Origin of the sequence: Amycolatopsis thermalba (assembly GCF_023376025.1) — a bacterium.
In the GTDB taxonomy this organism is placed as follows: domain Bacteria; phylum Actinomycetota; class Actinomycetes; order Mycobacteriales; family Pseudonocardiaceae; genus Amycolatopsis_E; species Amycolatopsis_E thermalba.
In genome coordinates, this window is sequence record NZ_CP091196.1 from 2318389 (window position 1) to 2433731 (window position 115343).

At 71.1% G+C, this 115343-nt stretch carries 104 protein-coding genes, 3 tRNA genes, 2 pseudogenes and 1 riboswitch (2 of these 110 only partly in view); of the genes and pseudogenes, 59 read left to right on the forward strand and 50 right to left on the reverse strand.

Annotated features, from left to right (window positions below; translation table 11 throughout):
- On the forward strand, nt 1-670 hold the end of the coding sequence (locus L1857_RS11425; protein ID WP_116112968.1) for a valine--tRNA ligase. 1955 nt of this gene lie to the left of the window's left edge; 670 of the gene's 2625 nt are visible here — the last part of the coding sequence; its start codon lies beyond the left edge, outside the window; the stop codon is at nt 668-670.
- Nucleotides 671-944: 274 nt separating this feature from the next.
- On the opposite strand, the gene L1857_RS11430 is transcribed toward L1857_RS11425, so the two are convergent.
- The 4 genes from L1857_RS11430 to L1857_RS11445 form a co-directional block, all read right to left on the reverse strand.
- Nucleotides 945-1436: a DinB family protein gene (locus L1857_RS11430; RefSeq protein ID WP_240323343.1), complete on the reverse strand. Its 492-nt coding sequence runs from the start codon at nt 1434-1436 to the stop codon at nt 945-947.
- A gap of 10 nt (nt 1437-1446) precedes the next feature.
- Complete coding sequence (locus L1857_RS11435) at nt 1447-2721, reverse strand: hypothetical protein (RefSeq protein ID WP_249465009.1); 1275 nt, start codon at nt 2719-2721, stop codon at nt 1447-1449.
- 75 nt (nt 2722-2796) lie between these two features.
- Nucleotides 2797-3126, reverse strand: a complete 330-nt coding sequence (locus L1857_RS11440) for a DUF4180 domain-containing protein (protein ID WP_249465012.1) — start codon at nt 3124-3126, stop codon at nt 2797-2799.
- A gap of 26 nt (nt 3127-3152) precedes the next feature.
- On the reverse strand, nt 3153-4319 hold the full coding sequence (locus tag L1857_RS11445; RefSeq protein WP_249465015.1) for a PucR family transcriptional regulator: 1167 nt from the start codon (nt 4317-4319) through the stop codon (nt 3153-3155).
- Nucleotides 4320-4433: 114 nt separating this feature from the next.
- Here L1857_RS11445 and L1857_RS11450 point away from each other — a divergent pair, with 114 nt between their 5' ends.
- Nucleotides 4434-5963: a long-chain-fatty-acid--CoA ligase gene (locus L1857_RS11450; RefSeq protein ID WP_249465023.1), complete on the forward strand. Its 1530-nt coding sequence runs from the start codon at nt 4434-4436 to the stop codon at nt 5961-5963.
- 27 nt (nt 5964-5990) lie between these two features.
- Complete coding sequence (locus L1857_RS11455; RefSeq protein WP_249465026.1) at nt 5991-6440, forward strand: ATP-binding protein; 450 nt, start codon at nt 5991-5993, stop codon at nt 6438-6440.
- On the opposite strand, the gene L1857_RS11460 is transcribed toward L1857_RS11455, so the two are convergent.
- The 3 genes from L1857_RS11460 to L1857_RS11470 form a co-directional block, all read right to left on the reverse strand.
- Nucleotides 6429-7295 (reverse strand): SGNH/GDSL hydrolase family protein, encoded by an 867-nt coding sequence (locus tag L1857_RS11460; protein ID WP_116112955.1) that lies wholly within the window; start codon nt 7293-7295, stop codon nt 6429-6431. The genes L1857_RS11455 and L1857_RS11460 overlap by 12 nt on opposite strands.
- Nucleotides 7296-7439: 144 nt before the next feature.
- Nucleotides 7440-8606, reverse strand: coding sequence for an acyl-CoA dehydrogenase family protein (locus L1857_RS11465; protein ID WP_094007743.1), 1167 nt, complete (start codon nt 8604-8606; stop codon nt 7440-7442).
- Nucleotides 8603-9823, reverse strand: coding sequence for an amidase (locus L1857_RS11470; protein WP_116112950.1), 1221 nt, complete (start codon nt 9821-9823; stop codon nt 8603-8605). The genes L1857_RS11465 and L1857_RS11470 overlap by 4 nt, the downstream gene beginning before the upstream one ends.
- A 72-nt stretch (nt 9824-9895) precedes the next feature.
- Here L1857_RS11470 and L1857_RS11475 point away from each other — a divergent pair, with 72 nt between their 5' ends.
- A complete protein-coding gene (locus L1857_RS11475; protein ID WP_094007741.1) occupies nt 9896-10171 on the forward strand; it encodes a DUF2277 domain-containing protein in 276 nt (91 codons plus the stop codon).
- Here the strand turns inward: L1857_RS11475 and L1857_RS11480 are convergent.
- A complete protein-coding gene (locus L1857_RS11480; RefSeq protein ID WP_116112947.1) occupies nt 10159-10755 on the reverse strand; it encodes a class I SAM-dependent methyltransferase in 597 nt (198 codons plus the stop codon). The genes L1857_RS11475 and L1857_RS11480 overlap by 13 nt on opposite strands.
- 76 nt (nt 10756-10831) lie before the next feature.
- Here L1857_RS11480 and folC point away from each other — a divergent pair, with 76 nt between their 5' ends.
- The 9 genes from folC to L1857_RS11525 all read left to right on the forward strand — a co-directional run bounded on the left by folC (nt 10832) and on the right by L1857_RS11525 (nt 19397).
- Entirely contained in the window at nt 10832-12301 is a 1470-nt protein-coding gene (gene folC, locus L1857_RS11485) for a bifunctional tetrahydrofolate synthase/dihydrofolate synthase (RefSeq protein ID WP_094007739.1), read from the forward strand.
- On the forward strand, nt 12298-12690 hold the full coding sequence (locus L1857_RS11490) for a DUF4233 domain-containing protein (RefSeq protein ID WP_094007738.1): 393 nt from the start codon (nt 12298-12300) through the stop codon (nt 12688-12690). Before folC ends, L1857_RS11490 begins: the two co-directional genes overlap by 4 nt.
- Nucleotides 12691-12804: 114 nt before the next feature.
- A complete protein-coding gene (locus L1857_RS11495) occupies nt 12805-13170 on the forward strand; it encodes a DUF4260 family protein (RefSeq protein WP_116112943.1) in 366 nt (121 codons plus the stop codon).
- A 61-nt stretch (nt 13171-13231) separates the two neighbouring features.
- Complete coding sequence (locus L1857_RS11500; RefSeq protein WP_249465032.1) at nt 13232-14773, forward strand: alkaline phosphatase D family protein; 1542 nt, start codon at nt 13232-13234, stop codon at nt 14771-14773.
- A gap of 54 nt (nt 14774-14827) precedes the next feature.
- Nucleotides 14828-15238 (forward strand): nucleoside-diphosphate kinase, encoded by a 411-nt coding sequence (gene ndk, locus L1857_RS11505; protein WP_094007735.1) that lies wholly within the window; start codon nt 14828-14830, stop codon nt 15236-15238.
- A 68-nt stretch (nt 15239-15306) separates the two neighbouring features.
- Entirely contained in the window at nt 15307-16062 is a 756-nt protein-coding gene (locus L1857_RS11510) for an IclR family transcriptional regulator (protein ID WP_116112937.1), read from the forward strand.
- Between the two features lie 57 nt (nt 16063-16119).
- A complete protein-coding gene (locus L1857_RS11515; RefSeq protein ID WP_116113018.1) occupies nt 16120-17031 on the forward strand; it encodes an ABC transporter ATP-binding protein in 912 nt (303 codons plus the stop codon).
- Nucleotides 17031-17834 (forward strand): ABC transporter permease, encoded by an 804-nt coding sequence (locus tag L1857_RS11520; RefSeq protein ID WP_249465035.1) that lies wholly within the window; start codon nt 17031-17033, stop codon nt 17832-17834. Before L1857_RS11515 ends, L1857_RS11520 begins: the two co-directional genes overlap by 1 nt.
- Before the next feature lie 735 nt (nt 17835-18569).
- The gene (locus tag L1857_RS11525) at nt 18570-19397 is read left to right on the forward strand and encodes an ABC transporter permease (protein ID WP_094007731.1); all 828 of its coding nucleotides are present in this window, start codon (nt 18570-18572) and stop codon (nt 19395-19397) included.
- Here the strand turns inward: L1857_RS11525 and L1857_RS11530 are convergent.
- Entirely contained in the window at nt 19375-20694 is a 1320-nt protein-coding gene (locus L1857_RS11530) for a S8 family peptidase (protein ID WP_116114611.1), read from the reverse strand. The genes L1857_RS11525 and L1857_RS11530 overlap by 23 nt on opposite strands.
- Before the next feature lie 525 nt (nt 20695-21219).
- On the opposite strand from L1857_RS11530, the gene L1857_RS11535 reads away from it, so the two are divergent.
- The 5 genes from L1857_RS11535 to proB all read left to right on the forward strand — a co-directional run bounded on the left by L1857_RS11535 (nt 21220) and on the right by proB (nt 28083).
- On the forward strand, nt 21220-24657 hold the full coding sequence (locus tag L1857_RS11535) for an Rne/Rng family ribonuclease (protein ID WP_249465044.1): 3438 nt from the start codon (nt 21220-21222) through the stop codon (nt 24655-24657).
- Between the two features lie 155 nt (nt 24658-24812).
- On the forward strand, nt 24813-25127 hold the full coding sequence (gene rplU / locus L1857_RS11540) for a 50S ribosomal protein L21 (protein ID WP_094007728.1): 315 nt from the start codon (nt 24813-24815) through the stop codon (nt 25125-25127).
- A gap of 15 nt (nt 25128-25142) precedes the next feature.
- On the forward strand, nt 25143-25400 hold the full coding sequence (rpmA, locus tag L1857_RS11545; protein ID WP_094007727.1) for a 50S ribosomal protein L27: 258 nt from the start codon (nt 25143-25145) through the stop codon (nt 25398-25400).
- Nucleotides 25401-25519: 119 nt separating this feature from the next.
- Nucleotides 25520-26977: a GTPase ObgE gene (gene obgE / locus L1857_RS11550; protein WP_094007726.1), complete on the forward strand. Its 1458-nt coding sequence runs from the start codon at nt 25520-25522 to the stop codon at nt 26975-26977.
- Nucleotides 26974-28083: a glutamate 5-kinase gene (gene proB, locus L1857_RS11555; protein ID WP_249465048.1), complete on the forward strand. Its 1110-nt coding sequence runs from the start codon at nt 26974-26976 to the stop codon at nt 28081-28083. Before obgE ends, proB begins: the two co-directional genes overlap by 4 nt.
- On the opposite strand, the gene L1857_RS11560 is transcribed toward proB, so the two are convergent.
- Complete coding sequence (locus L1857_RS11560; protein WP_116114605.1) at nt 28080-29369, reverse strand: MFS transporter; 1290 nt, start codon at nt 29367-29369, stop codon at nt 28080-28082. The genes proB and L1857_RS11560 overlap by 4 nt on opposite strands.
- Before the next feature lie 1150 nt (nt 29370-30519).
- Nucleotides 30520-32625, reverse strand: a complete 2106-nt coding sequence (locus L1857_RS11565; protein WP_116114603.1) for a RecQ family ATP-dependent DNA helicase — start codon at nt 32623-32625, stop codon at nt 30520-30522.
- 242 nt (nt 32626-32867) lie between these two features.
- Between L1857_RS11565 and nadD the strand changes: the two genes are divergently transcribed.
- The 7 genes from nadD to L1857_RS11600 all read left to right on the forward strand — a co-directional run bounded on the left by nadD (nt 32868) and on the right by L1857_RS11600 (nt 39444).
- Nucleotides 32868-33461: a nicotinate-nucleotide adenylyltransferase gene (gene nadD / locus L1857_RS11570; RefSeq protein WP_094007722.1), complete on the forward strand. Its 594-nt coding sequence runs from the start codon at nt 32868-32870 to the stop codon at nt 33459-33461.
- 73 nt (nt 33462-33534) lie between these two features.
- On the forward strand, nt 33535-33924 hold the full coding sequence (rsfS, locus tag L1857_RS11575) for a ribosome silencing factor (RefSeq protein WP_116114601.1): 390 nt from the start codon (nt 33535-33537) through the stop codon (nt 33922-33924).
- Complete coding sequence (locus tag L1857_RS11580; protein WP_094007720.1) at nt 33921-34532, forward strand: histidine phosphatase family protein; 612 nt, start codon at nt 33921-33923, stop codon at nt 34530-34532. The genes rsfS and L1857_RS11580 overlap by 4 nt, the downstream gene beginning before the upstream one ends.
- A gap of 1 nt (nt 34533) precedes the next feature.
- Nucleotides 34534-35268, forward strand: a complete 735-nt coding sequence (gene octT, locus L1857_RS11585) for a diglucosylglycerate octanoyltransferase (RefSeq protein ID WP_116114599.1) — start codon at nt 34534-34536, stop codon at nt 35266-35268.
- Between the two features lie 9 nt (nt 35269-35277).
- Nucleotides 35278-36141 (forward strand): DegV family protein, encoded by an 864-nt coding sequence (locus L1857_RS11590; RefSeq protein ID WP_116114597.1) that lies wholly within the window; start codon nt 35278-35280, stop codon nt 36139-36141.
- Nucleotides 36142-36340: 199 nt separating this feature from the next.
- Nucleotides 36341-37096: a ComEA family DNA-binding protein gene (locus L1857_RS11595; RefSeq protein ID WP_094007717.1), complete on the forward strand. Its 756-nt coding sequence runs from the start codon at nt 36341-36343 to the stop codon at nt 37094-37096.
- A 77-nt stretch (nt 37097-37173) separates the two neighbouring features.
- Nucleotides 37174-39444, forward strand: a complete 2271-nt coding sequence (locus tag L1857_RS11600) for a ComEC/Rec2 family competence protein (protein WP_233157443.1) — start codon at nt 37174-37176, stop codon at nt 39442-39444.
- A gap of 13 nt (nt 39445-39457) precedes the next feature.
- Here the strand turns inward: L1857_RS11600 and thrC are convergent, their stop codons facing one another.
- A complete protein-coding gene (gene thrC / locus L1857_RS11605) occupies nt 39458-40723 on the reverse strand; it encodes a threonine synthase (protein WP_116114593.1) in 1266 nt (421 codons plus the stop codon).
- 13 nt (nt 40724-40736) lie between these two features.
- Nucleotides 40737-40869, reverse strand: a riboswitch (SAM riboswitch).
- A 136-nt stretch (nt 40870-41005) separates the two neighbouring features.
- Between thrC and holA the strand changes: the two genes are divergently transcribed.
- A complete protein-coding gene (gene holA, locus L1857_RS11610; protein ID WP_249465056.1) occupies nt 41006-41986 on the forward strand; it encodes a DNA polymerase III subunit delta in 981 nt (326 codons plus the stop codon).
- Nucleotides 41987-42245: 259 nt separating this feature from the next.
- Here the strand turns inward: holA and rpsT are convergent, their stop codons facing one another.
- Nucleotides 42246-42512 carry a 30S ribosomal protein S20 gene (gene rpsT / locus L1857_RS11615; RefSeq protein WP_116114589.1) on the reverse strand — a complete coding sequence of 89 codons (267 nt, stop codon included), beginning with the start codon at nt 42510-42512 and terminating at the stop codon, nt 42246-42248.
- Between the two features lie 150 nt (nt 42513-42662).
- On the opposite strand from rpsT, the gene L1857_RS11620 reads away from it, so the two are divergent.
- Nucleotides 42663-43526 (forward strand): EamA family transporter, encoded by an 864-nt coding sequence (locus L1857_RS11620; RefSeq protein WP_249465061.1) that lies wholly within the window; start codon nt 42663-42665, stop codon nt 43524-43526.
- A 22-nt stretch (nt 43527-43548) separates the two neighbouring features.
- The gene (locus L1857_RS11625; protein ID WP_094007713.1) at nt 43549-43929 is read left to right on the forward strand and encodes a VOC family protein; all 381 of its coding nucleotides are present in this window, start codon (nt 43549-43551) and stop codon (nt 43927-43929) included.
- 315 nt (nt 43930-44244) lie between these two features.
- Here the strand turns inward: L1857_RS11625 and L1857_RS11630 are convergent, their stop codons facing one another.
- Nucleotides 44245-44844, reverse strand: coding sequence for a class I SAM-dependent methyltransferase (locus L1857_RS11630; RefSeq protein WP_116115379.1), 600 nt, complete (start codon nt 44842-44844; stop codon nt 44245-44247).
- A gap of 102 nt (nt 44845-44946) precedes the next feature.
- Here L1857_RS11630 and lepA point away from each other — a divergent pair, with 102 nt between their 5' ends.
- A complete protein-coding gene (gene lepA, locus L1857_RS11635) occupies nt 44947-46797 on the forward strand; it encodes a translation elongation factor 4 (protein ID WP_094007711.1) in 1851 nt (616 codons plus the stop codon).
- Between the two features lie 317 nt (nt 46798-47114).
- Here lepA and L1857_RS11640 read toward each other — a convergent pair whose 3' ends face one another.
- The 3 genes from L1857_RS11640 to L1857_RS11650 are packed head-to-tail and all read right to left on the reverse strand — an operon-like array spanning nt 47115 to nt 49258.
- Complete coding sequence (locus L1857_RS11640; protein WP_116115377.1) at nt 47115-47558, reverse strand: pyridoxamine 5'-phosphate oxidase family protein; 444 nt, start codon at nt 47556-47558, stop codon at nt 47115-47117.
- 9 nt (nt 47559-47567) lie between these two features.
- Complete coding sequence (locus L1857_RS11645) at nt 47568-48338, reverse strand: ABC transporter permease (protein WP_094007709.1); 771 nt, start codon at nt 48336-48338, stop codon at nt 47568-47570.
- On the reverse strand, nt 48335-49258 hold the full coding sequence (locus L1857_RS11650) for an ATP-binding cassette domain-containing protein (protein WP_094007708.1): 924 nt from the start codon (nt 49256-49258) through the stop codon (nt 48335-48337). The genes L1857_RS11645 and L1857_RS11650 overlap by 4 nt, the downstream gene beginning before the upstream one ends.
- Before the next feature lie 63 nt (nt 49259-49321).
- Here L1857_RS11650 and L1857_RS11655 point away from each other — a divergent pair, with 63 nt between their 5' ends.
- From L1857_RS11655 to L1857_RS11665, 3 genes are all read left to right on the forward strand, one after another.
- Nucleotides 49322-50098, forward strand: coding sequence for a TetR/AcrR family transcriptional regulator (locus L1857_RS11655; protein ID WP_116115375.1), 777 nt, complete (start codon nt 49322-49324; stop codon nt 50096-50098).
- 9 nt (nt 50099-50107) lie between these two features.
- Nucleotides 50108-51160, forward strand: coding sequence for a nitronate monooxygenase (locus L1857_RS11660; protein ID WP_116115373.1), 1053 nt, complete (start codon nt 50108-50110; stop codon nt 51158-51160).
- Between the two features lie 43 nt (nt 51161-51203).
- A tRNA-Val gene (locus L1857_RS11665) sits at nt 51204-51275 on the forward strand.
- Between the two features lie 117 nt (nt 51276-51392).
- Here L1857_RS11665 and L1857_RS11670 read toward each other — a convergent pair.
- Entirely contained in the window at nt 51393-52208 is an 816-nt protein-coding gene (locus L1857_RS11670; RefSeq protein ID WP_162831274.1) for a tyrosine-type recombinase/integrase, read from the reverse strand.
- 540 nt (nt 52209-52748) lie between these two features.
- On the opposite strand from L1857_RS11670, the gene L1857_RS11675 reads away from it, so the two are divergent.
- Together L1857_RS11675 and L1857_RS11680 are read left to right on the forward strand one after the other, a co-directional pair.
- On the forward strand, nt 52749-54041 hold the full coding sequence (locus tag L1857_RS11675; RefSeq protein ID WP_249465065.1) for an IS256 family transposase: 1293 nt from the start codon (nt 52749-52751) through the stop codon (nt 54039-54041).
- Nucleotides 54042-54218: 177 nt separating this feature from the next.
- Nucleotides 54219-55133, forward strand: a complete 915-nt coding sequence (locus L1857_RS11680) for a DUF6602 domain-containing protein (protein ID WP_162831210.1) — start codon at nt 54219-54221, stop codon at nt 55131-55133.
- A 164-nt stretch (nt 55134-55297) separates the two neighbouring features.
- Here the strand turns inward: L1857_RS11680 and L1857_RS11685 are convergent, their stop codons facing one another.
- From L1857_RS11685 to L1857_RS11700, 4 genes are all read right to left on the reverse strand, one after another.
- A complete protein-coding gene (locus L1857_RS11685) occupies nt 55298-55822 on the reverse strand; it encodes a hypothetical protein (protein WP_162831211.1) in 525 nt (174 codons plus the stop codon).
- A gap of 123 nt (nt 55823-55945) precedes the next feature.
- Nucleotides 55946-56422: a hypothetical protein gene (locus L1857_RS11690; protein ID WP_116113702.1), complete on the reverse strand. Its 477-nt coding sequence runs from the start codon at nt 56420-56422 to the stop codon at nt 55946-55948.
- Between the two features lie 12 nt (nt 56423-56434).
- Complete coding sequence (locus tag L1857_RS11695; protein ID WP_116113705.1) at nt 56435-57226, reverse strand: hypothetical protein; 792 nt, start codon at nt 57224-57226, stop codon at nt 56435-56437.
- A gap of 495 nt (nt 57227-57721) precedes the next feature.
- A complete protein-coding gene (locus L1857_RS11700; protein ID WP_162831212.1) occupies nt 57722-58273 on the reverse strand; it encodes a hypothetical protein in 552 nt (183 codons plus the stop codon).
- 38 nt (nt 58274-58311) lie between these two features.
- Here L1857_RS11700 and L1857_RS11705 point away from each other — a divergent pair, with 38 nt between their 5' ends.
- Both L1857_RS11705 and L1857_RS11710 read left to right on the forward strand, forming a co-directional pair.
- Nucleotides 58312-60981 (forward strand): PA14 domain-containing protein, encoded by a 2670-nt coding sequence (locus L1857_RS11705; RefSeq protein WP_116113707.1) that lies wholly within the window; start codon nt 58312-58314, stop codon nt 60979-60981.
- A 320-nt stretch (nt 60982-61301) separates the two neighbouring features.
- Entirely contained in the window at nt 61302-62948 is a 1647-nt protein-coding gene (locus L1857_RS11710; protein WP_162831213.1) for a DUF2079 domain-containing protein, read from the forward strand.
- On the opposite strand, the gene L1857_RS11715 is transcribed toward L1857_RS11710, so the two are convergent.
- Both L1857_RS11715 and L1857_RS11720 read right to left on the reverse strand, forming a co-directional pair.
- Nucleotides 62921-63253 carry a DUF732 domain-containing protein gene (locus tag L1857_RS11715; protein ID WP_158224486.1) on the reverse strand — a complete coding sequence of 111 codons (333 nt, stop codon included), beginning with the start codon at nt 63251-63253 and terminating at the stop codon, nt 62921-62923. The genes L1857_RS11710 and L1857_RS11715 overlap by 28 nt on opposite strands.
- Nucleotides 63250-64749: a GH25 family lysozyme gene (locus L1857_RS11720; protein WP_116113737.1), complete on the reverse strand. Its 1500-nt coding sequence runs from the start codon at nt 64747-64749 to the stop codon at nt 63250-63252. The genes L1857_RS11715 and L1857_RS11720 overlap by 4 nt, the downstream gene beginning before the upstream one ends.
- 408 nt (nt 64750-65157) lie before the next feature.
- On the opposite strand from L1857_RS11720, the gene L1857_RS11725 reads away from it, so the two are divergent.
- Nucleotides 65158-71379: a PA14 domain-containing protein gene (locus L1857_RS11725; RefSeq protein ID WP_275895924.1), complete on the forward strand. Its 6222-nt coding sequence runs from the start codon at nt 65158-65160 to the stop codon at nt 71377-71379.
- Nucleotides 71380-72673: 1294 nt separating this feature from the next.
- Nucleotides 72674-73084: a GNAT family N-acetyltransferase gene (locus L1857_RS11730; protein ID WP_425266788.1), complete on the forward strand. Its 411-nt coding sequence runs from the start codon at nt 72674-72676 to the stop codon at nt 73082-73084.
- Nucleotides 73085-73100: 16 nt separating this feature from the next.
- On the opposite strand, the gene L1857_RS11735 is transcribed toward L1857_RS11730, so the two are convergent.
- Both L1857_RS11735 and L1857_RS11740 read right to left on the reverse strand, forming a co-directional pair.
- Entirely contained in the window at nt 73101-74228 is a 1128-nt protein-coding gene (locus L1857_RS11735) for an FAD-dependent oxidoreductase (protein ID WP_094008826.1), read from the reverse strand.
- 112 nt (nt 74229-74340) lie between these two features.
- Nucleotides 74341-75021, reverse strand: coding sequence for a TetR/AcrR family transcriptional regulator (locus L1857_RS11740; protein WP_094008769.1), 681 nt, complete (start codon nt 75019-75021; stop codon nt 74341-74343).
- An 85-nt stretch (nt 75022-75106) separates the two neighbouring features.
- On the opposite strand from L1857_RS11740, the gene L1857_RS11745 reads away from it, so the two are divergent.
- Nucleotides 75107-75943: a helix-turn-helix domain-containing protein gene (locus L1857_RS11745; protein ID WP_249465068.1), complete on the forward strand. Its 837-nt coding sequence runs from the start codon at nt 75107-75109 to the stop codon at nt 75941-75943.
- Between the two features lie 48 nt (nt 75944-75991).
- Here L1857_RS11745 and L1857_RS11750 read toward each other — a convergent pair whose 3' ends face one another.
- From L1857_RS11750 to L1857_RS11760, 3 genes are read right to left on the reverse strand one after another with little or no spacing between them, the layout of a single operon-like run.
- A complete protein-coding gene (locus tag L1857_RS11750) occupies nt 75992-76693 on the reverse strand; it encodes a DsbA family oxidoreductase (protein ID WP_094008771.1) in 702 nt (233 codons plus the stop codon).
- A complete protein-coding gene (locus L1857_RS11755) occupies nt 76690-77166 on the reverse strand; it encodes a TIGR03618 family F420-dependent PPOX class oxidoreductase (protein ID WP_346009503.1) in 477 nt (158 codons plus the stop codon). Before L1857_RS11755 ends, L1857_RS11750 begins: the two co-directional genes overlap by 4 nt.
- Nucleotides 77163-77885 (reverse strand): DsbA family oxidoreductase, encoded by a 723-nt coding sequence (locus L1857_RS11760; protein ID WP_094008772.1) that lies wholly within the window; start codon nt 77883-77885, stop codon nt 77163-77165. Before L1857_RS11760 ends, L1857_RS11755 begins: the two co-directional genes overlap by 4 nt.
- 134 nt (nt 77886-78019) lie before the next feature.
- Between L1857_RS11760 and L1857_RS11765 the strand changes: the two genes are divergently transcribed.
- Nucleotides 78020-78628: a glycine-rich domain-containing protein gene (locus L1857_RS11765; RefSeq protein ID WP_205413375.1), complete on the forward strand. Its 609-nt coding sequence runs from the start codon at nt 78020-78022 to the stop codon at nt 78626-78628.
- Here L1857_RS11765 and L1857_RS11770 read toward each other — a convergent pair.
- The 4 genes from L1857_RS11770 to L1857_RS11785 all read right to left on the reverse strand — a co-directional run bounded on the left by L1857_RS11770 (nt 78613) and on the right by L1857_RS11785 (nt 82917).
- Nucleotides 78613-80031, reverse strand: a complete 1419-nt coding sequence (locus L1857_RS11770; protein WP_094008774.1) for an amino acid permease — start codon at nt 80029-80031, stop codon at nt 78613-78615. The two genes, L1857_RS11765 and L1857_RS11770, sit on opposite strands and share 16 nt — an antisense overlap.
- Nucleotides 80032-80130: 99 nt before the next feature.
- Entirely contained in the window at nt 80131-80604 is a 474-nt protein-coding gene (locus tag L1857_RS11775) for a carboxymuconolactone decarboxylase family protein (RefSeq protein ID WP_116113717.1), read from the reverse strand.
- A 272-nt stretch (nt 80605-80876) separates the two neighbouring features.
- Nucleotides 80877-81848, reverse strand: a complete 972-nt coding sequence (locus L1857_RS11780) for an alpha/beta fold hydrolase (RefSeq protein WP_094008776.1) — start codon at nt 81846-81848, stop codon at nt 80877-80879.
- A gap of 103 nt (nt 81849-81951) precedes the next feature.
- A complete protein-coding gene (locus L1857_RS11785) occupies nt 81952-82917 on the reverse strand; it encodes a quinone oxidoreductase family protein (protein WP_116113723.1) in 966 nt (321 codons plus the stop codon).
- Between the two features lie 44 nt (nt 82918-82961).
- Between L1857_RS11785 and L1857_RS11790 the strand changes: the two genes are divergently transcribed.
- From L1857_RS11790 to L1857_RS11800, 3 genes are read left to right on the forward strand one after another with little or no spacing between them, the layout of a single operon-like run.
- The gene (locus tag L1857_RS11790) at nt 82962-83162 is read left to right on the forward strand and encodes a hypothetical protein (protein ID WP_094008778.1); all 201 of its coding nucleotides are present in this window, start codon (nt 82962-82964) and stop codon (nt 83160-83162) included.
- A gap of 10 nt (nt 83163-83172) precedes the next feature.
- Nucleotides 83173-83556 (forward strand): guanyl-specific ribonuclease, encoded by a 384-nt coding sequence (locus L1857_RS11795; protein WP_198958388.1) that lies wholly within the window; start codon nt 83173-83175, stop codon nt 83554-83556.
- 10 nt (nt 83557-83566) lie between these two features.
- The gene (locus L1857_RS11800) at nt 83567-83923 is read left to right on the forward strand and encodes a barstar family protein (protein ID WP_116113726.1); all 357 of its coding nucleotides are present in this window, start codon (nt 83567-83569) and stop codon (nt 83921-83923) included.
- Here L1857_RS11800 and L1857_RS11805 read toward each other — a convergent pair.
- Nucleotides 83920-84693 (reverse strand): enoyl-CoA hydratase-related protein, encoded by a 774-nt coding sequence (locus L1857_RS11805; RefSeq protein WP_116113729.1) that lies wholly within the window; start codon nt 84691-84693, stop codon nt 83920-83922. The two genes, L1857_RS11800 and L1857_RS11805, sit on opposite strands and share 4 nt — an antisense overlap.
- Before the next feature lie 125 nt (nt 84694-84818).
- On the opposite strand from L1857_RS11805, the gene L1857_RS11810 reads away from it, so the two are divergent.
- Nucleotides 84819-85262 carry a hypothetical protein gene (locus L1857_RS11810; protein WP_116113746.1) on the forward strand — a complete coding sequence of 148 codons (444 nt, stop codon included), beginning with the start codon at nt 84819-84821 and terminating at the stop codon, nt 85260-85262.
- The gene (locus L1857_RS11815; protein ID WP_116113732.1) at nt 85259-85777 is read left to right on the forward strand and encodes a DUF3558 domain-containing protein; all 519 of its coding nucleotides are present in this window, start codon (nt 85259-85261) and stop codon (nt 85775-85777) included. Before L1857_RS11810 ends, L1857_RS11815 begins: the two co-directional genes overlap by 4 nt.
- Before the next feature lie 3 nt (nt 85778-85780).
- Here L1857_RS11815 and L1857_RS11820 read toward each other — a convergent pair whose 3' ends face one another.
- From L1857_RS11820 to L1857_RS35675, 11 genes are all read right to left on the reverse strand, one after another.
- Entirely contained in the window at nt 85781-86659 is an 879-nt protein-coding gene (locus tag L1857_RS11820) for a TIGR03854 family LLM class F420-dependent oxidoreductase (RefSeq protein ID WP_249465071.1), read from the reverse strand.
- Nucleotides 86660-86722: 63 nt separating this feature from the next.
- Nucleotides 86723-87442, reverse strand: coding sequence for a sirohydrochlorin chelatase (locus L1857_RS11825; RefSeq protein WP_249465074.1), 720 nt, complete (start codon nt 87440-87442; stop codon nt 86723-86725).
- Entirely contained in the window at nt 87439-88326 is an 888-nt protein-coding gene (locus tag L1857_RS11830) for an ABC transporter permease (RefSeq protein WP_116114738.1), read from the reverse strand. The genes L1857_RS11825 and L1857_RS11830 overlap by 4 nt, the downstream gene beginning before the upstream one ends.
- Entirely contained in the window at nt 88313-89113 is an 801-nt protein-coding gene (locus L1857_RS11835; RefSeq protein WP_094008786.1) for an ABC transporter ATP-binding protein, read from the reverse strand. The genes L1857_RS11830 and L1857_RS11835 overlap by 14 nt, the downstream gene beginning before the upstream one ends.
- A gap of 10 nt (nt 89114-89123) precedes the next feature.
- The gene (locus L1857_RS11840) at nt 89124-90128 is read right to left on the reverse strand and encodes an ABC transporter substrate-binding protein (RefSeq protein WP_094008829.1); all 1005 of its coding nucleotides are present in this window, start codon (nt 90126-90128) and stop codon (nt 89124-89126) included.
- Nucleotides 90129-90209: 81 nt separating this feature from the next.
- Nucleotides 90210-91511, reverse strand: coding sequence for a sulfate adenylyltransferase subunit 1 (locus L1857_RS11845; protein WP_249465078.1), 1302 nt, complete (start codon nt 91509-91511; stop codon nt 90210-90212).
- On the reverse strand, nt 91511-92425 hold the full coding sequence (cysD, locus tag L1857_RS11850; RefSeq protein WP_094008788.1) for a sulfate adenylyltransferase subunit CysD: 915 nt from the start codon (nt 92423-92425) through the stop codon (nt 91511-91513). The genes L1857_RS11845 and cysD overlap by 1 nt, the downstream gene beginning before the upstream one ends.
- Before the next feature lie 10 nt (nt 92426-92435).
- Nucleotides 92436-93140: a phosphoadenylyl-sulfate reductase gene (locus L1857_RS11855; protein ID WP_094008789.1), complete on the reverse strand. Its 705-nt coding sequence runs from the start codon at nt 93138-93140 to the stop codon at nt 92436-92438.
- Complete coding sequence (locus L1857_RS11860; protein WP_094008790.1) at nt 93137-93289, reverse strand: Insertion element protein; 153 nt, start codon at nt 93287-93289, stop codon at nt 93137-93139. Before L1857_RS11860 ends, L1857_RS11855 begins: the two co-directional genes overlap by 4 nt.
- Nucleotides 93286-94986, reverse strand: coding sequence for a nitrite/sulfite reductase (locus L1857_RS11865; RefSeq protein ID WP_094008791.1), 1701 nt, complete (start codon nt 94984-94986; stop codon nt 93286-93288). The genes L1857_RS11860 and L1857_RS11865 overlap by 4 nt, the downstream gene beginning before the upstream one ends.
- A 132-nt stretch (nt 94987-95118) precedes the next feature.
- On the reverse strand, nt 95119-95208 hold the full coding sequence (locus tag L1857_RS35675) for a putative leader peptide (RefSeq protein ID WP_429727754.1): 90 nt from the start codon (nt 95206-95208) through the stop codon (nt 95119-95121).
- 118 nt (nt 95209-95326) lie between these two features.
- On the opposite strand from L1857_RS35675, the gene hemW reads away from it, so the two are divergent.
- The 10 genes and pseudogenes from hemW to L1857_RS11915 all read left to right on the forward strand — a co-directional run.
- Nucleotides 95327-96532, forward strand: coding sequence for a radical SAM family heme chaperone HemW (gene hemW / locus L1857_RS11870; RefSeq protein WP_249465082.1), 1206 nt, complete (start codon nt 95327-95329; stop codon nt 96530-96532).
- Nucleotides 96533-96668: 136 nt separating this feature from the next.
- Nucleotides 96669-97133 carry a GNAT family N-acetyltransferase gene (locus tag L1857_RS11875; protein ID WP_094008792.1) on the forward strand — a complete coding sequence of 155 codons (465 nt, stop codon included), beginning with the start codon at nt 96669-96671 and terminating at the stop codon, nt 97131-97133.
- Nucleotides 97134-97242: 109 nt separating this feature from the next.
- On the forward strand, nt 97243-97737 hold the full coding sequence (locus L1857_RS11880) for a SigE family RNA polymerase sigma factor (protein WP_094008831.1): 495 nt from the start codon (nt 97243-97245) through the stop codon (nt 97735-97737).
- A gap of 11 nt (nt 97738-97748) precedes the next feature.
- Nucleotides 97749-98621 (forward strand): hypothetical protein, encoded by an 873-nt coding sequence (locus tag L1857_RS11885; protein ID WP_249465085.1) that lies wholly within the window; start codon nt 97749-97751, stop codon nt 98619-98621.
- Nucleotides 98622-98824: 203 nt separating this feature from the next.
- Nucleotides 98825-99637, forward strand: a complete 813-nt coding sequence (locus L1857_RS11890; RefSeq protein ID WP_249465091.1) for a siderophore-interacting protein — start codon at nt 98825-98827, stop codon at nt 99635-99637.
- 103 nt (nt 99638-99740) lie between these two features.
- Nucleotides 99741-99813 (forward strand) — tRNA-Gly (locus tag L1857_RS11895).
- A gap of 25 nt (nt 99814-99838) precedes the next feature.
- Nucleotides 99839-99910: transfer RNA gene (locus L1857_RS11900), tRNA-Val, on the forward strand.
- A 144-nt stretch (nt 99911-100054) separates the two neighbouring features.
- Nucleotides 100055-101683 (forward strand): FAD-dependent monooxygenase, encoded by a 1629-nt coding sequence (locus tag L1857_RS11905; RefSeq protein ID WP_116114746.1) that lies wholly within the window; start codon nt 100055-100057, stop codon nt 101681-101683.
- The gene (locus L1857_RS11910) at nt 101680-103182 is read left to right on the forward strand and encodes a peptide MFS transporter (RefSeq protein WP_116114747.1); all 1503 of its coding nucleotides are present in this window, start codon (nt 101680-101682) and stop codon (nt 103180-103182) included. The genes L1857_RS11905 and L1857_RS11910 overlap by 4 nt, the downstream gene beginning before the upstream one ends.
- Nucleotides 103179-103859 (forward strand): annotated as a pseudogene (locus L1857_RS11915) (beta-ketoacyl synthase N-terminal-like domain-containing protein); the annotation flags it as partial. The gene L1857_RS11910 and the pseudogene L1857_RS11915, both read left to right, overlap by 4 nt.
- Nucleotides 103860-104093: 234 nt before the next feature.
- Here L1857_RS11915 and L1857_RS11920 read toward each other — a convergent pair.
- Both L1857_RS11920 and L1857_RS11925 read right to left on the reverse strand, forming a co-directional pair.
- Nucleotides 104094-104252: pseudogene (locus L1857_RS11920) on the reverse strand (TcmI family type II polyketide cyclase); the annotation flags it as partial.
- Nucleotides 104253-104263: 11 nt separating this feature from the next.
- Complete coding sequence (locus tag L1857_RS11925) at nt 104264-104731, reverse strand: MFS transporter (protein ID WP_205413412.1); 468 nt, start codon at nt 104729-104731, stop codon at nt 104264-104266.
- A 99-nt stretch (nt 104732-104830) separates the two neighbouring features.
- Here L1857_RS11925 and L1857_RS11930 point away from each other — a divergent pair, with 99 nt between their 5' ends.
- The 4 genes from L1857_RS11930 to L1857_RS11945 all read left to right on the forward strand — a co-directional run bounded on the left by L1857_RS11930 (nt 104831) and on the right by L1857_RS11945 (nt 111922).
- On the forward strand, nt 104831-105469 hold the full coding sequence (locus L1857_RS11930) for a TetR family transcriptional regulator (RefSeq protein WP_233157530.1): 639 nt from the start codon (nt 104831-104833) through the stop codon (nt 105467-105469).
- A 100-nt stretch (nt 105470-105569) separates the two neighbouring features.
- Entirely contained in the window at nt 105570-107429 is a 1860-nt protein-coding gene (gene asnB, locus L1857_RS11935) for an asparagine synthase (glutamine-hydrolyzing) (RefSeq protein WP_116114754.1), read from the forward strand.
- A 765-nt stretch (nt 107430-108194) separates the two neighbouring features.
- On the forward strand, nt 108195-109820 hold the full coding sequence (locus L1857_RS11940; RefSeq protein ID WP_249465095.1) for an FAD-dependent oxidoreductase: 1626 nt from the start codon (nt 108195-108197) through the stop codon (nt 109818-109820).
- A gap of 911 nt (nt 109821-110731) precedes the next feature.
- Entirely contained in the window at nt 110732-111922 is a 1191-nt protein-coding gene (locus L1857_RS11945) for a cytochrome P450 (RefSeq protein WP_094008842.1), read from the forward strand.
- A gap of 390 nt (nt 111923-112312) precedes the next feature.
- Here L1857_RS11945 and L1857_RS11950 read toward each other — a convergent pair whose 3' ends face one another.
- The 3 genes in view from L1857_RS11950 to L1857_RS11960 are tightly spaced (at most 11 nt apart) and all read right to left on the reverse strand, a layout consistent with a single transcriptional unit that may run on beyond the window.
- The gene (locus tag L1857_RS11950) at nt 112313-113854 is read right to left on the reverse strand and encodes an FAD-dependent oxidoreductase (RefSeq protein WP_116114221.1); all 1542 of its coding nucleotides are present in this window, start codon (nt 113852-113854) and stop codon (nt 112313-112315) included.
- Nucleotides 113855-113865: 11 nt separating this feature from the next.
- Nucleotides 113866-114696, reverse strand: coding sequence for a carbohydrate ABC transporter permease (locus tag L1857_RS11955; RefSeq protein WP_249465099.1), 831 nt, complete (start codon nt 114694-114696; stop codon nt 113866-113868).
- Nucleotides 114689-115343, reverse strand: partial view of a carbohydrate ABC transporter permease gene (locus L1857_RS11960; RefSeq protein WP_249465107.1) — the 3' portion only. The gene runs 233 nt beyond the window's last position; the window shows 655 of its 888 coding nt (coding positions 234-888); its start codon lies off the right edge, out of view; its stop codon occupies nt 114689-114691. Before L1857_RS11960 ends, L1857_RS11955 begins: the two co-directional genes overlap by 8 nt.

Genomic DNA, 115343 nt, shown 5'->3' on the forward strand with positions numbered 1-115343 from the left:
GGAGCTGGCGAAGGTCCAGATCGCGGGTGACCGGGCGGAGGGCACCCGCGCGGTGCTGGGGCACGTGTTCGACACGGTGCTGCGGTTGCTGCACCCGGTGATCCCGTTCATCACCGAGAAGCTGTGGCAGGCGCTGACCGGCGGCGAGTCCATCGTGATCGCGCCCTGGCCGAAGCCGGACACCTCCTACGCCGACGCGGCGGCCGACGCCCGGATCGCCGACGTGCAGAAGCTGATCACCGAGATCCGCCGGTTCCGCTCCGACCAGGGCCTCAAGCCCGGTCAGCGCGTCGCGGCGCGGGTCGACGGCGAGGGCTTCGGCGACGTGTCCGGGCACGAGGAGGCGGTGCGGGCGCTGGCGCGGCTGACCGCCCCGGAGGACGGGTTCACGGCGTCGGCGTCGGTCGAGGTGAGCCTGTCCGGCGGGAACGTGCACGTCGAGCTGGACCTGAGCGGCGCGGTCGACGTGGCGGCCGAGCGCAAGCGGCTGGAGAAGGACCTGGCCGCGGCGCAGAAGGAGCTGAAGCAGACCGAGGGCAAGCTCGGCAACCAGGCGTTCCTAGACAAGGCGCCGGCCGAGGTGGTCGAGAAGATCAAGGTGCGCCGGGACGCCGCGGCCGCCGACATCGAGCGCCTGACCGCGCGGCTGGCTTCGCTGCCCACCGCGTGAGTCGTGCGGTGCCGTCCGCGGGGACCCCCGCGGGCGGCACTCGCGGGATCAGGCGATGGCGCCGAGGATGCCGGCGACGAGCCGCGGTCGCGAGACGTGCGGGCAGTGTCCGGCCTCGATTTCGACCGGCTCGGTGCCGAGGCGTTTGTGCGGGTACCACAGGCGCAGGGTGGAAGTAGGCCGCTTCGGCCGGGTCCGGCGCGGGCGCCGTCGCCAGCCGCCATTCGTTGCCGGGCACGTCCGGCGTACGGGACGGAGCCGCCGCCCCGCGCGGTCAGCGGCCGGTGGAGCCGTCGATCTGTTCGCGCAGGATGTCGGCGTGGCCGGCGTGCCGGGCGGTCTCCTCGATCATGTGCACGAGCAGCCAGCGCATCGACGGCGGCTCGGTCTCTCGCAGCGAACGCGCGCCCGGCCGGTCCAGGTCCGCGCACCCGGCGACGATCGCGTTGCCGCGTTCCACCATCGCGCGGTACTCGGCGACCAGCGAATCCGTCGTGTCGGCCGCCGTGGGGACGGCGTCGTCGTCCCACAGCTCGACCTCTTCGCCCGCGTAGGCCCACACGAACCAGTTGTGCTCGACCGCGGTCAGGTGCTTCACCAGCCGCAGCAGGCTCGTGCCGGACGGGACGCCCGCGGCGCGCGCGGCCTCGTCCGGCACCCCGGTGGCCTTCGCGATGATCGATTCCCGCAGGTAATCGAGGAAGGCCACCAGTGTCGTCCGCTCGTCGGAGTTCAGGCTGGGGGGACGCAGGTCGCCGCGTGTCATGGTGCTCACCCTAAGCGGGCGGGTAGACGAGGATGCTCTCGCCACCGTTGGTGGCGGTGCCCAGGTACGCCGCTCCGGCCGCGATGCCGTCGGGGATCTCGGTGCCGCCGGGCAGCGGCGTCGCCTGGCCGGTCAGCAGTGAGACGCTCACCGGCGTGTCGTCGCTGCCCGCCGTGCCGTAGGCGGTGCCATCCTCGCCGACCGCGGTCAGCTCGATCGCCCGCCGGCCGGCGGTTTCGGCGAAGCACTGGCCCTGCCCGGTCCGCAGGTCGAACGCCGCGAACCCGGCGAGCACGAACCGGTCCGACACCAGCGGGGTGAGACCGGACGGGCCGTGCGCGCCGCGGAGGTCACACCGCACCGAGCCGCGGACGTGCCCGGTGGCGGCGTCGTGCAGCGCCCACAGCCACTCGGTGGGATCCTCGGTCGGCCAGCCGGCGAGGATCGCCTCGCCGTCCGGGGACGCGACGATCTCGACGTTGCGGAAGCCCTCGTTCGGACTCGCACCGGAGGGCACCACGTCGTCGCTGATCCACCCGCCCGGAACCCAGAACGCCTGGAAGCCCTGCACCAGCGGGCCGTTCGCGGTCATGCCGACGACGGTCATCCCGTCCGCGCACGAGCCGATGGCGTGCGGGCAGTCCTTCGGCGGCCGCAGCTCGGCGCCGTCCGCCGGGTAGCTCGTCATGCTGCCGTCCGCGACGCGCACCACCGTGACGCCGTCGCCGTTCTCCAGGAAGACCCGGCCATCGGCCTGGGCCCAGTAGTCGCCGACCGCGACGGGCAGGCTGATCTCCCGTTCGGGCGTGACCGAACCGGACGAGTCGGTGCCGTACACGTAGAGGCGCGTGCTCCGCGCGGGTTTGTCCACGCCGTTGTCCTCGCCCGCGCCGGTGGTGGCCAGTACCGCGTACTCCCGGTCGCCGTCGGTGGTCACGAACACCGTCGAGCCGAGACGGCCGCTGTCGAGTTCCGGCACTGGCGCGCTCCTCCACCGGATCGCCCCGGTGACGGCGTCGTGCGCGACCACGTGCACCCCGTCCGGGCCGCTCGCGAGCACGAGCAGCAGCCCGGCCCGCGGCGCACCCGTGGGGCGGGCGAGCTCGACGTCCTGGTCCTCGCTGATCGACCAGCCCCGGGCGCTGTCGAACGCCGCGGGAACCGGTTCCCGCGGCGCGGCCGGCGCGGCGCTGGTCGACGGTGGCGGCGCGGCCGGGTGCCCGCCATCGGAACCACATCCGGCGAGCACCACGACCGCGCAGGCCGCCGCCAGAACCCCCGTCACCTTGTGCACCACGTCGTCACTCCCAGTCGATCATCGAAACCGGGGCTGAGACGCGGGTGCGGCGGAACCGGTTCCTCAGGCGGCCGGCCGGAGCCGGGCCTCCAGCGCGTCCAGGTCCGGCGCGAACCACACCTGCCGGCCCCGGTTCGACTCCCGCACGTAGGCAGCCAGCGCCTCGCTCGCCGCGGTGAACCGCTCGATGTCGCCGACGATCGCCAGCCGGAACCCGTAGTTCAGGAACTTCTGGGTGACCGCGCCCGCGATGCCCGTGCTCAGGTCGAAGAACCCCGGGTCCAGCCGCTCCACCGGCAGGACGAGCCACTCGACGTCCTGCCCGTAGAGCTGCCCCATCACGTCGATCGCGTCAGCCTCGGACGCGATCGGGCTCTCAATCACCTTGTACATACCTTCAATGTACCAGATAGGGAAGTTTAGGGAAGCATGCGTAAGGCTTGGAGGGCTGCGGACAGCTCCGCGACCGCCGCCGGGTCCGCCAGCTTCCGCCCGGTCAGCTCCTCGATCCGCCGCAGCCGGTACCGCACGGTGTTGGGGTGGCAGAACAGCCGCCGCGCCGCCTCGCCCGCCGATCCGCCCGCGCCGAACCAGCACTCCAGCGTGTCCACCAGCGTCGCGCCGTCGCCGAGCGCCAGCACCGGGCCGAGCACCCGGGCGGCGACCTGCCCGGCCTCGGCGGGCGCCGCCGCCATCAGCACCGCGAGCGGGGTGTCGGCGAACTGCGCGACCTCACCTTCACCGAGCCCGCGCAGCGCCAGCCGCGCGAACTGCAGCGCCTGCGGTGTCTCCCGCAGCGCGGAGTACAGCGGGCTGACGCCCGCGCGCGCGTTCGTCCGCCGCAGCACCGCGAGCACACCGTCCACAGTGGCCGATGGCGGCAGCGACAGCACCCCGATCTGCTGATTCGGCTGCAGCCGCCAGGCCGACCGGATGTCGGAGGCGTCCAGCCGGGAGGCGATCTCCGGCAACGCTTCCCGGCCCGGCTCGGGCGTCGCCGCCGCCACGACCAGGAACCGCCCCTCGACCGGCAGCCGCAGCGCGTGCGCGGTCTCCCACAGCGACCGCTGGTCGGCGATCTCCCCGGACAGCAGCGCCTCGACCAGCACCGACCGGCGGTGCTCGTCGCGCAGCATCATCTCGGCGACGGCGTCCCGGTAGGCCGCGGTCATCGCGTCGGCGACGTCCCCGGCCAGCTGCCACACCTCGGCGACCATGTCCACCAGGGCGGCGTCGTCGATGGCCCGGGACGCGCGGGCCTCGGCGGCGATCGCGGCCCACAGCGCGCCGAACCCGACCCGGAAGGCGGCCAGCACCTCGGGCAGCGGCGCGGCCTGCCGGGCCCGCTCCCGTCCGGTGGCGTGCGCGGCGGCCAGGTCCGGCGGCTCGCCCGCGATCAGGGCGCGCAGGATCAGCCGCAGGTTGTCCTGCACGGACGCGGCCAGCGAGCTGTCCGGCACGTCGTCGCTGACCACGTAGAAGTCGATCTCGTCCCGGATCCGGGCGGTCATCTGGGCGGCGAGGGAGTCCAGCCGGGCCAGCAGGGTCGCCGCCACGGCCGGCAGCCCGGGGGCGGTGCGCGACACGTCCGCCATTGTTCCCCACGACAACGAGCACCGGGCATCGGTTGTCCGCGCGGACATGGGCCGGGCGGGTGGCGGCACGCACGATGGTCGGAACGAGCTAGCGGAGGACATTCGATGACGAATCTCGCGCACATCCTGGCCAACACCGCGCGGCGGCAGCCCGACGCGCCCGCCCAGCGTCTCGGCGACGCGGTGCTCACCTACGCCGGTCTCGACGAGGCCGCCGCCAAGGTCGCCGCCCAGCTGCGGGCCGAGGGACTCCAGTCCGGTGAGCGCGTGTGCGTGATGCTGCCGAACATCCTGCCCTTCGCCCCGCTCTACTACGGCATCCTGCGGGCCGGCGGGGTGGTTGTGCCGATGAACCCGCTGCTCAAGGTCCGCGAGGTGGAGCACTACCTCACCGACTCGGGCGCCGTGCGGCTGTTCGTGTTCGCCGGGGTCGCCGAGGAGGCCGGCAAGGCCGCGGCCGCGGCCGGGGTGCCCTGCACGGTCGTCGACCCGGCGGCGTTCCTGACCGGGCTGACCGCGCAGCCGCAGCCGGAGATCGCGCCGCGCGAGGACAACGACCCGGCGGTCATCCTCTACACCTCGGGCACCACCGGCCGGCCCAAGGGCGCCGTGCTCACGCACGCCAACCTGCGCAGCAACATCACGACCGTGGCGGGCAGCCTGTTCGACCTGCGGCCGTCCGACGTCGTCATGGGCTGCCTGCCGCTGTTCCACACGTTCGGCCAGGCCTGCGCGCTCAACGCGGCGGTCTACCGCGGCTCGTGCCTGGTCCTGGTGCCGCGGTTCGAGCCGGCCGCCGTGCTCGACGCGATCGAGCGGTTCGGCGTCACCGTCTTCGAAGGCGTGCCGACCATGTACGGCGCGCTGCTGCAGCATCCCCGCGCCGCCGAGATCGACGCGAGCGCGTTGCGGGTGTGCGTGTCCGGCGGCGCCGCGCTGCCGGTCGAGGTCCTGCACGGGTTCGAGAAGGCCTTCGGGTGCGCGATCCTGGAGGGCTACGGGCTGTCCGAGACCTCGCCGGTGGTCACCTTCAACCACCCGGACCGGCCGCGCAAGGCCGGGTCGATCGGCACGCCCATCGACGGCGTGCGGGTGCGGCTGCTCGACGCCGACGGGGCGGAGGTCGCGCCCGGCGAGATCGGGGAGATCGCGGTGCAGGGCCCGAACGTGATGCGGGGCTACTGGAACCTGCCGGAGGCGACGGCCGAGGCGATCCCGGACGGCTGGCTGCGCACCGGCGACCTGGCCCGGCAGGACGAGGACGGCTACTACTTCATCGTCGACCGGAAGAAGGACCTCATCATCCGCGGGGGCTACAACGTGTATCCGCGGGAACTCGAAGAGGTCCTCTACGAACACCCGGCCGTGGCGGAGGCCGCCGTGATCGGCGTGCCGCATCCCACCCACGGTGAGGAGGTCGCGGCGGCCGTCGCGCTCAAGGCCGGGGCCACCGCGACGGCCGACGAGCTGCGTGACTACGTCAAGGAACGGGTCGCCGCCTACAAGTACCCGCGGCAGGTGTGGCTGGTGCCGGAACTGCCCAAGGGGCCGACCGGGAAGATCCTGAAACGGCAGATCGGGGCGATCCTCCCGGAAAGGCCCAAGGACCCTTCAGCGGTTCCCACGGAAGTGTGACGATGGGGAAACCTGAAGGTGCTCGGAGTGGGGAAGCCGATGGACACGACGCCCAGGCCGTCGGGGTGCACCGAGACCAGCCTGCACTGCCGCTGGCCCGCCTCACCGCGTGACATCACGGCGCTGCGCTGCGAGCTCGTGCGGTGGGCCCAGGACCTCGACCTCCCCGGCCACCTCGCGCACGCGATCGGTCTCGCCGGCTACGAGGCGCTGACGAACTCGGTGACCCACGCCTACCCGGAGGGCACGGACGGGCCGGTCGAGCTGCACGCGAGCCGGGACCACGACCTGATCGCGGTCACCGTCATCGACCGCGGCCGCTGGAAGATGCCGCCGCCGGGGCGCTCGATGTCCGACGGCCGCGGCCTGCGGCTGATCCGCGGGCTGGCCGGGCACGTCGAGGTCACGGCGACCGGCGAGGGCACCACGGTGTCGATGACGTGGCAGCTTCCGCCCGCCGCGCGCTCAATCGCGTAGGTGCGCGTACGTCACCGCGGCGACGCCCTGCATCCCGACGAAGAACGGGTGGTAGTTCGCGGCCCACGGCTTGAGATCCTTGCCGTTGATCCACGCCTGCCCGGGCGGGGCGCACGCGTCGTGGCCCAGCGACGGGGTGAAGGTGTCCACATAGGACGCGTCACCGTCGTCGGCGACCGCCTTCGCCAGCGCCGCGTTGAGTTCCTCCTCCACGCTGTTGAGCCACGGGTAGTCGCCGTCGGCGAAGGGCAGGACGTCCGGGCAGGTGCCGGTCGGCGGCGCGATGCGCGGGTAGCCGATCACCAGCACCTCCGCGTTCGGGGCGCGGTCGTGGATCTCGCCGAGCACCGCGGTCACGTTGGCCTGCGTCTGCGGCAGCCGGGCCTTGATCGTGTCGACGCCGTTGACGGTGAAGTGACGCTCGCACGGGTTGCCGGTGGGATCCGAAGCCCGCAGGCCCGGGCAGGTGCCGATGATCGTGCCGAACACGCTGTAGTCGTTGCCCCCGATGCCGAGCGTGACCAGGTCGGTGTCTGGGCGGAGGGCGTCCAGCTGCGGCGGGTTCGGGCCGAGCAGCACGTCCTGCGGGGCGGCCATGTCGCGGGTGTCCGCGCCGCTGCAGGAGACGTCGGTGAACGAGCCGACCCGCAGCGCGATCGCCAGCAGCGACGGGTAGTTGCCGGTGGAGCGGAAGCAGCCGACCGGGTCGAGGCGCTGCAGCGGGATCAGCGGGCCGGCCGTGTAGGAGTCGCCGAGGGCGACGTAGTGCCGGTACCGGGGCGCGGCGGAGGCCGTGAGCGTCGAGGCGAGCAACGTGCAGGCGGCGACCAGGAGGACGAGCATGCTGCGGCGCATGACTTCTTTCTTAACCCCTGCCGGAGCGTGCTACCGCCGCCATTCGGGTGGGGCAGGCCGTTTGTCACCCGCGCGGGTGGCCGCCGAACTGCCCGCCGCCCGTCCGTGCGGGTGGTGAGCGGTCTCCGCTCACCACCCGGCCGCTCAGCGGTAGGCGCTCTGCCCGGTCAGCAGCTGCCCCAGCACCAGCGTGTGGATCTCCTCGGTGCCCTCGTAGGTCAGCACGCTCTCCAGGTTGTTGGCGTGCCGCAGCACCGGGTACTCCAGGCTGATCCCGTTCGCCGCCAGGATCGTGCGCGCCGTGCGGGCGATGTCGATCGCGGTGCGCACGTTGTTCAGCTTGCCGAAGCTGACCAGCTCGGGCGGCAGCTCACCGGCGTCCTTGCGGCGGCCCAGGTGCACCGCGAGCAGCATGGCCTTGTTCAGCTCCAGCGCCATCCCGACGAGCTTCTGCTGCGTCAGCTGGAAACCACCGATCGGGCGGCCGAACTGCTCCCGCGTCGCCGCGTAGTCGAGCGCGCTCTCGTAGCAGGTCCGGGCCGCGCCGAGGGCGCCGAACAGGATGCCGAACCGCGCCTCGGACAGGCACGACAGCGGGCCCTTCAGCCCGGTCACGCCGGGCAGGACCGCGTCGCCGGGCAGGCGCAGGTCGTCGAACGACAGCTCCGCCGTCGCCGACATCCGCAGCGACAGCTTGTGCTTGATCTCCCGCGCGGTGAACCCCGGCGTGTCCGTCGGCACGACGAATCCACGCACACCCTCGTCCGTGCGCGCCCACACCACCGCGACGTCGGCGAGGGTGCCGTTGGTGATCCACATCTTGGAGCCGTTGAGGATCCAGTCCCCGCCGTCGCGCTTGGCGAACGTGCGCATGTCGCCCGGATCGGACCCGCGGTCGGGCTCGGTCAGGCCGAAGCAGCCGATCGCCTCGCCGCGCGCCATCGACGGCAGCCAGCGGTCCTTCTGCTCGTCCGAGCCGTACTTCCAGATCGGGAACATCGCCAGCGAACCCTGCACGGACACGAAACTGCGCAGCCCGCTGTCACCGGCCTCCAGCTCCAGGCACGCCAGGCCGTAGGCGGTGGCGCTGGTGCCCGCGCAGCCGTAGCCGGTCAGGTGCATGCCGAGCAGGCCCATCTCGCCGAGCTGCCCCACCAGGTGCTTCGGGAACGTCGCGTCCTCGAACCACTGGCCGGCGTGGTCGGCGACCTCCTTGCGGACGAAGGTCCGCACCGTGTCCGCGATCTCGCGCTCCTCCTCGTTCAGCAGATCGCGGATGCCGAGCAGGTCACGGGGGTCGGGCTTCGTCATGAGCACGTTCTTCCTGTGCGGGCCCGGGCCAGGGCACGGGCGGGTGGACCGGCTTCGATCGCTCCGCCGAGCAGGCAGAGCAGGGCCTCCTGCCGCCGCGGTCCGACGAGCTGGGCGCCGACCGGGAGACCGGCAGCGGTCAGCCCCGCGGGGACCGTCAGCGCGGGATGCCCGCTCACGGAGGCTAGTGCGGTCAGCCGGTAGTAGGCGTTCTCGAGTGACTCTCCTCGCCCGCCGAGTTCGACCACGTCGGTGTCGGCCGGGGCGGCGGTGACCGGCAGGGTCGGCATCAGCAGGGCGTCCACCTCGGTGAACGCGGCATCCACCTCGGCGGCGATCTCGGCGGCGCGGGCGCGGGCGGCGTCGTAGTCGTCCCGGCTCACCTCGGTGCCCGCCTTGAGCTGCCCGATCGCGCGCCCGCGCAGCCCGGACGGGTCGTCCTGGTACGCCCGCCACCACAGCTGGGCGGACTCGTAGAGCATCGTGGTGAACCCGGCCGTGCGCGCGTGCCGGTGGCCCAGCGGCAGCTCGACCGGCACGAGCACCGCGCCCGCCGCACGCAGCGTGTCCGCGGCCGACTCGACGACCCGCAGCACCTCGGGGTCGATCTTGGTGCCCCACAGGTGCTCCGGCCACCCCAGGCGCAGCCCCTCGACGGTGTCCGGCGCGGGCTCGGCGGTACCGGCCAGGATCCGGTGGACCCGCAGGCAGTCCGCCGCGGTGCACGCGATCGGGCCGACGGTGTCCATGGACGGCACCAGTGCGGTGACTCCGCGCATGGGTACGGTGCCGTGCGTCGGCCGCAGCCCGGCGACCCCGCAGAGCGCGGCCGGGATGCGGATCGAGCCGCCGGTGTCGGTGCCCAGCGCGGCGGGCACGTCCCCGGCGGCGACCGCGACCGCCGAGCCGCCGCTGGACCCGCCCGCGTCCCGGTCCGGGGCCCACGGGTTGCGGCAGCCGGGCGTGCGGACCGACCACGCGAGTTCCGGCACCGTGGTCCGGGCGACCGGGACGTATCCGGCGGCGCGCAGCCGGGCGACCGGCTCGGCGTCCTCGGTCGCGGCGTGGTGCCCCAGACCGGGGGTGCCGTTGCGCGTCGTCTGGCCGGCCACGTCCAGGAAGTCCTTGACGGCGAAGGGGATTCCGGTCTCCGGAAGGGGAAAGCGCTCGACGTAGGCGCCGAAGTCGGTCGACAGCGCGTACACCTCCTCGTGCACGGGGAACTTTCCCGAGAGCTTGCCCGATCAGTGTGACCCCGTCGAGGGCGCGGCGCGCGTAGTCTCGGCCACATGTGCCGAAACATCACCGTGCTCCGCGGGCTGGAGCCGTCGGCGACGGCGGAGGAGATCGAGGCCGCCGCGCGCCAGTACGTGCGCAAGGTGAGCGGGGTGCAGACCCTGTCCGACGCCACGCGCGAACCGTTCGAACGGGCCGTCGCGGAGATCGCCGAGATCACCACGCGGCTGCTCGGCGAGCTGCCCGCGCGCCGCCAGCCCCCGGCGACGGTGCCCCCGCTGCGGCGGCCCGAGGTGCGCGCCCGGATCGCCGCGCGTCAGGCGCGGTAGACCAGCAGGTAGCGGAAGAACAGCAGCGGCCGCACGCTCGATCCGGGCAGCAGCCGCGCCGAGTCGTGCCGCACCTGCGTCATCGTCGTGTCCCAGGCGCGCACCGGCGCCGTCGCGACTGGGTCCGGGCCGCCGTTGAGCCGGTCGCCGGCCGCGACGACCAGCCGGGCCGCCAGGTTGACCGGCGGCGCGAGCAGGCCCCACTTCACCCAGTCGGCGACCGAACGCGGCTTGGCCAGGCCGAGCACCGCCAGCACCCCGCCCGGGTTCAGCGCCGCGCGCAGCTTCGTCACGGTCTCGAACGGCACGTGGTGCAGCGACGCCAGGCACGAGACGAAGTCGTAGCGCCCCAGCTCCGCCGTCGTGACGTCCGCGTGCCGGTAGGTGATCGTCTCCGGTCCCAGCGCCCGCGCCACCGCGATCATCTCGCCGGACGGGTCGATGCCCTCCACCGACAGACCAGCCGCGGCGAGCCTGCGGGCGAAGCGCCCGGCGCCGCAGCCCACGTCGAGCGCCGTGCGCGCCCCGGCGGGGACGTGCCGCAGCAGCAACCGGTGGTAGGCGTGGTTGTGGTCGAACGGCATGCAGCCCAACCTGCCAGGACCCGCGAAAGTAGACTCGGCGGGGTAGTCAACCCCCCGGCCGGAGTAGGGAGAACGCGTGACATCGGGCGAGGACGAGGAGTACCCGGTGGAGCTGTCCAGCGGGGGCAACTTCGTGGCCGGGCCCCTGCCCGACGACCCGGCCGAGATCGACCCGGTCGACCTCGAGGAGATCGAGCGCCAGGCCCGCCGCGAGCTGCTTCGGGTCGAGGCCGAGCTGAACCAGCGCTGGCCGGAGACGAAGATCGAGCCGTCGCTCGACCGCATCGCCGCGCTGATGACCGTGCTGGGCGACCCGCAGAAGACCTACCCCGTCATCCACGTCGCCGGCACCAACGGCAAGGGCTCGGTCACCCGCATGATCGACGCGCTGCTGTCCCGCCTCGGGCTGCGCGTCGGCCGCTACACCAGCCCGCACCTGCAGCTGGTCACCGAGCGCATCGCGGTCGACGGCGCCCCGATCGCCGCGTCCAAGTACGTCGACATCTACCGCGACATCCAGCCCTACATCGGCATGGTGGACAGCGCGGGCGGCCCGAAGATGAGCAAGTTCGAGGTGCTCACCGGCATGGCGTTCGCCGCGTTCGCCGACGCCCCGGTCGAGGTCGCGGTCATCGAGACCGGTATGGGCGGCACCTGGGACGCCACCAACGTCGCCGACGGCCAGGTCGCCGTCATCACCCCGATCGGTCTCGACCACACCGACTACCTCGGCGACAGCCTCGGCGAGATCGCGGGGGAGAAGGCCGGGATCATCAAGCCGGGCAGCGTCGCGATCCTCGCCGAGCAGGACCCCGAGGCGCAGCGCGTGCTGCTGGAGCGCACCGTCGAGGTGGACGCCACCGTCGCCCGCGCGGGCAGCGAGTTCGGCGTGCTGCGGCGTGAGATCGGGGTCGGCGGGCAGATGCTGAGCCTGCAGGGCCTCGGCGGGGTCTACGACGAGATCTTCCTGCCCCTGCACGGCGCCCACCAGGCGAACAACGCGCTGCTGGCGCTGGCCGCGGTCGAGGCGTTCTTCGGCGCGGGCAAGGACCGCCGGCTCGACCTCGACGCCGTGCGCGAGGGGTTCGCGGCGGTGCAGAACCCGGGTCGGCTGGAGCCCGTCCGCGCCGCGCCGACGGTGCTGCTCGACGCGGCCCACAACCCGCACGGCGCGCGGGCGCTGGCCGCCGCCATCGAGGAGGAGTTCGCGTTCCGCAAGCTCACCGCGGTGATCGGCGTGCTCGAGGACAAGGACGTGCGCGGGGTGCTGGAGGCGCTCGAACCGGTGGTCTCCGACGTGGTGATCACCAAGAACAGCTCGCCGCGCGCGATGCCGCTGGACGAGCTGAACGAGCTGGCCCTGGCGGTGTTCGGGGACGACCGGGTGGTCGCCGAGCCCAGCCTGGACGCGGCGGTGGAGACCGCGGTGGCGCTGGTCGAGGAGAGCGACGGCGGCGAACCGCTGGCCGGCGGCGGGGTGCTGATCACGGGTTCCGTCGTCACCGTCGGGGACGCGCGGACGTTGTTCGGGAAGGAGCCCGCGTGAGCGAGGAGAACACGGTCCGGCCCCCGGCGAAGGACCCGATGAAGTCGTTCCGCGGCGTGATGGCGGGGACCCTGATCTGCGAGGCCATCACGGTCGGTCTCGCGGTTCCGGTGATCGCCAACCTGGGCGGCGGCGTGGGCACCCTGGCCGGCTGGGGCGTCATCGTGATCGCCGTGCTGCACGTGCTGCTGTGCGGCGTGCTCAAGCGACGCTGGGCGGTGCCGGCCATCCTGGTCCTGCAGGTCGCGCTGGTGGCGTACTTCGTGGACACGGTGGCGATCGGCATCATCGGCCTGCTGTTCCTGGCGTTCTGGCTGTGGGCGCTGTGGCTGCGCAACGACGTGGCGCGCCGCATGGCCGAAGGCCGTCTGCCCAGCCAGCAGCAGTAGCGGCGATCCGAACCGAGAGCACCGCTCTTGACAAGAGTGCTCAGCGGGACCATGCTATGTCTTCATGAGAGCACTGCTCTCGAAATAGACAACTGATCTCGGAGGAGTGTTCTCATGAAGCGCATCGCCTGGGCCGTCGCCGGTGTCTTCCTGCTCGGGTTCGCCGTGTTCGAGGCCGTCCAGCACGGGGGCTGGACGGTCGGCGCCCTGCTGCTCGGGCTGATCGGGCCGGACCTGACGTTCCTGGTCGGCATCGGCGCCGAACCGGTCGAGCGCGGTGTGCTGCCGCGACGGGTCGTGCCGTTCTACAACGCGGCGCACTACTGGGCGGGGCCCGCCGTCCTGCTCGTGGTCTTCAGCTTCGTCACGAACCCCGCCGCCTGCACGCTCGGACTGGCCTGGCTGGCGCACATCGCCGTGGACCGCGTGTTCGGCTACGGTCTGCGCACGGCCGATGGCCGTCAGCGCGCCACCGCGTGAGTTCACCGTGCGGACAGCCGGAGTTGGTTCGTCGGCCCCCGAGCCCGCATAGAACTCCGGCATGACCGAACAGACTCGCCGCTCCGCCCTCAGAACCGGACTCGTCGGCGCCGGTGTCCTCGCCGCCGGGGTCCTGGGCAGCCCCTTCGCCAGCGCCGCCCTCGTCCGCAGGGACCGCCCGGTGCTGACCCACGGCATCCAGTCCGGCGACGTGACCCCGCACTCGGCACTGGTCTGGACCCGCGCCGACCGGCCGTCCCGCATGATCGTCGAGGTCTCACGCGACCCGTCCTTCCGGCACGCCCGGACCCTCCGCGGCCCGCTGCTGACCCCGGACACCGGCGGCACCGGCAAGCTGCGGATCTCCTCGCTCCCGCCAGGCACCGAGCTGCACTACCGGGTCACCGCCGAATCGCTCGACGGCCGCGTGAGCAGTGAGCCGTTGACCGGCACCGTCAAGACCGCGCCCGTGGGCCGCAACGACGTGCGGCTGACGTGGTCGGGCGACGTGGCCGGCCAGGGCTGGGGCATCAACCCCGACATCGGCGGCATGACCGCCTACTCCGCGATGCTCGCCCGCAGGCCGGACCTGTTCCTGCACAGCGGCGACACGGTCTACGCCGACGGCCCGCTCACCGAGACGGTGACGCTCCCCGACGGCCGGGTGTGGCGCAACCTCGTCACCCCGGAGAAGACGAAGGTCGCCGAGACGCTCGACGAGTACCGCGGGCAGTTCGCCTACAACATGCTCGACGAGAACGTGCGCGCGTTCACCGCCGCCGTCCCCAGCTACGTCCAGTGGGACGACCACGAGGTGACCAACAACTGGTACCCGGGCGAGATCCTGGACTCCCCGCAGTACACCGAAAAGCGCGTCGACGTGCTGGCCGCGCGGGCGTTCCAGGCCTTCCACGAGTGGCAACCGATCGACCCGAAGCGCGCCGTGGACGGCCGCGTGTACCGCAGCTTCACCTACGGTTCTCGCCTCGAGGTGTTCGTGCTGGACATGCGGACCTACAAGGACGCCAACACGTCGGATCCGCGCCGGCCCGGGCAGGTCCTCGGCGAGAAGCAGGCGAAGTGGCTCGTCGACGGCCTGTCCCGCAGCCGCGCGACCTGGAAGATCGTGCAGGCCGACCTGCCGATCGGGCTCGCCGTGCCGGACGGATCCACCGGCATCGAGGGCGTGGCGAACAACCTGCCCGGCGCGCCCGCCGGCCGCGAGAGCGAGATCGCGTGGGTGCTGCGCGAGCTGGCGAGGCGGAAGGTGCGCAACACCGTGTGGCTCACCGCGGACGTGCACTACACGGCGGCGCACCACTATTCGCCGGACCGGGCCGCGGTGCAGGATTTCGACCCGTTCTGGGAATTCGTTTCCGGCCCGCTGCACGCCGGCGCGTTCGGCCCGAACAGCCTCGACCCGACGTTCGGCCCGCAGGCCGTTTTCGTGCACGCCCCGCCGGCCGCGAACACCTCGCCGATGGCCGGTTTCCAGCATTTCGGCGAAATCAACATCGACGGCGGCTCCGGCGAACTGCGAGTCGATCTCCGCGACGGCACGGGCGCCTCGCTGTGGTCGACCACCCTGGAACCGCGGCGCTGACCAGGCCAGTAGGCTTCGGGCAATCCGTGCACGCAATAAAGGAGAAACACAGTCGTGAGTGAACGCACGCTGGTTCTGGTCAAGCCCGACGGCGTACAGCGCGGCCTCGTCGGCGAGGTCATCTCGCGCATCGAGCGCAAGGGGCTGAAGCTGGCCGCGCTGGAACTGCGCACCGTCGAGCGTTCGGTCGCCGAGGAGCACTACGCCGAGCACAAGGACAAGCCGTTCTTCGGTGAGCTGCTGGAGTTCATCACCTCCGGCCCGGTCGTGGCCATCGCCGTCGAGGGCGTGCGCGCCATCGCGGCCTTCCGCCAGCTGGCCGGCGGCACCGACCCGGTCGAGAAGGCCACCCCCGGCACCCTGCGCGGGGACTACGGCCTGGAGACCCAGTTCAACCTGGTGCACGGCTCGGACTCGCCCGAGTCGGCCGAGCGCGAGCTGAAGCTCTGGTTCCCCGACCTGTGAGTGACGGCGGGGGCTTCCGGTGGGGTTGATCCTTACCGGAAGCCCCTCCCGGGAATTACCATCCAGGGATGTCCGCCACTGAAGGCGATGTCCCGAAGTCGGTGCTGGCGCGCGGCCTGATGCTGCTGGACGCGTTCGAATCCGCCGACGCCGAGCTCTCCCTGGCCGAGCTGTCCGCCCGCACGGGCCTGCCGAAGGCCACCGCGCACCGGCTGGTCGCCGAGCTCGTCCGCTGGGGCGGGCTGGAACGCGGCGGCGCCGGCTACCGGCTGAGCTTGAAGCTGTTCGAACTCGGCCAGCGCGTGCCGCGGCGCCGTGAACTGCGCGAAGCGGCCTTGCCGTACCTGCAGGACCTGTACGAGGCCACGCACGAGAACATCCACCTCGCGGTGCCGGACGGCGGGCACACGCTGTTCCTGGAGAAGGTCACCGGCCACCGCTCGACGCCCATCGGATCGCGCGTCGGCAGCCGGATGCCGGTGCACTGCACCGCGACCGGCAAGGTGTTCCTCGCCCTCGGACCGCCGGAGTACTTCCGGCGCGTGACCGCGGCCGGACTGGCGCGCAAGACCCCGCGCACGATCGTCGCCCCGGGACTGCTGCGCCGCGACCTGGACCGCGCCGTGGCGCGCGGGTACGGGGTCAACCACGAGGAAGCCGAGGTCGGGGTCGCCGCGGTGGCCGCCCCGGTGTACGACCGGCGGCGACGGCTGATCGCCGCCGTGTCGATCACCGGCAGCGCCGAGCGCCTCGACGTGGAGCGGCTGGCGCCCGCGGTGCGCACCGCCGCGTCCGCGCTCACGCGGGAGCTGGCCGGAGCGTAAAGCGATCGAAAACTGTCGGTGGTCGGCTCTAGTCTGCGTGGTGTGGACGAACCGAGCATGGTGCAGGCCAAGGCGCTGGTGAAGCGCTTCGGCGACTTCGAGGCGGTGCGGGGGATCGACGTCGAGGTCCGGCGCGGGGAGGCGTTCGGCTTCCTCGGGCCCAACGGTGCCGGCAAGTCCTCGACGATGCGGATGATCGCGTCGGTGTCGCCGCGGTCCGACGGGGATCTGACGGTCCTCGGTATGGACCCGAACGTCGAGGGTCCGCGCATCCGCGCCCGGCTCGGGGTGGTGCCGCAGCAGGACAACCTCGACAACGAGCTGACCGTGCGGCAGAACCTGCAGGTGTACGGCCGCTACTTCGGGTTGTCCCGGGCGCAGGTGCGGCGCAAGGCGGTCGAGCTGATGGACTTCGCGCAGCTGTCCGACCGGGCCGAGGACGAGGTGGAGCCGCTGTCCGGCGGCATGAAGCGGCGGCTGACCATCGCCCGCGCGCTGGTCAACGACCCGGAGCTGCTGCTGCTCGACGAGCCGACCACCGGCCTCGACCCGCAGGCGCGGCACCTGTTGTGGGACAGGCTGTTCCGGCTCAAGGCGCAGGGCGTCACGCTCATCATCACCACGCACTACATGGACGAGGCCGAGCAGCTGTGCGACCGGCTCGTGGTCATGGACGGCGGGCGGATCGTCGCCGAGGGGTCGCCGGCCGAGTTGATCCTGCGCTACTCCACGCGGGAGGTGGTGGAGCTGCGGTTCGCGCCGGGGGAGGAGGTGCCCGCGGATCGGGTGGCGGACCTGGCCGACCGGGTCGAGGTGCTGCCCGATCGGCTGCTGCTCTACACCGCGGCCGGGGAGTCCGCGCTGGAGCAGGTGCACCAGCGGGGCGTGCGGCCGCTGTCGTCGCTGGTGCGGCGGAGCTCGCTGGAGGACGTGTTCCTGCGCCTGACCGGACGGACGCTGGTGGACTGATGAGCGTTGCGTCGACGGGCCGGGTGGTGCCGGCGTGGCAGGGCGCGTGGTTGCGCGTCGAGGGGTACTGGGCGTGGTACCGCCGGTACTGGAAGTCCAATGTGTACTCGACCGGCCTGCAGCCGCTGCTGTTCCTGCTCGCGATGGGTCTCGGCTTCGGATCGCAGGTGCAGGCGGGCCCGGCCACCGGTGGACTGTCCTATGTGCACTACATCGCGCCCGCTCTGCTGGTGTCGGCGGCGTTGCAGAACGCGGTGGGGGAGTCGACGTACCCGGTGCTGTCGGGGTTCAAGTGGCAGAAGGACTACCTGGCCGTCACGGCGACGCCGGTCACGCCGGGGCAGGTGCTGGGCGGGCACCTGATCTGGGTGACGCTGCGGCTGCTGCTGGCCAGCGCGGTGTACGCGGTGATCGCGGTGCCGTTCGGGGCGTGGCTGAACGCTGGAGCGGTGCTGGTGGTGCTGGTCGGCGCGGTCACCGGGCTGGCGTGCGCCGCCCCGGTGACGGCCCTGGCGGCGACGACCTACGACGAGGGCGTCCGGTTCAACGCCGTGTTCCGGTTCGTGGTGATGCCGATGACGCTGTTCGCGGGCACGTTCTTCCCGATCGAGCAGATCCCGGTGGCGCTGCGCTGGCTGGCGTGGATCTCCCCGCTGTGGCACGGAAACGAACTGGCCCGCGGCGCGACACTGGGCGGCCTGGAGTGGCTGCCCGCGCTCGGGCACCTGGCGTTCCTGGCGGCACTGTTCACCACCGGAGCCCTCCTGGCCCGCCACTACTTCTACCGGCGCCTGGTGGTCTGACCATGCCCCACGACGCGCACCACACCCCGCCGACCCACGACCGGCCGCCGATGGCGACCCACCGCTGCCCGCCGATGGCGGCCCGCTGTTTCTCGCGCGCCAGCGCGCCAGCGCCCCGTTCGCCGGTGGTGCCGATGGCAGCCCGCCGCTCCTCGCGGCCGAGGCTGCCGGCCCACGACCGGCCGCCGATGGTGGCCCGCCGCTGCCCGCCGATGGCGGTCCGCTGTTTCTCGGGCGCCAGCGCGCCAGCGCCCGGTTCGCCGGTGGTGCCGATGGCGGCCTGCCGCTCCTCGCGGCCGAGGCTGCCGGCCCACGACCGGCCGCCGATGGTGGCCCGCTGTTTCTGGTGCGCCAGGCCGCTGGCTCACCACGGGCCGCCGCTGGTGGCGCACTGTTTGTCGCGCGCGAGCGCGACAGCATGCCGCCTGCCGTTGGTGCCGGTGGCGGTCCGGTGTTTTTCGCGCGCCGCCGAGTCGGGCAACCGCCGCCCGCCGCTGGCGGCCCGCTACTTCTCACGCCCCACCCGCGACCGCCCGCCGGTCCTGCCGCCGCGCGGCAGCGCCCTACCGTCGTCCGGCTCTCGTGGGTGCGATCCCGCCCGGACGGTGCCGTCCCGCTTGCGGCCGGGAGCCACATCCGGCCCCCATCCCCGGAAGCCCGTGCTCCCGATGGCCACCTCGCTCACGGCCCCTCCCGGACCCCCAGCCACCCCGCCACAACCCCGCGAGAGCCCCGATGACCACCCTGCCCCGAACCGACCGCCGCGGGCTCCTGCTCCGCGTCCTGCCTCCCGGCCTCTACGCCGGCCGCGCCAGCAAGCTCGTCGAGCGCTCGGTCCTCGCCTACTCGCGCATGTGGCTGGTCTTCGCCTCCGGCGTGCTCGAGCCGCTGCTCTACCTCGTCGCCTTCCAGATCGGCTTCGGCAGGCTCGTCGGCGACGCCATCGGCCCGGACGGGCAGCCGATGAGCTACGTCGCGTTCGTCGCGCCCGCCCTGCTGGCCTCGTCCGCCATGAACGGCGCCATCTTCGACAGCACGTTCAACGTGTTCTTCAAGTTCCGCTACGCCAAGACCTACGACGCGATGCTGGCCACCCCGATCGGCCCGCTGGACATCGCGATCGGCGAGATCTCCTGGGCCGTCCTGCGCGGCGGCCTCTACTCGGTCGCGTTCTTCGCCGTGATGGCCGCGATGGGCCTGGTCACCTCACCGTGGGCGCTGCTGCTGATCCCGGTCGCCCTGCTGATCGCGTTCGCCTTCGCCGCGATCGGCATGGCCTGCGCGACCTTCCTCCGCTCGACGTCCCAGTTCGACTACATCCAGCTGGCCGTCGTCCCGATGTTCCTGTTCTCCACCACGTTCTACCCGCTGTCGGTCTACCCCGGCGCGCTGCAGGTCCTCGTCCAGTGCTCGCCGCTCTACCACGGCATCCAGCTGATGCGTGAACTCGCCGTCGGCGCCCTGCACCCGGGCATGATCGGCCACATCGCCTACCTGGTGGCGCTGGCGGTCCTCGGCGTCTGGGGCGCGGCCCGCCGCCTCAGCGGGCTGCTCCTGCGCTGACCCGCACCAGCCCGTGCCCGTAGAACCCGTTGTAGCCGGTGTACCCGGCGCAGAACGCGTCCTGCCGTCCGTCCCCGGTGAGGTCGTAGTCCGCGGGGCACGGCACCGGTCGCGCGCGTTCCTCCAGCGCCCGCCGCAGCTGCCGGGCCGTCGCCCCGGGCCGCTCGGCCGCGAGCACCGCCGCCGCACCGGCCACGTGCGGGGCCGCCATCGACGTGCCGCACAGTTCGCCGTACCCGCCGGGCGTCGTGGACAGCACGCACGAGCCGCCGTCGCCGCCCGGCGCGGTCAGGTCGACCACCCCGAGCCCGTACGAGCTGTACCGGGCCTTCACCTCGTCCCGCCCCACCGCGGACACGGTCACCACGTCCCGCACCGCCGCCGGGAGCGCGTCACATCCGCCCGCCCGGGACGCCGGCGTCAATTCCACCGCGTCGTTGGTCGCGGCGGCCACGTTCAGCGTGCCCCGCGAGGCCGAGTACACCACCGCCCGGCCGATCGCCTCGCGCACCACCTCGCGCGCCGGCGACCAGCTGCACGACGGCCCCCACGTGTTGATCGCGAAGCTGCTGTTGGTGACCGCCATCCGGTGCTCGGCCGCCCACATCAGCCCGCACACGACGGCCTCCGGCGTCACCAGCCCGCGGTCGTCGATCACCTTCACCGACGCCACCCGCGTCCCGGGCGCGACCCCGGTGGTGCCCCGGCCGTCGTCGGCCGCGGCGATGATCCCGGCGACGTGCGTGCCGTGCCCCGACGTCGTGGCCCGCCACGCCCGCTCGGCCGGGTCGGCGACACCGCCCACGCAGCCCGCCGACTCGTCCCGGTCCACCGCGGCCGCGAGATCGGGGTGGTCCGGGTCGATCCCCGAGTCCAGCACACCGACCACGACGTCCGGGCTGCCGGCGCCGGGACCGCCCACCGCGGCCAAGTTCCACTGCTCACCGGAGCGGTCGGCGGCAGGCACGTCCGACGGCGCGGTCGCCCGCAGCCCGGGCCGCGGAGACCGCTGCCCGGTCCGCCGCTCGTCCCGCGCGCTGTAGACCCGGCCCGGCCCCATCCGCTGCGCGAAGCCCGGGTCGCCGGAGGTGGCGACGCCCACACCGATCTGCGGGTAGTAGCCGGTCAGCTCCCCGCACGCGGCGCCCACCTGGTCCCGGGCCGCAGCCGACGGCGTGTCCCGGTCGAAGACGACCAGGTAGCGCTCGTCCCGCCCGCTGTCCGCGCACGCCTGCTCCGGCTCCGCCGCCGCGATCCGGACCGGCGTCAGCGCCAGGACGGCGCACGCGGCCGCCACCAGTGATCGTCCGAAGCCGGGCAACGGGGACCTCCAACAGGGCGAACAGCGGCCGGAAGCCGTCGGCGTCCAGCCGCACGCTAAGCCACCCCGCGCGGCGCCGACAAGCGCGACGCGCAAGTTCGCCCGGCCGTGGTCACGCGCCTGTTGGCACCGAGTACGCCGCACCGGACGCACCGTGTGGGATACTCGGCTTGGCTGCTTCCGCCGACACGCCCGCGACCTGCGGTCCGTTCCGGGGGTTGCGGTCCGGAGACAGGCTGGAAGAGCGCCAGGTCGTCGCCGCCAGGAACCACCTGGGTGGCTCGACGAGCGGCAGGGCGGGCGGGAACCGCCGGCTCGGACGGCCCGTCACCGAGCGGACCTGCCATCGGCGGGTGCCGGACCCCGGCACCGTCGGGGCGAGACGAGGCACAGGATTCCCGCCGGCGGTGACCACCCCGGCGGACCAGACAGGAAGGGCCCCTGTGCGGCCGCGTCCGCCAGCCCAAGCGGCTGGGACGCGCCCGGGGGCGGAGGAGATGTATGTCGAACGCGGACACACCCGCCGAGAACACCGGCGGGAACACCGCCCTACCCGCAACCGGCCCGCTGGGCGAGTTGCCGCCCCGCGTCCGGGTGCACGCCCTGGCGAAGCTGCTCGGCTCCAACAGCCGGGTCGTGCTGGCGAAGCTCTCCGAGCTGGGTGAGACGGCGCGCAGCGCCCAGTCGAGCGTGCCGCGGGAGGTCGCGGTGAAGGTCGCCGAGGCGCTCGCCCCGGCCGACGAGCAGGCCGTCGAGGAGGCGGCTGCCCCCGAGGCGGTCGCTCCCGCCGAGGATGCCGCGCCCGCGCCGGACGCCGTCCCGGAGAGCACGCCCGAGCCGGTCGTCCAGACGCCGGCCACCCCCGAGCCCGCCACCCAGGCGACGCCGGAACCCGAGCCGGAGACCGCACCGGCCGCCGCCGCGCCCGAGCCCGTCGCCGAGCCCGCGCGGCAGCCGAAGCGCCCGCCGCACATGCCGGTCTTCGCGGCCCCGTCACCGGTGTTCCTGCCGCCGGAGGCCGGTGCCGTCGAGGAGCTCGCGCCCAAGGCCGAGCCGGTCGCCGAGGACAAGCCGGACGAGGACGCCGACGAGGGCGAGGACGGCGCGGGCCGCCGTCGCCGCCGCCGGGGCCGCCGCGGCCGCGGCCGGGGCAAGGGCGGCGACGAGAACGCCACCGAGACCACCGAGGCCGACGAGACCGACGATTCCAGGCCGGCCGAGGAGGCCGCCAAGGCCGAGGACGAGGACACCGCCGACGAAGCCGAGCCGTCCGAGGACACCGACGAGACCGAGGGCTCGAGCCGTCGCCGCCGTCGCCGTCGCCGCCGGAAGGGCTCGGACGGCGACGCCGAGGCCACCACCGACGACCCGCCGAACACCGTCGTCCACGTCCGCGAGACCAAGGCCGAGGACAAGGACCGCAACGGCAGCAGCTCCGACGGCGTGCGCAGCGTCCGCGGCTCGACCCGCCTGGAGGCCAAGCGCCAGCGCCGCCGGGACGGCCGCGAGGCGGGCCGCCGCCGCGCGCCGATCCTGTCCGAGGCCGAGTTCCTGGCCCGCCGTGAGTCGGTCGAGCGGACGATGGTCGTCGCCGAGCGCGGCGAGCACACCCAGATCGGCGTGCTCGAGGACAGTGTCCTGGTCGAGCACTTCGTGACCTCGCAGGGCAGCGGATCGATCGTCGGCAACGTCTACCTGGGCCGCGTGCAGAACGTGCTGCCGTCGATGGAGGCCGCGTTCGTCGACATCGGCCGCGGCCGCAACGCCGTGCTCTACGCCGGCGAGGTCGACTGGGACGCCGCCGGCCTGGAGGGCAAGTCCCGCAAGATCGAGCAGGCCCTGTCCACCGGCGACAACGTGCTGGTGCAGGTCACCAAGGACCCGGTCGGGCACAAGGGCGCCCGGCTGACCACGCAGATCTCGCTGCCCGGCCGCTTCCTGGTCTACATGCCCTCGGGCGGCGCCACGGGCATCTCGCGCAAGCTGCCGGAGAACGAGCGGCGGCGGCTCAAGGACATCCTCAAGCGGATCGTCCCCGAGGACGCCGGTGTGATCATCCGCACCGCGTCGGAGGGCATCAGCGAGGAGGAGCTGGAGCGCGACGTCCGGCGGCTGAAGGCGCAGTGGGAGGTCGTCAAGGAGAAGGCCGACGCGGCGTCCTCCGGCAAGAAGTCGGCTGCTCCGGTGATGCTGTACGAGGAGCCGGACCTGCTGGTCAAGGTGGTCCGCGACCTGTTCACCGAGGACTTCGTCTCGCTCGAGGTCCAGGGCGACACGGCGTGGGAGACCATCCGCGCCTACGTCGAGCACGTCGCGCCGGACCTCACCCCGCGGCTCAAGCGCTACGTCGGCACCGGTGACGTGCTGGCCGAGCACCGCATCGACGAGCAGCTCACCAAGGCGCTGGACCGCAAGGTGTGGCTGCCCTCGGGTGGTTACCTGGTCATCGACCGCACCGAGGCGATGACGGTGATCGACGTCAACACCGGCAAGTTCACCGGTTCGGGTGGCAACCTGGAGGAGACGGTCACCCGCAACAACCTGGAGTCGGCCGAGGAGATCGTGCGCCAGCTGCGGCTGCGCGACATCGGCGGCATCATCGTGATCGACTTCATCGACATGGTGCTGGAGTCCAACCGCGAGCTGGTGCTCAAGCGGCTGACCGAGTGCCTCGGCCGGGACCGCACCCGTCACCAGGTCGCCGAGGTCACCTCGCTGGGCCTGGTGCAGATGACCCGGAAGAAGATCGGCACCGGCCTGCTCGAGGCGTTCTCCACGACGTGTGAGCACTGCAAGGGCCGCGGGGTCATCGTCTCGACCGAGCCGGTCAAGTCGGGCAACGGCGGCAACGGCGGCGGTCACCAGCACGGTGGCGGCGGTGGTGGTTCGCGCCGGTCGCGCGGCCGGGCCAAGACCGAGGAGCCGCAGGCGGAGAAGACCCCCGAGCCGTCGCCGGTGCAGCGGGAGAGCACGATCTCGGCCGTCGAGGCGATGGCCAAGGCCGCGAAGATCGCCTCCACGAAGACCGAGGGCGGCGAGAAGGCGGACACCGCCGAGCAGAACGGCGCGGCTCCGGCCACCGAGGAGACCGCCGTCCCGGAGAAGGCCGCCGGCGGCCGTTCCGGGCGCAGGTCCGGAGCGAGGGCCCGCCGCGAAGCCGAACCGGCCCAGCCCGAGGAAGCATCCGAGGCCGGGTCGCAGGCGCAGCCTGCGGCGGGCGAGCCCGCCGGGCAGGCACAGGCGGCGGGCCAGACCGAGCAGTCGGCCGCGGCTCAAGCCCGGCACGAGGGGGCGGGGCAGGCCCGCTCCGAGGCACGGCCTGAGCCGGACGCGGTGACCGAGCCGCAGGCTCGGCCCGAGACCGCACGTCAGGCCGAGCCACAGGCACAGCCCGCGGCAGCGGGCGAACCGGCTGGGCAGGCACAGTCCGCGGCGGGACAGCCCGCCGCTGAGGCCCGGCCCGAGGCCGCACCGCAGGCGCAGCCCAGGGCGGAGGGCCAGTCCGAGCGGCTGGCCCCGGCTCAGGCCGGGACCCAGCCGCAGCCCGCGGCGGGTCAGCCCGCCGCGGAGGCCGGTTCCGAGGGCGCGCCGCAGGCGCAGGCCGGGGCGGGCACCCAGCAGCCCGAGGAGTCGCAGCCCGGTCAGCCGCCCGCCGCGGAGCAGGCGAAGCCCGCCCGCACCTCCCGGACCCGCCGCGTCGCCCGCAGGCCCGCGGCGCCCCCGGAGCCCGTCCAGGCCGCCACCGAGCCGTCGCAGCCCGTCACGGTCCCGGCCGGCCCCGTGGAGACCCCCGCGGCCACCACCGGTCAGGATGACGCCACCGATGCGTCTCCGGAGGTCAGCGTGCCCACGCCGGCCACCCGGACCGCGAGCCGGCGCCCGCGCCGTGCGGCGTCCCGCCCGGCCGGCCCGCCGGTGCACGCGTCGGACCAGAGCTGATCCACCTTCGTGAGCCCCGGTGTCAACCGGCACCGGGGCGTCACGTAACCTGTAAGACGGCCCGTCCCCGGACGGGCTATGGCGCGATCACCGGACCGCACACAGCGGGACGTGGCGCAAGCCCTCACCCATTGTCGAGTTAGCAGGAGACTTCCGTGTCGGCGTACGCGATCGTCAAGACCGGCGGCAAGCAGTACAAGGTGGCCGTCGGCGACGTCGTCGAGGTCGAGAAGCTCGAGGGCAAGCCGGGCACCGAGCACTCTTTCCCCGCCGTGCTGTACGTCGACGGCAGCGATGTCACGGCGGATGCCGAAGCACTCGCGAAGATCTCGGTCACCGGCAAGGTCGTCGAGCAGACCAAGGGTCCCAAGATCCGCATCCACAAGTTCAAGAACAAGACCGGGTACCACAAGCGGCAGGGTCACCGTCAGCAGCTGACCCGCGTCGAGGTCACCGGAATCACGAAGTAAGGAGCTGCAGGAGCCATGGCACACAAGAAGGGTGCGTCCAGCTCCCGCAACGGGCGCGACTCCAACCCCCAGTACCTCGGCGTCAAGCGCTACGGTGGTCAGCTCGTGAACGCCGGTGAGATCCTGGTCCGCCAGCGCGGCACCAAGTTCCACCCCGGCCTGAACGTGGGCCGTGGCGGCGACGACACGCTGTTCGCCCTCTCGGCGGGCACCGTGGAGTTCGGCTCGAAGCGTGGCCGCAAGACGGTCAACATCGTCCCGGCCGAGGCCTGAGGGTCCGGCTAGACAACCCAGCACCTTCAGCGAGGGGCGGGCCCGGAACAGATCCGGTCCCGCCCCTTGTTGCTGAAGATGGCTGATATCCCTCCGAAGAAACGAGAAGAGGCTTCACGATGGCGTCCCGGTTCGTTGACCGCGCGGTGATCCACGTCGCCGCGGGCGACGGCGGGCACGGCTGTGCCTCGATCCACCGCGAGAAGTTCAAGCCGCTCGGCGGCCCCGACGGGGGCAACGGCGGCAACGGCGGCGACGTCCGGCTCGTCGTCGACCCGAACGTGCACACGCTGCTCGACTTCCACTTCCACCCGCACGCGAAGGCCACCAACGGCCGCCAGGGGCAGGGCAGCCACCGCGCCGGCGCGGCCGGCGAGACCCTGGAACTCAAGGTGCCCGACGGCACGGTCGTGATGTCCGAGGACGGCGAGGTCCTGGCGGACCTGGTCGGCCCGGGCACCACGTTCGTCGCCGCCCAGGGCGGGCGCGGCGGCCTCGGCAACGCGGCGCTGGCGTCCAAGGCCCGCAAGGCGCCCGGCTTCGCCCTCCTCGGCGAGCCCGGTGAGCAGCGCAGCCTCGTGCTGGAGCTGCGCTCGGTCGCCGACGCGGGCCTGCTCGGCTTCCCGTCCGCGGGCAAGTCGTCGCTGATCTCGGTGTTGTCCGCGGCCAAGCCGAAGATCGCCGACTACCCGTTCACCACGCTGGTGCCGAACCTCGGCGTGGTCAACGCGGGCGACACCGTGTTCACGATGGCCGACGTGCCGGGCCTGATCCCGGGTGCCAGCGAGGGCAAGGGCCTCGGCCTGGACTTCCTCCGCCACATCGAGCGCTGCGCCGTGCTGGTGCACGTCGTCGACTGCGCAACCTACGACCCGGGCCGCGATCCGGTGTCCGACGTGGACGCCCTCGAGGCCGAGCTGGCGCGCTACACCCCGGCGCTGGGCGGCGACCTGGACTCCCGCCCGCGGGTCGTGGTGCTGAACAAGATCGACGTGCCCGACGCCGCCGAGCTGGCCGAGATGGTGCGCCCCGAGTTCGAGGCGCGCGGCCTGCCGGTGTTCGAGGTCTCCACGGTGACCCGCCAGGGTCTGCGCGAGCTGACCTTCGCGCTGGCCAGGGAGGTCGAGAAGTACCGGGCCGCGCAGCCGGCGGCGGAGCCGACGCGGATCGTGCTGCGGCCGGTGGCGGTCGACGACTCCGGCTTCAGCATCGAGGAGGACCCCGAGGAGGCGGGCGGCTTCATCGTGCGGGGCGCGCGTCCCGAGCGGTGGATCCGGCAGACCGACTTCGGCAACGACGAGGCCGTGGGCTACCTCGCCGACCGGCTCAACCGGCTGGGCGTCGAGGACGCGCTGGCCAAGCGCGGCGCCGAGCCGGGCTGCCCGGTGACGATCGGCGACATCACCTTCGAGTGGGAGCCGTCCACGCCGGGCGTGGCGGCGCACATGACCGGTCGGGGCACCGACGTGCGGCTGGAGCAGAACAACCGCGTGTCGGCGGCCGAGCGCAAGGAAGCCCGGCGCATCCGGCGCGACGGGCCGGACCAGCCCGAGGACGAGGACGCGACAGCACGATGAGCGTGGCCCGCAAAGCCGTCGCGGCGGCGGAACGGCTGGTCGTCAAGGTCGGTTCGTCGGCGCTGACCACCGCAGGCGACGGGCTCGACGTGACGCGGCTGAACGCGCTGGTCGACGCCATCGCGGCGCGGATCGCGCAGGGCAGCCAGATCGTGCTGGTGTCCTCCGGCGCGATCGGGGCCGGGCTGGCGCCGCTCGCGCTCGGCAACCGGCCGCGGGACCTCGCCACCCAGCAGGCCGCAGCGAGCGTCGGCCAGCTGCAGCTCGCGCACGCCTACGCCGAATCGTTCGGCCGGTACGCGCTGACCGTGGGCCAGGTGCTGCTCACCTCCGACGACGTGGTGCGGCGCGCGCACTACCGCAACGCTCAGCGGACGTTTTCCCGCCTGCTGGCGCTGGGTGCGGTGCCGGTGGTCAACGAGAACGACACGGTGGCCACCGAGGAGATCAAGTTCGGCGACAACGACCGGCTGGCCGCGCTGGTGGCGCACCTGATCGGCGCCGACGCGCTGGTCCTGTTGTCCGATGTGGACGGTCTGTACGACGGGGACCCGCGGTCCGGCTCGACGCGGCGCATCGCCGAGGTCGCCGGGCCCGCGGATCTGGAGGGCATCGCGGTCGGCATGTCCAGCTCGGGCCTGGGCACCGGCGGGATGGTGTCCAAGCTGGCGGCGGCGCGCACGGCCGCGTCGGCGGGTATTCCGGTGCTGCTGGCCGCGGCGTCCGACGCAGCCCTGGCGCTGTCCACGGCCGAGGTCGGCACCGCGTTCCGGGCCGCTGACAGCCGGTTGTCCGCGCGCCGGTTCTGGCTCGGTTACGCGGCCGGGACCCGCGGGCGCCTGCACCTCGACGACGGCGCGGTGGCCGCGGTCGTGCGGCGCCGCCGGTCACTGCTGGCCGCGGGGATCACCGGGGTGGACGGTGACTTCGAGGCGGGCGACGTGGTGGAGCTGGTCGACCCGGCGCAGCGCGTGGTGGCCCGTGGCGTGGTGGCGTTCGACGCGGGGGAGCTGCCCGAGCTGATCGGCCGGTCCAGCCACGAGCTGCCGGAGGAGCAGCGCCGCGAGGTCGTGCACGCCGACGATCTGGTGCCGTTCCGCCGTTAGCGCAGTTCCGAGCCCTTCGTTTCGGGCAGGGTGAGCAGCACCAGGAACGCGATCACCGCGCCGGCCGCGACGTACCAGAAGAACACGATCGGTGCGCCGGCGGCGGAGAGCGCGCTGATGACCAGGGGAGCGGTGCCGCCGAACACGGCGACCGTGAGGTTGTACCAGGCGCCGATGCCCAGGCCGCGCAGCTCGGTGGGGAACAGCTCGCTCATGATCGCCGGCGCGACGCTGGACAGGGCCGCGTAGAGCCCGAGGCCGACGCAGAAGACGATGAGCAGGTTGGCCAGGCCGGGTTTGACCAGTGTGGACAGCGGCACGATGAGGATCGCGGTGGCGGCGGACCAGACGAACAGCTGGGGTTTGCGCCCGATGCGGTCGGAGAGCGCGCCGAAGGGGTACTGGAGCGCGACGAACAGCGCGGTGGCGATGGACAGGGCGAGGAAGACGTCGACGTCGTTGACGTGGCGGGTCTTGACCGCGAACGGCGTGAGGGCGCTGAAGAACGTGTAGTAGCACAGCGTCGAGAGCATGCTGATGCCGACGAGCTGGCCGACGGCCTTCGGGTGTTCGCGCAGGGTGGTGAGCAGGGGGCGGCGGACGCGCTGGGCGCGGCCCTTGTTCTGCTCGAACTGTTCGGTCTCGGACAGGCTGCGGCGCAGCCAGAGGCCGACGATGCCGAGGACGCCGCCGAGCAGGAACGGGATGCGCCAGCCCCAGGAGCTCATGTCGGCCTTGTCCATGGTGCGGGCGAGGACGAACCCGAGCACCGAGGCGAGCAGCACCGCGGAGCCGGTGGAGATGTAGAAGAAGGACGAGTAGCGGCCGCGCCACTTCGGCGGCGCGATCTCGCCGAGGTAGGCGGAGGCGTTGGAGACTTCGCCGCCGAGGGAGAGCCCCTGCGCGATGCGGGCGAGGAGCAGCAGGATCGGGGCCAGCCAGCCGACCTGCTGGAACGTCGGCAGGATCGCGATGACGATGGAGCCGCCCGCCATGAGCGTGATGGTGAGGATCATGGCCGGCTTACGGCCGCGGACGTCGGCGAACCGGCCGAGCAGCAGCCCGCCGAGGGGCCGGAAGAAGAAGGCGAGCGCGTAGGTGGCGAAGGTGTTGATCTGGGCGAGCAGGTCGTTGCCGGCCGGGAAGAACGCGGTGGCGAAGTAGATGCTGAACGTCGCGTAGATCGTCCAGTCGAACCACTCCAGCGCGTTGCCGACGCTGGCCGCGAACAACTTCCGGACGGGCAGCCGGTGCCGGACTTGCGTGCCCACCTTCGACTCAACCACCGCATACCTCCACATTCACCCGATGGGGTGGGACAATGCCACACCTCGGCCCAGACCGAAAGATTCCTTTCCGCCCGGAAGGGGCTGAGCTGCACTTTCCTGTGGGGACGCCCGGAAGTGACACCCACGCGGCGGACGCACCACACCCTGGCGGCGACGCCCACCCCCCACCGCCCGGTGTCCGGTCATCACAGGCGCCCGGATGACTGCGCCGACCCGGCGGGGCGCGGGAGACGCCGATATGGCGGGGGCGCCGGCAGCCTGACGCAGATGGCCTCAACCGCTCCCCACCTGGCGCGACTGGCGTCCACACGGTGCCCGCCGGGGGCTGGCCTTCACACGGTGGCCGACTGGCACCGGTGGCGTTGGCACGGTGGCCGGCTGGCGTTCGCACGGTGCCCCGCTGACGCCGCTGGCCTTCACGCGGTGGCTGGCTGGCACCGGTGGCGTTCGCACGGTGTCCGGCTGAAGCGTCTGGCGTTCGCATGGCGCCTGGCTGACGCCGGTGGCGTGCGCACGGTACCTAGCTGGTGCGCGTGGCCCTGACACGGTGCCCGGCTGGCGTGGCTGGGCGCCGCGCGGTCCGGCGGGTGCCCATGGCCTTTATGCGGTGCCCGGCTGGCGCGGGTGGCTTCACGCGGTGTCCGGCCGGTGCGGGTAGCCATCACAGGCTGCCCGACTGGCGCGGGTGACCACGACACAGTGCCTGGCTGGCGCGGGTGGCGTTCGCGCGGTGCCTGGCTGGCGCGGGTGGCGTTCGCGCGGTGTCCGGCTGGCGCGGGTGGCGTTCGCGCGGTGCCTGGCTGGCGCGGGTGGCGTTCGCGCGGTGCCTGGCTGGCGCGGGTGGCGTTCGCGCGGTGTCCGGCTGGCGCGGGTGACCACGACACAGTGCCTGGCTGGCGCGGGTGGCTTCACGCGGTGTCCGGCTGGCGCGGCTGGCCTTCGCGCAGTGGCCGGCTGGGCGCAGGCCGCCGTCGCACCGGGCCTCACCGGAGTCCGGCTCCATCCCGGCAGGTTCGCCCTCCGAACGTCCTCCGGTCGCCTGCCTACGTCATGGCTGGAGGCCACCACGGCTCGCCCCGCCGCGGGAGCCGTGCCGTGCCTGCGTAAACCGCCGATTACCGGTCTGCTTTCAAACCAATTCCTCCCCTCAGTTCGTGCTCGCCAGTGCGAACGGCAGCACGGCCGGCGCCCCGCCCTGGCGCAGGAGCCGTGCGGCCAGCGTCATCGTCCAGCCGGTGTCCACGAGATCGTCCACAAGCAACACCGGTCCATCCACACCGGACAACTCCGCGGCCACATCGCCCGGCACCGCAAGCGATTGCCACAGATCCGCCACCCGCTGCGCGCTGTTCGCCCGGCGAGGGCGGCCGCCGCGGCTTTCCAGCGTGCCGAGAAAGCGCAACCGTCCGATGTGCGCCAGCCGGGTCGCGAGGTCGTGCACCAGTCGCGGCCGGGTCGCGGACGGCAGCGCCACCACGGCCACCGGCCGCTGCTCCCACCGCCAGACCGCCAGAACCTGAACGCACGCCTGGAAAACCGCCTCCGGCACCTCACCATCCGTTGCCCGCTCGCCGACCAGCTCCCGCAACGGCCCGCCCCACCCGACGTCCGTCAGCCGCCCGAGCGTCCGTCCCGGCTCGGCCAGCTCGCCCTTCCCGATCCGCCCGGACAGCGGCACGTCGAGCGACCCCATACCGGTCGGCCACTGGCGGCGCGGGCCCACCTCGACCCCCGGCCGCCGGAGCCGCTCGTCGGTCTTCTCGACCGCCTCCGCCGACACCGTCACGTCCCGGTGCTCGCCGGTGCAGTTGTCGCACCGCCCGCACGGCTCGGCGAACGGGTCGTCCAGCTGGCGGCGCAGGAACTCCATCCGGCACGAGGTGGTGGCCTGGTACTCCAGCATCGCCTGTTGCTCCGCCCGCCGCGCCTGGGCGACGCGCTCGTACCGTTCGCGCTCGTAGTGCCAGTCCTGCCCGGTCGCCTCCCAGCCGCCCTTCACCCGCCGCACCGCGCCGTCCACGTCGAGCACCTTCAGCACCATCTCCAGCCGTGACCGGGACAGTTCGACCATCGGCTCGAGCGCTGCCGTCGACAATGGCCGGTCGGCGTAGGCGAGCGCGTTGAGCACCTGGTTGACGCGCTGCTCGTCCGGGAAGGCGAGGGACGAGAAGTACCGCCAGATCTCGGCGTCCTCCTGACCCGGCAGCAGGATCACCTCGGCCCGGCGCACGCCACGACCGGCGCGCCCGACCTGCTGGTAGTAGGCGATCGGCGAGGACGGCGCCCCGACGTGAACGACGAACCCGAGGTCGGGCTTGTCGAACCCCATGCCCAGCGCCGAAGTCGCCACCAGCGCCTTCACCCGGTTGGCGAGCAGATCGTCCTCCGCCGCTTCCCGCTCGGCCGGCTCGGTCTTGCCCGTGTACGCGGCGACCGGGAACCCGCGCTCGCGCAGCATCTCCGCGATGTCGTGCGCCGCCGCGACGGTGAGCGTGTAGATGATGCCGGACCCCGGCAGCTCGCCGAGCCGGTCCGCGAGCCAGGCGAGCCTCGCCTGCGGGGTGGGCAGCTTCGCGACCGACAGGTGCAGGCTCTCCCGGTCGAGCGGGCCACGCAGCACCAGCGCGTCGCCGCCCTGGCCGAGCCCGAGCTGTTCGGCGACGTCGGTGACCACCCGGTCGTTGGCGGTCGCGGTGGTCGCCAGCACGGGCACCCCCTCGGGCAGTCCCGCCAGCAGGGTGCGCAGGCGCCGGTAGTCGGGCCGGAAGTCGTGGCCCCAGTCGGAGATGCAGTGCGCCTCGTCGACGACCAGCAGCCCCGCTGTGGTGGTCAGCTTGGGCAGCACCGTGTCGCGGAAGTCCGGGTTGTTCAGCCGCTCCGGGCTCACCAGCAGCACGTCGATCTCGCCGGCCGCGATGCGCGCCTGCACGTCGTCCCACTCCTGCTGGTTGGCCGAGTTCATCGTCGCCGCGTGGATGCCGGCCCGCCCGGCCGCGGTGATCTGGTTGCGCATCAACGCCAGCAGCGGGGAGATGATCACCGTCGGACCCGCCCCGCGCTCGCGCAGTAGGGCGGTGGCCAGGAAGTACACGGCCGACTTGCCCCAGCCGGTGCGCTGCACGACGAGAGCGCGTCTGCGGTGGGCGACCAGCGCTTCGATGGCTGTCCACTGGTCGTCGCGCAGGGTCGCGCCGTCCCCGGCCAATGCCCGGAGCAGCGTTTCGGCTCGTTCGCGCAGGAGGTGAAGGTCCACGGGTCAACGTCTACCTCAACACTCCGACGAAACCGAGCCGAGTACCGCACGAGTGGACCAGTCGTCGAGTAATGTGACGTAAGACACACCAAATGGCCGCATCAGGACACCCGAACAGCGGAGTCTCCTCGCTGTCGGGGCCTCCGGTGGTTCCCCTCGAACCCCCGGCGGAGCGAAGTGCGCGGGTGCTGTTACCGGGGAGCGGGGCAGTACCCGCGCACTCGCGCTTCTACGATCCGTTCATGTCACCACGCCGAATCGGGGTCATGGGCGGCACGTTCGACCCCGTCCACCACGGCCACCTCGTCGCGGCCAGTGAGGTGCAGTCCCGGTTCGACCTCGACGAAGTGATCTTCGTGCCGACCGGCCAGCCGTGGCAGAAGTCCGGCAGGCGGGTCACCCGGGCCGAGGACCGCTATCTCATGACGGTCATCGCCACCGCCTCCAACCCGGTCTTCTCGGTGAGCCGGGTGGACATCGACCGGGGCGGCGAGACCTACACCGTCGACACCCTGCGCGACCTGAAGAGCGAGTACCCCGAGGACGAGCTCTTCTTCATCACCGGCGCCGACGCGCTCGAACAGATCCTGACCTGGCACAACGCCGACGAGCTGTTCACCCTCGCGCACTTCATCGGCGTCACCAGGCCCGGGTACAAGCTCAACGACCACCACCTGCCCAGCGGCAAGGTGAGCCTGGTCGAGGTGACCGCGATGGCGATCTCGTCGACCGGCTGCCGCGACCGCGTCGAGCACGGCGAGCCGATCTGGTACCTGGTGCCCGACGGTGTCGTCCGGTACATCGACAAGCGGGGGCTGTACCGCAAGCCCGCCTGACACGCCGCCGGGGCCGCCGACGACGGCAGGTACCCTCGGTGGACCGACGGTCTCAGGATGAGGGAGCACAGGAGTGGCAGCGACGTCCCAGGCACGAGACATCGCGACCGTGGCGGCACACGCCGCCGCGGACAAGAAGGCCACCGACGTGGTGGTGCTGGACGTCTCCGAGCAGCTCGTCATCACCGACGTGTTCGTCATCGCCTCGGCGCCCAACGAGCGCCAGGTGGGGGCCATCGTGGACAACGTCGAGGAGAAGCTGCGGGCGGCCGGGCACAAGCCGGTCCGCCGCGAGGGCGCGCGCGAGGGCCGCTGGGTCCTGCTCGACTTCGTCGACGTCGTGGTCCACGTGCAGCACGACGAGGAGCGCTCGTTCTACGGCATCGAGCGGCTCTGGAAGGACTGCCCGCGCATCGAGGTCGCCGGGCTCGCCGAGGCCGTCGACGCCGGGGACGCCTCGTGAGCTTCCGCCGCCTCGTGCTGTGGCGGCACGGGGAGACCGACTACAACGCCGCCGGGCGCATGCAGGGCCACCTGGACTCGGCGCTGACCGAGGTGGGCTGGAACCAGGCCCGCTTCGCCGCGCCCGCGCTCGCCCGGTTCGAGCCCGACCTGGTCATCTCCTCGGACCTGCACCGGGCCATGGACACCGCGACCGTGCTCACCGAGGCGATCGGGGTGCCGCTGCGCATCGACAAGCGCCTGCGGGAGACCCACCTGGGTGACTGGCAGGGCCTGACCGGCGCCGAGGTCGACGCGGGCTGGCCCGGCGACCGCGCCATCTGGCGCGTGGACGCGACCTGGGCGCCGCCGGGCGGGGAATCCCGCGTCGAGGTCGCCGAGCGCGCCTCCGAGGTCGTCAGCGACCTGCTGGCCGGTGACGACCCGGGTGAGACCGTGCTGCTGGCCGCGCACGGCGGGCTGATCACCGCCCTGACCGGCAAGCTGCTGAACCTGCCGGTGGAGGCGTGGCCGCAGCTCGGCGGGATCGGCAACTGCCACTGGGTCGAGCTGGGCCTGCGCGACGACCGCTGGCGCCTGCACGCCTACAACGCCGGAATGCTCGGCTGAGATGCCGAGGCTGCTGGTCTTCGGCGACTCGCTGAGTTTCCAGGGCCCGGAGAGCCCGTGCGCGGCCGACGAGCCCCGGCTGTGGCCGAACATCGCCGCCGCGGCGCTGGGCGGCAGTGTGGACCTGGTGGCCTCCGCGGGCTGGACCGCGCGCGACGCGTGGTGGGCGATGATCGGCGACCCCCGCGTGTGGGCCGATCTGAAGCACGCCGACGCCGTGGTGCTGGCCGTCGGGAGCATGGACACGCTGCCCTCGCCGCTGCCGACCTACCTGCGCGGCGGCCTGCGGTACCTGCGGCCGGCCGGTTTCCGCCGCACCGTCCGGAAGGCGTACCTGGCGGCTCAGCCTCGGCTGGCGGTCGCGCTGCGCGGCCGCCCGCGGGTCCTGCCGGCGAAGCTCACCGTGCACTACCTCGACCGCGCTGTCTACGCGCTGCGCATCCTGCGGCCGGAGATGCCGATCGTGGCCGTCCTGCCCAGCGTCCACCGGGCCTCGTCCTACGGCAACGTGCACACCGGGCGGGAAGAGACGGCCGCCGCCATCGCCGCCTGGTCGCGGCGGGCGGGCGTGCCGCTGCTGAACCTGGCCGAGGTGGTGGGGGAGCACGTCCTGAGCGGCCGCGGCAACCCGGACGGCATGCACTGGGGCTGGGAGGGGCACGCGCTCGTGGGCAAGGCGATGGCCGCGTTGATCGGTCCGCTCCTGGACCCCGGCGAACCGCCGGCCGGCACGTAGGCTGGCGTCGTGCCGGTCGCCGTCATCACGGATTCCACCGCCCATCTGCCCGAGGGCTTCGCCGAGCGGTATGCCCTGCGCGTCGTCCCGCTGCACGTTCTCATCGACGGGGTCGCCGCACTGGACGGAGTCGAGGTGGGGGCGGCGGCGCTCGCCGAGGCGCTGGGTCAGCGCCGGATCGTGACGACGTCCCGGCCGACGCCCGGCGAGTTCGCGACGGCCTTCCAGGAGGCGCTGGAGGCGGGCGCGGACTCGGTCGTGTCGATCCACCTGTCCAGCGAGATCTCCGGGACCTGGGAGTCCGCGGTGCTGGCGGCGCAGGAGGTGGGACCGGATCGCGTGCGAGTCGTCGATTCGCGCGGGACGGCCATGGGGCTCGGGTTCGCGGCGTTGCACGCGGCGCGCGCGGCGTCGGCCGGCGCTGCGGCGGAGGAGGTCGAAGCGGCCGCGACGGCGGCGGTGCGCTGCTCTGCGACGCTGTTCGTGGTCGAGACGCTGGAGTACCTGCGGCGGGGCGGGCGGATCGGCGCGGCGGCGGCGCTGCTGGGCACCGCGCTGGCCATGAAACCGGTGCTGCACCTGGACGACGGCCGGATCAAACCGCTGGAGAAGGTGCGCACGATGAACCGCGCCATCGCGCGCCTGGTCGAACTCGCCGAGGAGGCCGCCCGCGGGGAACCGGTGGAGGTCGCCGTGCACCACCTCGCGTCCCCGGAGCGGGCGGTGGAACTGGCGAACCGCATCGAGGAGCGGGTGAGCGTCACCGACGGCTGCGTGGTGTCGGAACTGGGCGCGGTGATCGGCGCGCACACCGGGCCCGGTGTGGTCGGCGTTGTGGTGCAACGGAATCCGGGCGGGTCCGGCAGCCGCTGAATCTTCCCGGACTCGCCGAAACCTTGTCGCGCAAGCACTTGAGTGACGCACGCCCAAAAAGCTCCACCATGCCACACGTCACCGACAGAAAGCCGTACCGCCGCGGCGGAACGCGCCACTTGTCCACAGACCCCCACTTGTCCACAGCCTCCCCAATTCCCGCTTCTCCCTCCTCCCCGCGCCCCCTAGCGTCGAATGCGTGTTCGAACGATCAGCCCCGGAATCGCCGGGCATCCCCGTCAACCGCAGGCTCGAGCAGCTCGCCGGTCAGGCCCTCGCCGCCGACCAGGACATCGGGCCACCGGGCGCCGTCGGACGGCTGGTCGAGCGCTGGGTGCCGGCCGCGCTCACCGGCAGTCCGCAGCGGCGGCGCCTGACCACGGTCCTCCTGTCCCTGGTCGCGGTCCTGGTGCTCGTCGGCACCTCGATCGCGCTCCTCGGCGGCAGTCCGCCCGTCGAACACGCGCCGGTTCTGCCCGCGGCCCCGGACCGGCCCGCGCCGGTCTCCGCGTCCGCCAGCCGGGTCGCCGACAGCTCCCTGGTGATCAGCGTCGTCGGCAAGGTCCGCAACCCGGGGCTCGTCACCGTTCCCGGCGGTGCGCGCGTGGCGGACGCCCTGCGCGCGGCCGGCGGCGCGATCGAGGGCACCGACGTCACGGCGCTGAACCTCGCGCGGAAGCTGAGCGACGGTGAGCAGATCTACGTCGGCGTCCCGCCACCGCCCGGCGCGTCGCCACCGGCCGCGGCCGGCAGCGCCCCGGCGCTCGTCGACCTGAACACGGCCACGGCGGAACAACTCGACGCGCTCCCGGGGATCGGCGAGGTGACCGCCCAGCGCATCATCGACTGGCGCACCCAGCACGGCACGTTCCGATCCGTCGACGAGCTGCGCGAGGTCGAGGGCATCGGCGAGGCGCGGCTGTCCCGGCTGCGGGACCAGGTGACGGTGTCGTGATCACGGAACCCGTTGTCCGGCACGACTTCCGTCTGGTGCCGGCCGCGCTGACGCTGTGGCTCGGGGCGCTGCTCGGAATGCTGGGGGCGTGGTGGCTGGCCCTGGCGTGCGGCGTCGCGGCAGTGCTGGTGTCCGTGGTGCTGCTGATCAGGCTGCGTCCGGGCCGGTCACGCTGGTGGACGGGCGCGGCTGCGCTGCTCGTGGCCGGTCTCCTGCTGGCCGGGCCGCTCGGGCTCCGCCTGAGCCGGGCGGAGCACGATCCGCTCCGCGGCCTCGCGCAGCGCGGAACCGAGGTGACCCTGCACGTGCTGGTGACGGAACGCCCGAAACCGGTGCGTTCGGCCGGGTACGCCGATCAGCAGGCTGGGCCGAGGTCGGTGGTGATCGCGGCTGAGGTCCTGCACGCGGAACACGGCGCGCAGCCGGTGGTCTCGTCCGGGCGGGTCGCGCTCCTCGCGCCGTTCGCGCCGTGGAGCGAGGTCATCCCGGGTCAGGAGATCACCGCGAGCGGTGAGCTGGCCCCGCCCCGGGACGCCGACCTGACCGTCGCCGCGATCTACGTGCGCGGTCCGCCCGCGGCGGCCACGGAGGCTCCGTGGTGGCAGCGCGCCGCCGAGTCGCTGCGCGAGGCGCTCCGGCAAGCGTGTGCGGTCCTGCCCGAGGAGCAGGCCGGTCTGGTGCCGGGCCTCGTGGTGGGCGACACGAGCGGGCTGTCCGAACGGCTCGACCGCGAGTTCACCGACGCCGGGCTGACGCACCTCATGGCCGTCAGCGGGTCCAACGTCGCGATCGTGTGCGGTGCCGTCCTCCTGCTGTTGCGGCTGCTGCGGGCGGGGCCACGGCTGTCGGCGGCACTGTCCGGGCTGGCGCTGGCCGGGTTCGTGGTCCTGGCGGGCGCGGAGCCGAGCGTTCTGCGGGCCGGGGTCATGGGCGGGATCGCCCTCCTGGCGCTGGCGTTGGGGCGGGAGCGATCGGTCGTGCCCGCGCTGGCCGCGGCGACGTGCGTCCTCGTGGCGTGGGATCCCGCGATGGCCGTGAGCTTCGGCTTCGCGCTCTCGGTGATCGCGACGGCCGGGCTGGTGCTCCTGGCGCCGCGGTGGGCGGAAGCCCTCCAGCGTCGCCGGGTGCCGCCGGGTTTCGCGGAGGGGCTGGCGGTGCCGGCGGCGGCGTTCGTGGTGACCGCGCCCGTCGTGGCCGGGATGGCCGGGCAGCTGAGCCTGGTCAGCGTGGCGGCGAACGTGCTGGCCGCGCCGGTGGTCGCTCCGGCGACGGTGTTCGGGGTGCTCGCGACGGTCGTCGCCACCGCGTGGCCCGCCGGTGGCGAGATGGTCGTCCGGCTGGCCGGGCCGGAGGCGGGCTGGCTGATCGTCGTCGCGCGGCGGGCGTCGGAAGTGCCCGGGGCGGTGCTGGCGTGGCCCAGCGGCTGGTGGGGCGGGTTCCTCGCGCTGGTGGTCGCCGTCGCCGTGGTGCTGGCGCTGCGCCGGCGGCGGCTGCGGGTGTTGCTGGCGCTGGTGCTGGCCGGGGTGCTGCTGGTCGTCCTGCCGGGCAGGGTGATCGCGCCCGGCTGGCCGCCGCCGGGCTGGGCGGTCGTCGCCTGCGATGTCGGTCAGGGCGACAGCCTCGTGCTGGCCACCGGTGAGCCCGGTCGGGCGGTCGTGGTGGACGCCGGGCCAGAGCCGGGGCCGGCCGACCGGTGCCTGGACCGGCTGGGCGTCGAGCGGGTGCCCTTGGTGGTGCTGAGCCACCTGCACGCCGACCACATCGGCGGGCTCGACTCGGTGTTCGAGGGGCGGTCGGTGGGGGCCATCGCGGTGGGACCGGGGCGGCAGCCGGACTGGGCGTGGCGTCAGGCCGGCCGGATCGCCGCCAGGCACGGGGTTCCGCTGCTCGAACTGGACCTCGGTCGACGGCTCGAGTGGCCTGCGCTGGACCTGGAGGTGCTCGGTCCCCGGTACGTGCCGGAAGGAGAGGACGACGACGGAACACAGATCAACAACGGCTCGGTCGTGCTACGGGCTCACACGGCGGCGGGCGGCGTGCTGCTGACCGGTGATGTGGAACTGGCCGCGCAGGCCGACCTGGTGGCTGCCGGAACGGATCTGCACGCGGAGATCCTGAAGGTGCCCCACCACGGCAGCAGGTTCTCGCTGCCCCAGTTCCTGGCCGCGGTGTCCGCGCGGCTGGCGCTGGTGAGCGTCGGTTTGGGCAACCGCTACGGCCACCCGAACCGCACGACACTCGACACCCTGACCGCGGACGGCGCGCTCGTCGCCCGCACGGACACCGACGGCGACACCGCGGTGATCCCCGATCAGACCGGTCCGGCGCTGGTGCGCCGGGGGAAGTGAGGTGGAACCTTGATTACAGACCCAGCGCCTCGTGCACGGCCGCCGCCGACGGCGGCACGGTCGCCTTGGGGCCGACCTCGTTCTCGATCGCGTCCAGGGTCTTCAGGCCGTCACCGGTGATGAGAAGGACGGTCTCGGCGTCCGGGTCGATCTTGCCGGCCTCGATGAGCTTCTTCGCCGTCGCGACGGTGACACCACCGGCGGTCTCGGTGAAGATGCCCTCGGTGCGGGCCAGCAGGCGGATGCCCTCGACGACCTCTGCGTCGGTCACGTCCTCGATCGCGCCGCCGGTGCGGCGGACCGTGTCGAGCACGTAGGGGCCGTCGGCCGGGTTGCCGATCGCCAGCGAGCGGGCGATCGTGTCCGGCTTGACCGGCTGGACGACGTCGTGGCCGTTGCGGAAGGCCGCGGAGACCGGCGAGCAGCCGGCCGCCTGGGCACCGAAGACCTTGTACGGGGTGTCGTCGACCAGGCCGAGCTTGGCGAACTCGCGGAAGCCCTTGTCCACCTTGGTCAGCTGCGAGCCCGAGGCGATCGGCACGACGATCTGCTCGGGGATCCGCCAGCCGAGCTGCTCGGCGACCTCGTAGGCGAGCGTCTTCGAGCCCTCCGAGTAGTAGGGGCGCACGTTGACGTTCACGAACGCCCAGTTCTCGTGCTCGGCGGCCAGCTCGGTGGCCAGGCGGTTGACGTCGTCGTAGTTGCCGTCGACGGCGATGAGGTTGCCGTCGTAGACCGCGGTGGTCAGCACCTTGGCGCGCTCGAGCGAGGACGGGATCAGCACCACGGACTGCCAGCCGGCGCGGGCGGCTGCCGCGGCGACGGCGTTGGCCAGGTTGCCGGTGGACGGGCAGGCCAGGGTGTCGAATCCGAACTCGCGAGCCGCGGCCAGGGCGACGGCGACGACGCGGTCCTTGAACGAGTGGGTGGGGTTGCCGGTGTCGTCCTTGACCCACAGGCTCTTCACGCCGAGAGCCTTGGCGAGCCGGTCGGCCTTCACCAGCCTGGTACACCCGGGCTCGGTGTTCGGGATCTCCTCGACGTTCGAGGGCACCGGGAGGAGCTTCTTGTAGCGCCAGATGTTGCGCGGGCCGGCCTGGATGTCCTCGCGGCGCACACGGCCGAAGTCGTAGGCGACCTCGAGCGGGGAGAAGTCCTCGGCGGAGACGAACTCCGGGGCGAGCGGCTGGCGGTGACCCTCTTCCTTGGAGACCAGTTCCACGGCCGGACCGAGGTCGACGGTGCCGCGGGTGGTGGTCGAATCGAGGGCTGCAGTCATCGCGAGGTTCCTTTCCTCATCTGTCCCGCTGACGCGGGCCGGAATTGGCACCGTGATCGTCAGCTACCTCGCGGAATCGAGATGACAGGCTGACGCCGGTTGCCGGGGCTTCGTCGGGCCGTTCCCTCTGCCCCTCTGGATGAGCGGTATTCGATTGTGGTGGCTCACGCGCTCGCGCGATGCCTGGTTGACAACATACGGCACATCGCTCGGACCACGCCATGCCCCTGCGGGTTTCATCACGCTCGGGAGCTGTCGGTGGTCCGTGGGAGGATCTGAACCGTGACCGCGCCGGCAACCACCTCCGCCCCCCTGCAGCTCGTGCTCGGCGAAGAGGAGCTGCTCGTCGAGCGCGCCGTCCGGGGCGCTCTCGGTCAGGCCCGCCGGGAGGACCCAACGGCCGAGATGACCAAGGTCCGCGTGCCCGATCTCACACCGCCCGCCCTCGCCGAGCTGGTCAGCCCGTCGCTGTTCAGCGAGGGGCGGGTCATCGTGCTGGAGGGCGCGCAGGACATCGGCCAGGAGCTGGCCGATGCGGTGCTGGCCTACGCGAAGATGCCGGCCGACGGGGTCGTCCTCGTCGTCGTGCACACCGGGGGCGGACGCAGCAAGGCGGCCAAGTCCCTGCCCGCGGCGCTGCGCAAGGCCGGTGCGCAGGTCACCGAGTGCCCGAAGATCACCCGGCCGGCGGATCGCGAGTCGTTCGTCCGCAACGAGGTCCGGCAGGCCGGTGGGAAGATCGACCCGGCGGGTGTCGCGGCGCTGATCGACGCCGTCGGATCCGACCTGCGGGAGCTGGCCGCGGCCGCGTCGCAGCTGGTGGCGGACTCCGGCGGGCGGGTCGACGAGGAGGCCGTGCGCCGCTACCACCGCGGCCGAGCGGACGTAACCGGCTTCGCCGTGGCGGAGAAGGCCGTCGCGGGGGAGCGCGGCGCGGCGCTGGAGGCGATGCGGTGGGCGCTGCAGATCGGCGTGGCGCACGTCCTGATCGCCGACGCCCTCGCCGACGCGGTGCGCACCATCGCGCGGGTGTCGGCGGCGGGGCGCGGCAACCCGAACCAGATGGCCGGTGAGCTGGGCATGCCGCCGTGGAAGATCCGCAAGGCGCAGGGACAGTCCCGCGGGTGGACACAGGCCGGCCTCGCCGAGGCGATGGCGGTGGTGGCGAGGGTGAACGCCGAGGTCAAGGGCCAGGCCGCGGACCCGGCCTACGCGCTGGAGCGGGCAGTCCTGGAACTCGCCGCCGCCCGCGACAAGCGCTGAGCCCGGCTGGCGGACCCGGAACAGCGCCGGGGCGGGCGCTGTGGGGTTGGGGGTTGCTGGTGAGCGCCTGGGCCGGGAGTCACCGCTGCTGGTGCAGTCATGAACCGACGCCGGCTGCGCAGCCGGAGGGCGGCTGCCGTGACCGGGGTGCCGTGGGCGGTCCCGCGTCGATCGCATCGGGGGAAGTGGCAGCCTTGTCAGCCCGCGGGAACGGCGAAGGGGCGGGCACCCTGCCGGATGCCCGCCCCTTCGCTGGAGATCAAGCTCCGAGCTGGTTGACGCGCTTGGCCATCGCCGACTTCTTGTTGGCGGCCTGGTTCGCGTGGATGACGCCCTTGCTGGCGGCCTTGTCCAGGGCGCGAGCGGCAACCTGCTGCAGCTCGACGGCCTTGGCCTTGTCGCCCGACTCGGCGGCCTCGCGGAACTTGCGGATCGCGGTCTTCACCGAGGACTTGACCGACTGGTTGCGCTGGCGCGCCTTCTCGTTGGTCTTGATGCGCTTGATCTGGGACTTGATGTTGGCCATGAAGGCGCTCCTTCGATCTGTCGGTGGGTTCGCTGCCGCGCTGTACCGGCCCCGGCGTGCGGGTTTCCTCCCTGGCGGAATGCCACACGGCAACGACCGTCAAGGTTAGCAGGGCGCTACGGTGTCACTCGCACTGGCTGGGAGGGGCAGGTGAACGGCACGGCGCTCGGGCTCGTACTCCTGGCTGCCGTCGTGCACGCCGGGTGGAACCTCGCGGCCAAACGGGTCGCCGCCGGGGCCCGGTTCGTCTTCCTCTACTACACCGTCTCGGCGGTGGTCTGCGCCCCGGTCGCGGTCGTCGCACTCGTGGCCGAGGGGCAGCATCCACAGTGGACCTGGCTGGTGGCGGCGCTGCTCACCGCGGTCTTCCACATCGCCTACAGCATCGTGCTGCAGCGGGGGTACCGCGTCGGCGACCTGTCCGTCGTCTACCCGCTGGCGCGGGGGAGCGGACCGCTGCTGTCGGTGCTCGCGGCCGTCGTCCTGCTCGGCGAGCGGCCGGGGTGGCTCGGGCTCGCCGGGGCGTTCCTCGTCGTCGCCGGGGTGCTGGTGATCGGGCTCGGCTCGCGCTCGGCCGCGGACGCCCGCGCCCGCCGGGCCGGGGTCTGGTACGGGCTGCTCACCGGCGTCGCCATCGCCGCCTACACGCTCTGGGACGACCACGCCGTCAACGCCCTCGCCGTCCCGCCCCTGACCTACTTCGCCGCCGGCTCGGTGCTGCAGAGCCTGCTGCTCGCGCCCGCGGCCATGCGGGCAGGCGGCCGGATCGGCGCGCTGTGGCGGTCGCACTGGCGGGAGGCGGTGATCGTCGGGGTGCTGTCGCCCGTCGCGTACCTGCTCGTGCTCTACGCGATGCGCATGGCGCCGATCAGCCTGGTCGCGCCCGCTCGGGAGGTGAGCATCGTGCTGGGCGGGCTCGCCGCCTGGCTCGTGCTGGACGAGCCGCACCCGGTCCGCCGCCTGGCCGGCTCGGTCGTGGTCCTGGCCGGGATCGCCGCGATTGCGGCCTCCTGACCGGGTGGGGTAGGGAAGAGGTATGGACGTGCTGAGCAGCCGGGTGCTGATCCACCCCCGCGACCCCGAGAAGACCACGGCGTTCTACCGGGACGTGCTCGGCCTGGCGATCTACCGCACGTTCCCCGGCGGCACCGTGTTCTTCACCGGCCAGGGCTACCTGGAGGTCGTCGGCCGCGGCGAGAAGGGCACCAGCCCGGACGTCGAGCTGTGGTTCCAGGTCCGCGACCTCGAGGCCACGCTCGACGAGCTGGCCCAGCGCGGGGTTCAGCCGGACCGCGAGGCGCGCCGGGAGCCGTGGGGCCTGGACGAGGCGCGCATCTCCGACCCGGACGGCACGTCGATCGTGCTGGTGGAGATCCCGCCGGACCATCCACTGCGGACGGACGTCAGGCCGCAGTGACACCCGCGCAGGGGGCGGACGGCGGTTTGATCGGCCGGGTTCGCGTCGCCGCCGATCCGGGGCGAGCGGCCGTGCGGGGCTGAATCCGCCGCGGTGCGGGGGCGTGTGGCTGGGTGGTGCTGTGGGGGTTCGTGCTGCCGCGGGTTGGAGGGCGGTAGCGGCCGTGCGGGGCTGAATCCGCTGCGGTGCGGGTGGGCGGGTGGCGCTGTGGGGGCTCGTGCTGCTGCCGGTCCGGGGCGGGGGTGGCTGCGCGCGAGGCGCGAATCCGTCGCGGCCCGGGGCGGGAGCGGCGGCGCCGTGTACCCGCGAAGCCGGTCAGTCCGGGCGCCGGGCGCGGAACTGGGCCGCCAGCGGGGCCGTGACGCCCGGGGGTTGCCACACCCACGTCTGCAGGTCGGTGAACCCCGCGTCCACCAGTTCCGCCGCCAGCGCGTGCCGCGGCACCGTCAGCGACTTCTCGTGCGCGGACAGGATCAGCCGGCCGCCCGGGCGCAACACCCGCAGCAACTCCCGCAACCCCGCGCGCCGGTCGTCCCACAGGTCGACGTTGTTGACGCTCATCGCGACGTCCACGGAGGCCGCGGCCAGGCCCGTCCGCTCCGCCGAACCACGTGTCAACCGGACGCGGCCGGCCGCGATCTCCGCCGCGCAGCGGGCCTGGGCCAGCGCCAGCATCTCCGGCGACGGATCGACCCCGTGCGCGACGGCGGCGATCCGGCCGGCCAGCCGCAGCCCGACGCCGGGACCGGGCCCGACCACCAGCACCGTCTCGTCCGGGGTGAGCCTCGCCACGTCGACCACGTGCGATTCCGTCGCGCCGTTGGCGTGGGCCATCACCGTTCCGCCGATGCGGCCCAGCACGCCACGGGGGTGACCGAAGGCCCGGTCGAGGATCTGCTCGAAGGTTGTGCTCATACCTCCAGGTCAGCACTCGCCACCGCTCACCGGCATCGGGGATGACCCGGAAATCGGGCATGGGAACATGGAGTCGTACCCCACGACGAGCCGAGGACCCGAGTGAGCACGTTCGCCGACCAGACCTTCACGCCGCCGGAGCAGATCCGGAACTTCTGCATCATCGCGCACATCGACCACGGCAAGTCCACCCTGGCCGACCGGATGCTGCAGCTCACCGGCGTGGTCGAGGAGCGGGCCATGCGCGCGCAGTACCTCGACCGGATGGACATCGAACGCGAGCGCGGCATCACGATCAAGGCCCAGAACGTCCGCCTGCCCTGGCAGGTCGAGGGCCGCGACCACGTCCTGCACCTCATCGACACCCCCGGCCACGTGGACTTCACCTACGAGGTCTCCCGGGCACTGGAGGCGTGCGAGGGCGCGATCCTGCTGGTCGACGCGGCCCAGGGCATCGAGGCCCAGACCCTGGCCAACCTGTACCTGGCGCTGGAGAAGGACCTGCACATCATCCCGGTCCTGAACAAGATCGACCTCCCCGCGGCCGACCCCGACAAGTACGCCGCCGAGCTGGCGCACATCATCGGCTGCGACCCGTCCGAGGTGCTGCGCGTCTCGGCGAAGACCGGCATGGGCGTGTCCGACCTGCTGGACGAGGTCGTCCGCCAGGTGCCGCCGCCGGTGGGACAGGCGGACGCCCCCGCCCGCGCGATGATCTTCGACTCGGTCTACGACACCTACCGCGGCGTCGTCACCTACATCCGCGTCGTGGACGGCAAGATCACCCCGCGCGAGCGGATCCGGATGATGTCCACCGGCGCCACCCACGAGCTGCTCGAGGTCGGCATCATCTCGCCCGAGCCGAAGCCGAGCGCGGGCCTCGGCGTCGGCGAGGTGGGCTACCTGATCACCGGCGTGAAGGACGTCCGCCAGTCCCGGGTCGGGGACACCGTCACCTCGGAGCGCAAGGGCGCCACCGAGCCGCTGGCCGGCTACCGCGACCCCAAGCCGATGGTGTTCTCCGGCCTCTACCCGGTCGACGGCTCGGACTACCCGGAGCTGCGCGAGGCACTGGAGAAGCTGCAGCTCAACGACGCGGCCCTGACGTATGAGCCGGAGACCTCGGTCGCGCTCGGCTTCGGGTTCCGGTGCGGCTTCCTCGGCCTGCTGCACCTGGAGATCACCCGCGACCGCCTGGAGCGCGAGTTCGGCCTGGACCTGATCGCCACCGCGCCCAACGTGGAGTACCGCGTGGTGCAGGACGACGGCACCGAGGTGATGGTGACCAACCCGTCCGACTGGCCCACCGGCGTGAAGATCGCCGAGGTGCACGAGCCGCTGTCGAAGGTCACCGTGATCGCCCCGTCGGAGTTCATCGGCGCGATCATGGAGCTGTGCCAGAGCAAGCGCGGCAACCTGCTCGGCATGGACTACCTGTCGGAGGACCGCGTCGAGCTGCGCTACAACCTGCCGCTCGCCGAGATCATCTTCGACTTCTTCGACTCGCTGAAGTCCCGCACCCGCGGGTACGCGTCGCTGGACTACGAGGAGGCCGGCACGCAGGTCGCCGACCTGGTGAAGGTCGACATCCTGCTGCAGGGCGAGCCGGTCGACGCGTTCTCCGCGATCGTGCACAAGGACGCCGCCTACGGCTACGGCAACAAGATGGCGGGCCGGCTGCGCGAGCTGATCCCGCGGCAGCAGTTCGAGGTGCCGATCCAGGCCGCGGTGGGGTCGCGGATCATCGCGCGCGAGACGATCCGCGCGATCCGCAAGGACGTGCTGTCCAAGTGCTACGGCGGTGACATCTCGCGGAAGCGCAAGCTGCTGGAGAAGCAGAAGGAAGGCAAGAAGCGGATGAAGAACATCGGCCGGGTCGAGGTTCCGCAGGAGGCCTTCGTCGCCGCGCTGTCCACCGACGAGCCTTCCGGCGACAAGGGCAAGAAGAAGTAGCGCCGGACGACGCCGACGGCCCGCGATCCCGTTCCCGGGAGCGCGGGCCGTCGTGGTTCTCGCGTCAGGACACGCCCAGCAGCACCGCCAGCGCCTCGACGAGCGACGCCGAGGTGCTCGCGATCGTCGCGTCCAGGTACTCGGCGACCGGGGTCAGCTCGGCGGCCGAAGCCTGCCCGCCCAGCAGGGCCAGCGTCGGCGCGGTGAGCAGGCCGAGCGCGACACCGCGCTTGGTCCAGCGGCGGGCCTTGCTCTCGAAACCGGATGTCGCGCCGGTGAGTGAATGCCGTTAACGCACGTGTCACGTGGACGAGAAATCACGCGGTGCCGGTGATCCGGGCCGCCTCGACGAAGACCGCGCACCGGCGCTCCTGCGCCATCACGCGGTCGTAGGTGTCCCAGTCGTCGTGGGTGCCGCCGGCCGCGGTGAAGATGTCGCGCAGCAGCCGGGGCAGGCCCGCCGGGTCGAAGCCGGGGTCCGGGTGGTCCGGGCCGATCAGCCGGACCGGGCCCTGCACCGCCGCCCACGTCCAGCCGCGCCGGAACACGATGGTCGCGTTGCCGCGGGCGCGCAGCAGCTCCAGCTTCTTCGCCCCGCCCTGCGCCACGAACGCGACCGCCGGGCGGCCGGACACCGGATCGTCGAGGACGCCGGCGTTGACCACCGAAGCGTGCACCGTGCCGTCCGCCCGCGCGACCGCGACGGTGGCCAGGCCGGTTTCCTGGGCGGCGAGCGAGCGGACGGCGTCGAAGTTCGTCATGGGAGCAAGCTAGCGCCGGGCGCGCCGCCGGAACAGCGCACCGGCGACCGGCACCGCGACCAGCGTGATCCCGCCCCACCACACCAGTGCCAGCCACGCCGAGTCGCCGACCGGGGCGCCCAGCAGCAGGTTCCGGACGCTGTCCACCACCGGCGTGACCGGCTGGTTCTCCACGAACGCGCGCAGCCCGCCCGGCATCGTGCTCGGCGGCACGAACGCGCTGCTCAGGTACGGCACGAACACCAAGACCATGCCGAGCCCGGCGGCGCTTTCCACGCTGCCCGCGAGCAGGCCGAGGATCGCCGCGACCCACGAGACCGCCAGCGTGAACACCAGCAGGATGCCCAGCGCGGCCAGCCAGCCACCGACGCCGGCCGCCGGGGAGAACCCGATCAGCAGGCCGACGCCGATCATGATCGCGAGCGAGACCACGTTCCGCGCGAGCGCCCCCACGACGTGCCCGGTCAGCACGGCCGTGCTGGACATCGGCATCGTGCGGAACCGCTCCACCACGCCGCGTTCCAGGTCGTCGGCCACACCGACGGTCGTGGAGGTGGAGTTGAAGGTGACGCTGATGGCGATGATCCCGGCGAGCACGTAGTCGATGTAGGCGGTGCCGCCGACGTCGATCGCGCCGCCGAACACGTACCGGAACATCAGCATGATCGCGACCGGCAGGAAGATCGCCGTCATCGCCTGGTCGGGGTTGCGGAAGATGTGCCGGATGGACCGTCCGATGAGGACGGAAGAGTTGTTCGCGGTCCAGTACAGGGCGGTCATCGCAGGGCTCCGATCGCGGGCTCGCCGGTGAGGGACAGGAAGACGTCGTCGAGGGTCGGGCGGGTCAGGGCGAGGTCGGCGATCTCCGCCTCCGCCTGGTGCAGGCGGTCCAGGACCTCGCGCACGTCCCGGGCGCCGTCGACCGGCACGCTGAGCGCGAGGCCCTCCCCGGCGGGCGTGCCGCCGAGCGCGAGCCGGGCGACCTCGAGGGCCTCCCGGGTGGCGAACGTGAGGTCCAGCCGCTCGCTGCCGATGCGCTGCTTGAGCGAGGCCGGCGTGCCCTCGGCGACGACGCGGCCGCCGTCGATCACCGCGACGCGCCCGGCCAGCTCGTCGGCCTCCTCCAGGTACTGCGTGGTGAGCAGGACCGTCACCCCGCCGGCCAGCAGGTCCCGCACGGTGTCCCACACGCCGGCCCGGCTGCGCGGGTCGAGACCGGTGGTGGGTTCGTCGAGGAAGAGCACTGGCGGTGCGGTGATCATGCTGATCGCCAGGTCCAGCCGCCGTTCCATACCGCCGGAGTAGGTCTTGACCGGCCGTCCCGCGGCGCCGGTCAGGTCGAACCGGGCCAGCAGCTCGTCGGCGCGGCGGCGGGCGGCCGCGGTGCCGAGCCGGAACAGGCGGCCCATCATGACCAGGTTCTCGTAGCCGGTCAGCATGCGGTCCACCGCGGTCTGCTGCCCGGTCACGCCGATCAGCCGTCGCACCTCGCGCGCCTGCCGCACGACGTCGAACCCGCCGACGCGGACCGTCCCGGCGTCCGGGGCGAGCAGCGTGGTCAGGATCCGCACCGTGGTGCTCTTGCCCGCGCCGTTGGGTCCCAGCAGGGCGACCACGCTGCCCCGCTCGACGGCGAGGTCGACACCGCCGAGCACCTCTCTTCCCCCGAAGGCCTTCCGCAGGCCGCTGACCTCGATCACGACACCCTCCCAGTAATTGTGTATCTCGCACACTTATTGGTGTAAGTGATACACAGTTCTAGGATGGTCGTCAAGGACGAGAGGACGGCGATGACGTCAGACCACGGGCGGACGCTCGAACTGCTGTGGGGCGGCGGCGAACGGCCCGCGCGGGGCCCCAAGCCCGCGCTGAGCGTGGACAAGATCGTGCGTGCGGCGATCGACCTCGCCGACAAGGAGGGCATCGACGCCGTGTCGATGCAGCGCGTCGCCGCGGCCGTGGGCAAGACGACGATGTCGCTGTACCGGTACGTGTCCGGCAAGGACCAGCTGGTCGAGCTGATGATGGACTACGCCGCCGAGGACGCACCGCCGGTGCCCGCGGGCCAGGACTGGCGCGCCGACGTCGTGGCGTGGGTCCGCGCGGTGTGGGCGTTGCTGGAGCGGCACCCGTGGATACTGCGGATCCCGTTGCACGGGCCGCCTTCCGGGCCACGGCAGCTCGCCTGGCTGGAGGCCGGACTGCGGGCGATGTCGGGACTCGGGCTCACCGGGGGCGAGATGATCGCCGCGATGACCTTCCTGGACGGCGCCGTGCGCGAGCTGGCGCGCCTCGGGCTCGACATGAGCGAGGCGCAGCGGGAGGCGGGCGTAACGACGCAGGAGGCCGACGCCGACTTCGCGGCGGCGCTGCGGAGGTTCGTGGACCCGGTCCGGTTCCCCACGCTGGCGTCCACCGTCGCGGACGGCACGTTCGACCCGGAGCCGGGTGCGGACACCAGCGTGCTGCCCGATCTCGAGTTCGGGGTGCAGCGCCTGCTGGACGGTCTCGAGGCGTACGCGCGCCGCCGGGAAACCTAGAGTGGGGGCATGTTCGAAGAGCTGCGTGTCCCCGTCCTCGTGGCGCCGATGGCCGGCGGCCCCACCACACCCGAACTCGTCGCCGCGGTCGCCGAGGCGGGCGGTTCGGGCTTCCTCGCCGCCGGATACCTGACCGCGGACGCGCTCGGCGAGCGGATCACCAAGACGCGGGAGCTGACGGACCGGCCGTTCGGGGTCAACCTGTTCGTGCCGGGGCGGGAGTCCGATGTGGAGTTGTCGCCCTACGTCCGGCGGATCGCGGAGGAGGCGCGGCACTACGAGGTCGAGCCCGGCGACCCGCGCTGGGAGGACGACGACTACCCGGCGAAGGTCGATCTCGTGGTGGCGCGGGGAATCCCGTTCGTGTCGTTCACGTTCGGGCTGCCGTCCACTGAGGACGTGGCACGGCTGCACGAGGCCGGCTCGCGGGTGATCGTGACGGTCACCACCCCCGAGGAGGCCGTGCGGGCGGCCGAGATCGGCGCGGACGCGCTGTGCGTGCAGGGGTTCGAGGCGGGCGCGCACCGCGGCTTGTTCGTCGACGCCCCGGAGCACCCGGCCGGGGGAGAGGTCTACGGGCTGCTCGCGCTGCTGCGGCTGGTCGGGACCGCGGTGGACCTGCCGCTGATCGCGGCTGGCGGGATCGTGCACGGTGCGGACGTGGCCGCCGTGCTGGCCGCCGGGGCCGACGCGGCGCAGCTGGGCACCGCCTTCCTGCGCGCCGACGAGGCCGGGACGCAGCTCGCGCACCGCAAGGCGCTGGCCGAGGGCGGACGGGTCACGGCGATCACGCGGGCCTTCAGCGGCCGTCCGGCGCGGGGCCTGGTGAACCGGTTCCTGACCGAGCACTCGCCGTACGCGCCGTCGGCGTACCCGCAGGTGCACCACCTGACCAAGCCGGTGCGGGCGGCCGCGCACGCCGCTGGCGACCCGGAGGGCGTGAGCCTGTGGGGCGGGCAGACGTACTCGGTCGCGCCGGAGGGCCCGGCGGCGGAGATCGTGGCCCGCCTGCTGGCCGAGGCGACGGCGGCGCGGGACCGCGTGACACGACGGCTGGGGTAGGTGCACGCGGGCCGGCCGGGATCCGCTAGGATTTCGGCACACCGGGCGATTAGCTCAGGGGGAGAGCGCTTCGTTCACACCGAAGAGGTCACTGGTTCGATCCCAGTATCGCCCACTGGTTATTTTAGCTGTTCAGACGGCCTGTCGACGACCATCGTCGGCAGGCTGTCGGCGTTTGCGGGGAGCAGATGGGGAGCAGGGCGTCCTGACCACTTCCGCGAATCCGAAGAGGTCACGCCGCATCCGCCTCCTGACCTGCGTGTTCGTCCCAGGTCCATCCGCCGTCCAGCTCCCAGCGTCGCTGCAGAGCGGCCAGCATCGACTCGACCATGACGTCAGTCACGTGGGAGTAGAGGTCGTCGGTGTCCTTGCGCTTGTGTCCCAGGCGTACCAGCCGGAGGATGCGCGGGACCCCGTCTTCGATCAACCACGTCTCGTATGTGTGACGTAGGTCATGGAAGTGCATCCCCTGATTGAGTGGCGCCCAGCCGCGGTCCTTGTCGCCGGCCAAGGCGGGTAGCCAGATGCGGCGGCGGAAGTTGGACCGGCGGTGGAGGCCGCCGTTGGCGCCGGTGAAGACGAACCGCGTGTCGGGGTTGCGCTCCCGGTGGTCCCGCAGCAGGCCGGCCAGGAAGGGCGGCAGGTGGATGGTGCGGACGCTGGCGGGGGTCTTCGGTGGTCCGAGTTCGAGCCGTCCCCGGACCTCGTGCAGGGCGCCGAAGTTGGGGTCGATCTCGATGCGTGGGTCTTCGTCGAGGTAGGTGCGGATCCACTGCAGCCCGGCCAGCTCGCCCCAGCGCATGCCGGTGTAGGCGTCGGTGATGGTCATGAGCCCGGCATCGGGCGTCATCCTTCCCGCGAGTGCGTCGACTTCGTCGCTGCTGGCGTGGGGCCGTTCGGGACGGTCCTCGAAGCTGATGCGCAGTTTCCGGCACGGGTTCGCGCCAATCAGACCCTCGTCCACGGCTTCGCCCAGGATCATGGAGAACAACACGAGAATGTCCTGGACGGTTTTGTCGGCCAGGTTCGGGCGGAGTTTCTTGTTCACCCACCCCTTCACCTCGATCCGTGCGATATCGCCGAGAGCCGTCCCAGACCATCGTGGCAAGATGTGGTTACGGATGTGCGAGTCGTAGGTAGCCAATGTAACTTCCGCGGCGTGGTGGGCATCGCACCACGCGCGGATCCACTCGTCGATCGTGGTTTGCGCCAGGCGGGGGTCGGTGAACCGGCGCCGCCGCTGGTCGGACTCCACATCGTTCGCGCGGTTGTCCGCTTACTCCTGGGTGGCGAACCCAGTCTCCGTGAAGATGGTTCCGTCATTGAGCCGGTAGCGGACACGGAACCCGCCTTGGCGTTTTTCTAACCATGCCATTGTTGTTCTCTTCCTGAAGGACTGGATATGACCGCGCCGGAAATTCGGCACTGCCATATCCACGCTCCATTGACGGAGAAAATCAACCCAAATGTGTTCAGGGGTCAAAAGAATGTGTGCACGTCAATTGGTCCGGCGGCGGGACTGTTCCAAGATCGGTGTTTCTGGCCCGACACGCCGGGCTGAGATCCGGCGGGATGGGCACTGTGAGTGATGACATCGGACCTTGTGAGTCCACGCAAGCGTGACCAGAAGGCGGCGCAGCTGTCGCCGGAGCAGGCTGCCGCGGCGGCGATGGTGGCCGAGGCCAAGGCGCGAGGGTTGGCGTTGACCGGCCCGGACGGCCTGCTCAAGCTGTTCACCAAGAACGTGCTGGAAACGGCACTGAACGAGGAAATGACCGAGCACCTCGGCCATGAGAAGAATCAGGCGGAGGCGGACCGGGAATCGACCAATGTGCGGAACGGGACTCGGTCGAAGACCGTGATTTCGGACGCTGCCGGCGAGATACGGGTCGAGGTTCCGCAGGATCGGGAAAGCACGTTCGAGCCCCAGATCGTAAAGAAGCGGCAGCGTCGGCTCGCCGACGTGGACGAGATCGTGTTGTCGTTATATGCGAAAGGAATGACCACCGGCGAGATCTCCGCGCATTTCGGTGAGATCTATGGGGCGTCGGTGAGTAAGGAGACGATCTCGCGGATCACCGATAAGGTTGTCGCCGAGATGCAGGAATGGGCCAGCCGCCCACTCGACGCGATCTACGCGGCGGTGTTCATCGACGCTATCCACATCAAGGTTCGGGACGGGCAGGTCGCCAACCGGCCGGTCTACGCGGCCATCGGCGTGACCGTGGACGGACATAAGGACGTCCTGGGCCTGTGGATGGGCGTCGGTGGCGAGGGCGCGAAATTCTGGATGAGCGTCCTGGTCGATCTGAAGAACCGCGGGATCCGCGACGTGTTCTTCCTCGTCTGCGACGGCCTCAAAGGTCTCCCGGAGACCGTCACGAACGTGTGGCCGCAGACCATTGTTCAGACGTGCATCGTTCATTTGATCCGCAATACGTTCCGGTTGGCAGCGCGGCAGCACTGGGACGAGATCAAGCGGGATATCAAACCTATCTACACGGCTCCGAATCCTGGCGCCGCACTCTCCGCGCTGGACGAACTCGAGGAGAAATGGGGCAAGAAATATGGTGCGATGGTTCGACTCTGGCGCAACGCGTGGGAAGAATTCGTGCCGTTCCTGGACTACGATGTTGAAATTCGGCGCATGATCTGCTCGACGAACGCAATCGAATCACTGAACGCCCGCTACCGGCGGGCGATCCGCGCGCGTGGACATTTCCCCACCGAGCAAGCCGCGATGAAGTGTCTGTATCTTGTGACTCGCAGCCTGGACCCGACCGGGACCGGCCGCGCCCGATGGACAATGCGCTGGAAGCCAGTCATCAACGCGTTCGCCATCACGTTCGGTGACCGCTGGCCGGGAGCCGAAACCTACTAACCGAACCGCCGGAAACACCGATCACGGGATAGACCCTCTTCTGATGACTGGTGAAGTAGCAGTATCCGAACTCTGCGCTATTCGCCAGCTCGCTACAGCGTTTGCGGTTGTGAACAGGGCCAGCGGTACACCCTAGAGCCTCCTACTTGACCGGTTGTCGGCGGAACAATGACGGGAGTGAAGCCTGTTGTGGTATTAGTTGCTGCCATGAAACCTCAGCATGACCTGTTCGACCTTATGCAGCAAATGAGCAATCATATGGCCGCAGAGTATGCCCGAATCCGGTTGAGGGCGCGCGAAGACCCTGGTACGGCTGGCGATCAGGGTGAGGAAAACTGGGCTGAACTGCTGCGGCGATGGCTGCCTGCTGGCTGTCATGTAGTCACAAAAGGGAGAGTAATCTCGTCTACAGGCCAGGTAAGTGGACAACTGGATGTGTTCGTCTTGAGCCCCCAGTATCCACGTGGCCTTTTGGGTAACAAACTGCGCCTTGCCGCAGGCGTACTGGCCGCGTTTGAATGCAAAAACACCCTTCCACCCAGGGATGTTCGGAGCACTCTACAAAAGGCAGCCGCACTCAACGCACTGTCGCGTTCGGACCCTTCAGTCAAGCATCGAATAACTTCCGGACTTCTAGCTCATTCGTCAGAATTTCCAGCTGGCAAAGTCGATGGAAATCAACACCCAATCGGCTTGTCGCTGCATCAGATAGGTATGGATGTTGTCCAGAATCCATTCGACTACTTGGACCTTGTATGCGTAGCTGACGTTGGCACATGGGAACTAACACTGGCAAGCATGGAAATCCCTGAAGTAATGCCAGAAAGCTTGATAAGTAGCTACAACGGCCCAATGCGCATACCTGGCGAAGGGCCACTGTTTAGAAACACGCCTCCCGACCCAGTTAAACATGATATCCAACCAAACGCAATTGGACGATTCTTGGCGATTCTACTGAGGGAGTTGGGTAAGGATGACAACACCCTAATGCCAATGGCTCGATATTTTCACAACGTCGGCCTCACGGGTATCGGTGGCGGTATCGTTCGAGATTGGCCACTGAATAGAGAGCGACCTGACGATGAAAGCTAAACGCGGACCACGCCAAACAGATAATCATCGTTCAGGCTCTCTCAACATCCGTTACTCCCACCAGTCAGGGCAGCCATCATCTGGGTTATGATTTGAACACGACAACCCGTGGAGCATTTCGATCGCAAGCACCGTGGATGACTGCTGAAGCGCCAGATCGTGACTCAATTCCCGCCGTCACACGATTCGTTGCCCATTGTGGTGATGACCGGCACCCATTCGCCACCGCCGGTGGCGTAGTCAGCCCAGGTGTAGCCAGTGTCCACACTGTTGTGGACAGCATGGTTCCGCCTCTTCTGCGCTTTACGTATCTGACGCACATGTGACTGCCAAGTGACTTTGTCAGTGTTCGAAAGCTTTTCCCAGACTTTTTTCAGCAACGCGCCTGCCGTCAGTGCCCCAGGACTTGTTTGTGGATCCAACTTGCGCAGAATACGGCCGAGCACGGCTTCGGTTTCAGCCGCTTGGACCATGATGAGACCGCGAAGCCGTTGCATACCGGACGTGTCATAGCCGCTGGGCTCGCCACGACCGTCCTCGCTAGGCCGCCAGTAGACGTCGTTGAGGATGTCCGACCACTCACGTACCTGCTCACCGAACTGAGGCTCCTGAAGGTCCCACCAGTCGACAGGTGGCGAGTCATCACGTAGATCGTTCCAGGTTGGCAGCGCCGGCTGCTGTTCTCCCACGCAGAACAGTATGGCCTGATCTTCATCTCAACACCACTGAAATGACGACGAAGGGTCGACATGCGACGTTGTACCAATATTCTGACATCCGACAAAGGTGTCCATTTTCCGATGCTTTCGAGATCATCTAACTGTCGGTTGGTTGGTTCGGGCGGTGGCGGTCAGGTCGGCAGCGAGGTAGTCGGTCCAGCTGGCTTGGGCGAACTTGGCCCAGGCGTGGGCTGTTCCGGGGTGGATGCCGAACAGGTCGGCGATCACGATCGGCGGCAACTCGCCGACGGCCTCGATCATGGCGGTGTTGCGGGCAGCGAGCGTAGGCAATCCGTGCTGCCGCAGGAGTTTCTGCGTTGTCCGAGCGCTTCGTGGCTTGCCGGGCTGGCTGGCGGGCAACAGGTATCGGGGTGGCTCACCGTCTGGTGGACGCACCATGGACCGGTAGTGCGGGTGGGCGAGGTGCTCGTCGATCAGCGCCGCCAGTTTGGGTGGCAGCAAGACCGGATGGTTGCCGATGGTGAGGTAGGCGTCGCCGTTGGCGCGGTGGAACCGGTCGGCGGTGAGCTCGACGATGCGGCTGATCGGCAGGCCGAAGAGTCTGACCAAGCTTCCGATGATTCACACCTCGCGCGGGAGGCTGTCGTCGTTGAGGCAGCGGCGCAGTTGTCGACGGTACTGCTCTTCGGTCTGAAAGTGGATCGGCAAGCTGTTCTTACTGGCTGGGAACTCCAACCCGGTGGTGAGTCGGCGCTGGCTGGCCCAGCGCAGAAAGGAGGCGAGTTCCCTGCGTTGGGTCGGGTTGGTGTCCAACCAGTGGTCGAGCTGCTCTTGGGCCAGCGTGTCGAGCGTGGTTGCGGTGGCGTCGAGCCAGTCCAGGAACCTGATGGCGGCGCGGATGTCGGTGCGGTCGTGGGCTGCGGCGGCCTCGGTGTATCGGTTGCAGGCGTCGCGTCGGCGGGCGTCGCGAATCACGTGCCATTCGGCGAAGGGGCGGATGATCCGCTGCTGAGGTTTGGGCAGCCGGTCGATCGTGCGGTCGGCCCAGGCTTCCAACCGGTTGAGGTGTTCGGCCCGTGGGGGCAGGGCGCCAGTGGCGATGAGCGCGTCGCGGACGTAGCGGGTGCTGCGGGTGGGCGGCAAGCCGTCCAGCAGGGCGTGGGTGATCTCGACGGGCGCGGCGGCCAGATCAGCCAGCAAGGTTGCCGCTGGGTGGTAGTAGAGCCAGTTCAAGACCGAGTACTCATTCGAGGCGGCAGTCAGTGCCTGCGCCAGCGGCTGAAGTTGTTGTGCAACAACGTCATCGTGGTCGCTGAGCAGGTCGTGGACGCGGTGGGCGACGACGCAGCGGGCGCAGCAGCCGTCGGCGTGCAGCCTGCCGGGCCGGCCGCACTCGCGGCAGGTGAAGTCCACTGTGGATCCTGCGCATGGTCCGCAGATGTCCTCGTTGTTGTCGCTGCGGCCGACCAAGACTCGCACGAGGGCGCATCGCGGGCACCGGGCGGGGTTGCGCAGGTGGTGGAAGGCGCAGCGGAAGCAGACCGAGCCGCGGGGCCAGTCTCCATACAACTGGGCGGTCTGACCGCAGTCATGGCACTGGCCAGATCGGCGAGGGCGGCAGGCAGTGCAATGGAAAGCCCCGCCACGGCCACCGAAGCCACTGCCCGGCCGGACCCGACCGCAGACCACACACCGGCCGGTCTGCCGGTAGCACTGAGCGCACCGGTCTGGCAGGTCGCCGACCGCTCGGATGCGGATCGGGCGGATTTGTCCGCAGATCCCGCAACGTCGTGGCGGACGCTGGTAACAGCTATGGCAGACCGGGCCGTCTTCCGTGACGGCCGCCGTTCGGCGGTGATTACCGCATCGGCTGCATTGGCGGGTGAGTTTGGGAGCGCACGACTCGCACTAGGCGCCGCCGTCGGCTCGTCGCTTGGTCGGTCGGCGGCGACGCCCGCACTCGACGCACTCTTCGAACAGGTCCTCGTCGGTGGCGTAGCAGCGTCGGCAGATCGGTCCTTCCGGGCGGCGGGTGACGACGTGGGCCTCCTGCCTGCACCGAGCGCAGGTGTGCACTTTTGTCTTGTGCTTGCACCAGTTGCAGCATCGACCGTCCGGGCTGCGGCATTCCAGCAGTCGATCGGAACGGCCACAGATCGAGCACGCTGGTGCGTTGACCGGGTGGCCTGCGGCGGCCAGCAGGTCCAAAAGCCGGGCCAGCGCCAGCGGACAGTCCGACGGCGGGACATGCAGCGCGTCGGGATGCTGGTCGAGGTAACGGTGCAGCGCCAGCGCACCCCATGCCGTCCACGCCTGTGCCTGTTCCAAGATTTCCTGGGCCTCTGGCGGGGTCACGGCGGGCTCGGTGATGTTCTGCACGTCCGTGATCAGCCTGGCTCGGGCGCCCTCTCGGGCGGCGATGCGATCCAGACGCTGCTTCTCACCGTCACGGTTGCGCACTCGACGCCGCGCCGTCGTCCGGGTCAACGGCGCGTCCGATGTGGTCACCGCTGGCCGGGGCGGCAGCCGGCATCCCCGTTGATCACAACTCGCTGCGCGCCACCGGAGACATCCTGTTCCCCCAGGCAGGCAACTACACCCTCCGCGTCCTGGCCAACGACGGTGTGCGTGTCTGGATCGACGAGCAGCTGATCATCGACGACTGGCGCAACACCGCCGCAGTCTGGAGGCAGGCCACCGTCAACAGTCCTGCGGCTGGTGCTGCCAAGCGCATCCGGATCGACTACTACGAGTTCGACAACAACGCCCAACTCGAGCTGCACTGGACGACTCCCTCCGGAGTCCAGCAGGCAGTGCCCGGCAGCCAACTCAAACCTCGCTACGGCCTGACCACTTCGACAGTCACAGACGAGTCCGATGGTGTGCCGAACAAGACCGAAAGCACGCAGTACGCGGCTACCGGACTTGACCCCGTCTACTCAGCACCAGCGGGGACCACAACCGACCCCTCGGGGCTGGCCTTGACCAGCCGCAGCGGGTACGAAGCGGTCGGGACGGGCTACCTGCGCACCACGTCGAAGAGCATGCCCAGCGGCGCAACCACGACCTACGCCTTCTACGGCGACACCGAAACCAGGGCCAACCCCTGCGTTCCGGGAAGCCCGGCGATCAATCAGGGAGGCATGGCGAAGCTGACCACCGGCCCAGCGCCCCTGTCCGGCAACCCGCGGGTGGACGAACAGGTCTACGACGCGTCCGGACGCACCATCGCCAAGGCAACGGGCGGCGAATGGTCGTGCACCACTTACGACGCCCGTGACCGGGTGGTGCAGCAGACCCACCCGGCCAACGCCACCGCAGGCGCTCGCACGGTGACAACGAACTACGCCGTCGGCGGGGACCCGCTGACTACGTCGATCACGGACGAGTTCGGCGTCGTTACCACCACGGTGGACCTCCTCGGGCGGGTCGTGGCCTACACCGACGTCCACGGCACACGCACCGAGACCACCTATGACCAGGCAGGTCGTTCCGTTCAGGTGAAGGTGGTCCCGCCGGCTGACCCGGCGCAGATCTCGGTGATGACCTATGACGATGCGAACCGTCTGCTCACACTCACATTGGCAGGGACGACTCTGGCCACCGCGTCGTATGACGCGGCTGGTGAGCTCAAATCCGTCGCCTACAGCAATGGCAGTGCCCTCACGGCCATCGGTAAAGACCCGGCCGGGCGAGCCACATCCCTGACCTGGGCGACCAGTGACGGCGCCCAGATCGTGTCGCAGGTCGGCCGGACAAGATCAGGAACGATCATCGACGAAGCACTCGGCGGTGTCGACCCACGACCCAACGCCCCCAACTATCTCTACGACGCCGCAGGACGGCTGACCCAAGCCTGGGTCGCCGGACACCACTACACCTACGATTTCACCTCACCGGCCCCGGCTGCTTGCCCGACCGGGACACAGGCGAACGCCGGCCTGAACACCAACCGCGTCCGATTGCTCGACGAAACATCGAGCGGAACAGTCGAGACCGGCTACTGCTACGACGCCGCGGACCGCATCCTGGCCACCACCGGAGCGAACCCGATCACCAGCATCACCTACGACAACCGTGGCAACACGACCGCATTCACCAACGGAGGCTCGACAACCTACCTCGGCTGGGACACCGCGGACCGACACCTCACGGCTCGCACCACCGGCGCCGACCCCGCCGACGTCGCCTACGTCCGGGACGCCACCGATCGCATCACCCGCCGCGGCGCCACCCAGGGCGACGACGTTACCGATGTCCTCTACTCCTACACCGGAGACGGTGACTCGGCGGACCTTGCACTCGACGCCGCCAAGAAGCTGCTCACCCGATCGATCAGCCTTCCCGGCGGCGTCCTGTACACCCTGCGTAACGACACAACGCCGACGACTACTACGTGGGGGCACCCCACCATCCGTGGGGACCTCAGCCTCACCACAAACGCCACCGGCGCCAAGGTCGGCGATCTGCGCACGTACACGCCGTTCGGCGAGCCGCTGACCGCTGTCGGGGCCGTCGATAACGACAACGTGCCAGACAACCAGGCTGGGCAGCTTGACTACGGATGGCTTGGGCAGCACCAACGGCCCTATGAGCATGCCGGTGCGCTAGCGATCGTGCAGATGGGATCGCGCCCCTACCTGCCGGCATTGGGTCGTTTTCTGTCCGTAGACCCGGTCGAAGACGGATCCGCCAACGACTACGACTACGTCGCCGGTGACCCCGTGAACGCCACCGATCTCGACGGGCATGCCCGTTACCGAGCCAAGAGCCGCTGGTATCGCTACAAGTACTCGTGGCGCTACAGCTACAAGAAGTCTTGGCGCTGGGCCAAGCCGAGATACAGTCGCAAGTACGTCGTGACCCGCGCATCGTACAAGGCCTCCTACAAGTACTGCTCACGTGTAGGACGGCCCGGTCGAACGAAGTACAACTGCGGCCACCACCTCAGTTGCCCTTACGGCCCTGGCTCAGGCTCGACCAGGAAATACAACCCCATCCCGATGTCAGTGGTTAAGAAGGTTGTGAGCGGCTGCCTGTTCGGTGGCGGGCCAGGCGGATACACATCGGCGAAATGGCTGCTCCGAAACGCGGCCCGAGCAGCCAAGGCCGGAGGGCCGATTGGGTTCATCGTAGGATGCGGCATCGGGATTTGGGCGTCGTATTGACAGGCGAGAGGCAGGAGACAGTGCACGGTGTCCGGATTGCGGCGAAGGTGGCCCTGGTCATCGCGGTCGTAGTCGGCAACGCTCTCGTCCTCAGGTACCTCGGCCTGGTATCAGCCGTGGTGTACACGGTCGTCGCGGTGGCGGTCTTCAGCCTCGCCGCCCGGCGGCCCTCAAACCGAAAGTAACGATGTCGTGAGCGCGGGCGCCGTCGCCATCCGGTGACGGCGCCCGCAGCCGTCTGCTCGACAGGTCCCGCCAGGCCCCACGTGTGCGGCAGATAGGGTTCGTCGCGACCATTCTCCGGAAGTCGGGAGCAAACCGTGAGGTTGGATGCCGCCGTTGTCGGCAAGAGCGCCGGACCACAGGCCAAGTTGACGAAGCGCGTCCCCGTCGTTGTCTTGACGGTGCTCGCGGTGGTGCCGGTCGGCTTGGCGTTGTGGACTGCGGCGCGTACCTCGCGGCTGCACGTGTTGCTCGACTACTGGCACGTGCTCGCGAAGATCACCTCGGATGACGGCTCGCTGGTGCCGGGGCAGGTGCTGACCTACCACCTGGACCAGCCCTTCGCGGTCCCGTCATTGCTGTTCTGGGCCGATGCGGGGTGGTTCGGCGGCGACAACAGGGTTTTGACTGTCCTGACGGTGCTGCTGCTGGCCTGCGCGGTGCTTCTGCTCCGGGGGATGGTGCCGTCCACAGTGCCGCCTGTGATCAAGGCCGCCCTGACGGCCGGATTCGCGTGGCTGCTGTTGTCCTCGCACCTGGCGGAGCTGTGGTTGCAGGGCACGAACGGCATCAGCTGGGTGCCGGCGGTCGTTTGCGGGGTCGTGGCGGTGGCGGCCGCGCACCGTGGGCAGGTGTGGTGGGCCTGGGGTGCGGCGTTGGTGGCCTGCCTGTGCTTCGGCGCGGGGCTGCCGGTGTGGTTCGCGGTCGCGGTGGCCACCTGGTTGCGGGGCGAGCGGATTGGGCGGGTGGTCACCCCGTTGCTGGCCGGGCTGCTGGTGGTGGCGGCGTGGTTCCTGACGAAGCCGGCGGGGCCGCAGTCGCTGGCGACGACGGCGATCGATCCGGACCGACGGTTGTCGGTTTTCGGTGCGGCGCTGGGCGGGTTGTGGGCGGTGGACACGCCGGTGGTGGCGGTGATCGCCGGTGGCGCCACCGTTGCGGCGCTGGTGTTGCTCACTCTGCCCGCGTTCCGCAGGACCCGGGAGGCCGCGCCGGTGGCGGGTTGGATCGCCCTGGCGGTGTATGCACTGCTGCTGGCCGGATTGGTGGCGCTGGGCCGCTCGACGACGGTAGCGGTCGCGGGTGGCAACGTGGGGCTGTTGGGCCGGTACGGTCTGGCTGGCGCGCTGGCGACGTGCGCGTTGTTGGTGCTGGTGGTCGTGGCACGGCCGGCGCTCCCGCAGCGGTATGTCGTCACCGCGGTGGTCACGCTTGGGCTGGTCACGCATGCGATCGGCGGCGGGACTCAGGACCAGGCGCGGGCGAATTATGCGTCGCTGGGTCTGGCGGCGGTGGCGTTGCGGGTCGAGGCTCGGGAGACGCTCACCGCGATGCAGATCGAGCCGTCGGCGATACCGGCCGCGCGGGCGTTGGGCGCGTATCCGTTCACGGATGATTTCAGCCTCGGTTGTGCTCATCAGCTCGGCCAGTCCCTGGACCTCACCGCCGTGCCGGTGCTGCCCGGTCCGGCGGATGCGGGAACCACCAAGGGGGTCGTCGACACCTCGGTGTTGGCGGGTGACACCGTGATCTCGGGTTGGGCGCTGGTCCAGGGGCAGGTTCCGGATTGCGTGCTCGTGACCGATGCGGCCGGGACGATCGTCGGTGGTGGTGTCACGAACGTCGCCCGGCCGGATCTGGCGTGGCCCGGCTGGCGGGCCGTGGCCGCTCCAGGTGCGACGGGACTGAGCGTGGTCGTGGCCAGTGGTGATGCGCTCTACCGCGTCGAACCCAGCGGCTCCTGAGACGTTTGGGGGCAGAACGCCTTCATCGAACGGGACGCGATCCGCACGGCCTGCACCGGCGAGTACCCGCGGTCCTGTAGCTCGCTGACGATGGTGCGTGGGGTGATGCCGCCGGCTATGGCCGCGCAGATCGAGTGTGCGAACTGCGTAACCTCGGCGTCTGTTCCGCGGACCGAGTCGGTGCGCAGGTCCTGGACGAGCCCAGCGTCATGCGCGGCCGGTTCCGCGTCGCCGGGGGCCGCGACGATGAAGATGATGGCGCCGAGGAGCAGAGCTGGGAGCCACGCGTGCCGGCGTCTGATCACGAATACGCCACCTGCGTGCGGCCGGTCGCGCTGTCCCAGGCGATGGTGCCGTGCTGGAAGTTCGTGCGCCGCCCGCCGGTCACGGCGTACTCGTCGCTGGTCGGGTAGCCGAGCGCGCTGCGTTCCCAGCCCAGTGAGGCCCAGGTGTCGCGGATGGCGCCGTAGACGGACCAGGCGCCGGTGGTGGGGGACCAGTAGATGGACGCGGCTTTGGAGAAGTGGTTGTAGCGGCCGACACCGTCCGGTGCCGCCGTCTCGTCGGTGGCCGGGTAGCCCATGGCTCCGGTTTCCCAGCCGAGTGCGGCCCAGCGGGACCGGATCTGTCCTTGCACGGAATGGGCGCCGGTGCTGGGTGTCCAGTAGACGGATGCGCCGCCGGCGCCGTTGAAGTGGTTGTACCGGCCCACTCCGTCGGGCGTGGTCGACTCGTCGGTGGTGGGAAAGCCGAGGACCTGGGTTCCGCCGCGGGCCAGCCAGGTGCTGCGGATCTGGCCGTGAACCGACCGCGCTCCGGTGGCGGTGCTCCAGTAGATGGAGGCGCTATCGGCACCGGCGAAATCGTTGTAGCTGCCGCCGTCGACCGGGGTTTCGTCCGTGAGCGGGAAGCCCAGCAGGCCACCGGGGCCGCCGAGGTTCTGGTAGTGGCCGAGAATGGCGCCGCGCACGGACCAGGCGCCGGTGCTGGGCCGGAAGTACATGGTGCCGTGGTCGTAGTTCTGCGCCCATCCGCCGGCGACCGTGTACTCGCCGCCGGACACGTTTCCGAGTGGGGAGGCGGCGCCGCCGAGCGCGCTGTAGTGGGCTTGGAGCTTGTCGGGCTCGTCACCGGTCGCGAACGCGGCGAGTTGTTCCGGTGTGCCGTTGAACCAGTCCTGGTCGCCGGGAAAGGTGCCGGAGGTGGCGTACTGGAAGAAGGTGTACTCGCTCCAGCTCGCCGGGATGGTGGGCGCGCCTCCGGCGTCGGAGTTGCTCGGCGCGATCCAGAGGGGGTCGTTGCCGAAGCCGCTGTCGTTGCCGGTGCAGTGGCTCCACCAGCCGGTGGTCGTGTAGATGATGGGCCAGCGGTTCGTGCGGTCGTGCACCGTCGTGGCGAAGTCGGCGATCCACGCGGACATCTGGGTGGTGGTGAGGCCGTAGCACCAGCCTGCCCAGTCGGCGGTGCCGTAAGGGTTGTATTCGATGTCGAGCACCGGCGGAAGCGTGTGCCCGTCGGCGACCCAGCCACCTCCGTGATCGAGGAAGAACAGCGCCTGCGCCACGCCGCCGGAGCGGTCGGGCAGCGCGAAGTGGTAGGCGCCGCGGCGGAGTCCGGCGTTGGCCGAGCCGGAGTAGTTGGCCGTGAACTGGGGGTCGGTGTAGGTGGTTCCTTCGGTGGCCTTCATGAACGCGAACTTCGCTCCAGCCCCGGCGACCGCGGACCAGTCGACCGCGCCCTGGTGGTGGCTCACGTCCAAGCCCGGCGTCGTCGCGGACACCTGAGCACTTGTCGCTGCCATCGACACGAGCACAGACACCGCGATGACGCACGCCTGTCGCAACCGTGACACCTGTTCCTCCCCGTGCTTGCTCGGGCCCGCACTCGTATCGACAGTTCTCCGATTCCGTTACCGCCCGGGATGGAAAGCGCTATTTCGTCCCTTTTGTCATCGCCCTGATGGCCTATTGCGGTCTGTGCTCATAGCTCCACCTGCTCTTCTTGGCAATGGTGATCCATGCCTCAATTCGTCCTGTAACGAGAACGCCTTCCTTAAGCGATGCTGAGAACTGGACGGCGGGTCTGAACCTTCCGTCCGGCGCGGAGCTGCTGCGAGGCAACGGATCTGCGTGTCGCCGTGGTGTCGTGGGCGCCGCGGTCCGGTCGGCGCGTCGAGGGGTCGTCGTGCCGCTTAGGGGAGGTACTGGCTTTGTTCTCGCTGTCCCGAAATGTCAGCAAGAATCGCTGGGTAAGATTTGTCCAGTTCATCTTGATCTGCACCCTGGTTGTGTGGGGTGTCGAAATCTCGCCGACGCCGGCGAGTGCGGCGGCGCCGACGCCGGTCGATCCGCGTGAGGTTCCGCTGGTGGCGTCGGCGCCGGCGGCTCCCGACGCCCCGGATGCTCCCTCCACGGCGAACTTCGCCGCCCAGTCACGTCACGACGGGGGAGCGGGAAGCCATTTCGACCCGCAGCGGTCCACACCGATCTCGCGGTCGATGTTCGTCACTGAGTACCTCAACCCGGACGGCACCCACTCCATCCAGCAGTCCAACCAGCCGCTGAACGTGCAGGACGAGACCGGTGCCTGGCAGCCGGTCGACACCGCGCTCTCGCGCGACGCCGCGACCCACCGTGCGGACGCGGACGACCATCCGCTGAGCCCGTCGCTGGCGACCACCGCCAGCGACCCGGCCGTGCTGCAGGTCGAGTCCGGTGGCAAGACCGCCAGCCTGGCTCTGGACCAGGCTGCGCCCGCGCAGGCGCAGGTGCAGGGCGACTCGGTCACCTATCCCGAGGTCGCGCCCGGCACGGACCTCGACTACGAGGTCACGCCCGGCGCGGTGAAGGAGACCATCAAGCTCAAGCGCCCGCCGGCCGATGGCCGCTCGTCGTGGCGGTTCAAGCTGAACACCGGCGGACTGACCCCGCGCCTGGAGCGCAACGGCGCCATCACCCTCGCCGACGAGAGCGGCACCGCGAAGATCGTGCTGCCGCCGATCGAGACCTGGGACTCGGCCGGCAACGGCGAGACCGCCCCGGCCATGACCGGCGGCACCTATCACCTCGAGCGCGCGGGCGCCGACTGGTGGCTCACCGTCGCCGTCGATCCCGCCTGGCTCAACGACCCCAAGCGCGTCTACCCGGTCTCCATCGACCCGACCTTCACCTACGGCGTCACCGAAAGCCACGCCTACCGCTCCGACGGCTACAACTGTGACGCCTGCGGTCTGCGCATCGGCAACAGCCAGGCCAACGGCGACACCTACAACCGCAGCGTCTTCCACGTCGACTACACACCGCTGTTCGGCAAGACCGTGGTCGGCGCGCGCATGGACCTCTCCCGCAACACGAGCGTCGTCGGCTCGGTGAAGACCTGGAACGCGAACCTCTACCACGCCTCCGGCTTCAACTTCAACGGCGTCGGCGGCTACATGGCCAGTGCGCTGGTGGGCGACGTCGGCAGCTTCTCCGGCGAGGGCCTGACCGGCTTCATCCGCGACCGGGTCAACGCCCGCGACGGCTCGGTGTTCTTCATGATGATCGGCGCCGAGAACGCCGGCATCTGGACCTACAAGAACCTCAACGCCACCCTCATCGTCGACACCGGAACCCCCGCCCCGGCGGCGACTCTGGTGAGCCCGGCCGACGGCACGGTCTCGACCTCGCTCACCCCCACTCTTGCGGTCAAACCGGTGACCGATCCCGACGGTGACCCGGTCACCTACTGCTTCCGCGTGGCCACCGGCGCCGACGCCAAGTCGGGCGTGGTCGTGGACTCCGGTTGCCTGTCCACCCCGACCTGGACGGTCCCGGCCGGGGTGTTGCAGGACGGCGTCGCCTACACCTGGCAGGCGATGACCTACAGCGGCAGCACCACGATCACGCCGACCTGGGTCGGCCACTTCAAGATCGACCAGCGCATCGGCGACCATGGCCCTTCGCCGACGGACGAGGCCGGGCCGGTCACCGTCAATCTTGCCAACGGCAACGTCTCCACCGCCGAGCAGACCCCGACCTTCAACACCGTCGGCGGTAATGCCGGCATCAGCTTCACCTACAACTCGCAGCAGACCGAGTCCAAAGGCCTGCGCGCCTCGTACTACGCCGACCTGTCCCACAACGGGCTGATCAACGACGCCCAGCAGCCGGTGCTGGTGCGCACCGAACCGCAGGTCAACGTCGACTGGGGCGACGCGTCGCCGTTCGCCCCGGCGCTGGCGCCGGACTGGTTCGTCGTGCGGTGGGAGGGCTACTTCCAGGCCCCGGCGAATGGGACCTACCAGTTCGCCGCCGTGCACGACGACGGCGCCGTGATCTGGCTCAACGGCAGCAAGGTCTACGACGTCACCGGCGTCAGCGACGTCAACTGGACCCAGTCCACCGGCGTGGCGATGACCGCCGGACAGCGCCTGCCGCTCAAGATCGAGCTCGCCGAGGGCGTCGGTCTCGCGAGGATGCGGCTGTTCACGCGCACCGATGACAACACCACGGTGCCGCCGCAGATCGTGCCGGCCGACTGGCTGTCCACCTCCGACCTGCCGGCTCTGCCCAAGGGCTGGACGATGTCGGCCGACCTCGACGGTGACGGCTCGAGCTACACCGAGGCCAAGGTCACCGACCAGAACATCGTGCTCACCGACGCCACCGGCGCCAAGCACACCTGGACCAAGAAGTCCACCGGCGGCTACACCCCGCCCACTGGCGAGGACGGCGTGCTGGCGCTGGACAACGCCGGCCGGGTCACCTTGAGCGACGGCGGTGACGTGTTCACCTTCCGTTCCGACGGCAAACTCGACACCCAAGCCTCCTCAATCGATTCACGCAAACCCGCTGCCCTGCAGAACATCTACGACGGCACGCCGTCCCGCCTGGTGCAGATCAAGGACCCGGTCTCCGGACGGGCGCACGTGCTGCACTACAACCGCAGCGGTGACGACTGCTACCACGGCCTCACCCCGCCGGTCGGGGCCGACGCGGTCGCGCCCTCGCAGATGCTGTGCCGGATCTCGTACTGGGACGGCACCGAAACCCTGATCTGGTACTCCAACGGCCGGCTCGCCCGGATCGAGGACCCGGGCTCGGCGGACACCGACTTCGGCTACGACGCCGACGGCCTGCTGACCTACCAGCGCTCGCCGCTGGTCAACGACTGGGTGGCCGTCGACCCGGCCACCCGGTACACCAACTTCGACGTCATGACCAAGATCGACTACGACAAGACCTCGGGCAAGCCGAAGGCGGTCAAGGTCACCGAACCGCAGCCCGCACCGGGGCAGCCGCGGCCGGAGACGTCCTACCGGTACGACCCCGCCAACCGCCAGACCTTCACCGACACCGCGGGGCTGAATCCGGCGATCGGCTTCGCCAGCAAGGTCACCTACGACGAGGCCGACCGCACCCTGTCCACCACCGACGCCGCGGGCAAGACCTCGACCCAGGAGTGGAGCGTCAAGGACCTGCCGCTGTCCACCACCGACCCGGCGGGCCGGAAGTCGACCACGGTCTACGACTACGCCGACCGGGCCACCGACTCCTACGGCCCGGCGCCCGCGTCGTGCTTCACCGGACAGCTGCCCAACGGCACCTGCGCCGGTATGTCCCACGGCCACACCGGCTACGACGAGGGCATCAACGGCCTGTCGGTGGCCTACTACGACAACGACAGCCTCTCCGCCGCGCCCAAGGTCTACACCACGGGTATTGGCAGCCCCGGCGGGCAGCTGGTGAAGAACTGGAACAACGACGCCCCGACCACGGGCATCCCCGCGGACCACTTCTCCTTGCGCGCCACCGGCGACATCGTGTTCCCCGCCGCCGGTGACTACACGCTCCGCGTGCTCGCCGACGACGGCGTGCGGGTGTGGATCGACGACCAGATCGTCATCGACGACTGGCGCAACACCACCCCCGCATGGCGCACCGGCGTCGTCCACAACGACGTCCCTGGCGCAGCCAAGCGGATCCGGGTCGACTACTACGAGTACGACCTGACCGCGCAACTCGAGCTGCACTGGACCACCCCGTCCGGCGTGCAGGAGGCCGTGCCGGGCACCCAGCTCAAGCCGCGCTACGGCCTGACCACCTCCACCACCGCCAGCGAGTCCGACGGCGTCCAGGACAAGGTCGGCACCACCCGCTTCGACGAAAACGGTCTCGACCCGGTCTACGGGCTGGCGTCGTCCGGCCAGGGCAACCCGGGCGGCCTCAAGATCGCCGGGTCGGTCAGCTACGAGGCACCGGGCACTGGCTATCTGCGCAAGACCAGCAAGACGATGGCCACCGGCGCCAAGACCGCCTACACCTACTACGGCGACACCGAGACCCGGGCCAACCCCTGCGTCGCGGGCAGCCCCGCGGTCAACCAGGGCGGCATGCCCAAGCTGACCACCTCCACCACCCCGGCATCCGGTCCCGCCCGGGTCGACGAGCAGGTCTACGACGCCTCCGGGCGGGTGATCGCCGAAGCCACCGGCGGCGCCTGGACCTGCACCACCTACGACGTCCGCGACCGGCCGCTGGAAGAGCGCGTCCCCGCCTCGGCCGACGCCCCCGCACGCACGGTGACGCACAACTACGCCGTCGGCGGCGACCCGCTCACCACGTCGGTGTCGGACGACAAGGGCACCATCACCACGACCGTGGACCTGCTCGGCCGCGATGTCGCCTACACCGACGCCAACGGCGTGCGCACCACGACCACCTACGACCAGGTCGGGCGCGCCACCTCGAGCACCATCACACCGCCGAACGCGGCCGACGCGCCCAGGACGTTGTCGTTCACCTACGACGACGCCGGACGGGTGCTCACCCAGAAGCTGGACAGCGCCACCGTAGCCACGGTCACCTACGACAACGCTGGCGAACTGGCCACCGTCGCCTATGGCAACGGCACCTCACTCGCCACGGTGACGAAGGACTACGCCGCCCGGCTCACCAGCCTGGGCTGGAAGACCAGCGACGGAAAGGACATCGTCAGCCAGGTCGGCCGCACCTCAGCCGGCACGATCATCGACGAATCCCTCGTCGGCGTGGATGCCAGACCGAATGCACCCAACTACATCTACGACGGCGTCGGACGCCTGACTGAGGCCTACGTCGCCGGGCACCACTACACCTACGACTACACCTCGACCGCCTCGGCGACCTGCCCGACGGGCACCCAGGCCAACGCCGGCCTCAACACCAACCGCATGCGGCTGCTCGACCAAACCGCATCCGGCACCGCCGAGACCCGCTACTGCTACGACGCCGCCGACCGGCTCCTGGCCACCGAAGGCGCCACCGCGCTGACCAAGGTCGCCTACGACGCCGACGGCAACACCACCAGCTGGACCGCCGCGGACGGCACCGTCACCACGCTGAAGTGGGACGGCTCCGACCGCAACATCAGCGCCCGAATGGTGAGCCCTAACCTCGCACTGAACGCTGACGTCGTCTACACCCGTGACGCGGCCAACCGAATCATCCGCCGCGACCCGCTCAACTGTGACAACAACACCGTCACGCGCTACGGCTACACGGGTGACAGCGATACTGCCGACCTCACCCTGGACGGCGACAACCGGCTGACCTCGCTCACTCTCACTCTGCCGGGCGGCGTGCTGTTCACCAGCAAGGTCAGCAATGGTGGGGCCTTCACGCCGACGTACGACCACCCGACCATCCGTGGCGACCTGGTCCTGACCACCGACGCGGCCGGTCACCAGGTCGGCGACTTGCGTACCTACGACCCCTACGGCCAGCCGTTGACGGCTGCCGGGGCCGTCGACCCGCAGAACGTGCCGGACAACTCACCCGGCTCGATGGACTACGGCTGGCTCGGCGAGCACGAACGCCCGTACGAGCACGCTCAGGGGCTTGCCATTGTCCAGATGGGTGCTCGCCCGTACAGCCCGCAGCTCGGCCGATTCCTGTCCATCGATCCGCAGGAAGGTGGTTCGGCTAACGATTACGACTACGTCACTGGCGACCCCATCAACAAGACGGACCTCGACGGCTTGTGGTGGTCCTGGCTCAGCTCCGCCGCGAAGGCGGTAGGAAACTTCGCTCGCGCTCACGCTCACCAAATCGTGTCGTTCGCCGTTCCAATCGTGGCGACCGTCGGAGCGGCGGCCGTCTGTGCTGGCACCGCAGGTTTTGGTTGTGTCGCCATCGCGGGAGCAGTCATCGGTGCTGCCGCCAGCGGCGCAGGCCACGCCGCAGTCGCGCAACTACGACACGAACCCATCACGCGCCGCCGGGTGATTGGCTGGATGGCCAAGGGCGCTCTCTCCGGATTCCGGGGCGCTGTGGGGGCGCGGGCTGGTCTATCATTCGGGGCACTAGGGAAGCGGTTCGTGCGCTCCAGAGGGAACATGCGAGCAGTCGCACGCCATATTCGCGTTTCCCGAGCCCTACTGCGCACGCGACACAATTGGAGGATCCGCTGAAACGGATCAGCCGCGAACACCTTCGCGACATCGTCCTCGTCGTCGCGACCTGCTGGCTCGTGCCCTTCGGAGTAGCCCTTCCCTTCGTGTTGCACAATCCGATCTTCGCTGTGATCTTCGCGACCATCGGGTGCGCAGTTCTGCTTGGCCTCGGGCTGGTGGTCAAGATGTGGGACCGGATACGCGGTAGGAAATAGGCAACGTGGTTGTAGTGGCGGCCGTTGTCTGGCTCAGGTGCAGACGACGGCCGCCACGCGTGTCGATCGGGAACCTTTCTCCACGCTGGACAGCCTCGTGTGCAGCAACGTGCTAGTAGGAGCTTAAGTCCCGTCCAACTGCGCACCGCAGATTGAGATGCCCGAGCTGCTGTCGCGCTGGTTGTCGGCTGATACGTGTCAGGGCCCGCTAGCCACCAAGCGGAGATGTTCTCGGCGCGGTCGACTTGCCTTCGCTGATCCTTCGCCGCCTCCCCGACTGACCGTCTTTGCAAGCCCGAAGACGTGCCGGTTGAACTCGTCGTACCGTTGCGGCCCCGTTCGGGGCTAGTACAGCCTCTCGATGGGGAGCAGTTCAACCAGTCACCTCGGGGTGTAGCTGGACCCAATCGTCAGCTGCGTCCCGGTTCATGCTGCCTGCCCCTGGGGCAAAGCTGGGGCATGGCCCCGCTTACAGCCGCGTTCATCGGTATCGAACGTCACTGAACTGCCCCAGACTGCCCCAGTTGACCTGCGGTTTCTCCAAAGTCGCAGGTCAGGCGGGTTAGTGCACCACACTGGCAGTGTGGGGGTCGTGTGAGTGTGTATGACCTCAACTGGCGGCCGACGAGGAGTGAACCTTGGAGCGCCGTGCCTACTCGCGTTGTCGTGGCGGCGGGTTGGGCTGGGACCGTTGCGGCTGTCCCATGTGGGCAATTGGTGGGGTGCCGAGGCTTGCTGAGTAGCTCCGCGGTCCTGGTTCTGCCCCCTGATCACCGAGGGTCACGTTGCCGGCGAGGCCTATCGAGCATCTTCTTCGGTTAATTGGGTGAGGTGGTTGTGGTGTTCGATGCCCAGACGGGGAGCACCGTGGGGAGCAAGATGGGAGCAGGACCGCGCGCTGAACCGTCCGGAACGAGGCCCAACAGCCCTGAACGCTCCGCGCTGACCTGCAGGAGTCGTGTTTTTGCAGGTCAGCGCGGTATCGCGGACATAGTTCACACCGAAGAGGTCACTGGTTCGATCCCAGTATCGCCCACTCACACGGCCTGCCGGCGGAGTCGCCGGCAGGCCGTTGGTTTCGGGGGAGATGCTGCGGAGTGAGCGAACAGATCTCGTGCGTCTGGCGGGACACCATCACCGACGACGAGATGGTCGACCTCGTCCGGTCGCACGGCGGCAACTCCGTTCCCGGCTGGTGGAGCCAGGTCCGGCAGCACAGCCTCGGCTGGGTGGGTGCCCGTGACGCTGACGGGGTCCTGGTCGGCTTCGTGAACGTGGCGTGGGACGGTGGCGACCACGCCTTCCTGATCGACACGAAGACTCGCGGCTCGCACCAGCACCGCGGGATCGGCACCGCGGTCGTCCGCCTGGCGGCGGAGCAGGCACGGGCGGCGGGCTGCGAGTGGCTGCACGTCGACTTCCGGCCGGAGCTGCGCCGCTTCTACTTCGACGCCTGCGGCTTCCGCCCCACCGACGCCGGGCTGATCCACCTGGCCGCGGAAGGCTGACCCGGGCGGGACGGGGTCACCGCGCGGTGAAGAACGCGATCATCTCCTCCAGTCCGCGCCCGCCGAACAGGGTTTCCAGGCTGGCGGCCGATTCGGCGGCGATGGCCGCGCTGCGCGGGAACAGCGCCTCCTCGTAGGCGGTCAGCGCCTTCTCGGCGTCACCGCGGTCGGCGGCGATCGCCAGCGCCAGTTCGGCGCCGTCCAGCATGGCTTGGTTCGCGCCCTCCCCGGCGAACGGCGACATCAGGTGGGCGGCGTCGCCGAGCAGGGTCACGCCCGGGACGCGGTCCCAGCGGTGCCCGACCGGCAGCGCGTGGATGCGGCGCGGCGCGATGGTGTCCGCGTCGGCGATCAGGCCGCGCAGGCCCTCGTCCCAGCCGTCGAACCGGGACAGCACCGCGGCCTTGGCCGCCGCGGGATCGGTGAAGTCGATGGTGTCCAGCCAGTCCTCGCCGGCCTTGACCGCGGCGTAGACGTGCAGGCTGCCGTCGGTCTCGCGGTGGGCGAGGAAACCCCGCTCGTCGCCGAGCCCGAGGAACAGCCCGCCGCCGACGACGGCGGCGCTGCGCGGGTGACGGCTGTCGGCGTCCAGCAGGTCGGTCTCCACGAACGAGATGCCGGTGTAGGCGGGCTCGGCGGCCGAGACCAGGGGCCGGATCCGCGACCAGGCCCCGTCGGCGCCGATGAGGAGATCGGTGGTGGTGGCGGAGCCGTCGGCGAAGGTCACTTCATGGCGTCCGCCGTCCAGCGCGCGGGCCGCGGTGACCTTGCGGCCCCAGTGGACCGTGCCGTCCGGCAGTGAGCCGAGGAGCAGGTCACGCAGGTCGCCGCGGTCCACCTCGGGCCGCGCGCCGGTGCCGTCGTCCGGGTGGGACACGTGGACGGTGCCGTCCGGGCCGGCCAGGCGCAGGGCCTGGCCACCCTCGTGGATGATCTTGCGGAACTCGTCGTGGAGGCCCGCCGCCCGCAGCGCGTCCTGCCCGCTCTCCTCGTGGATGTCGAGCATTCCGCCCTGGGTGCGTGCCCTCGCTGACGTCTCCAGTTCGAACACGGCTGCCTCGATGCCGTGGACGTGCAGGACCCTGGCGGCGGTGAGACCGCCCAGACCTGCACCGATGATCGCGATGGGGTGGTGGCTGCTCACGGCCTTCTCCAATGCCTCGGGTGCGGCGACACGTCCAGCGTAGCGAACATGTTCGTCACGAACGAGTTCGGCAAAGGTGAAGCGTGGCGAGGGAGGCGGCGGCGCGAGGCCGCTACGGGAGCGGGGTGTGCGTGATCCCGTTGATCAGCACGTGGAAACCCCAGGTCAGACGGTCTTCCGCACCGGTGAGCAGCTCGGGCAGGTGCGCCTTGATCGCCGGGTGGGTGCTCTCGTCCACTTCGTGCACGGCCCGGCTGAGCGCATGCCAGTCGCGCTCGGCGTTCGGGTCCTGCTCCTGCGTCGCGTGCTCCGCGGCGGTGGCTGTGGCGTACTGGAGCAGGTTGTCGACTCCCCAGGCGACCTGCTGCCGGGGCGCGCCGCTGCGGGCGAGGAGTTGCAGGACGCGCTCGAGGAGGGCGAGGTAGTTCGGGCCGTTCGGGCGGGCCACGAGAGCCGAGCGGGCGAGCTGCGGGTGCTCGAACAGGACGAGGGTGTAGGAGGTGAGCACGGCGACGAGCTGGTCCCGCCAGCCGGGCCCGGCGGTCTCGGCGGCCAGGTCGACCTGGCCGAGCTGCGCGTCGAGCACGGCCGCGTGCAGTTCGGCGGTGTTGGCGACGTAGACGTACAGCGAGGCCGGGCCGGTGTCCAGCTCCTTCGCCAGGCGGCGCATGGTCACCTTCTCCAGCCCCTCGGAGCGCATGATCCGCACCGCGGTGTCGATGATCCAGCGCCGGCTGAGCGCGGGTTTGGCGGGACGATCACGACGGCTGACCGGTTCCGGGCTGGTGGACATCCGGCGATGGTAACGAACGTGTTCGTGCCCGACTGGGGATGACAGGACCAGGCACGGTCCCCGCCCGGCGGCTTACCGTGGGAACGTGGCCGACGATCGGAACCTGCTGGGCGACTACCTCCGCGCCCGCCGCGAACTCGTCACCCCCGAACAGGCCGGGCTCCCCGTCCACGGCGTGCGCCGGGTGCCCGGCCTGCGCCGCGAGGAGGTCGCGATGCTGGCCGGCATCAGCGCCGACTACTACCTGCGCCTCGAACAGGGCCGCGACCGCAAACCGTCGGTGCAGGTCCTCGAATCGATCGCCCGGGCGCTCCAGCTCGACGACGAGATGACCGCCTACCTGGTCGGGCTCGCCGCCGACCGGCCCCGGCGCAAGCGGCGGCCGCGGCAGGAGGTCGTGCCGCCCAGCATCGTCCAGCTCCTCGGGACGCTCCCGCTGCCGGCGTTCGTGGAGGGGCGCTACCTGGACGTCCTCGCCGCCAACGCCCTGGCCACGGCGCTCTCGCCGCGCCTCACCCCGGGCGCCAACCGGCTGCGTGACGTGTTCCTCGACCCGGGCGAGCGCGACCTCTTCCCCGACTGGGAGGCCGCCACCGAAGCGCTGATCGCGGGCTTCCGCCAGTCGGTCGGCACCGACATCGACGACCCCCGCTTCGTCGAGCTGGTCGGTGAGCTGTCCCTCGCCAGCCCCCGCTTCCGGCAGCTCTGGGCGCGGCACGACGTGCAGCCGCGGCAGGGCGCGATGATGCGCTTCGACCACCCGCAGGTCGGCCGTCTTGTGCTGTACCGGGAAAAGCTCGAGGTCACCACCGGCACCGAGGGGATGATGCTCGTGGTGTACCACGCCGACGCCGGGAGCAGCGACGCCGAGAAGCTCGCGTTGCTCGCCTCCGCCGCCCTGCCCGCCCGGTCGGCTTCCTGATCGATACGAAGACTCGCGGCTCGCGCCCTCCCGGCCCGGGCCCCGGCGTTACCCGGCGGCCTTCTTCAGCAGGGTTTCGGTCCAGTCGGGGTCGTGCTCGTCCACGACCGGGAAGCCGGACGCCCACGGGCCTTCCCAGTGCACGGTGATGCCCGGGTTGTGCACACCGGTACCGTCCGGCGTGAACAGGTGCGGACTGCCGGTCACCTCGTCGGTGCACGCGATGGCGTAGTCGGTCATCACGTCCGCGCGGTGCCGGCCGGAGTCGAGCGCCTCGGTCAGCGCGTCGACGTCGACCGTGCCGGTCTCGGCGGCGACCTCCAGGATGACGGTGCGATGGCCGATGGTGCGGTTGTCCACCCAGAACGCCCGTCGCAGCGCGCGGTCCAGGTCCTCGGCCGGCCCCAGCCCCTGCGCCTTGGCCGCGGCCACCGCCTCGTTGGCGAGCAGCACGGTGTTCGGGTACAGCCAGTCCGCCGCGGTCCACAGGCGGAACCCGGCCGCCGGCTCGATCGTGCCGAGACCCACGGCCTCGCTGTCGGTACCCGGCCTCGGGTGCGGACCGTTGAACAGTTCCAGTGGGAACGCGTGGTGGTCGATCCGGACCTGGTCCTGCAGCCCCAGCCGCTCGCGGGCCACCCGGAGGCGGTGCAGGGCCACGTGCGCGAACGGGCAGAGCAGGTCCGACCAGACCTGGATGGTGCCCGCGGCGGCCGCGGGACGGTGGACGGTGGACGGTGCGTTGGTCATTCCGGTTCCTCGTGCTCGGTTCCAGGTGGGTTGGTGGTGAAGCGTTCCGGCCGCAGGAGCACCGCGGTGCGGCGGTCCTCGGCCATCGCGCGGTCGTATTCGTCCAGGTCCGGGTGCACCCCGCCGGCGGCGATGTAGATGTCGCGGAGCAGCAGGCGCGGGTCCGGCAGGCCGGGCAGATCGTCGTCGGGGCCGGCCAGTTCCACCGGGCCGGACACCGACACCCACTCCCAGCCGGACCGGAACACCAGCGTCGCGTGTGGACGCTCGCGCAGGTTGGCGAGCTTCGCGGTGCGGCCGCGGGACACGAACGCGACCACGGTCTCGCCGGTCACCGGGTGCGGCAGGATTCCCGCGTTCACCACGGAGACGCCGGGCCGCCCGTCGGCCCGGGCGGTCACGAGCACGGCGAGCCAGCGCTCCGGCCGGGCGAGTTCGGCCACCATCCGGAGGCCGTCGGCGGTGGTGATCACGCCAGGCTCGCCGCCTTCTCCAGCAGCGTCCGGTAGATGTCCGGCTCGTCGGAGTCGATCACCGGGAAGCCGACGCCGAAGTCACCGTTCACCCAGCGCGCCGAGACACCGGGATTGGCCGCGTTGGTGCCGTCGGCCAGGAACAGGTGGGGGCTGCACACGACCCGGTCGTCGCGCGCCGACTCGAACTGCTCGATGACCGCCGCGCGCGCCTCGCCCCGGTCGAGCCGTCCGGCCAGGTCCGGCACGTCGACCACACCGGTCTCGGCCGCCACGTCCAGGATCACGTTGCGCAGAGAGATGCACCGGCTCTGCGCCCAGAACGCCTTCCGCAGCGCGCGGTCGAGCTGCTCCGAAACGTGCAGGCCCTGGTGCTTCGCGGCCTGCACGGCCTCCAGCGCCGGAAGCATGGTCACCGGGTACCGCCAGTCCTTCTCCTGCCACAGCTGCCACCCGGCGTCCGGCTCCAGCGCACCGAGCACGGCGACCTCCGAGTCGACCCCGGGCCGCTCGTTGACCCCGAGGTTGAACAGTTCGAGCGGGAAGGCCCGGTGGTCGAAGCGCACCCGGCCGGTCAGACCGAGCCGGTCCCGCGTCTCGTGCAGCCGGTGCACGGCGACGTGGGCGAACGAGCAGTTCAGGTCCGAATAGACCACGATCACGTCCGGTGAGGTGGGCAATCGCGGATCGCCGGGCGGGACGTCGACCGAGGGGATCATCGTGTGCTCCTTCCGTTCTGCCGCAGCGTACCTCAAATACGTGCGTGCGCACACATGTATTTTACCGACAGACGAGCTCACCCCATCGGCTGAAAGAAGTGCGCGACCGCGCTGGAGAGCGCACCCTTTCGGGCATGGCGTTCGGAAAAGCCGTTGCCGTGGCGGCTGTCCTGATCACGGCTGCCGCGCCGGTGGCCGGGGCCGAACCCCTGCACGGGGAGCAGGCCTTTACCGTGAGCGGCACGTTCACCGCGCCCGCGGGAGTCACCTCGGTGTTCGTCGCCCTGTGGGGCGCGGGCGGTGGGGGCGCGAAACCGCCCGTGGGCACCCCCGAAGCGCCGGACGCGCCGCCGTCACCGGAAGCGCCACCGCCGGGTACCGCGGGTGGTGGCGGGGGAGCGGCGTGGTGCTCCGTCGCGGTCACCCCCGCCACCGAGTACACCGTGACCGTCGGCGTGGGCGGGCTTCCCGGGGCGCCGGGCAGCGACTCCAGCCTGGGCGTCGCCGGCAGCCCCGCGCTCGTCGTGGCCCGTGGTGGCGCGCCCGGGACCGCCGAGGCGCCCGGCCGGGGAGGCACCGCCGACTGCGGCACCTCGCCCGGCCTCGCCGCGCCCGGCAGCGACGCCACCGCGGAGCGGCCCGGCGCGGCGGGGGTGATCCCGAGCGCGCCGCCGGGCGGGATCGGCGCCGGTGGCGCCGCCGGCATGCCCGGGGCGCCCGGGTACGTCTACCTCTGGTGGTGATCCGCCAGCTTCGAATGCCGCCGGCTGTAGGCGAAGTACACCACCAGCCCGATGGCGAACCAGATCGCGAACCGCAGCCACGTCTCCGGGTGCAGGAACGTGATCAGCCAGATCGAGAACGCCACCCCGATCGCCGGCACCACCGGCACCCATGGGCAGCGGAACGTGCGCGGCAGGTCCGGACGGCGGTACCGCAGCACCACGACCGCCACGCACACCACCACGAACGCCAGCAGGATCCCGATGTTGGTCAGCTCCGCGGCTTCCCCGATCGGCAGCAGCCCGGCGATCACCGCCGCCGCCACGCCGAGGACCCACGTCATCCGGCTCGGCACCTTCTTCACCGGGTGCGTGCCGGAGAACCACTTCGGCAGCAGCCCGTCGCGGCTCATCGCGAACCCGACGCGCGTCGCGCCCAGCAGGAACGTGAACAACACGGTCAGGATGCCGAGGATCGCGCCGACCGCGATCACCCCGCCGAGCCAGCGCAGCCCCACCGACTCGAACGCGCTGGAGAACGCGGCTTCCGAGTCGATGTCGGTGTAGGGCACCATCCCGGTCAGCACCAGGCACGCCAGCACGTACAGCACCATCGAGATCCCGAGCGAGTACAGGATCGCCTTCGGCATGTGCTTCTGGGAGTCGCGCGACTCCTCGGCCGCGGTGGACATGGCGTCGTAGCCGAACACCGCGAAGAACACCGTCGCCGCGCCGGTGAACGCGCCGCCGACGCCGAACGGGAAGAAGTCCGACCAGTTGCCGGTGTTGATGTGGAACGCGCCGACCACGACCACCAGCACCACGAGCGCGACCTTGAGGTACACCAGCAGGGTTTCGAACCGCGCGGCCGAGCGCATGCCCTGGTTCAGCACGAACGCGATCAGCAGGCACAGCAGCACCGCGAACAGGTTCACCTTGTACGAACCGGCGGCCACGCCCTCCGGCTCGGTGCCCGGCGCGCCGGACATCCACAGTGGCAGGTGGATGTCCAGGAAACCCAGCAGGTCGTTGAAGTAGCCGGAGATACCGATCGCGACCACGGCGACGATCGCGGTGTACTCCAGCAGCAGGTCCCATCCGATGAGCCAGCCGACCAGCTCACCGAGCACCGCGTAACCGTAGGTGTAGGCCGATCCGGCGCGCGGGATCAGCCCGGCGAACTCGGCGTAGGAGAACGCCGCCGCCGCGCTGGCGATCCCGGCCACCAGGAACGAAATCAGCACGGCCGGTCCGGCCGTCTGGTTCGCCACCGCGCCCGCGAGCGAAAAGATGCCCGCGCCGATGATCCCGCCCACGCCGATCGCGGTCAGCTGCCACAGGCCCAGGGTCTTCTGGAGCCCGCCGCCCTCCACGGCCTCGATCTGTTCCACGGGTTTGCGCCGGAACAGCTCGTGTACGGCCACCGCACTCCCCAATCACTCGTCCGGGTAATGACCGGATCACGGTACTAGGGAGGAGCCCGCCCCGGGACCCTGCGAAAGGTCCCGGGGCTGTTCGCCGGGTCAGGCGAACTGGCCGGGCCGGTAGTCGCCGGCCGGGTTGCGGATGATGACGTTGATGCGGTTCCACGTGTTGATGAGCGCGATGGCGGCGACCAGCGCGGCGAGCTGCTCCTCGTCGTAGTGCTTGGCCACGTTGGCCCACACCTCGTCGCTGACCCCACCGGCCGTGTCGGCGATGCGGGTGCCCTCTTCGGTCAGCTCCAGGGCGGCGCGCTCGGCCTCGGTGAACACGGTGGCTTCGCGCCAGGCCGCCACCAGGTTGAGTCGCGTCGGCTCCTCGCCGGCCGCCACCGCGTCCTTGAAGTGCATGTCGGTGCAGTAGCCGCACCCGTTGATCTGGCTGGCGCGCAGTGTGAGCAGTGCCTGCGTGGTCGCGGGCAGTGTGGACTCGGCGAGCACCTTGCCCGCCCCGAAGAGGTGCTTGACGAACTTGCCGGCGGTCGGGTTGGTGAAGAGGTTGATCCGAGCGTCCACGATGAACTCCTGTTCCGGTTGGGGTTTCTACTTCCCTGACGGAACAGCCCGACGAGATGTGACAGCCGGCCGGCGGCTCTGACGAAGATTGCGATGGTTGGTTGGGATGCTGCTGGTCGTGCCGCGGTGTCGGTGGTTTCCACCATCGCCCGCGCCTATCAGCACGCCACGAACATCGGCCGCTCCCGTGGCGACTGGACCACACCGGGCCAGGCCGGGGATTCACCGATGTCCCAACCCATCACTTGGACCAACGCATTGTCAGACACGCCCTAGCCCGCGGCGGCTTTCTGCGTGAGCGCGGCCGCGCGGCGGCGCGACTTCTTGTGCACCGCGCCGGCCCGGAAGTAGCTCAGCAGCTCGGCGATCGCGACCGGGTCGTCCAGCTGCGGGCAGTGCCCCCACTCCTCGCGCAGCATCAGCCGGCTGTGCGGCACCAGTGCGTGCAGCCGGCGGCCCGCGGCGGCGCTCACCAGCCGGTCCTTGCCGCACGCGACCACCAGCAGCGGGACCTTGATCGACTCCAGTCCGTCGTAGGCCTCGGCCAGCTCGGCGACCAGCTGGCGGGCCTGGTCCAGACGAGTGGTCGTCGAGCGGAAGTCCGGGAACAGCCCGGTGAACCGCGAGACGTGGGCGATGTCGGCGGCCGCGCGGTCGGCGTAGAGCAGCCGCGGCACCACGAACCCGGCGATGGTCCGCACCACGAACCCGGGCACCGGCAACGGCAGCGACGCCGCCAGCCGCAACGGCAGCGGGTACTTCCCGACGGTCCGGACCAGCCAGGAGTCGACGAACCCGGGCGCGGCGATGGACACCACCCCGGCGATCGGCAGCTCGTCGCGGCAGGCCGCGCGCAGGCTCATCGTCCCGCCGAGCGAGTTGCCGCCCAGCACGACCTTGCCGCGGTCGGAGTAGAACCGCACGACCTCGGCGACGAACGCGTCCAGCTGGGCGAGCATCGCGCCGGAGCGCAGGGGATCGGCTTCACCGAAGCCGGGCAGATCGACCGCGACCGCGGGGACGCCGGCGGCGGCCAGCTCGGTCAGCGCCGGGCGCCAGGTGTCGGCACTGTCGCAGTAGCCGTGCAGCAGGACGAGTCTTCCGGTGCCCCGCTTGGGTTTGGGACCCACTTCCAGCACCCTGGTGCGCACGCCGGCGAAACTCCGGTGGCCGGCCCGGATGTCCTCCGGGCCGGCGAGCCGTGAGCCCGGCGCCGCCTCGATTTCCCGCTGCACTGCGGTCATGTACCCAGATTAGCGAGGAAATCTCGGGTTCCGCTCAGTAGACGTGGGTCACAAACCGGTATCGGCAGCGTGTCAACAAGGCGTCTGCGCAGGTCGGAGCGATTCAGCGGGTGAAAACGATCTTCCCCCCGGTCGCACCCTCCTGCATCAGCCGGAAGCCCTCGGCGGCCTCCGACATCGGCAGCTCCTTCCCGATCTGCGGCCTGATGCCGGTCAGGTCGAGGTAGCGGAGCATGTCCTCCAGCTCGTCGCGGGTGCCCATGGTGGACCCGACGACCCGCAGCTGCAGGAAGAACACCCGCTGCAGGTCCGCGCTCGGGTCCGGCCCGCTGGTCGAGCCGGACACCACGACGATCCCGCCCGGCTTCAGGGACTTCAGCGAGTGGCCCCAGGTCGCCTTGCCGACGGTCTCGAACACGCCGTCCACCCGCTCGGGCAGCCGCGCGCCGGTCTCGAACGTCTGGTGCGCCCCGAGCTGCTCGGCCAGCGCCCGCTTCTCCTCGGACCGGCCGGTCACCCACACCCGCAGACCCGCGGCCCGGCCGAGCTGGATCAGCGCGGTCGACACGCCACCGGAGGCGCCCTGCACGAGCATCGTCTGCCCGGGACGCAGGCCCGACTTCACGAACAGCATCCGGTACGCGGTCAGCCACGCGGTGCCCATCGTGGCGGCCTCGGCGAACGACAACCCGGCCGGCTTCGGCACCGCGTTGCGGGCCGGGACGATCACGTAGTCGGCGAAGGTGCCCTGGTGCTTCTCGGTGAGCAGCGTGCGCTTCGGGTCGAGGGTGTCGTCACCCTGCCAGCCCGGCGCGTTGACCACGGAGTGCAGGACGACCTCGGTGCCGTCCTCCAGCACGCCGGCCCCGTCGCAGCCGAGGATCATCGGGAACTGGTCCGGCTTGATCCCGACCCCGCGCAGGGTCCAGATGTCGTGCATGTTGAGGCTGGCGGCCTTGACGGCGACCTTCACCCAGCCGGATGGCACCTCGGGGTCCGGCCGCTCGCCGACGGTCAGCGCGTCGAGCGGGTTTTCCGGGTTCGGTTCACGAGCGTAGACGGCGAACATGCCTGCAACGTACCTCGCCGGGGGCGCTGGCGTACCCTGGTCAGGTGTTCGACGGCCTGGCCACCTGGTGGGACAACGTGGAGCTGTGGCTCGCGCAGCTGTGGTTCCCGTTGCAGTTCCTGCTGGTCATCGCGGTGCTGGCGCCGCTGTGCGTCGGGGTGGCGTGGCTGATCGACCGGATCGTCGACCGGGTGGCCGCGTGGTTGCGGCCGGGCCGCGACGAGGACGTTTCGAGCCGGTCCTAAGGTGTCGCTGGTGTCAAGCAGGAGGCGGATCACCGTCGCGCTCGTCGGGCTCATCGTGCTCGTGTTCGGTGGGTGGATCGTGCGCGAAACCACCACGTCGACCGAGCCCGTGGCCGGGCTGACCGCGTTGTCCAGCCTGCCCCCGGAAGCCGGCCAGACGTGGCGCCTCATCCAGGCGGGCGGGCCGTTCCCGTACCGCAGTGACGGGACCGTGTTCGAGAACCGGGAAAAGCGGCTCCCCGCCAGGGAGAGCGGTTACTACCACGAATACACGGTGCCCACGCCCGGGAGCCCCGACCGCGGGGCCCGGCGGCTGATCACCGGGGCGCAGACCGAGCTGTACTACACCGGTGATCACTACGCTTCCTTCGTCCAGGTCGACCCGTCGAAGTAGCGAGAACCCCATGTCCTCTTCCCAGACGATCGTCGAGCAGGCCCGTGCCCGCGGCGCCTACTCGCACCTCATCGGCAGCCGGCCGGCGGACAAGATGTCCGCCCTCGACGCCATCGCGTCCGCGTTGTCCTTTCCGGACTGGTTCGGCCGCAACCTGGACGCGCTGTACGACTGCCTGACCGATTTGTCCTGGTTGCCCTACGGTGAGCACGTCCTGGTGTGGGCGGGGTCGGACCTGCTCAAGCAGGCCGATCCCAAGGCGTACCTGGCGATCCGCAGCGTGCTGTCGGACGCCGAGCGCGCGCTGGCGCCGGGCGGCGACCGCGCCGACAGCCGCCGGCTGACGGTCGCCCTCACCGACGACTAGTCCTGCGGGACCCAGTTCGGCTTGCGCTTCTCGGCGAAGGCGCGGATGCCTTCCTGGCCCTCCTCGCTCGCGAAGAACCGGGCGGAGAGCCCGAGCATGTCCGGGAAGCCGTCGGCCGGGGTGGCCGGGCGCGGGCTCGCGAGGAGTTCCTTGGTGGCGGCGAGCGCGGCCGGTCCGCCGAGGGTGAGGGAACGGACGTAGCGGTCGGTCGCCTCGTCGAGGTCGGCTGGGTCGACGGCCTTGTTGATCAGGCCGATCTCGGCGGCGCGCGCGGCGTCGAACACGTCACCGGTGAGGAAGAGTTCCTGCGCGGCGCGCGGGTTGACGCGGGGCAGCACGGTGAGCGAGATGACGGCCGGCACGACGCCGATGCGGACCTCGGAGAACGCGAAGGTGACGTCGGTGGTGGCGACGACGATGTCCGCGGCGGCGACCACGCCGACCCCACCGGCGCGGGCGACCCCAGCCAGCTTGGCGACGACCGGCTTCGGGCTGGTCCAGATCTGCTCGAGGATCCGCGGGAACTCGTTGACGCCCTGATCGCCGGCCCCGGCGCCGCGCGCCTCCTTGAGGTCCATGCCGGCGCAGAACACCTTGCCCGTGTGGGTGAGAACGATCACGCGGACGGCGTCGTCGTCGTTGGCCTCGGCCAGCGAGCCGGACAGCTCGCGGCGCAGCTGGGCGGACAGGGCGTTCCGGTTGTGCGGCGAGTCGAGGGTGATGGTCGCGACACCACTCCGCACTGAGTAATGCACCAGTTCATCAGTCACGGGGGTCACCATAGTTGGGGTGGTGCTGCCGAGGCGCCTGGTTGTGAGCGGCTGCGCATCGGGGCGAAGCTGTGACAGCGCGTGAGACCGCACGCTACGGTGCTACCGATCGGGAAGGGGTGGCCGTGGCCGAGGGTGGTGCGACGTCGGGTGCCGCGCAGATCGCCGGTGTGTTCGGCGGCGAGGACAACCTGAACAAGATGCACGCGGACGCAAAGCGCATGCTGGCCGACGCGAAGGCCGGCCGCTGGGCGGTGGACGAGGAGACAGGCACCCACCTCCGGCGAGCGGTGACGCAGATGCAGGAGGAGATGAGCAGGATCGCTCAGCGCATCGACCGGCTGCAACGCGCGCCCAAATTCGGCAATGACGAGTACGCCCAACGAGCAGCGGCGCATTTTCTCGCCGCGATGGATTCGGACGACCAGTCGCTCGTCCGGGTGTTCCTCGCAGCTCAGGAGATGCTGGATAACCTTCGAGTGGCTATCGAGATCGCGATCAGCAAGTATGACGCCTCGGACGAGGCGGCGACCCAGGCTCTCCAGACCTTCAAGGACCAGGACCGGTGACCGTCAACGTTCGAATCGTCCAAGCCGCCGCGGCGATGGTGTGTCTGGCTGCAGCTACGACTGGGTGCACCACCACGGTGGCGGGCACAGCATCACCCGCGCCGAGTTCAAGCACTGCGAACTCCGACGTCTTCGCCGGTCTCAACGCTTGTCGGGTCCTTGAGCAACTGACCGCCGGTCAGGGGTTCGGTCCTGGCGAAAACATCAGTCGACGCAACGAGTGCGACGTGCTGAAGCACGAGTTCGGCACATACGGGCTTGCGCTGGACCCTGTTCAGGGTCTGCGTGAGTTCGCCGAGACCAGCGACGGCGTGGTGGAGACCTCGGTCAACGGGCGCAAAGCGCTGCAGGCGCCGATTCCCTTGGGTGGTTGTGCGATCGTGATCGAAGTCGGCGAACACGCCCGCGCCATGGTGCAGGTATCGCTGATTTCTGGACCCCGCGATCCGCAGGCTTGCGTGGACGCTCAAGCCCTCGCCGAGAAGCTGGAACCCCTGTTGCCCAAGGTGCGGTGAGCGTCAGTTCTGCCGCGGCAGCAGCTCTTCCGTGAAACGGTCCAGGAAAGCCTCGAACGACGAACCGCCCTGGTGGTAGATCACGAACTTCGTCAGGCCGGCCTCCAGGTGGGCGTCCAGCAGGCGGTGCAGCGCTGGCCAGTCCGAAGCGATCACCTCCGCCGGGTCGGTCTCCGGGCGGCGTTGGCGCACCGCGGCGGTCAGTTCGGGCGTCGGGCCGTTTTCGGCGAGCAGCAGGCTCATTCCGTAGTGGTCCGGCTCGATCGAGCGGCCCGCCGCGGCGGCCGCTGACTCGATCGCCTCGCGGGCGTGGCGCGCCTCGGCCGGGGACAGGAAACTTCCCAGCCAGCCGTCGGCGTACTGGCCGATCCGGCGGTACGCCGCGGGAGCACTACCGCCCAGCCAGATGTCCACCGGGCGCTCCAGCCGCGGCCCCAGCGACACGTCCGCCAGCTTCCAGAACTCGCCCGCGAACTCGCCCTCACCGGACAACGCCGCGCGCAGCAGCCGCAGCGACTCGTCGAACACCCCGGCCCGCGCGCCGGCCGGGACTTCGAACAGGTCCCACTCGCTGCGGCGCGCCGGGCGCAGGCCGAACACCGGCAGCACCCGCTTCGGCGCCAGCGCCGCCAGCGACGCGATCTGCTTCGCCACCAGCACCGGGTGCCGGCCGGGCAGCACGGCCACCGACGTGCCCGCCTTGAGCCGCGACGTGCGGGCCAGCGCGTGCGCCATCCCGACGAACGGGTCCACCGCGTCCGAGTACACCTGCTCGGAGAACCACACCGAGTCCACCCCGGCGGCCTCCAGACGGTCCACCACTGCCGGGAGCCGCGCGGGCGGCATGTCCGCCCCGAGCCCCACCCCGATCCGGATCTTCACCCCACCCACGTTACGGGTCCGGGCGGCCGGATGGCACTGCCGGGCGAGCGCCGGAGCCGCGAGTCAGGCGGTGCGGACTGCTCCGGACAGGGCGGCGGCGTACCGCTGCAGCACCAGCTCCGCCACCCGCGGGTCGTCAGCCAGCGGAGCGGCCACCGCCGCCGAAGGGGCGGCCTCCAGCGCCAGCCGCGAGATGCGGTCGGGCAACAGGCCCGGCGCGAGGAACCACGACGCCACCGCGATCCGCGACGCGCCCCGGGCCCGCAGCTTCGCCACCGCGGCCGGCACGTCCGGCTTCGCGGCGCTCGCGAACGCCGCCACGGCGCGGAAACCGTGCCGGGACTGCCATCGGCGGGCCAGCGCCGACACCGCCTCGTTCGCCGCGGGGCGCGATGAACCGACCGCCGCCAGCACCACGCCCAGACCGGGATCCGCGACATCCGCCACCGAAGCCAGCCGGTCGAACGCCACCGCCTCCAGGTCCGCCCCCAGCACGTCCGCGATCGTCACCCGCAGCCCCGGCACCTCCGCCACCAGCGCCGGCAGGTCGACCCGCGCGTGAAAGGCACTGCCCAGCAGCAACGGCACCACGACCGCCGACCGGTGGCCGGACCGCACCAGGTCCCGCAGCACGTCCGTCACCAGCGGCGCCGACAGGTCCAGGAACGACACCCGCACGTCCACCTCGGGCGCCGCGGCGGCGACGCGGTCCACCAGCGCCCGCACGGTCGCCGCGGACCGCGGGTCCCGGCTCCCGTGCGCGACGGCGACCAGCGGGATCACAGCGACCCCAGCCCGCGCGCCCGCAGCACGGCCCGCTCCAGCGGCCGGAACACCAGCAGCTCGATCCCGACGCCGACCAGCAGGATCAGGAAGATCGCCGCGATCACGGTCGACATGTCGTTGAGGAACCGGCCGTCGTCGAGGTAGGCGCCGAGGCCCTTGCCCAGCAACGGCGACGTCGCGATGATCTCCGCCGCCATCAGCGACCGCCACGAGAACGCCCAGCCCTGCTTCAACCCGGCCAGATAGCCCGGCAGCGCCGCGGGCAGCAGGATGTGCCGAGCCGTCGCCAGCCGTCCCGCGCCGAGCACCTTGCCCACGCGCGGCAGGATCGGCGGGATCTGGTCGATGCCGGCCACCAGGCCGTTCGCGATCGACGGCACGCTGCCCAGCAGCAGCACCACGTACATCGCGGCCGGCTCGACACCGAACCACAGCACCGCCGCCGGCACCCAGGCCACCGACGGCAGGCTCTGCAGGCCGGACAGGAACGGCCCGATCCCGGCCCGCACCAGCTTGACCTTCGCGACCAGCAGCCCGAGCGGCGTGGCGATCACGATGGCGACCAGGAACCCGAGCACCGCGCGGTGCACCGACGTCCACACGAACCCGAACGCGTCCCCGCTGGTGAACCGGCCCCACAGCTCGCTCCACACCGCAAGCGGCGCGGGCAGCTGGTACTCCGGCCAGAACGCGGCCGCCCACAGCGCCTGCCAGATCGCGATCACCAGGACCAGGAACGCGACCGGCGGCAGCACCGAGCGCACGAACCGGCCCCAGCCGCCCTTCTTCGCGGGCGGCTGGACGGGCGTGTCGAGGGCGTCCAGACCCGCTTCGACCGCCGCGGCGTCCGGTTCGGCGGTCGAGCCCTCAAGCGGCGGCATGGCTGCTGATCACCTCGCGCAGGCGGCGGTTGATGACGTCCACCGCGTTGACCTCGTCTTGCCCGGCCAGCCCGTCGACGCGCCACTGCTGCACGACCTTGCCCGGCCGCGACGACAGCAGCACCACCCGCTGCCCCAGCCGCACCGCCTCGCGCACGTCGTGGGTCACGAACACCACCGCGCTGCCGGTCGCCTCCCAGATGCGCAGCAGTTCGGCCTGCAGCACGTCGCGGGTGATGGCGTCCAGCGCGGAGAACGGCTCGTCCATCAGCAGCAGCGACGGCCGTTCCTCGCCGTCCTCGGTGTAGGTGGCCGAGGCCAGCGCGCGGGCCAGTGCCACGCGCTGGCGCATGCCACCGGACAGCTCGTGCGGCCGCTTGGCGCCGGCCCCGGACAGCCGCACCAGCTCCAGCAGCTCGCCGGTGCGGGTCCGGCGCTCGGCACGGCCCATGCCGGCCAGCTTCAGCGGCAGCTCGACGTTCGCCGCGGCGGTCAGCCACGGCATGAGCGCCGCCTCCTGGAACATCACCGCCGGCCGGGACGTCGTCAGCTCGATCTCGCCCGCGGTCGGCCGGTCCAGGTTCGCGATCAGGTTCAGCAGGGTGGTCTTGCCGCAGCCCGAGGCGCCGAGCAGGCAGACGAACTCCCCCGGCGCGACATCGAGGTCGACCCCGGCGAGCGCGGTCACGGCGTCGCGGCCCTGCCCGAAGCTCTTGTGCACCCCGGACAGCCGCACGGCGTGCCCGGTCGCGGGCTCCACCGGCGGACGTCCCAGCGTGGCGGTCATGACCAACCTCCTACTTCTTGTCCAGGCCGGACGCGCTGACGGCCGGCTTCCCGGCCTGGGCGAGCACGGTGTTGAGCAGGGTCAGATCGGCGAACCCGGCGACGTCCGGGGCCTTGTTCTTGACGCCGGCGGTCACCTGGTCCTGGGCCAGCTGCGGGAACTGCCCGGCCAGCGGGTCGGTGGTGAGCTGGATGCCCTGCCACGCGCGGTCGAGCGTGCCGGGCGCCAGCGCCTTGCCGGTGAGCTGCTGCAGCTGGTTGTTCACCGCGGTCTTCGCCTTGGCCGGATCGGCCGCGGCGAGTTCGTTCGCGTCGAGCAGGCCCTGCAGGATCGCGGTGACGGTCGCCGGGTGCTCCTTGAGGAACTGGGTGCGCACGATCAGCACGGTGGCCGGGAACTGCCCGCCCGGCCACAGGTCCTTCTCGTCGACCAGGACCTTCGCGCCGGCCTCCAGCACCAGGCGGGACGCCCACGGCTCGGGCAGCCACGCGCCCTGGATCGCGCCGGACTTGAACTGGTCGAGCGTCAGGGCGTTGTCGATGTTCTGCACCTTGACGTCGGTCAGCTTCTGGTCGGAGATCCACTTCTTCAGCGAGACGTCCTGCGTGTTGCCCAGCTGCGGCGAGGCCACGGTCTTGCCCCGCAGGTCCTGCGGTGTGTTGATCTCCGGCTTGACGACCAGCTGCGCGCCGCCCGAGGTGGCGCCCGCGATCAGCCGCACGGCCTCGCCCGCGGACTGGGCGTAGGCGTTGATCGCCGGGCCGGAGCCGATGAACCCGATGTCCAGCGACCCGCCCAGCAGCGCGTTGACCTCTTCGGGGCCGGCGTTGAACTTCGTCGGGACCAGCTTGGTGCCGCCGAGTCGCTGGGCGAACAGGTTCTGGTCCAGCCCGATCAGCGCCGAGGCGTGCGTGACGTTCGGGAAGTACCCCAGGCGCACCTCGGCGGCCGGACCCTGGTCCGTCGCGTTCGCGGACTCGTCCGAACGGTCCGCCCGCGTACACCCGCTCACCACGGCCAATACCGACAACGCTGCTGCTGCCAGAGCCAGAACGCGAGTTTTCACGGGCGGACCTTTCGGTTGGGGGATGGGGAGTTACGGGCCGGGGGAGACCACGTCCCGGTCGCTGCGCAGCACGGGAAGCGGCGCACCGACCATCCCGGCCGCCAGCGTGGTGCCGTCGGCCGGGTCGATCACCAGGAAGGCGCCGGTACGCCGGCTCACCTCGTACTCGTCGACCGGCAGCGGTTCCGCGACGCGGACCTTCGCGCGGCCGATCTCGTTGAGCTGCAGCGTCTCCGGGTAGTCCACGGTGGACAGCTTCTGCTCGTCGAAGCGGGAGACCAGCTCGTCCACGAACGCCTGCACCGTGCGCGCGCCGTGCTTGACCAGCACGCGGGCGCCCGGGCGCAGCGGCTTCTCCGACAGCCAGGCCAGCGTCGCGTCCAGCTCGTCGGTGGGCACCGGGGCGGTCGCGGCGGCCGCGATCACGTCGCCGCGCGCGATGTCCAGGTCGTCGGCCAGCACCAGCGTCACCGAGCGGCCGGCGGCGGCCTCGGTCAGCGCACCGTCCGGCGTGTCGATCCGCTCGACCGTCGTGCGCAGGCCGGCGGGCAGGACCACGACCTCGTCGCCCGGCCGCACCGTGCCCGCCGCGACCTGGCCCGCGTAGCCGCGGTAGTCCGGGTACTCGGGCGTGCGCGGCCGGATCACGTACTGCACCGGGAAGCGGAACGGGGCGTCGTGCGGGTCCGGCGCGACCGGCACGGTCTCCAGGTGCTCCAGCAGCGTCGGGCCGGAGTACCACGGGGTGTGCGCCGAGCGCTCCACCACGTTGTCGCCCACCAGGGCGGACACCGGGATCGCCAGCACCGATCCCTCGGCGTAGCCCAGCGACGTGGCGTGGTCGGTGAACTCCTTCGCGATGACCCGGAAGGTCTCCTCGTCGTAGTCCACCAGGTCGATCTTGTTCACCGCGAGCACCAGGCGCGGCACGCCGAGCAGCGCGAGCACCGCGGCGTGGCGGCGGGTCTGCTCGATCACGCCCTTGCGCGCGTCGACCAGCAGCACGGCCAGCTGCGCCGTGGAGGCGCCGGTGACGGTGTTGCGGGTGTACTGCACGTGGCCCGGGGTGTCGGCGAGCACGAACGACCGCTTCGGCGTGGCGAAGTAGCGGTAGGCGACGTCGATCGTGATGCCCTGCTCACGCTCCGAGCGCAGGCCGTCGACCAGCAGCGACAGGTCCGGAGTGGACAGACCGCGGTCGACGCTGGCGCGGGTGACCGCGTCCAGCTGGTCGGCCAGGACCGACTTGGTGTCGTAGAGCAGACGGCCGACGAGCGTCGACTTGCCGTCGTCGACGCTCCCGGCGGTGGCGAGCCGCAGCAACGAGCTCATCAGAAGTACCCCTCCCGCTTGCGGTCCTCCATGGCGGCCTCCGACAGGCGGTCGTCGGCCCGGGTGGCGCCGCGCTCGGTGAGCCGGCTCGCCATCACCTCGGCGATCACTTCTTCGACGGTCGACGCCGTCGACTCCACGGCGCCGGTGCAGGAGCCGTCACCGACCGTGCGGTAGCGCACCGTCAGCTCCTTGACCTCTTCGCCGTCACGCGGACCGCCCCACGGTCCCTCGGTCAGCCACATGCCGTCGCGCTGGTAGACCTTGCGCTGGTGGGCGTAGTAGATCGAGGGCAGCTCCACCTTCTCGCGCGCGATGTAGTTCCACACATCGGCTTCGGTCCAGTTGGAGAGCGGGAACACCCGCACATGTTCCCCCGGACGGTGCCGTCCGTTGTAGAGGTTCCACAATTCGGGACGCTGACGGCGCGGGTCCCACTGCCCGAACGCGTTGCGCAGGCTGAAGATGCGCTCCTTGGCCCGCGCGCGCTCCTCGTCGCGGCGCCCGCCGCCGAACACCGCGTCGAACTTGTGCTCGGCGATGGTGTCCAGCAGCGGTTGCGTCTGCAGCGGGTTGCGGGTGCCGTCGGGACGTTCGGTCAGGCGGCCGTCGTCGATCCAGTCCTGCACGTTCGCGACGATCAGCCGCAGGCCGTACTTCTCCACGACGGCGTCGCGGAACGCGATGACCTCGTCGAAGTTGTGCCCGGTGTCCACGTGCAGCAGCGGGAACGGCACCGGCGCCGGCCAGAACGCCTTGATCGCCAGGTGCAGCAGCAGGGTCGAGTCCTTGCCGCCGGAGAACAGGATCACCGGTCGGTCGAACTCGCCGGCCACCTCCCGGAAGATGTGGATGGCCTCGGATTCCAGAGCAGCGAGGTTGTCGGTCGCTGCGTCGGTCGCGGCTGTGGTCACTTCCCTCTCCCTACGCGTGCAGGCCGCACTCGGTCTTGGACTTGCCGGCCCAGCGGCCGCTGCGCGGATCGGCGCCCGGCGCCACCTTCGCGGTGCACGGGGCGCAGCCGATCGACAGGTACCCCTCGCCCACCAGCGGGTTCTGCAGGATGCCGTGCTCGTCGATGTAGGCGTTGAACTCCTCGTCGGTCCACGGCGCGATCGGGTTGACCTTGACCAGGCCGTTGCGGTCGTCCCAGGTGACGATCGGGGTGTTCGCCCGGGTCGGGGCGTCCACCCGGCGCACGCCGGTGACCCACGCGGAGTAGTTCGACAGCGTCTTGCGCAGCGGCACCACCTTGCGCAGGTGGCAGCACAGGTTCGGATCCCGCTCGTGCAGCTTCGGCCCGTACTCGGCGTCCTGCTGCGCCACGGTCTGCTCGGCGGCCGCGTTGACGATCGTCACGTCCGGGTACACGGTCGCGACCGCGTCCCGGGTGCCGATCGTCTCGGCGAAGTGGTAGCCGGTCTCCAGGAACAGGACGTCCACATCGGACTTCACCTTGGTGGCGAGGTCGATGAGCACCGCGTCCTGCATGTTGGAGGCGACGATGAAGTCGTCGCCGAAGGTCTCCGCGGTCCAGCGCAGGGCCTCCAGCGCGGTCGCGTCGGCCAGCTCGGCGGACGCCTTCTCCGCCAGTGCCTTCAGTTCTTCGGTCCTCGTCGCGGTGGTCACTTGCTCGCTCCTTCCGGAAAGCGCAGCCCGATGAACTTGACGGTGAAAACGCGGCGGCAGGCGCCGCAGAGCCAAGCCCCCTCTTCCTCGGGACGCAGGTCCTCGTCCCCGCAGTACGGGCAGTGGAACGGGGTCGCCCGCTCACTCATCGGAGATCGGCCTCGTCGGCGCGGGCCACCCACTGCGGGAAGCGCTCGCCCTCTTCCCGCTGACCCAGGTAGTTGCGCACGACCCGCTCGACGTAGCCGATCAGCTCGTCGCCGGTCACCTTGTGGCCGCGCAGCTTCCGGCCGAACCCGGCGTCCAGGCCCAGCCCGCCGCCCAGGTGCACCTGGAAGCCCTCGACCTGGTTGCCGTCGTCGTCGGTCACGATCTGGCCCTTGAGGCCGATGTCCGCGGTCTGGATGCGCGCACACGAGTTCGGGCAGCCGTTGATGTGCACCGTGACCGGGTTCTCCACCTGGTCCTGGATGTCGGCCAGCCGCTCCTCCAGCGCGGTCACCAGCTCCTTGGCGCGCTGCTTGGTCTCCACGATCGCGAGCTTGCAGAACTCGATGCCGGTACAGGCCATCACGCCGCGGCGCCACGGGCTCGGCTGCGTGGGCAGGCCGAGCTCGGCCAGCTCCGCCTGCAGGCCCGGCACGTCCTCCTCGGCGACGTCGAGCACCAGCAGCTTCTGCAGCGGGGTGAGCCGCACCCGGTTCGACCCGGCGCGCTCGGCGGCCTTCGCCACCTTGATCAGGGTCGAGCCGGACACGCGGCCGCCGATCGGCGCGGCGCCGACGTAGAACTTGCCGTCCTTCTGCCTGTGCACGCCGACGTGGTCGTGCTGCACCGCGGGCACCTCGGGCGCGGGGCCGTCGATCAGCTTCCGCTTCAGGTACTCGTCCTCCAGCACCTGGCGGAACTTCTCGGCGCCCCAGTCCTTGACCAGGAACTTGATCCGGGCGCGCGAGCGCAGGCGCCGGTAGCCGTAGTCGCGGAAGACGCTGATCACGCCCTCCCAGACCTCGGGGACCTCGTCGCGCGGCACCCACGCACCCAGCCGCTGGCCGATCATCGGGTTGGTCGACAGGCCGCCGCCGACCCACACGTCGAACCCGGGACCGTGCTCGGGGTGCACGACGCCGACGAACGCGACGTCGTGGATCTCGTGGGCCACGTCCGGCAGCCCGGACACCGCGGTCTTGAACTTGCGCGGCAGGTTCGCGTACTCCGGCTTGCCCAGGTAGCGGCGCTTGATCTCGTCCACGGCCGGGGTGCCGTCGATGACCTCGTCCGCGGCGATCCCGGCGACGGGGGAGTTGAGGATGACCCGCGGGCTGTCGCCACACGCGGTCATGGTGGTGAGGCCGGCGCCTTCGAGCTTCTCCCAGATCGTGGGCATGTCCTCGATCCGGATCCAGTGGTACTGGATGTTCTGCCGGTCGGTGATGTCGGCGGTGTCGCGGGCGTAGGTCTGCGAGATCTCCCCGATCAGCGCGAGCTGCTCGGTGGTCAGGTCGCCGCCGTCGATGCGGACGCGGAGCATGAAGTACTCGTCGTCCAGCTCCTCCGGCTCCAGCGTCGCGGTGCGGCCGCCGTCGATCCCGGGCTTGCGCTGCGTGTAGAGGCCGTACCAGCGGAACCGGCCACGCAGGTCGCCCGGATCGATCGAGTCGAAGCCGCCCCGCGCGTAGATGTTTTCGATCCGCGATCGAACGTTGAGCGGGTGGTCGTCCTTCTTCGAGCGCTCGTTCGGGTTCAGCGGCTCGCGGTAGCCGAGGGCCCACTGGCCCTCACCACGACGCTGCCGGGCGCGCGGGGTTCGGGCGGCGGCAGGGTTGTCGCGCGTCGGCGAAGCCATGTTCGAGTCCTTCCGGGGCTTTCGCGAAGGCGCCGCGCGCACGGATATGCCCTGGTCGAACCCGTGGTGAGGGGGTAGGCAGTCCGCGGCGTGACGGCGCCCGCTGGTCCTAGCTGGGTGGCGGTGGCGGCGTCAGTTCGTCTCGCGGCACAGGGCGCTGGCGACACGCCGGAAGTCGACGTGGCGACGCACCACGAGGAGCACTCCGGCATAAGTCACCACGACAGCGTGCCACGCTGCTCACGATGTGGTCCAGCCCGCACCGCATGCTGGGATACGCATCACGCTGAAAAAATCTCCGGCACACTGGCGCGCGGAGTGGATCAGGGACACTGGACTCGTGAGTGAGACTTCCGCCCCGGCGGCCTTCGCGCTGCCGGAGCACGCGCTGGCCGGGCTGGGGACGCGGCCCTTCGGCGTCTACGTGCACGTGCCGTTCTGCGCGACCCGCTGCGGGTACTGCGACTTCAACACCTACACCGCCGGTGAGCTGGGCACGAGCGCCTCGCCCGAGTCGTGGCTGGAGGGCCTGCGGCGCGAGCTGGACCTGGGCGCGCGGGCGCTGGGGAACGCGCCGGCGGCCGAGACGGTGTTCGTCGGCGGCGGCACCCCGTCGCTGCTGGGCGCGTCCGGGCTGGCCGACGTGCTGGACGCGGTGCGGAACGCGTTCGGCCTGGCGCCCGATGCCGAGGTCACGACGGAGTCGAACCCGGAGTCGACCTCGCCGGAGTTCTTTTCCGGGCTTCGCGCGGCCGGGTACACGCGCATCTCGCTGGGGATGCAGTCGGCGGCCCCGCACGTGCTGCGGATCCTGGACCGCACCCACACGCCGGGCCGCCCGGTGGCCGCCGCGCAGGAGGCCAGGGCCGCGGGGTTCGAGCACGTGAACCTCGACGTCATCTACGGCACGCCGGGGGAGCGGACCGCCGACCTGCGCGCCTCGCTCGACGCGGTGCTGGCGGCCGGGGTGGACCACGTGTCGGCGTACTCGCTGATCGTCGAGGACGGCACCGCGCTGGCCCGGCGCGTGCGGAAGGGCGAGCTGCCCGCGCCGGACGAGGACGTGCTGGCGGCGGACTACGAGCTGATCGATTCGGTCCTGTCGGCGGCGGGGCTGACCTGGTACGAGGTGTCGAACTGGGCGGCGTCGGAAGCCGCCGCGTGCCGGCACAACCTGGGCTACTGGCGCGGCGGCGACTGGTGGGGCGCCGGGCCGGGCGCGCACAGCCACGTCGGCGGCGTGCGGTGGTGGAACGTGAAGCACCCGGCGCGCTACGCCGCGGCGCTGGCTTCCGGCGGGTCGGCGGAGGCCGATCGCGAGGTGCTCACGCCCGAGGAACAGGCGTTCGAGCGGATCATGCTGGAGCTGCGGCTGGCCGAGGGGCTGCCGCTGTCCGCGCTGGACGCCGCCGGCGTGCGCGAGGCCGAGACGGCGGTGGCGGAGGGGCTGCTGGACGCCGTCGCCTTCGCGGACAAGGGGCGCTGCGTGCTGACCTTCCGCGGCCGCCTGCTGGCCGACGGGCTGGTGCGGCGCCTGGCGGCCTGAAGTATCCGCTCGCGGCGATCGTCGCGGCGCTGCTAGCTTTTCGCGGTACCTGGTGACTTCGGGAGGTCGAGGAATATGGCTGTCAGCGGCCGTCCTTCGCCTGCCCGTTTTCTCTCACCAGGAGTTTTCCTTGTCCTTGAGCACTGGTCGTCTGCTGCTGCGCCCGTGGACTTCGGCGGAGGCCGCCGCCGTCCGCGCGGGTGACCGCCTGCCGGACTGGGCCGCCGACTTCCCCGCGGAGGGTGACGTCGTGATCGCCGGGCTGCTCGCCGAGCGCCCGGACTGGCTCGCCGAGTTCGGGCACCACCTGATCGTCGAGCGGGCCAGTGGGCTCGTCGTGGGGTCGATCGGCCTGTTCTGGCCGCCCGAGGACGGCGTCGTGGAGATCGGCTACGGCATCGTGCCCAGCCGCCGCGGACGCCGCTACGCCGTGGAGGCCACGGCGGCGCTGACCCGGTTCGCCCTCACCTCGCCGGTGGTGCGCAGCGTGTCGGCCCGGGTCGAGCGCGCCAACCCGGCGTCGGTGGGGGTGCTGGAAGCGGCCGGGTTCACGTGCGTCTCCGACGACGGGGACGTGCTCCGCTACAGCAGTCGCGCGTGACCTCGGCGCATTGACCGGTCTCCAACCGTCGCGGTGTGACCCGGATCGCATTCCGGAAAAAGTGCGATCCGGGTGCAACCGGCACGCGCGGTGCGCGCATCTGCTGTTCGTGCACTTCGACGACTTCGCCCGCGAGCAGCTGCCGGGGCTGGTGCGGTTCGCGGCGGTCCTGACCGGGGACGCGGACCTGGCGCAGGACCTCGTGCAGGAGGCGCTGGTGCGGGCCCACGAGAAGTGGGCCCGGGTCGCCGAGACCGACCGGCCGGACCTCTACCTGCGGAAGATGGTCGTCAACGGGCACCTGTCGTGGCGGCGCCGCTGGTACCAGCGGGCGGTGCGGCCGGTGGCGGACCCCACGTGGTTCCGCGAACCGCACGCCGCCGATCCGGCCGGCCGGATCGCCGACGGTGCGCAGCTGAAGGAGCTGCTGTCGGGGCTGAGCCGGTCGCAGCAGGCCGCCATCGTGCTCCGCTTCTACGAAGACCGGGACGACGACGAGATCGCCTCGGTCCTGGGCTGCGCCGTGGGAACCGTGCGCAGCCACATCTCCCGCGGCCTGTCCGTGCTGCGGGTCCGCCTGGGCGCCGAGATGGAGGTGGCCTGACCATGTCCGACATGCGGAAACTGAGGGAAGCGCTGAAGACGCGGGAAGCGCTCGCCCCCGATCCCGACGCGGTGCTCGCCGGGGCGCACGGCCGGATCCGGCGCCGGCGCACCCAGCGGCGCGTGGCCGGCGCGGCGGCCGCGGTGGCGGTGGTGATCGCCGGGGCCGGCGCCGGGATGAGCCTGTTGCGCCCCTCCGGCGAGCCGGAGTCGATCGAGGCCGCCGCCGGGGCGGCCGACCTTCCGGTGCCGGCGCCGGCGTTGCCCTTCACGGTGGACAACCTGCCGCCCAGCCTCGAACTGAGCAGCTGGACCGTCGCCGGCGGCTCGGCGAGCGGTCGCTACGAGGGGTACTACGGCACGACCATGGAGATCAGCGTCTCCGAGGCCGGACCGGACGTCGCCGGGACGGGCACCGTGACGTACCTGAGCGGTGGGGCGGCGCGGGCGCAGCTCCGGATCGAGCCCGGCAAGGTGGTCACGGTCGTGACGGGGAGCAGGCAGTTTCCGGAAGCGGGACTGCTGGAGATCGTGAAGTCGGTCCGGCTCGTGCCGACGCCGGTGCATTCGATGCTGCGCACGCTGCGAGCGCCGGCGGGGCTGACGGTGCGGCAGTGGAGCGGCGGCGCGGAGGCCGAGTACCTGACGCTGTGCCCGGCCGAGGTGCCGCTGAAGACGCCGGCGCGCACGGACGGGCGGTGCTACGAGATCACAGTGACCAGTGCCGGGGCGCCCGTGCCCATCACGACCAAGGCGTTGACGCCGCTGCCGCCGGGCAAGACGGTGCGGCGGCTCCTCAACGGCGGCACGGTGCTCACGGTGAGCACGGAGCTGGGCGCGGAGGCGGTGATGGAGGCGATCTCCACGTCCGCGGTGGGCAGCTGAACCGGATCCCGCAGGACCGTCCACTCCGGACACGGGGCCGGTGCGCGCGAGGATGCGGTGATTACCGGAGCGAGTTCCTGGATACCCGGCGCGCGGAGCAGGGTGTCGGCCCACCGAGCGGCTGCGCCGCGAGATCGCCGGTTACTCCCGCCGGATTAGGGTAGCCTAACCGCACACGTGGTGGACGGAGTGAGGAGCGGCGTATGGCAGGCAAGTCCCGGCCGGCGGTCCGGTTGCGGGTGCTGCGCACCCAGCGGCTGACACCGCACATGATCCGCATCGTCGCCGGTGGGCCCGGGTTGGCCGGTTTTCAGCCGAACGAGTTCGCCGACGCGTATGTGAAGATGCTGTTCCTGCAGGAGGGTGTGGAGTACCCGGAGCCGTTCGACATGGGTGTCATCCGCGCCGAGATGCCGCGTGAGCAGTGGCCGGTGATGCGGACCTACACCGTGCGCTACTACGACCCGCGCGCTGGGGAGCTGGCGCTGGACTTCGTGCACCACGGCGACCAGGGGCTCGGCGGCCCGTGGGCGGCGGCCGCGCGGCCGGGGGACGAGCTGCTGCTGCTCGGTCCGGGCGGGGCCTACGCGCCCGGCGAGGAGGCGGACTGGCACCTGCTGGCCGGCGACGAGAGCGCCCTGCCGGCGATCGCGGTGGCGCTGGAGATGATGCCGGCGGGCGTGCCGGTGAAGGTGTTCATCGAGGTGGCGGACCCCTCGGAGGAACAGCCGCTCGCCACCAAGGGCGACGCGCAGATCCGGTGGCTGCACCGCTCCGCGGGCGACGACCTGGTGGCCGCGGTGCGTGCCCTGGAGTTCCTCCCGGGCACGGTGCAGGCCTTCGTCCACGGCGAGGCCGGTTTCGTGAAGGAGCTGCGCCGGTACCTGCTCGGCGAGCGTGGTGTGCGCAAGGACCTGCTGTCCATCTCGGGCTACTGGCGCCGCGGCAAGACGGACGAGGAGTGGCGAGCGGAAAAGGCGGCGGAGCGCGCCGCCGAGGAGGCCACCGCCCGCTGACGGCCGGGGTGACTGGCCGTGCCGGCCGGTCACCCCGGGTGCTTGCGAGCGCGTTTTCGCGATCCGTTATTGTCTTCTCCAGCGCGCCGGATCCCCGGCGCAGGCGGACGTAGCGCAGCTGGTAGCGCATCACCTTGCCAAGGTGAGGGTCGCGGGTTCGAATCCCGTCGTCCGCTCTCGAGACCCACCCGGGTCCATTCCGCGCGATTAGCTCAGCGGGAGAGCACTACCTTGACACGGTAGGGGTCACTGGTTCGATCCCAGTATCGCGCACCCCCTTCTTCCACGCCGGCCCGTCGGCAGCGCCCCCTGGTTCGTGCACGTCGCGGTTCTTCCTGCCCGGGACGCCAGGGAACTTCGAGTGGCGCGCACTACTCAGTTGAGGTCGTCTCTTGGCCGAAACTGAGGAAGACCTACATGAACCACGTGAGAGTTCCCGTGCTGATCGTCGGCGGCGGGCCGGTGGGGTTGTCCAGCGCGCTGTTCCTCGGCCGTCACGGTGTGCCGACGATGCTGGTCGAGAAACGGGAAGCGACCTCCCAGCTGCCGCGGGCGCCCGGACTTCAGGCCCGCACCATGGAGTTCTTCCGCGCCGCCGGGGTGAGCGACGCGATCAGGTCGCTCGAGGTGGGCGACTCGCACGCCTACTTCGAGGGCGGCATCCTGCAGGTGCGGACCTTCGCCGAGATCGACGACGCCGTGGTTCTCGAAAAGCCTTCGCTGGACGGGCCGGACATCAGCCCGGAGCGGGTGATGGGCTGCGGCCAGGACCGGTACGAGCGGGTGCTCGTCGAACTGGCCCGGGACGCGGGCGCCGACGTCCGGTTCCGCACGCGCCTGCTGTCGTTCGGCCAGGACGACGACGGTGTGACCGCGGTGGTGCAGGACACGCGGACCGGTGAGCAGACCACCGTGCTCGCCGACTACCTGATCGGTGCCGACGGGGCGAGCAGCCGGACCCGCGAAGTGCTCGGGTTGCGCCGTTCCGGCCGGGGAACCGTCTTCAACGCGCTCAGCATCTACTTCCGCGCCCCTGAACTGGAGGAGCTGCTCAAGGGGCGCAAGTTCATCCTGTGCTACGCCACCGCCGCGCCCGGGACGCTGATGGGTCTGTCCCGCCTGCACGGCGTCGACCCCTGGCTGGCCGCGCCGCTGTACTACCCGGAGCGTGGGGAGACGCCGGAGGACTACACCGACGAGCGGTGTGCCGGCATCGTCCGGACGGCCGCGGGCAAGGCCGACATGAAGGTCGAGATCGTGGCCAAGGTGCCGTGGCACGGCGCGCAACTGGTCGCCGAGACCTTCCGGCGCGGCCGGGTGTTCCTCGCCGGGGACGCCGCCCACCTGCACCCGCCCGCCGGCGGATTCGGGGCCAACACGGGGATCCACGACTCGCACAACCTCGCGTGGAAGCTCGCCGCGGTGCTGCGCGGCTGGGCTGGCGAGGCCCTGCTGGACAGCTACGACGCCGAGCGGCGCCTGGTCGGCGAGGCGATGGCGGAGCAGGCGATGGTGCGCAACCGGATCCGGCACGGCCACGCCGACGAGAAGACGCGGGCGGCGATGGTGGACGACATCATCATCACCCTCGGGTACCGGTACAAGTCCGGCGTCATCACCGGCGGCGACGCTGCCGCGCCCGTGCTCACCCCGAAACTCGAGCTGACCGGGCAACCCGGCACGCGCGCTCCGCACGTCTGGTTCCACCGGGACGACGAGCGCGTCGCGGCCGCGGACCTGTTCTGGGACGACTTCGTCCTCCTGACGGGCACCGGCGGTGCGGAGTGGGCGCGGGCCGCACGGGACGCGGCCACGGCCCTGTCCGTTCCACTTCGGACCTACCTGATCGGCGACGGCGGTGACCTCACCGGCGCCGGACGGGACTGGGCGCACGCCTACGGCGTCACCGACCGGGGTGCCGTGCTGGTGCGTCCGGACGCGTTCGTGGCCTGGCGTGCGCCGGGACCGGTGCCGGACCGGCGCGGCGTGCTCACCGGCGTGCTCGCGCGCGCCTGCGGGCTTTCGTCGCCGGGTGCGCCGCGATGAGCGCGGCGGGCACCGTCTCGCTGCACCGGATGCCCCGCTGGTACCGGACGCTGTTCACCAGTGATGCGTTGGAGCGCTTCGGGTTCTACGGGTTGCAGGCCACGCTCGTGCTGTACGCCTCCGCGCCGGAGGCCGAGGGCGGTCTCGGTCTGGGTACCGCCGACGCCGCATCGCTGTTCGGCGCCTGGATCGGTTTCATGTTCATGCTCTCCCTCGCGGGAGGCTGGCTCGGCGACCGGGTTCTGGGCAACCGGCGAGCGCTCATCGCCGGTTGCGTGGTCAACGTGGTGGGCTACCTGTGCCTGGCCGTGCCCGCGGGGTGGGGTGCCGTGATCGGCCTGCCGCTGGTCGGACTCGGCGGGGCGGTGTACAAGCCGAACCACCAGGCGATGATCAACCTGATGTTCGGCGGCAGCGCGGGCCGCGAACGGGGCATCTCCCTGATGTACCTGGCGACTCAGGTCTCCGCGCTGCTGGCCCCCGTCGTGGTCGGGTACCTGGGCGAGCGGGTCAGCTGGAGCCTCGGGTTCGCGGTCGCGGCGTTCGTCCTGCTGGTCACCGCGGTCCAGCTCACCGCGAGTGCCGGGTCCTTCGGCGACGTCGGGCGGCGCCCCGGACGCCCGCTGACACCGGACGAGCGCCGGCACGTCGTTCGGCGGTACGGCATCGCGGGTGTCGTGCTCGTGGTGGCGCTGATCGTGCTGGGGCTGGCCGGCCTGCTCGGCGCCGGGCAGGCCATCGCGCTGGTCGGTGTGCTCAGCGTGATCGTGCCGATCGTCGGCTACGTGCTGCTGTACCGGAACCGGGCGCTCGACGGCGACGACCGGCGCAGGCTGCGGGCGTTCCTCGCCGTGTACCTCGGCGCCACGCTGTTCTGGATGATCGTCGCGCACGCCGCGTCCCTGCTGAACCTGTTCGCGCGGGACCACGTGGACCGGAACGTGCTCGGGGTGGAGATCCCGGCGAGCTGGATGCAGGCCGCCACACCGTTGCTGATGCTGCTGCTGGCGCCGGTGCTCGCCGTCGCGTTGCCCGCGCTCGGTGGCCGTCACCACGTCGCGGTCAAGCTCGCCACCGGGCTCCTGCTGGTGGGAGCCGGGTTCCTGGTGATGGCGGTCGCGATGGCACTCACCGAACCGGGCACCCGGGTGTCACCGCTGTGGCTGGTCGTCGTCTACTTCACCCACGCGTGCGGCGAGATCATCATCGCCGCGGTGACCATCTCGGCCGCCGCCGATGTGCTCCCGCCCGGCTTCCTCGGGCGCACGCTCGGCATGTTGTGGTTGTTCGCCGGGCTCGGCGGGGGCCTGGGCAGTGCCCTGGTGCGGCTCGCCGCGGTGATCCCGGAATGGCTCTACTTCCTCGGACTCGGTGTCGTGGCGATCGCGTGCGGGCTCGCCTTCGTCGCGGGTCGCCGCGCGTTGGTCGCCGGGCTGACCGCGGGCCGCGGCGAGATCGCGTCCACTTCGGACAGACAAGGGCAGGAAGGGCCGGCATGAACGGAACAACCGCCACCGCCACCCCGGTGGTGACCGGCATCGGCGTCGTGGCGCCGACCGGGATCGGCGTCGAACCGCACTGGCAGGCGGTGCTCGCAGGCAAGTCGGGCATCAGCCGCATCAGCCGGTTCGACGCGTCCGGGTACCCGGTCCGGGTGGCCGGTCAGGTGCCCGGCTTCGTCGCCGCGGAGCGGTTGCCCGGCAGGCTGATCCCGCAGACCGACCACTGGACCCATCTGGGACTGGCGGCGGTGGAGGCGGCGCTGGCCGACGCCGCGGTGAACCCGGCCGATCTGCCGGAGTACGAGATGGCGGTGGTCACCGCGAGTTCGTCCGGCGGCACCGAGTTCGGTCAGCACGAGATGGAGCGGCTGTACCAGAAGGGTCCCTCGTGGGTCGGCGCGTACCAGTCGATCGCGTGGTTCTACGCGGCCACCACCGGTCAGGTGTCGATCCGCCACGGGATGCGCGGACCGTGCGGTGTGTTCTGCGGTGAGCAGGCGGGCGGCCTGGACGCGCTCGGGCAGGCCCGGCGGCTGGTGCGGCGTGGCTCCCGCCTGGTGGTCACCGGCGGCACCGACGCCTCGCTGTGCCCGTACGGCCTGGTCGCGCAGCTCGCCGGCGGACGATTGTCCACTGTGGATGATGTTGCGCGGGCGTACCTGCCGTTCGACGTCGACGCATCCGGCTACCTTCCGGGGGAGGGGGGAGCGATGCTCATCGTCGAGAGCGCTGCCGCCGCCGAGGAACGCGGCGCGGACGGTTACGCGACCCTCGCGGGGTATGCCGCCGGCTTCGATCCGCCGCCGGGCTCGTCCCGCCCGCCGGCCCTGCGCCGGATCATCGAGCGCGCCCTGGTAGAGCGGGTGGCTGCGGGCCCGGTACAGGTTCGGCGAGATGTCCTGCCCGGCCTCGACCAGGTGGAAGTAGAGGTCGTGGAAGCTGAACAGGGTCCGCCGGGTCACGCCGACCAGGTGCGGCAGCTCGGTCGCGTCGGACTCGGCGAAGGTCTCCGCGATGGGGCGCGTGTCGGGATTCCTCAGTTTGGCGACGATCAGTGTCCGGTGCACGGTCGGGCCTCCTACGGCCGGGACGAAGGACGGCGACCATGCTCGCCGCGCGCGGTGGAGCGCGGCTCGAAACGGGCTCCACGCCGGGGACGCGGCAGGGCGGCGGTCAGCAGCAGCGCGAGCACCAGCACGCCGATCGCGACGGCCATGGCGGTCACGGCGGCCGCGGCGAACCCGGCGCCCGTCCGGATCCCGGCACCGGGGGCGAGGCCGGCGCCGGTCGAGGCGAGGATGAACACGGTCATCCCCACCAGGAACAGGCGCTTGCGGCCGTACCGGTCACCCAGCCGGCCGCCGGTGATCAGCGTGAGCGCGAATCCCAGCGCGTAGCCGGCGGAGATCCACTGCAGCGCGCCCGCGCCCAGCCGCCGCTGGATGGCCGGCAGCGCGACCGTGACGATCTGGTTGTCCACCATGTCCACGAGCACGGCCAGCACCGTGACGGCCAGTCCCCACCACCTGAGCGGATGTCTCTCCACGAGACTCATCGTCAGCGCGGCCGCCGCGCGGTGTCAACCAGTTGCTTGATTCACTTAGACGTCCGGTTGAATGTGCTGCCGGGAGGTATGATCGCGGGCGTGTCTGCGCCGAAGCCGAAGCCCCGCCGATCACCGAGCCCCCAGGAGCGGCAGCGCGATCCGGCACGCACCCGCAAGCTGATCCTGGACGCGGCGGCGGCCGAGTTCGCCGCGAACGGGTACGCCGGCGCCCGGATCGGCGCGATCGCGGCCCGGGCCGGGGTGAACCAGCAGCTGATCTCGTACTACTTCGACGGCAAGGAAGGGCTCTACCGGGCCATGTCGGAGCGGTGGCAGCAGCGGGAGGCCGAGCTGGTGCCGTCCGGCACCCCGCTGCCCGAGCAGCTGCGCCGGTACGTGCTGGAGGCGCTGAGCAACCCGGACGAGGTGCGGTTGCTGGCGTGGAGCGGCCTGGAGTACGACGGCCCCGACAGCGACCCCGACCACGCCCCGCGCTCGGCCAGGATGCAGCACAGCGTCGACGAGATCGCCGCGTTGCAGGAGAACGGCGCCTTGCCCGCCGAGGTCGACCCGGCCTGCCTCACGATCATGCTGATGGCCGCGGCGATGGCGACCACGACGCTGCCGCACGTCGTCGAGGGGCTGTGCGGGGTCGACCCCCGGTCACCGGAGTTCGTCCACCACTACGCCGACCAGCTCGCACTGGTGTCCCGGCTGATCGGGCTGGACCCGGCGTAGGCGCACCCCGCTCCCGCGCGTCGAGGAGCTGTCGAGTCCCCGTCGAGGCCCGCTGCCGACGATGCGGTGGACCGACTTTCCGCGACACGCTGGAGGCCGTATGTGCGGCATCACCGGTTGGGTGGACTTCGCCCGGGACCTGACCAGCGCACGCCCCACGGTCGAGTCGATGACGCGGGCGTTGCGCAACCGGGGCCCGGACGCCGAGGGGTTCTGGCTCGACCGCCACGTCGCACTCGGCCACACCCGGCTCGCCGTGATCGACCTCGCCGGCGGCGCGCAGCCGATGGTGGCGGAGGAGGGCGGCCGCACCTCCGCGGTGCTCACCTACGGCGGCGAGGTCTACAACTTCAGGGCACTGCGCGACGAACTGCGCCGCGCCGGGCACGAGTTCCGCACCGACAGCGACACCGAGGTCGTGTTGCGCGCGTACCGGGAATGGGGCGCGGACTGCGTGCGGCGCCTGGAGGGCATGTTCGCCATCGCCGTCTGGGATCCGCGGCGCGAGGAGCTGTTCCTGGCCCGCGACCGCCTCGGGATCAAGCCGTTGTTCTACGCGCCCCTGCCCTCGGGCGTGCTGTTCGGATCCGAACCCAAGGCGCTGCTGGCCAACCCGCTGATCCGGCCGGTGGTCGATCGCGAGGGGCTGCGTGAGCTGCTGTCCACCGCCAAGACCCCGGGCCGGTCGGTCTTCCGCGACCTGCGCGAGCTGAAACCGGGCCACAGCCTGGTCGTGAGCCGTCGCGGTCTTCGCGAGCAGCGGTACTGGGAGCTGCGGGCCGAGCCGCACACCGACGACCTGGGGACCACGATCGACACGGTGCGGACGCTGCTCGACGACATCGTCCTCCGCGAACTGGTGTCCGATGTGCCCCTGTGCACCGCCCTGTCCGGCGGGCTCGATTCCAGCGCGCTCACCGCGGTCGCCGCCGCCATCCTGGACGAGCAGGGCGGCCGCCGGGTGCGCACGGTCACCACGGGTTTCGAGGGCTACCACGACAACTTCCGCGCGGACGACACCCGCAGCGCACCGGACGCACCGTACGCGGCCGAGGTCGTGCGGCGCGTCGGATCCGACCACGTGGACATCCTCCTGAACACCGCCGACCTCACCGACCCGGCGACCCGGCTGGCCGCCGTGCGCGCGCAGGACATGGCCACCAGCTACGGGGACATGGACGTGTCCTTGCACCGCACCTTCCGGCGCATCCGGCAGCACAACACGGTGGCGCTCATCGGTGAGGGCGCGGACGAGACGTTCGGTGGCTACATCTGGCTGCACCTGGACGAGTACGCGCAGGCGCCGACGTTCCCGTGGGTGGCGATGGAGCAGCTGCACGAGGCGTGCCGTCCCGCCGGGATGGGACGCGGCCTGCTGGACGCCGGCCTGCTCGACAAGGTCGACATGGCCGGCCACTACGCCGACAGCTACCGGCAGGCCTGCGCGGAGGCGCCGCACCCGGACGGGGAGAGCGCGCTCGACCACCGGATGCGCGAGCTGTGCTACCTGCAGGTGACGCGGTGGCTGCCGATGCTGCTCGACCGGGACGACCGGCTCAGCATGGACTCGGGGCTCGAGGTGCGGGTGCCGTTCTGCGACCACCGCCTGGTCCAGTACCTCTACAACGTCCCGTGGGCGATGAAGACCTTCGACGGCCGCGAGAAGAGCCTGCTGCGGGCCGCGCTGGCCGGGCGTCTGCCCGAGCGGGTCCTGCAGCGGGCGAAGAGCCCGTGGCCGGTCACCCAGGACCCCGCCTACACCCGGGCCCTGCAACGCGAGCTGTCCGGGCTGCTCGCCGCCGACTCGCCCGTGCTGTCCCTGGTCGACGCCGGCGCTGCCCGGCGCGCGATCACCGACACCTCCGAGATCGCCTTCGGCTGGCACAGCCGGATGAACATCGAGCTCGTGCTCCAGCTCGACCTCTGGCTCCGCGACTACGACGTCGATCTGGCGCTCTAGGCCGTTTCGAGCCCACCCAGCCAACCTGGCACACACCAGGAGCACCGGCGAGAGCGAGGGGACTGTGTTGCCGACGCACGAGGCACTGCCGAGATTCCCGTTCCCCGGCGAGCACCCGCTACGGCCGCCGGAGGAGTACGCCGCCCTGCGAGCCGAGCGCCGGTCGCCAGGGTCGGGCTCGCCAACGGGCACGCGGTCTGGCTGGTGACCACCCACGCCGAGGTCCGGCAGGTGCTCGCCGACCCGAGGTTCAGCCGCGAGGCCGGTGAGCAGGCGGCGGTAGCGGGTGTGCTCGGGCGGGTCCATGCCGATGAACGACGTGCCGAACCCGGATGCCTCCCACTCCCCGGCGGTCAGCGTCACCGCGGACACGTTGGTCTGGAACTTGCGCTGAGCGCTCACCGCGGGGTGCACGAGCGCGGCGGTCACCTCGTCGAAACCGCTGATCAGCCACCCCGTGTTGCCGTCGGGCAGCGCCAGCGGGCAGACCGGGGACTCCGCGCGGAGACGGGTGTACTCCGGCGGCGGGTCCAGCGGGGTCTTCCGGCCCAGCGGCATCGGGCACGGGGTGGACTCGGTCATCACAACCACTTCCTCGAAGCGCGGTGCGCGGTCCCGGGCATCGTCGCGACCGCGGCTCGACGCCTGCTCGACGACCTCTCGACTAGTCATCAGGTGGACTCAATCATTCAAATGGTTGACACAGTGATGCGATCGTTTGATTATGGGGTGGAACACTGGACAACGAACAGGAGCGGCACCTCGATGACTGGACCGACGGAGTACGAGACCCCCGTGCTGATCGTGGGAGGCGGTATCACCGGCCTCTCCGCGGCGGTCTTCCTCGCGCGGGCGGGTGTCCGCCCGATCCTCGTCGAACGGCATCCGTCGACGGCGATCCTGCCCCAGGCCCGGGCCTTCAGCCCGCGATCGATGGAGATCTACCGGTCGCTCGGTCTGGAGGGCACCATCCGCGAGCACCTCTCGTTCCTGGTCGACTACCCGGAGATGATCGGCGCGGAGACGCTGACCGGCCCGGAGCGCTTCCGCGCCGACCTGCTCGCCCAGGTCCGGCCGCCGGAGGGGCTGAGCCCGACCGACTGGGCGATGATCGACCAGGACGAGCTGGAGCGCGTCATCCGCGTGGCCGCCGACAGCAGCGGGGCCGACGTGCGCTTCGGCACCGAGCTGGTGTCGTTCACCGAAGAGGGCGACGGTGTCACCGCGGTGGTCCGGGACGTGGCCGGCGGGGACGAGCAGCGGATCCGGGCCCGCTACCTGATCGCGGCGGACGGCAACCGTGCGCACATCCGGAACCGGCTCGGCGTCGGTGCGGACGGCCCCGGTGTCTTCATCAACGTCGTCAACTTCATCTTCGACGCCGATCTCAGCGCCGCGAGCCGCGAGCGCCGGTTCCTGCTCGCCTATCTGGACCAGCCTCGGCCGGGGGCGACGTTGAGCCCGCTGAACGAGGACGGCAGGTGGGCGCTGGCGATCCCGTACCAGCCCGAGCAGGGCGAGACGCCGGAGGACTTCACCGAGGAGAGGTGCGCCGAGTACGCGCGGCTCGCCGTCGGCCTCCCCGACCTGGAGGTCGAGCTGGTCTCCCCGGTTCCCGAGTGGACCCAGAAGGTGACGACGACGCGGATCGGTGCCTGGGTGGCCCAGCGGTACCGGTCCGGGCGGGTGTTCTTCGCGGGCGACGCGGCCCACGTCGTGCCGCCGTCCGGGTCCTACGGCGCGAACACCGGGATCGCGGACGCGCACAACCTGGCGTGGAAGCTCGCCGCAGTGGTGCGCGGTCAGGCGGGCGCCGGGTTGCTGGACACCTACGAGGCCGAGCGGCGCCCGGTCGCCCAGGTCACGATGGAAACCGCGATGCAGTTGCTGCAGGACCGCCGGGAAGGCTCCGGGGAGGAGGCGACGCGGGTCGACGACATGGCCATGATCTTCGGCTACCGGTACGACTCGCCGGCCGTGCTGGCCGACACCCCCTCGCCGGCGGACCGGGTCGAGGACCCGCGCACGGCCGGTGGGCGTCCGGGGCTGCGCGCGCCGCACCTGTGGCTGACCAGGGCCGGCCGGCGCGTGTCCACTGTGGATCTGTGCGCGGGCGGCTTCACCCTGCTGGCCGGTGCCGACGGTGCGGCGTGGACCGATGCTGCCAAGGCAGTCGCCGCCGCGCTCGACGTCGATCTCGCCGCCCACCGGATCGGCGCCGAGTACACCGATGCCGAGAACCGCTTTCCCGGTGCGTACGGCGTCACGGCGACGGGAGCGTCGCTCGTCCGGCCGGACGGTTTCGTGGCCTGGCGCGCGCGGGAGCTGCCGCGACAGCCCGAGGACGAGCTGCGCCAGGCGATGACCCGGATCCTCGCGCGGCAGCCCTGACAGCGGAGACGCGCCGACCAGCGGCGGCCGGTCCTGATCGAGGGGGCCGGTCCTGCCGGCGGGGGAGTGTCCCTATGGAGGTGTCGAGCCGGGGTGGGGTGGGGTGGCTGGTTCTGCGCGGGGTGGCTGGTTCTGCTCGGGGGGTGCCGGTTCTGCCCAGGGTGGCTGGCTCTGCCCAGGGTGGCTGGCTCTGCCCAGGGTGGCTGGCTCTGCTCGGGGGTGCCGGTCCTGCCCGGGGGTGGCCGGTCGCCGCTGGTTCACAGGCGGCCGGCCCGGGCGGCGGCGCGGGGGTCATCTGGGGCGCGCACCCGCTACTGCGGCGGCCATCGCGGGAGGGCGGAGGCGGTCGGCGACTGGCGTGCGGGTTCAGGGTCGCCTGGCTGATCCGTCTCGGGCGTGCACTTCCTACTGCGACGGCCATCGCGCGAGAGGAGCGGCGAGTGAAGCGCGGGTTGACGGCTGCCTTGGTTCATCTGGGGCGTGCAGCCGCTACCGCGGCGACCACCACGCGGGACGGCCGGCGAGTGGCCTGCGGGTTTGGGGTCATCTGGCTGGTTGCCTCGGGCGTGCAGCCGCTACTGCGGCGGCCCCGCGAGGGTTGGCGAGTGGCGTGTCGGTTTCGGGCTGCCCGACTGGTTCATCTGGGGCGTGCACCCGTTACTCCGGCGCCGACCGCGCGAGGCGGGCGGCGGGCGGTTCGACGGGTCATCTGGCTGGTTGCCCCGGGCGTGCACCCGCTACTGCGGCGGCCACCGCGCGAGACGGCCGGCGAGCAGCCCTGGTTGCGGCGCCGGAGGCCGCCCGGCCTCGCCTCGTCCGTGGCGTGGGGGCGCCCGTCTGACGGGATGTGAGCGGCGTCGCCGAAACCGTTTTGAAGTCGTGGTGAAACCGCTCGCCCGCAGGCTCTGGTCATGCGACAGGACGAACTCACCTCGATGCCCACCGCACGCCCGGCGGGCTGCCCCTTCGATCCGCCGGCGGAACTGGGCGAAATCCGGGCACGGCAACCACTCGTGCGCATGGAGTACCCGGACGGGCACCGCGGCTGGCTGGTCACCGGGCACGCCCAGGCCCGCACCGTACTGGGCGACTCCCGGTTCACCTCCCGCTACGAGCTCATGCACTTCCCGCTCCCGGGCATACCCGCCGACGTGCCGCCGGCCCCCGTCGGCGACCTCACCGGCATCGACGCGCCCGAACACACCCGCTACCGCAAACTGCTCGCCGGGAAGTTCACCGTCCGCCGGATGCGCCAGCTCACCGAGCGGGTCGAAGAAGTCGCCGCGGAGCACCTCGACGCCATGGCCCAGCACGGGCCGTCGGTGGACCTGGTCCAGGCGTACGCGCATCCCGTGCCGGCCGTGATGATCTGCGAGCTGCTCGGCGTGCCCTACGCCGACCGCGAGTTCTTCCAGCGTCAGGTCGCCGGGCAGATGGACCCGAAAACCACGCCCGAGGAGCAGTACGCCGCCCACGCGGCACTCCAGGACTACCTGCGCGAACTGGTGCGGGCCAAACGCGCCGAGTCCACCGACGACGTGCTCGGCGACCTGACCACGAGCGATCTCACCGACGAGGAGCTGTCCGGCATCGGCGCGTTCCTGCTGGGCGCCGGTCTGGACACCACCGCCAACATGATCGCGCTGGGCACCTTCGCCCTGCTGAGCCACCCCGCCCAGCTCGCCGCGCTCCGAGACGATCCGGGCCTCGTGGACAGCGCGGTCGAAGAGCTGCTGCGCTACCTGACCATCGCCCACACGGGAGTGCGAGCGGCCCTGGAGGACGTCGAACTGGACGGTCAGGTGATCAAGGCGGGCGAGTCCGTGACCATCGCCGCGCACGCCGCCAACCGCGACCCGGAGCGGTTCCCCGATCCCGACACCCTCGACCTGCGCCGCCACGCCGCCGGGCACCTCGCGTTCGGCCACGGCATCCACCAGTGCCTGGGACAGCAGCTCGCGCGTGTCGAGATGCGGGTCGCGATCCCGGCGCTGGTCACCCGCTTCCCGACGCTGCGCCTGGCCGTCCCGCCGGAGGAGGTGCCGTTGCGGCACGACGAGACCATCTACGGCGTGCGCCGGCTCCCGGTGACCTGGGACTGAGCAGCGGCACCGTGATCGTTCGCCGCACTCGGTGGACACCTGTCCGTGGGCGGGGGAAGTCGTCGGTGCAGGCGGTGGCCGGGGGCGATTGTCGCGTGCGAATGCGCCCTGCGTCAGGGGTTTCTGCATGCCGTCGGTCGCGACGTCGGCGGTGCCCCGCTGGAGGAGATCGCCCGCCGGGTTCCCTGGCCGGCGGGCGCTCGCCCTGGCGGGTGGTCGGTGCGGTGTCGGGCGGGTTTTCGTGGTGTCGCCGGTCCACTGAGTGGGCGGTTGGAGCCAACGGAGGTTCCCCATGGTGTGCCTTCTGTCCATTGTGGTTGCGGTCTGCTGATCAGTCTAGGAGCGCGAAAACCCGCCGCACATCTACCGAAAGACAGATTTTCCGGACCCCTACCGCACGACGCCGCGCACCGCTTCCGGCCACTCCAGGGGCACGCCGAGCTTCCCCAGCCGCGCCTGGAAATCCGCCAGCAGACCGGGCTTCGCACGCACCGCCCGCGCGGGGACGCCTCGCTCCAGCGCGAACGCCGCCAGTGCTCCCGCCGCCTCGCCGGTGTTCCACTCCACCGGGTGTAGCCGGTAGCAGCCGTTGGTCACGTGGGTCACCCCGAGACACTTGCCACCGGCCAGCAGGTTCTCCAGCCGCACCGGCAACAGCGCGCCGAGCGGGATCTGGAACGGGTGGCAGGCGATGTCCAGGTACCCCCGGCCGCCGGTGCTCGGGTGCAGGTCGATCCGGTAGCAGCCCACCCCGACGCTGTCGGCGAACTGCTCGGCCTGCCCGATCCCCACGCGCGCCGCCACCCCGACGTGCTGCTCCAGCACCGTGAACTCGGCCCGGATCCGGCGGCTCTCCCGCACGTACGGCGCCAGCGCCAGCCCATCCGGCGTGCCCAGCGGCTCACCGGCCAGCCGCAGGCCCGGATACCCCGCCTCGGTCTGCAACCAGTGCACGAAGGACAACGTCAGCGACCGCGCCTGCGCCAGCCGCGTGGCACGCTCCTCCGGCGCCACCCCGGTCACCGGCGCCAGCCAGTAATCGATCTGCGGCCAGTTCACCAGCGTCACATCGGGCCGCGGCGGATCCCACAACCGTCCACTCCGGATCCGCCGGAACCGCCACAGGTCCTGCCCCTCGCCGAACAACGGCCGGCTCAGCGGCTCGCCCGTCTCCGGTTCCTGCGTCGTCCAGCCCAGCTGCGGTCCCGGCCAGAACGGCGCCCGGTAACTCCGCCAGAAGTCGTAGTCGGCGGGCCGCGGCACGACGTGCGAGCCGTCCGGGTCCCACTCCAGCGCCGCGCACCACGTCAGCGCCTGCTGGTCCAACGGATCGGCAGGCCCGTCCAGCGCGTGCGGCTCACCCGTCTCGTCCGCGCTCTCCGAGCCGAGCACGTGCTCGCACCCCGCCAGCGGCAGCACGTCACCCTCTTCGGTCGCGTCGATCACGTACGACGCGCTCACCGACGCCGCACCCTCCGGCGACGCGAACTCCACCGCGTCCACCCGGTCGCCCGTCGTCGCCGCGCCGACCGGCGTGTGGTGGTACCGGATCTCCAGGTTGCCCGCCCGCACCAGCGGTGCCAGCAGCTCGTCGAGCACCTCGCCGACGACCACCGGCTCGGCGCACAACGCGCTCACCCAGCCCTCGCCCGGGTTCAGCTCGCGCACCGCCCGCGCCTCCGCGCTCAGCCGGGGGTCCGCGCGGTACCGGTCACGCACCCGGGACCGCATCAGCCGGTACGACTGGGTGCTGCCGAACGTCTCGACCCACGCGTTCTCGTCCGGCGGCACGGCCTGCGCGGTCAGCTGACCGCCGAGCCGCCCGGTCGTCTCGGTCAGCACCACCCGGCGGCCGAGCATCGCCGCGGACAGCGCCGCGGCCACCCCGCCGCAACCGCCACCGACCACCAGCACCTCGCAGTCGGAACCCATCGCCCTCCCTCTCACTTCACGCCCGTCTGGGCGAGGCTCTCGGTGATCTGCCGCCGCGCCACCAGGTAGGCGATCACCAGCGGCACGGTCGAAATCGCCGTGGCCGCCATCTGCGGACCCCACAACGGGTTGCCGCTGGTGTCGGTGAGCGCGGTCAGCGCGAGCGGCACCGTGTACAGCTCGCTGCGGTTGACGAACACCAGCGGCTCCAGGAATGAGTTCCAGCTGTACAGGAACGCGATGATGCCGATCGTGCCGAGCATCGGGCGGGTCAGCGGCAGGATCAGGCTCAGGAGGATCCGCGCCCGGCCCATGCCGTCGATCATCGCCGCCTCCTCCAGCTCGACCGGGATCGACTGGATGAACTGGCGCATCAGGAAGATCCCGGTGACCCCGGTCGCGCCGAACACCGGCAGCGCCAGCAGCGGCACGTGCGTGTCGGCCAGCCCGAGGTCCTTCATCAGCGTGAAGTTCGGGATCAGCGTGACCTCGACCGGCAGCATCAGCGCGCTCAGGAACAGGAAGAAGATCACGTTGCGCCCGGGGAAGCGCAGCCGCGCGAACGCGTAGCCGGACAGCAGCGACAGGGCGCACGTGAACAGCGCGACCAGCACCGCGATGTAGAGGCTGTTGTAGATCTGCCGCGCGAACGGCTGGAACGCGAAGACGTCCCGGATGTTGTCCAGCGTGACGTCGCGGGGGATGAGCTGCGGCGGGGACGCGAGCACGTCGCCGGGCAGCTTCAGCGCGCTGGCGATCATCCACAGGAACGGGAACACCAGCGGCACCGACAACACCACGAGGAACGCGTACCGGAGCACGCGGCTGACGGTCCTACTCACTGTGCACCCACTTCCTCCGCGCCCACCACTGCGCCGCCACCAGGAGCAGCGTCAGTCCGAAGAGCACGACGGCGATCGCGCTCGCGTACCCGGTCCGGAACAGCTGGAACGCCTGCTCGTACAGGTAGTAGGCGAGCACCGACGTCGCGTGCGCCGGCCCGCCGTGCGTCATCAGCTGGATGTAGTCGAACACCTGGAACGACCCGATGAACGTGATCAGCACGACCACCAGCGTCGTCGGCGCGATCAGCGGCAGCACGATGTGCCGGGTCACCCGCCACTCGCTGGCGCCGTCCAGCCGCGCGGCCTCCAGGGTCTCCGACGGCATGTTGCGCAGCGCGGCGAGGAAGATCACCGCCTTGAGCCCGACCGTCTTCAACGCCGCCACCACGGTCACCGCCGCCAGCGACGGCTGGGCCTCGAACAGCCAGTTGGGCCCGGTGATCCCGAACACCGACAGGAACTCGTTGACCCCGCCGCCCTTGCCCTGCAACAGGAACCGCCACACCAGCGCCCACGCCGCCTGCGAGGTGATCACGGACAGGAAGGCGAGCGTGAGGAACACCTCGGCCCCCGGCGGGCGCCGGTAGAGCACGAGCGCGAGCCCGAGCGACAACCCGACGTTGATCACCACGAGCCCGAGCGCG

Bases quoted from the DNA above. Each gene is read 5' to 3' on its own strand.
- L1857_RS11520 (WP_249465035.1), top strand. From the start codon at position 17,031: ATGAGCGTTGCGTCGACGGGCCGGGTGGTGCCGGCGTGGCAGGGCGCG.
- L1857_RS11600 (WP_233157443.1), top strand. From the start codon at position 37,174: ATGCTGGGGGCGTGGTGGCTGGCCCTGGCGTGCGGCGTCGCGGCAGTG.
- L1857_RS11660 (WP_116115373.1), top strand. From the start codon at position 50,108: ATGTTCGAAGAGCTGCGTGTCCCCGTCCTCGTGGCGCCGATGGCCGGC.
- L1857_RS11740 (WP_094008769.1), bottom strand. From the start codon at position 75,021: ATGTCCACCAGCCCGGAACCGGTCAGCCGTCGTGATCGTCCCGCCAAA.
- L1857_RS11495 (WP_116112943.1), top strand. From the start codon at position 12,805: ATGAAGCGCATCGCCTGGGCCGTCGCCGGTGTCTTCCTGCTCGGGTTC.
- rpmA (WP_094007727.1), top strand. From the start codon at position 25,143: ATGGCACACAAGAAGGGTGCGTCCAGCTCCCGCAACGGGCGCGACTCC.
- L1857_RS11860 (WP_094008790.1), bottom strand. From the start codon at position 93,289: ATGAGTGAGCGGGCGACCCCGTTCCACTGCCCGTACTGCGGGGACGAG.
- L1857_RS11760 (WP_094008772.1), bottom strand. From the start codon at position 77,885: ATGATCCCCTCGGTCGACGTCCCGCCCGGCGATCCGCGATTGCCCACC.
- L1857_RS11800 (WP_116113726.1), top strand. From the start codon at position 83,567: ATGTCCTCTTCCCAGACGATCGTCGAGCAGGCCCGTGCCCGCGGCGCC.
- L1857_RS11865 (WP_094008791.1), bottom strand. From the start codon at position 94,986: ATGGCTTCGCCGACGCGCGACAACCCTGCCGCCGCCCGAACCCCGCGC.
- L1857_RS11645 (WP_094007709.1), bottom strand. From the start codon at position 48,338: ATGACCGCCCTGTACTGGACCGCGAACAACTCTTCCGTCCTCATCGGA.
- L1857_RS11655 (WP_116115375.1), top strand. From the start codon at position 49,322: ATGGTCGTCAAGGACGAGAGGACGGCGATGACGTCAGACCACGGGCGG.
- thrC (WP_116114593.1), bottom strand. From the start codon at position 40,723: ATGACTGCAGCCCTCGATTCGACCACCACCCGCGGCACCGTCGACCTC.
- L1857_RS11950 (WP_116114221.1), bottom strand. From the start codon at position 113,854: ATGGGTTCCGACTGCGAGGTGCTGGTGGTCGGTGGCGGTTGCGGCGGG.
- proB (WP_249465048.1), top strand. From the start codon at position 26,974: ATGAGCGTGGCCCGCAAAGCCGTCGCGGCGGCGGAACGGCTGGTCGTC.
- asnB (WP_116114754.1), top strand. From the start codon at position 105,570: ATGTGCGGCATCACCGGTTGGGTGGACTTCGCCCGGGACCTGACCAGC.
- L1857_RS11640 (WP_116115377.1), bottom strand. From the start codon at position 47,558: ATGACGAACTTCGACGCCGTCCGCTCGCTCGCCGCCCAGGAAACCGGC.
- L1857_RS11905 (WP_116114746.1), top strand. From the start codon at position 100,055: ATGAACCACGTGAGAGTTCCCGTGCTGATCGTCGGCGGCGGGCCGGTG.
- L1857_RS11525 (WP_094007731.1), top strand. From the start codon at position 18,570: ATGACCACCCTGCCCCGAACCGACCGCCGCGGGCTCCTGCTCCGCGTC.
- obgE (WP_094007726.1), top strand. From the start codon at position 25,520: ATGGCGTCCCGGTTCGTTGACCGCGCGGTGATCCACGTCGCCGCGGGC.
- L1857_RS11475 (WP_094007741.1), top strand. From the start codon at position 9,896: ATGTGCCGAAACATCACCGTGCTCCGCGGGCTGGAGCCGTCGGCGACG.
- L1857_RS11750 (WP_094008771.1), bottom strand. From the start codon at position 76,693: ATGACCAACGCACCGTCCACCGTCCACCGTCCCGCGGCCGCCGCGGGC.
- L1857_RS11830 (WP_116114738.1), bottom strand. From the start codon at position 88,326: ATGCCGCCGCTTGAGGGCTCGACCGCCGAACCGGACGCCGCGGCGGTC.
- L1857_RS11940 (WP_249465095.1), top strand. From the start codon at position 108,195: ATGACTGGACCGACGGAGTACGAGACCCCCGTGCTGATCGTGGGAGGC.
- L1857_RS11465 (WP_094007743.1), bottom strand. From the start codon at position 8,606: ATGACGAAGCCCGACCCCCGTGACCTGCTCGGCATCCGCGATCTGCTG.
- L1857_RS11890 (WP_249465091.1), top strand. From the start codon at position 98,825: ATGGCAGGCAAGTCCCGGCCGGCGGTCCGGTTGCGGGTGCTGCGCACC.
- L1857_RS11625 (WP_094007713.1), top strand. From the start codon at position 43,549: ATGGACGTGCTGAGCAGCCGGGTGCTGATCCACCCCCGCGACCCCGAG.
- L1857_RS11945 (WP_094008842.1), top strand. From the start codon at position 110,732: ATGCGACAGGACGAACTCACCTCGATGCCCACCGCACGCCCGGCGGGC.
- L1857_RS11460 (WP_116112955.1), bottom strand. From the start codon at position 7,295: ATGCGCCGCAGCATGCTCGTCCTCCTGGTCGCCGCCTGCACGTTGCTC.
- L1857_RS11705 (WP_116113707.1), top strand. From the start codon at position 58,312: ATGTGGTCACCGCTGGCCGGGGCGGCAGCCGGCATCCCCGTTGATCAC.
- L1857_RS11785 (WP_116113723.1), bottom strand. From the start codon at position 82,917: ATGTTCGCCGTCTACGCTCGTGAACCGAACCCGGAAAACCCGCTCGAC.
- L1857_RS11510 (WP_116112937.1), top strand. From the start codon at position 15,307: ATGTCCGCCACTGAAGGCGATGTCCCGAAGTCGGTGCTGGCGCGCGGC.
- L1857_RS11835 (WP_094008786.1), bottom strand. From the start codon at position 89,113: ATGACCGCCACGCTGGGACGTCCGCCGGTGGAGCCCGCGACCGGGCAC.
- L1857_RS11845 (WP_249465078.1), bottom strand. From the start codon at position 91,511: ATGAGCTCGTTGCTGCGGCTCGCCACCGCCGGGAGCGTCGACGACGGC.
- L1857_RS11430 (WP_240323343.1), bottom strand. From the start codon at position 1,436: ATGACACGCGGCGACCTGCGTCCCCCCAGCCTGAACTCCGACGAGCGG.
- L1857_RS11500 (WP_249465032.1), top strand. From the start codon at position 13,232: ATGACCGAACAGACTCGCCGCTCCGCCCTCAGAACCGGACTCGTCGGC.
- L1857_RS11515 (WP_116113018.1), top strand. From the start codon at position 16,120: ATGGTGCAGGCCAAGGCGCTGGTGAAGCGCTTCGGCGACTTCGAGGCG.
- L1857_RS11910 (WP_116114747.1), top strand. From the start codon at position 101,680: ATGAGCGCGGCGGGCACCGTCTCGCTGCACCGGATGCCCCGCTGGTAC.
- L1857_RS11480 (WP_116112947.1), bottom strand. From the start codon at position 10,755: ATGCCGTTCGACCACAACCACGCCTACCACCGGTTGCTGCTGCGGCAC.
- L1857_RS11885 (WP_249465085.1), top strand. From the start codon at position 97,749: ATGCGGAAACTGAGGGAAGCGCTGAAGACGCGGGAAGCGCTCGCCCCC.
- L1857_RS11765 (WP_205413375.1), top strand. From the start codon at position 78,020: ATGGCGTTCGGAAAAGCCGTTGCCGTGGCGGCTGTCCTGATCACGGCT.
- L1857_RS11535 (WP_249465044.1), top strand. From the start codon at position 21,220: ATGTCGAACGCGGACACACCCGCCGAGAACACCGGCGGGAACACCGCC.
- L1857_RS11630 (WP_116115379.1), bottom strand. From the start codon at position 44,844: ATGAGCACAACCTTCGAGCAGATCCTCGACCGGGCCTTCGGTCACCCC.
- L1857_RS11450 (WP_249465023.1), top strand. From the start codon at position 4,434: ATGACGAATCTCGCGCACATCCTGGCCAACACCGCGCGGCGGCAGCCC.
- L1857_RS11440 (WP_249465012.1), bottom strand. From the start codon at position 3,126: ATGTACAAGGTGATTGAGAGCCCGATCGCGTCCGAGGCTGACGCGATC.
- L1857_RS11780 (WP_094008776.1), bottom strand. From the start codon at position 81,848: ATGACCGCAGTGCAGCGGGAAATCGAGGCGGCGCCGGGCTCACGGCTC.
- L1857_RS11675 (WP_249465065.1), top strand. From the start codon at position 52,749: ATGACATCGGACCTTGTGAGTCCACGCAAGCGTGACCAGAAGGCGGCG.
- L1857_RS11720 (WP_116113737.1), bottom strand. From the start codon at position 64,749: ATGGCAGCGACAAGTGCTCAGGTGTCCGCGACGACGCCGGGCTTGGAC.
- nadD (WP_094007722.1), top strand. From the start codon at position 32,868: ATGTCACCACGCCGAATCGGGGTCATGGGCGGCACGTTCGACCCCGTC.
- rpsT (WP_116114589.1), bottom strand. From the start codon at position 42,512: ATGGCCAACATCAAGTCCCAGATCAAGCGCATCAAGACCAACGAGAAG.
- octT (WP_116114599.1), top strand. From the start codon at position 34,534: ATGCCGAGGCTGCTGGTCTTCGGCGACTCGCTGAGTTTCCAGGGCCCG.